Genomic DNA, 115,343 nt, shown 5'->3' on the forward strand with positions numbered 1-115,343 from the left:
CTCCATGCTGCTGATCCGCCGCAAGCATTACTCCGAGCAGGAGGCTACCCGCCTGCGGAATTGTCTCATCGAAGCTTCATACGGGCTAAAATAATCAAACCGGATTAGGAATTCATCCAGTTGTAGTGGAACGTACCTTCTTTGTCCAGACGTTTGAAGGTATGCGCACCGAAGTAGTCGCGTTGCGCTTGCAAAAGGTTTGCAGGCAGACGCTCCGAACGGTAGCTGTCGAAGTACGACAATGCGCTTGCGAATGCTGGCACCGGTACGCCGTTAGCTACGGCTGTGCCAACCACTTCGCGCCATGCGCCTTGGTACGAATCAACGACACCTTGGAAGTAAGGGTCAAGAAGCAGATTGCTCAGGTTAGGATCGCGGTCATAAGCGTCCATGATGTTTTGCAGGAAGCGCGCACGAATGATGCAGCCGGCACGGAAGATCTTTGCGATGTCGCCATAGCGAAGGTTCCAGTCATATTCTTCGGAAGCTGCGCGCATTTGCGCGAAGCCTTGCGCGTACGAGCAAATTTTCGAAGCGAAGAGCGCTTTGCGAACGGATTCGATGAATGCTACTTTGTCGCCTTCGAAAGGTTTTTTCTCAGGACCGTTCAGTACTTTGCTAGCTGCGATGCGCTCGTCTTTCATAGCGGACAGGAAGCGGGTAAATACGGATTCCGTGATGATCGACAGTGGCACGCCAAGGTCGAGGGAGCTTTGGCTTGTCCATTTGCCGGTACCTTTTTGACCAGCGGAGTCAAGGATAACGTCAACCATAGGCTTGCCAGTCTCAGGATCGTATTTGGAGAAGATGTCAGCCGTGATCTCGATCAGGTAGGAGTCGAGTTCGCCTTTGTTCCACTCCGTGAAGATGCTGTGAAGCTCTTCAGCGTTCAGGTCCAACGTGTTTTTCAGCAGGTCGTAAGCTTCGCAGATAAGCTGCATGTCGCCGTACTCAATGCCGTTGTGAACCATTTTTACATAGTGGCCCGCACCGTCCGGACCGATATATGTGCAGCAAGCGTCGTCGCCGACTTTTGCCGAAATAGCTGTAAGGATAGGCTCAACCAGCTTGTAAGCCGATTCTTGGCCGCCTGGCATGATCGAAGGACCTTTCAGGGCGCCTTCTTCACCGCCGGATACGCCGGTACCGATGAAGCGGATGCCTTGCTCTTCAAGAGCTTTGCTGCGGCGAACCGTGTCAGGGAAATAAGCGTTGCCGCCATCGATGATGATGTCGCCTTTGTCCAGATGCGGAACAAGAGCGTCGATTGTTGCGTCAGTACCTGCGCCGGCTTGTACCATGATCAGGATTTTGCGAGGAGATTCGAGCGATTGCACGAACTCTTCAACTGTGTATGCAGGAACAAGGTTCTTGCCTGCGGATTCTTTGATCAATTCATCTGTTTTCTCACGGGAACGGTTGTACACCGATACAGTGAAACCTCTGCTCTCAATGTTCAGGGCAAGGTTTTTACCCATAACGGCGAGGCCGATAACGCCAATTTGCTGTTTAGCCATTTGGTTCTTCCATCCTTTTCTTTATAATATGGTGGTCTTCAATAGTCTTATATTACTCCTTTTGCAAGGAGATGAAAACCATTTGCGCGGAATTTGTCGGCATTCGTCCATTAGTTTTCCTGACCGCTTTAGAAAGTTTACCTTATATTGCGAAGAAATGCTAACCAGAAAATGAGAAATCCGGACAGACAAAAAAACGAATCAATCAAATGATTCGCCAGGAACCATCCGTTGATTCGTTTTTGGGAAAAAAATTATCTATGAGATCTCAAAGCTCCAGCTGCAGCATTTCCGAACGTAGCAGTACCAGCTTTTCCTTCGAATCGGCGATGGCTTCCTCGTTGTTCTCCTGGAGTGCGTCGAACAGAACCGTCAGCTCATAATCCAGTTCATAGCGCAGCACCGCCGCGCGTTCCTCGGCACGCTTGGATTGGAATGCCTTGATCATTTCCTCTATAGTTACGAATGGCTTCTTTTGATAAATAATCCGATGTTCCATTCCGGACACCTCCACAAGTCGTATTATTTCACCAAACATGATGTTCTCAATGACGATCTGACGATCTTTGATCCGCTTGACTATCGCATGTCCGCGCGTGTCATTAATAAGCTTTTCAAGCAACTCCGACAGCTTCTCGTCCTTAATGGTGTAATCCCCGACGATCTTGTAACGGTTCTTCATCCGCTGAAACCTTAACTTCACGAGCTTACGACCTGTTCGAATTGAAATGAGGAACTGCCCCTCCGTCTCGCTCCAATACAAGGAGTACCCTTCCTGAATGAGATCACGGATGAGGTTCTGGATTTGCCGGCGGTCAAAACGCAGCTCCAAATTGCAATATTCGACTTCGTAGCTCTTATTCACGGCAATCCCTCCTTTCAAGCATTTGACGAAATAGTCTGACAATTTGGTCTTACTTCTATCTTATACTCCATCTTATGATCTGGCAACTTGGATTATTGACTAATTTTAAAGGATTGGCCGTCCAAATCGAAAAAAGGGCAGTCAAGCCGTCCAAAATCGGATGCTTGACCGCCTCTTCTCGTTTATTATGAACCGAAATAGTCCCTTACAAGCTTCAACGCTTCCCCGGTTGATACCTGCAGGTCCTCTCCTCCGATCCTATATCTCAGTTCTACCGTTCCGTCAGCTGCTTGTCTTCCGACAACGATCCGGACCGGAACGCCGATCAGATCGGAGTCCTTGAACTTCACGCCCGGACGCTCGTCGCGGTCATCAAGGAGCACATCAATTCCCGCGGCACCAAGCTCCTCGTACAGCTTGCCGGCAACGTCCATTTGCATCGCGTCCTTGGCGGATACAGGCACGACTTGGACCTGATAAGGCGCCAGCTCAATCGGCCAGCGAATTCCCTGCTCATCATGATGCTGTTCCACGACCGCGGACATGACGCGGGATATTCCGATACCGTAGCATCCCATGATGATCGGCCTCTCCGATCCCGCAGCGTCAAGGTAATTCGCCTGCATGACTTCGCTGTACTTGGTCCCGAGCTTGAATACTTGCCCAATCTCAATCCCCCGGAACATTCGCAGCTTCCCTTCGTCGCAATTCGGACATCCATCGCCCGGTACGGCATTGCGCACGTCGCCCAGCCGGGTCATCTCAAAATGCACGCCGGGACGGACATGCTTCCAGTGGTAATCCGATTCATTCGCGCCTGCTATGGCCGAACCGACATCGGCGGCGGAATAATCAACGATAACCGGAATGCTTAATCCTATTGGTCCGGCAAAGCCGATTGCGGCGCCAGTCAATCTCTCCGTCGTTTCCTGATCGGCGAGCTCCAGCATTTCTGCCTGCAGCAAGCCTGCAAGCTTGATTTCGTTGACTTCATGATCGCCCCTTACGATTACCGCGACAAGGTTGCCGTCCGCTAGGAACAGCAGCGTCTTTAGCATCTTATCCGCGGAAGCATCCAGCGCCTGAACAAGCTCATCGATTGTCCGGATGTTCGGAGTATGGATTTTCTCCGGCTCAGGGTAAGCATCGGATTCTTCGGTGCTTATAGTCGTTTCAGGTATCCTGTACCCGGCTTTCTCGAGATTAGCGGCATATTGACAGCGGTCGCAGACAGCGATTGTATCCTCGCCGATATCGGCAAGCGCCATAAATTCATGGGTGCCGCCCTCTCCTCCTATGGTCCCCGCATCCGCTTCCACCGGTCGGAAACGCAGACCGCAGCGGGAAAATATCCGGTGATAAGCGTCATACATCCTTTGATAGCTTTCATGAAGCCCTTCCCAGTCTTTATCGAAAGAATAGGCATCCTTCATCAGAAACTCCCTGCCGCGAAGCAAGCCGTAGCGCGGTCTCTTCTCATCCCGGAATTTGGTCTGGATCTGGTATAACGTAACCGGAAGCTGCCGGTAAGAATTTATTTCCCCGCGAACCAGATCCGTAATCACTTCCTCGTGAGTTGGACCCAGCGCGAATTCGCGTTCATGCCTGTCCTTCAGCCGGACCAGCTCGGGTCCGTATTTCTCGTAGCGGCCGGACTGCCGCCATAGGTCGGCGGGCTGCATCGCGGGCATAAACACTTCCTGGCAGCCGGCATTATCCATCTCCTCCCGAATAATCTTCTCCAGCTTGCGCAATACGCGGCGGCCCGTTGGCAAATACGTATAAATTCCGGCAGCAAGCTGCCTGATCAAGCCTGCGCGCAGCATCAGCCGATGGCTGATTGCTTCCGCTTCGGAAGGCGCTTCACGCAAGGTTGGCATTAATAGTTGACTTTGACGCATAGTTCTCACTCCCGACGGTTGATAAAAAACAAAAAGAGCACATTCGCAAGGGACGAATGTGCTCGTGGTACCACCCTTTGTTAGCCGGGGCAGCAACGCTGCCGGCTCTCTAAATAGATAACGGGATTCTCGTCCCGGCAAAGACCAAGCTGGAAGCGGCGGCCTTTGCAGCTCACAAGGCAGGATTAGTCTTAAGCGTTCATAGAAGCCTCGCAGCCGTGGGCTTCCTCTCTGAAATGAACAATCGCTTAACGCTCGACCTTGATCAAAGCTGTTGGAATATTTAGATAAATTTACAACAAGCGTTCTTCCGCGTCAAGATGGTCATGATGCGCGGATAAGAACAGATGTGCTATAATCAAGCTTAATTATCGGCTTTCATGACGAGGAGAGATCAAATAGATGACTACGACACCAACAACGAGCGCTTTTACGGGCTTTGAGCAAAAAGATTTCGACACGTTTCTGATCGAAGGACTGGAGCAGCGCATGGCTGCCATCGAGGAACGGATTCGTCCGAAGTTCCGCTATCTGGGCGAAAAGCTTGCCGGCGACATTGCCGTGCAGGCAGGCGACGAAATGTTCCTGCATATTGCGAAGCATGCCCGCCGGACCGTAAATCCGCCTAAGGATACCTGGCTTGCCATCTGCAATAATAAACGCGGTTACAAAGCGCATCCGCATTTCCAGCTTGGCTTGTTCGACGACCATCTTTTCCTGTGGTTTGCCCTTATTTACGAAGCGCCTAACAAGTCCAAAATCGCTTCCGTCTATCTGGACCATCTAGATGAAGTCATCGCGGCTGTTCCTTCGGATTACGCGATTTCGCTTGACCATATGAAGAAGGAGTCCGAGGCCGTAAGCGAAATGAGCAAGCAGGACTGGGTCAACGCCCTTACCCGGCTTCGCGACGTGCAAAAAGCCGAGCTGCTGATCGGCCGCCAACTTCCTGCCGGCGACCCGCTTCTTCACGATGGGGATGCGCTGTACAAGCTTGCTCAGGATACCTATGAAACGTTGATGCCTTTGTATCGTTTGGCTGCTAAGTTGGGTTAAAGGGGCAGAATGCGCATTTGAATGTTCTTCCGATCGCCATTGCTCAGGGATTCCTTTGATTAGATTGAACAAGGTTGGAATCCCTTCACAAAAGCGAACGCTACGCTTCTCCAGAATCATTCAAACGCTCCGCTTGCCATTTAACCTGAACAAAAGCAGAAAAAACAATACAAAGGCTTGGGGAGAACAGAAAAGCTGTGCGGAATGAACTCCGCACAGCTTTTTTTGTTAACCTTTTTTGTTAGACCGCGGTTGCTGCTTTGGCGGCCTGCGCTTTGGCACGGCGCTGCTTGCGGGAAGCGCGGAAGAAGAACAATTCGTACATGCAAGGAACAACGATCAGCGTCAGAAGCGTTGCCGCGGCCAGACCGCCAATCACGACGATCGCCAAGCTCTGCGATACGATGCTGCCCGATTCGCTGGCCCCGAACACGAGAGGCAGCATCGCGCAAATCGTTGCAACAGCCGTCATGATGATCGGACGCATCCGTGTAGTTGCCGCTTCTACGAGCGCATCTCGGATCGACATCGTTTCTTCGTTTTGCTTCACGCGGTCGATTAGAACGATCGCGTTCGTCACAACGATGCCTATTAGCATCAACGCGCCAAACATCGCGGTAAAGTCAGGCGTAACGCCGGAGATCAAGAGGCCTACGACTGCGCCAATCGCCGCAAGCGGCAGCGAGAACATAATAGCGAGCGGAGCGCGCAACGTTTTGAAGGTCAGCACCATAATCAAGTACACGATGCCGATCGAGATCAGCGCTGTCATCCCAATGTCCGCAAAATCGCTTGCTTGGTCAGCCGATGCGCCTCCAACCTTCAGTTCGACGCCATCCGGCAGCTTCAGCTTATCTGCGGCTTTCTTAATATCCGCACCTATAACAGAGAGCTTTTGAGGATCCGCATCAGCCGTAATCCGGACATAAACCTTGCCTTCTTTATGGTAATACAAGCTTGGCTCTTCCGTGCGTACCAGCTTCGCCACGCTTGATACCGGAACCACGCCGGATTCCGTTGCAATCGTCAGATTCTTAAGAGCCGCTTCGGTATCCGGATTAACAACCGGCTGCACGACGACGGAGGTGTCGCGTCCGTCTACCTTGATGCTGCCTACCGGCACCGGATTCAGAATGCTCTGCAGCTGCATTGAAACTTCCTGGCCTTTCGCTTTTTCCGGGTCCACCTGGAACGTATAGACCGGCTTTTTCTCTTCCTGGTTGCTTTGTACTTTAAGCACGCCTTTAATCGGTTTGATCGCGGCAATCAGTTGATCCGCTGTCTGCGTCAGCTTCTCAGGATCATCGCCCGTGACGTCAACGAAGACTTGCGATCCGCCGCCGCCCATCATCAGATCCGTGGCATTTACGGACAGCTCGGCATCGCTGAAATTCGTTTTTTGCTTCTTCACTTCATCCATGAATACTTCGGCGTCCACGCCTTTCTTCAGATCAACCATATACGTTACAAGCGTCGGCGAGGATACCGAACCGTATTGCGCGTTTTCGGAGCTGTTGCCAAGCTGCATAATCACCCATTCCACGCTCTTGCTGTCTTTCAGGAAACTTTCCAGCTGCGTGCCGCCCTGTTCAACCTTCTCGGAAGGCGTATCGCTTGGGTACTGAAGGGAAATGTTCAGGTTCTCCGCACTGGAGGAGTCAAGCGCACCCTTTGGCATCATCGCGTAAGAGCCGATAGAACCTACGAACAGAACTAAAGCGATCAGCAGCGTGACCCATTTGTGCTGCAGATTCCAGCGGATAAACGATGCGAATTTCTCCGAGCCTTTATGCGGCTTTTCCTTCGTTCCGCGAAGCAGAATCGCGCTAAGCAGCGGTACTACCGTTAATGCAACCAGCAGCGAGGACAAGAGAGAATACGCTACGGTAAGCGCGAATGGCAGCAGGAAGGCCTGCAGCGAACCGCGGAGCAGACCCATCGGCAGGAATACCGCCACGGTAACCAGTGTCGAAGACGTAATCGCCGTTGCGACTTCTTTTGTTGCGTCGGTAATAACGGTAACCGAGAACGGCTCCTTTTGCAGCCTCCGGTAAATGTTCTCGATAACGACGATACTGTCGTCCACAAGGCGTCCTACCGCTACGGCCACGCCGCCAAGCGTAATGATATTCAGGGTTACGCCGGACAGGTCTAGCAGGTATAGCGTGATGCCAAGCGACAACGGGATGGATACGATCGTAACCAGCGTTGCGCGGAAATTACGCATGAAGAGCAGAATGATAATCGTTGCAAACAATGCACCCATCAGTACTTCGCGAAGCATGCTGTTAACGGAGTGAGTAACGGATTCAGCAGTGCTGAGCAGAACAACCGCGTCTACGCCTTTTACATCCTTGTTCAGACGCTCGACCGTCTTCTCCACGTTTTTGCCCGTAGATACGGCATTGGCGTTAGCCGACTTCGATACGGTGAACAAAATCGCGTCCTTGCCGTTCATCCGGCTGATGCTCTCCTGCTCTTTCGCCTGCTCAACCTTTGCGACATCGGACAGCTTCACGCCAGGGGCAACCGGAAGATTGCGAAGCGTATCGACGCTTGTTACTTCGTCATATACATTAATGTTGCCGGCAGCGCCGTCTACATTGCGTTCGCCGATCGAAGCGGATACGCCGCGTCCTTGCAGCACGCTGAGCAGGGATTGAACCGGAAGTCCCTTTTGCGCCATCTTATCCGTATCGGGAGTAATGTGGATCGATGGCGTTGACTTGCCGTTCACGCTGATCTGGCCCGCTCCCTCGGACTTTTGCAGCTCCGTATTGACCAGCTTGATCTTGGCATCCTTCTCTTGCTCGCTAAGACCTTCGTCAAACGTAACAACGATCCAGGAGATCGGAATCATCGACGTATTAAACTGGACAACAAATGGCTTCATGACGCCTTGGGGAAGCTGAACCTGATCAACCGAACGCTCGATCTCGGCCTTCGCTTCCTTCATATTCGTATTGGAATCGAAATTTACGTTAACCTGGGCGTAACCGTTCCCCGAAGTCGAGAACATATCGGTCTTGCCTTTCGTGAACATAACCGCTTCTTCGAGCGGGTTCGTCACTTGCTGCTCCATCGATTTGGCGTCCATGCCTGGCCCGATTACGGTCACCATGACTTGCGGGTTATCCGCTTCCGGCAGAAACTCCATTGGCAGCTTCAAATAACTGATGACCCCAACCGTCAATGCCATAACGACGATCAGGATAACGGCCGCCTTGTTACGGAACGACCATTCGGTTAACTTGTTCATTACAACTACTCCTTCTCCCTATTCGGATTTCTCTTTTATGTGTTTTTGACATTTCTAAGCATACCTGCATTGAAAATAATGTAAAAACGTCTCCAGACGGTATTTTACTCTCGCCCCGGGTCGGAGCTGTTCTACGACTTAGGTCCAGTATCCAAAATGAGCAAGTACTCACTTTACAGCTGAGCGGACTGCTTTTATACTGAAAAATGAGTAATCACTCACTCTAATCAAAGAGGTGTTTCTATTGACGAAATCAGCGGAAAAGCCTGCTATTGCCGTCTCCCGAATCACAAGAAAGTTCGGGGACCGGAAAGTATTGGATGATATTACGCTCACCGTGCCACGCGGGGAGCTGTTTGGGCTTCTTGGTCCGTCAGGCTCCGGAAAAACGACGCTCATCAAGCTTATAACCGGCATCGACCTCGCCGACGACGGACAGGTTGAATTGTTCGGCGAGCCGATGCCCCAGCTCAAGATGCTGCAAACCTTCGGGTATATGGCGCAGTCCGATGCTCTCTATCAGGAGCTAACCGGCAAGGAAAACATGGGTTTTTACGGCTCCCTCTACGGGCTTTCCGGTAAAGCTCTCGCTTCCCGAATCCAGTCTGCCGCCGCGCTTGTGAATTTGACCGATCATCTGGATAAAGCGGTAACCGCTTATTCCGGCGGCATGAAACGCCGCTTATCGCTTGCCATCGCTCTGCTGCATGAACCCCGGCTTCTCGTGCTTGACGAACCGACGGTTGGTATCGATCCTGTTCTCCGTCAAGCGATTTGGAATGAGCTTCGCGCCTTGGCGCAGCAAGGCGTAACGATTATCGTCACCACCCACGTCATGGACGAAGCCGAGAAATGCGACCGCTTGGGACTCATCCGCGACGGTAAATTAATTGCGCTGGACACTCCCGAAGCTATTACCCGGCAAGCGGAAGTCCATACAATCGAAGAAGCGTTTATCGCCCTTGGCAGCCGGAAGGAGGCGCAAGCATGAGAATACGTGCGCTCGTTGTGCGCATTATCCGCCAGTTTGTCCGCGACAAACGGACTTTGGCTTTGTTATTCCTCGCCCCTCTTCTCATTCTCAGCTTAACAAAGCTTGTATTCGACGGCAGAACCGTATCGCCGGAGATCGGATTGACGGGCCCGGCCAGCGCGTTTGCCGAGAAGCTTGAAGAGCAGAATGCAAGCATTACCGTTTATAATTCCGTTAGCGAGGCCGAAGAGGCTTTGAGGAACGGGAAGCTTGATGCCGTCATTCAGATTAAAGAAGGCAAACCGGATATTACGCTAGAGGGAAGCGATCCGTCGGTAAGCCGCAGCACGCAGCTTGTCATGCAAAAAGCTCTGCAGAGCAATGTTCAGGAGCTTGCTCCTACGGTTCATTATCTGTACGGCGGACCGGACATGGCCTCATTCGATTCATTTGGTCCCGTACTCATCGGCTTCTTTTCCTTCTTCTTTGTTTTCCTGCTCGCTGGCGTATCCTTCCTTCGCGAACGCACTAGCGGAACGCTGGAAAGACTGCTGGCGACGCCAATCCGCAGATCGGAGATTGTGCTTGGCTACTTAGCCGGGTTTGGAATCTTCACGCTGCTCCAGGCTTCCCTGATCGCCTGGTTTTCCGTTCAAGTGCTTGGAATGTCGATGGCCGGCCATATCGTCAATATGCTGCTGATTAATCTTCTGCTGTCTTTGACCGCGTTAACGCTGGGCACGTTGCTGTCCTCGTTTGCGAGCAGCGAATTTCAGATCATCCAGTTCATTCCGATTATTATCGTGCCTCAGGCTTTTTTCTCCGGGTTGTTTAATCTGGATGCCATGAATCCGGTTCTGCAGAAGCTCAGCTTCATCATGCCGTTGTACTACGGCGCGGATGCCATGCGGGGAATTATGATTCGAGGGGAAGGCATTGCCGATATCCAACTCGATATTTACGTGCTGGCGGGCTTGTCGATCCTGTTCGCCCTGCTCAACGTTGCGGCATTAAAGAAGCACCGCCGGATGTAGGCGTCCTTCTTTTTCTGCTATAATAACGGGAATGGGCAAAAAGGGAGTGTCTGGCATGAGCGAGCCGATTGAAGAATGGCTGGATGAGCTGAATAAGCTTGGCGAAGAGAAATCAATGACCGATAAGCAGCTGAAAATCGTCAAGGCTGCCTCCGAAATCTTTGCGGAAAAAGGCTTTGCCGGATCATCCACGAGCGAGATCGCACAACGTGCGGGTGTGGCGGAAGGTACGATTTTCCGCCATTACAAAACGAAAAAAGAATTGCTAGTCTCCATCGTGGCACCGGTGATGGCAAAGCTGGTCGCGCCGTTTGTGATGAGGGAGTTCTATAAAGTGCTGGACAGCAAATACGACAGCTACGATCAGATGCTTCGCGCGATTCTCGAGAACAGGCTGGCGTTTCTTGAGAAGCATTTAAACGTACTGAAAATTTTTATTCAAGAGATCCCATTCCATCCGGAACTGCAGGAGCAATTCGAGAAACTGATTCTCGCGAAAGTATTCGAAAAGGTCACCCCCAACATCCTCAGGTTCCAGGAAGAAGGCACCCTTGTGAACTGGTCGCCTTATACAATCATTAGGCTTACAGTCTCCTCGCTCATTGGATATGCCGCCATACGAATGATTTACGGCAAACGGGAAGGCAGCAGCTGGAATGATGAGCAGGAACGGGAAGCGACTATCGCTTTTATTATGAAGGGGTTAGCGCCGTAAACGTACGAAGCAAAAAACCGAAGGCATCGCGAGTACCCCTCTCTTGCATGAGAGCGGCTTCCCGCGATGCTTTCGGCTTTTAATGATGCTTGAATTGGTGATTATGCGGTAAATTCCACGTGCATAGACTTGTCGCCACCCCACCTGCCGCAACCGTTATTAGAGATAGCAGAAACGTATCTTCAGGAAGCAGAATGGCCCCCGTTCCGATAATGATAAAATCCGTTAAAAAAATAATAACCCCAACGTTTAACGGTATATAGCGGGACAAAAAATGGGCCAGAAGATCCGTCCCTCCCGTGGAAGTACCGTTCCTTAGCATGATACCGAGGCCTGTCCCAATGCAAAAGCCGCCAAGCACCGCCCGCGTAAACGGAGTCCATTCAATGTAATAGAGAAAGTGGAACCGGTAGGGGCTGAGCAAATCGATGACATAGCTGGATAACAGCAGGCCGTTCAGGCTCTGGTAGATCATACTCCGGCTTTGAAACCAGACCAGGGCAAAAATCGGGATACTGCATAGCAGCATGGTCAGACCCACTTGAATGTGAAGCAGATAATTGACGATAAGGGCGATCCCTATAAGCCCCCCGTCCAGAATCATCAACGGAATCAGAAAAAAATTAATCCCGACCGATATCAGCAGGCTCCCCAAAATGATGGCCGCCCACCTGCGCCATGACAGAATCCCCATTCTACCTTTCACCTCTTTTTGCTCTACCTCATTTATATGCGGGCCTGGTACATGCCATTCTCTGGAAAAAACAAAAAAAAGCCGGCCTCTCATATATTCATGAGATGCCGGCTTTAACGCCAGTCCTTATTCCTGTGCTGCGGTAGAACCCGCTGTACCGTCCATTCTGCGGAACTGTACAAGCAGGATCAATGCCAAGAGACACAGAATGCCGCCGGAAACGTATGGCAGGCGCAAATCGAGCGTAAACAAGAACGAACCAACAAGCGGTCCAAGAATACGTCCCAAGCTGTCCATCGAAGAGCTGAGGCCGGAGGCAACGCCTTGACCCACTTTCGTCTTCTGGGTAATTAACGAGGTTACGCATGGACGGATCAGCGAGTTGCCAATGCCGAATACGGCAAGCGACATCGTAGCCCACCACAAGGAATGGGCAGCAAGCAGCAGGAAGAAGCCAACGGCCGAAATGATCAAGCCAAGCGCGATGTATTGAGGCTCCTGCCCCCGCTTGATTCTCCGCCGAACGACACCGCCTTGCACAAGCGCGCCAACAAAGCCGCATACGAAGAACAGCATGCCCACCTGCACCGGCGTTACGTCAAAGCGCTGAATGCCGAAGAACTGCAGCGTTGCTTCCATGCCGGCAAGCGTAAAGGTAACGAAGAACGCAAGAACGTACAGAAACTTAAGCGGCCCGGTAAAAGCCGACCAGCGGGATTCCCGCTTCTCGCCCGCAGCTCTCCGCTTCTCGGGCGGCAGCGATTCCTTCAGCTTGGTTATTGCGAAGAACAAAGTAATTAATGCCATTATCGATGCCGCGTAAAAAGGGGCTTCGAGCGAAACCTGACTAAGCAGACCGCCTACGCCGGGACCAATCGTAAAACCGAAGCCAATCGACATTCCGACAAGTCCCATGCCTTTTGTACGCTGCTCCGGCGGCGTAATATCCGCTACGTAAGCGACAATAACCGAAGTGACCGCCCCGGAGAACAAGCCCCCGAGAATACGGGAAAGATACATCATGGTTAAATTGTCGGAAGATAAGCCAAACAAGAAGAAACTGATTGCAAAACCGGTCACGCCAATGATAATAATCGGCCTCCGGCCAATCCGGTCGGATAAGCCTCCCCAATATGGAGAGAGTATGAACGATACAGCTGAGTAGAGCGCAAGCATTAAACCCGTATGATGCTCGGCGTTACCCGGGCTGACGGCTTTAATCATTTCAGGCATAACAGGAATAATAATCCCGAACCCGATGAAGGTGGTCATTAGAATAGCCATTACTATAAGAAGTCGTTTATCTCGCATTTTGTCTTCACCCCATCCCTTATCGTATCATATCAAGCTGGCCATAGTTATGAACAAATGGAGAACAATACTAGTCCAGCTTCGGAATGCCTGACTTCATCAATAAAATTGTTGCTTGCATTCCGACTTGTTTTTGCTATACTCAACTTTGTTTGTACATTAGACATTAGACGACAGTCGAAAGGCAGGGACGAAAGCGATGGATCATAACAAAACCCCGCTCTTCAGCGCACTCCGCCGCCATGCGGAGAACGATCCGGTACAATTTCATATTCCGGGGCATAAGAAAGGTCTCGGCAGCGATACTGAGTTTCGCGAATTTATCGGCGACAACGCCTTGTCGATCGATCTTATAAATATAGCTCCGCTTGATGACTTGCATCAGCCGACCGGCGTTATTGAAGAAGCGCAAAAACTTGCGGCAGATGCTTTTGGCGCGGATTACACGTATTTCTCCGTTCAAGGCACCAGCGGAGCGATTATTACGATGATTCTGACGGTCTGCAGCCCGGGCGACAAAATTATCGTCCCGCGCAACATTCATAAGTCCGTTATGGCCGCCATTATTTTCGCCGGCGCGCGTCCGGTATTTATCTCGCCCGCGCGCGATTCGAATCTCGGTATCGACCACGGCATTACGACCCGCTCGGTGAAACGAGCGTTGGACCGTCATCCGGATGCCAAGGCCGTTCTGGTCATTAACCCGACTTACTTCGGCATTTGCGCGAATCTGAAGGAAATCGTGGATCTTGTTCACAGCTACGATATTCCGGTTCTTGTCGACGAAGCCCATGGCGTACTTATTCATTTCCATGAGAAGCTCCCGATGTCCGCCATGCAGGCCGGTGCCGATATGGCAGCTACAAGCGTACATAAGCTTGGCGGCTCCATGACGCAAAGCTCGGTCTTGAACGTACGCAAAGGTCGGATCAACCCGTTCCGCATCCAGACGATCCTGAGTATGCTGACGACAACTTCGACATCTTATATTTTGCTCGCTTCACTGGACACGTCCCGCCGCAATCTGGCGATTAACGGCCATGAAATTGCGGAGAGAGCGATTGAGCTTGCCCAATATGCCCGTGAACGGATTAATCAGATCCCTGGCCTTTATTGCTTTGGCGAAGATATTCTCGGCGACGAAGCGACCTACGATTATGATCCAACCAAAGTTACGGTGCATGTCCGCCATCTTGGCGTAACCGGCTACGAGGTTGAGAACTGGCTCCGCGATCACTACAACGTAGAGATCGAGATGAGCGACATGTATAACATTCTTTGCCTCGTGACGCCCGGAGATACCTCCGAGTCGGTCGATAAATTGCTGCAAGCGCTCCGCGGCTTGTCGGAGACGTACCATGAAGGCGCGGAAGCCCGCGAGCTTGTCGTAAAAATTCCGGATATCCCGCAGCTGTCCCTGACGCCGCGCGACGCTTTCTATGGCGAGACGGAAATCGTACCGTTCAAAGAGTCAGCCGGACGGATTATCGCCGAATTTATTTACGTCTATCCGCCGGGCATTCCGATCTTGCTTCCTGGTGAAGTTATCTCGCAGAAAAACATCGACTATATCGTGGATCATGTTGAGGTCGGACTGCCTGTCAAAGGGCCGGAGGATCGCAGCATTCAGTTCGTTAAAGTCATCGTGGAAGAAAACGCGATCTTCTAAACGAAAAGCCAACGGCAGAGCTCTTAGGCGAAGCTGTTGGCTTTTTGCATGATTCCACTTATTGTAAACCTTTAGAGCGCCATGCTATGATGAGGTGGGGGTGGGATGAATGAGTCAAAGCGCATTTATTAAGCTTGTTCAAGGATCTGCCGTTAGTGAGCTTCCGCTGGAAGAACTGAAGGAAAAGCTAATCCATTACCGGGAGCAGACCGCTTTAACCGGAACGCAGCTAGACTGGGATTACGCAAAAGCGGCTTTTCCGTATACGTTCGAATCGAAACAGGATGACCGATGGTTTTACTTGCAAGGCACCAATCCCGGATACAAATATATCGTGTTTGGCAATGGAGATGAGGGCCCTTCCACGATTCAAGTCGTCCTTCCCGACGGGTCCACCCATGGCGACAAAGCCAAAGCTAACGAGCTCTGCAAGTATTTAGCCAAACAGCTGCTTGCCGAGCTTACGATGTTTAACGGCCGAACGATTTATTATAATCCGCGTAAATGACATACAAAAAAACACCCGTCTATCCAAGGCTGAAGCAGCCGTTTGGAATAGACGGGTGTTTTAGGTCATTAACCTTCTTTGTTCTCGTTCTCGGTGCGCGCGATTTCTTCGTAGATCGCCGTTACGCGATCCCACTCCGCATCGTCTTCGATCCCAACGAGGAATGCTTCGTCATTCTCTTCTTCAATACGGAAGATAACGCCGTCAGCCTCCGGATCGTTGCGATCCAGCAATACCGCGTAAACGTTGTTCTCCGATTCAAATGTATAGACCATGACCATTTCACGCTCTTGGCCTTCGTCGTCTGTCACGATGAACACATGCTCATCATGTTCGTGATCATGTCCGCAGCCGCAGTCTTCGCCGTGCTGATGTTGATGCTCGCTCATGGAATTACCCCATTTCAGTTATTTATACATACTTACGTATCGTACCATGCGAAGAATCGCCGGTCAAACAAAAGACGCCCGGCCGTAGTCCGGAGCGTCCTTATTCAAAGCCTTAGTTTTACTGGGATGTGATGAGCTTCTCCGATACAACCGTCCAGTCATCCGATGGCGATGTCTTCAAATAGAACCGTACCGCGTATTTGCCGGCGTACTCGAAGTTGTATTTGATATCCTCCGTCCGGTACCAGAAATTATCCTTCGTGATGCTGACATTCTGGGATTGAATAACCTTCTCGGTGCCGTAAGGGTCCGTAATCGACACTTTTACAGCAGAGATGTCTGTCTTAAGATTGTCGATTTGGGAGAAGACATTAAACGTATATTTGTTGCCTTTGTCCACATTGCCAAAGATGACTTTATCCTGGAACAGAATCATATGGACATTAGGCTTGTTAATTGTCGCTTTCTTGCTCTGATTATCCCAGTCAACAAGCGCATTCAGGCTGTTTACCATCTGGCGAAGAGGCAAGTAGGTTTTGCCGTCCACAATAATGCCGCCGTCATCCAGCTCACTGCCGTTTACAATAACGCGTACTTTCTGGGATGCAGAATCGGCGAAAATGAGCGTACCTCCGAATACCGACAAAATAGCGAGCAGAATAGCTACTTTTTTGAATCCGACTTTCATTGCTGTTAACCCTCCCTCCATCCGGTTTGTCTGGATGTTTGGTTATACTCGGGTTTTGGCCCAAAGTTGCGCCCCGCAATAAAAGTTTTTAAGCCTGACCGTTCAAGGCTGAATCTGTCAAAAGCTGTTGAATCATGCGCTTGCCCAGGAAATACTTACGTATTGCCCGCGGTTAGCTGTAAGTGCGGGTCAAGATGCAAGGTACGCCCTTCCCCACCGCTCCGGGCTCCTGCATTCGCTTCCAATAGCGCATCCCACGCTCGCATGGCGTTTTGCATACCGCGCAAGTGTCGGACAACACAAGCTTGTAGTAATACTGCTTTCTTTCACTGGACGACTTTTTCTTCTTCACAACTTTGCCTTTGCCCTTTGCCGCTGCTGCACTCATTTTCATTCAATCCTCCCGCCGTTTTTGCTTCTGCATTATATGTAGGCGGAGGGCATTATGCATCTGTTGTTTGTCAACATCTTGCGTTATTTGGTAAAGTGAAGACAACTAGAAAGGGAGGCGATCTAAGCTTGCAAATCCAAATGCTTGGCACCGGCGGAGCTTTCGCGAAAAAGTATTCGAATAATAATGCTTTAATTGAAGTTGACGGTTTTAAGCTGCTCGTGGACTGCGGCATCACGCTGCCCCGGTCGCTTCACGATGCCGGTTACTCGTTTAACGATCTCGATGCCGTACTAATCAGCCATATGCATGCCGACCATGTCGGCGGGCTGGAGGAATACGCGTTCCAGATGATGTTCCGTTACGGCAAAAAGCCTGTCCTGTATATTGCCGATACGCTGGTTGAGCCATTATGGGAGCAGACGCTTCGCGGAGGCTTGACGCAGGAGCCGCTTAACGCGCTGTCCGATTTCTTTGATGTTCGTCCAATCAAGGAAGGCGAGTCGTACGAGATCCATCCCGAAATTCGCGTGAAGCTGATCCGGACGGATCATATCGCGGGCAAGCTCAGCTACTCCTTCCTCTTTAACGAGAACTTTTTCTATTCCGCGGATATGAAATTTGACGGCGGATTGCTGAAGGAATTGATCGAGGACGGCGTATCAACGATCTTCCATGACTGTCAGCTTGTCTCCCCGGGTGTTGTCCATGCGAGTCTGGAAGAGCTGCTCACGCTGCCCGAGGACATCCAGGAGAAAGTGTGGTTGATGCACTATAACGACAATATGGAAGAGTTCGTCGGTTATACGGGAAAAATGCGCTTCGTGGAGCAGTTTGCCGTTTACGAAATTAAAACCTAACAAGCAGATATCCACCGCGCTACTGGCGCTGCAGACATCCGCTCTAGGTATAGCTTATGCAGAGGGATGCATTCCGGTTAAAGGTTAAAATCAGCGTACATGCAGGTACGTGCATATATTGGGCCAAATCGATCCATACTATCATCGGGAGGATGATAATATGGATCACACACAAGAAGAAGTCATTGCCGTACGCAAGAACGGAGACGGCGATATTGTTGAACTGCAATTAACGTCTGGCCGGGTCGTCGATTACAAAACCGCGCAGTCGATGGTTAAAAATAATGAAATTGCCGGATTAAACGTTTTTAAAGGCCGTGACCACGAAGAGCATCTTCGTTCTAACGCGGACGGCCGCAAGGACAATAATCTCGACAATCTGCCAACCTTCTAAAACCGGAAAATCGGCTGCCGCGATCGCGGACAGCCGATTTTTTTTCTTCATCTCATAATCGATGGTCATTTTTTCTTTGTTTCGGGAGGCAGCTTTCTGCGCCATACATGCGTTTGATCATACGATAAAGAATCATTTACGACAAACCTTGCCACACATGCGATTACCGTACCCACGATGCCAAACAAGCCCAGAAGCCATACGGCCATATAGGCATACTCCTGTGCCAACGATACCGCCTCCTATTAGTCATGCAAATGCTTTCTATACAGGTATGTATGGCTAGAATAAAATATGCTAATTTTGTCACAAGTTCGCATCATAATTGCCGATCCGGATCATACTAATTGGCGGACAAACGTACTCACAATACCGAAGGGAGAGTAACTTCACGATGACTTTAGATTTGAACAGCAGCTATGATTGCGCAAATGCTTCTTCCGACTTGCCGAACCTTATCGCGCAGCTTGATTCGTTAAGAAACGGATCCGCCTCCACTGCCGAGCAGCAGGAGGAGATTAACCGGCTCGAGAATCAGATCCGGTTCATTCAGAACAAATGCGATATTCCGCATAGTAATCATTAATAACGAGACGCAAAAGGTCCATGCTTAAGCGCATGGGCCTTCCTCTTTTGCAACCCCGATAAAAAATTCAATTTCCTTCAAACCGCTTTCTCCTTTCCTTCGTTACCTCCTATAAGAGACCATTATTCTTTTAAGGAGGATTATTCATGACCACCAAAAAATTAACCATGTTTATGTTTGCCGCGGTACTCTTAACGAGTCTGCTGTCGTCAGTTATCGGAGCCTCGGCAGCGGAAACGCAGCCCCCTTCCGTGACAACCGACGCAGAATCGGCGGCGAAGCTGGGACTCCTGCTGGGCGACGGCAGCGGCGTTAACGAAACTTACCTAGCCAAGCAGACAACCCGCATGCAGGCGGCCATTATTTCTTTGCGCCTGAACGGCCATTTGAAGGAGGCCATGGCGGGCACGGGCTCTTCTTCCTTTAAAGACGCAGACAAAGCAGGCAAATCCAATGTTCCTATTCTCGCTTACTTGAAGCAGCATCCTGAACTGGGCTGGGCCGGCAACCCGGACGGTTCCTTCCATCCGAACGATCCCGTCAGCGCTCAACAGCTGTACAAAGTACTTCTCGAAAATATCGGCTTCCGTTCCGGTTCCGAGTTCGCCTATGCGGATACGTTGACCTTTGCCGCTTCCAAAGGGATGGCATCCATTGCGGCAGCCAGTCCGCTGACCAACGCTCATCTTGCGACAGCGCTTATCGAAGCCTTAACCGTGCAAACCCCGCAAGGGCAAACCTTTTTCGTTAACCTCCAGCAGAAAGGCGTACTCCCGCAATCCGCAGCCCTTCCTCAAGGGAAAAGAATTCAGCTGCGAAGCCATCAAAAGCTGGGTGCTTATCTGACCGACAGTAACGGCATGACCTTGTACTATTTCACCAAGGATGCCGAGAATATCAATGCTTGCGGTGGACAATGCCTCGTCAACTGGCCCGTGTTCACATCCGATGAGCTGCAAATTCCCGCTTTCCTGAACAAAGCCGATTTCTCGAGCATCACCCGTGCCGACGGCACGGAGCAATGGACTTACAAAGGCTACCCGCTCTACTACTTCATTAAGGATGCACAATCCGGGGATGTGCTTGGCCAGAACGTAAACCAGGTATGGTTTGTTATTAATCCGTCTACCTTTAAAGGCATGACACCGGAAGCCAAAACCTACCGGATAGATATTAAACAGTTCTCTTTCGGCACGGAACCTCTGACCGTTGAAGCCGGCTCCAAAATCACTTTCACTAACTTAGACGAGATGGAGCATAACGCGGTGGCCGTCGACGGCAGCTTTAAAGTTCCCGTGCTCAAAACTGGAGAGTCCTATACGATTACCTTGGATAAACCGGGTACCTACAATTACTATTGCGAGCTGCACAAATCGTTTATGACCGGTCAGATTATTGTGAAGTGAGGGATTTATCATGAAATTTATAACTAGCAAAAGCCTGCTGCTCCTGTTATCCGGACTACTGTTTGCGTTTCTTCTGGCGGCATGCGGCAGCTCATCCGATAAGGCGGCCTCCGCTCCCCCTCCATCGCAGGAGGCGGCGACCGTCACGCCAAGCCCTACTCCGGAAGCATCTATGTCTAGTGATGAGCACGAGAATATGCAGCATGAATCAGCCACGCCTTCGGAATCGCCGTCACCGTCTGCAGCTCCAGAAGCATCGGCAACAGCGAAACCCCAAGCTTCGGCGACGGCCAAACCGCAGGCTTCGGCAGCAGTCACGCCAAAACCTTCGCCAGCCCCCACCCATGATGATCATCATGGCGGGCGCACGAACGATGATGATGATGATGATGATTCGAAGACATCTCCTGCTGCCAGCGAGGATCATCCAAAAAGCTCGCCTGCCGCAACAGCGTCGAGTGCGGACGATGGCGGCAAGGAATATATCGTTGAAATTTCGAATTTCGCCTTCTCCCCTGCCAAGCTGGAAATAAAGCCGGGTGACCGCGTCAAATTTATTAATAAGGACGAAATCAAGCATAGCGCGACAGCCGATGACAATTCTTTTGATACCGGGCTGTTAGCCGAGAATGAAGCTAAGACCGTTACCTTTGATAAAGCAGGCGAGTTCGCTTATCACTGTATGCCGCATCCGGGCATGCAGGCCACGATTAGCGTCTCGGACAAATAGAAATAAGCTTAGGGATAACCAGACTTGGTTATCCCTGTTTTCCTTACGTATTGCAAGGCTGTAAACAGTTGATAGAATAGATTTATATTATCCTCTTGGAGGTACCATCGTATGCGGGAGCTTACGGATCATCAATTGATGCTGCTCATTCAGAGCAAGCAGAGCGAAGCGCTTTCTGTTCTATACGACCGTTACTCGTCTCTCGTTTATTCCTTCGCCTGGAAAACGTTAAAAGACGAGAATGTCGCGAAAGAAATCGTCCAGGCCGTATTTATGCGATTATGGACAACCAAATCCGTCTATGATCCCGAGCAAGGCAGGTTCTCCAGCTGGCTGCTGACCATTACCCGCAATATTACGACCGACTGGCTGCGAAAAAGACGGAGAGACACGGCCCCCCTTGTTCAAGTCGAACCGGAGCAGCTGGCCAAAATTCCCGACGAAGGTTCCGCGACGCCGGAAACGGCTGCCGTTAACAGCGAGATGAAGGACCAGATCCGCAGCGCTTACCGCGATTTGTCCGCCCAGCAGATCCATTTGCTTGAGCATTTCTATTGGCAGGGCTATAGCATCAGCGAGCTTGCGACCATATATAACCAGCCGATAGGAACGGTAAAGAACCGTCTGCATCAGACTTTAAAAATATTACGCAGGCATCTCGTGGCCGAAGGAGAGCAATCATGAAGCAGCAAAATGTGACGGTTTGCCATAATGCCCTTGACTATATTTCGGGTGCTTGTTCCGATAAAGAAAAGAAAGCTTTCGAACGGCATCTTCCAGGCTGCCCGGCCTGCCAGACCGAGCTCGAAGAGCTAAGGCTCGTATGGGACTCCCTCCCTTCCGATATGGAGCTGATCGAACCGCCGGCCGAGTTGAAGCAGCAGGTCATGGACGCCGTGCTGGCCTCCGTGCTACCGCGCCCTGCAAAACGTTCCTTCCGCAAGCTGACCTGGGCTGCTGCCGCCGCAGCGGTACTCGCCGTATTGGTTGCGGGCACGGCTTGGAATGTGGAGCTGTATCGCAGCCGAAGCGGCCCATCCGTTATCCCTATCGAACAGGCGTTGTCCGTATCCGCTTCCCAGATCAATCAGCTGATATCCTTAAAGCCGGTATCGGATGACGTCGCTTCGTCCTATGCCGTCGCCTGTATTGTGGATAACGGAAGCAATAAGCAATTTGTCGTTTACGTATTTGGCGCACCCGCTTCCAAGGACAGCACTGTCTACCAGGTATGGCTCAACCATGCCGGGCAAAAGGATAGCGCCGGTACTTTCAGGGTTGATGACAAAGGTATCGGGGTACTCGCGATGCCCATATCCGGCGATACGCTTGCCTTTGACTCTATTGGCATAACGCTTGAGCCTGACGAACACGGCACGCAGCCAAGGGGAACAAGATTATACAGCTCGATCTCCTGATGCATAAAAACCGCCATCCGTACGATCTTACGATCAGGTACGAATGGCGGTTTATTTACTGATTAGGAAGGATATCTGTCTCCCCTGGTTGTAGGCTCCGATATGACAAGAAACTGAATGTCGCGATCCGATTGGTTAAACATCTGGTGCGGAGTATGCGGGGCTACGTGAATCCCTTCATGCGCTTCCAGCTCAAAAGTCTCGCCGGCAATCTCAATAGTCGCCGTCCCCTCAAGAACAAAGAAGAACTGTTGGGACTTCTCGTGGTAATGGCGCGTTTCAGCCGTATGCGGCGGCATTTTCTCATGGATGATGCTCAAATCCTGCCGCTTCAGCAGATGCCAGCCGTCACATTGGTCCCCCCATATGTAGTGTTCCGCGTTTTGTCTGCTTGTCTTCATTTCGGTCTCTCCTTGTTGTCAGCTTGACCTTTAATGTGATAAATATCGTAGCAGTTTTTCGGGTTTGAGAAAAGGTAATAATTGTGTTGACATTCATTTTGGATGCTGATATATTAATATTCATCACTTACACGATCTGTTAGCTCAGCTGGGAGAGCACTATCTTGACAGGGTAGGGGTCAGTGGTTCGAGCCCACTACAGATCATACGAACAGAAACCCGCAAAGCCTTAGGCTCTGCGGGTTTTCTTATTGGTACAGGTATTTCATATGAAGTGATACCGGAGTGCAGGAAACCCGTGCCTTATACATAACCTACTGATCTTCTATTGTTAAGGGTATTGTATATGCCTTCTCTAGCACGCACGCCTCCACACAAATAAAACAGCCCAATTCACACGATATTCGCGTTTTTGCTCTATTTTTTCGAACGTTTCTTGGAAGATGCTTTAACTTGTTTCCCGCGTTTCGCGCTCGATACCATAACGTTTTTCTCAGTATGCGTGTAAAGATGCTGATAGACGGGACAACAATGATGTTGCTTCACCGTTTCAATATTTTGGACGACATTTACAAGCTGTGGATGGTAGTAGTTCTCATATAGAGTAATCGGAGGATCATAAATCGTCTGCGTTGGACAATCGGGACAAAAGTTAGCTTCATTCATACTACCTACATTGCCCATGCCCATGTAATAGTTGCGATTCACTGTAATTATCCCCTTCCAGTTTTGGATTACAGCTTATTGTATTCACTTAGGGGAAATACGACCTGTACACTTGACCCTGAAGGCGATAGCCTCCGATATTCATGAGAGTTGAAAGACGAGAGAATTGCCGTGTATTGGTTATTGCCTGTTCAAGCGGCTATTACGATAATTGTTACATTCTTTGATATTCTTATAGCTAAAAAAAAAACGGTGCATGGACTATCCATGCACCGTTTTTTTAAAACTCTGAGATCACACACTGCTCCTTATACTCGCTTGGGCTAATTCCCGTATGATCCTTGAACACGCGGGAGAAATAATGCTGGTCGCTAAACGAAAGAGCATCCGCGAGCTCCTTGATTTTCAGATCCGGCTTCGCCCGCAGCTGCTTGCAGGCTTCCCCGATCTTCATCTCCATATAATATTGGACGAACGTTGTGTTCGTATATCGCTTAATAATCCGGCTCACATAGGACGCGCTGACATGGAATTTGGCTGCCAGATCATTGATGGAAAGCTGCGAAAATTTATGGAGCTTAACGTAAGCATCCATTTGCTCGAACAGCTCTTCTCCGCTTTTCCGGTTGCGCTGCTGCAGCTTCTCAAAGCTGTGGGCACACCAGTTCAAGCATTGCTCGCAGAATCTCTGGTAGCTGCCTTGCTCCAGCATTTCTTTGACAGCCGCTGCCGCTGCCAGCCTTTCCTCAGGTCCGCTGCTCGGCAGAGCATGGACGAAAGCATCCCCAATCGCCGATACAAGTCTCTCCAGATCGACATATCGGGCATGCTCGCTATAGGAGATTTGCAAATACTCTCGTAGTTTAATCAGGAATGGCTGCGATTGGCGCTGCTCGATCATATCGGTAAAGCTTCTGATCATGGCTTCCTTCACCGCTTGTTCGGGAATGCGGTAATCCGTATCGAGCAGCACTCTTTTATCCAGCAGCGTTTCTTCTTCAAGCAGACCTTTCAGCCTATCGTATTGAAGCTGCAGCTGTTTGAAATCTACCGGCTGGAAACAGCCCGCCATAGCGATTTCAATATCAACGCTAAGCAGCAGACGTTCAATGGATTCCATCCAAGCAAGAGTTGTGGCGAACCGCTCCTTCATAGCCGGCTGAACAAAAACAAGATAACGGTCCGAATCCTTGGCCGGAAGCACCCAGCAGCTTTGCGGCTGGCAGATGGCTTCAAGCATCGTTTGCAGCGTTTCGACCTTCCAATTGCCCGAATCCGGAGTAAAAGGCTGCTTGCCAATCAGGAACAGCGAGACCGGCTGCTCATGAAATTGCGGTCCAAGACGCAAGCCGGATAGAAAGGCAGGTGGCACAATCGACTTTAGAGGCTCCAGGCTGTACTCCAGCTTTTCCGCGAGCGAATCTACGATACGCTGCATAACCTCGATCAGTTGGTTACGCTCGACGGGCTTCAGCAAATAATCGAACACCTGCAAATTAATCGCTTTCCGCGTATATTCGAAATCGCTGTAGCTGCTAATGAGCACAACTTTCAGAGACGAATGCAGCCTCATAGCCTGCTCGATAAGTTCAAGCCCGCCCAGCTTGGGCATTCGGATATCGGTAATCAGGATGTCGACGGGCTGCTTCTTCAAATAATCCAGTGCCTCTTCCCCATTATAGGCCGTAGCGGCGATCCGGATCGGCAGTTCGGATGATTCGAGAAGCGCCTTGATATTGCGCAGTATCGGCTTGCTGTCTTCGGCTATCAAGGCGGTAAACATAGGCTTTCTACTCCTTCTAGTAAAAGTCTTTCGTGAGAGAGGCGATAATTTGCACGGTTGAACCTTTTTCCTCCCCCGCGTTATTGTACAGATTGAAAAATAACCTGTTCTTATACATGAGCTTGAGCCGGTTCACGGTATTAACAATCCCCATATTCCCAAAGCTTGAAGGCATATGGAGCTCATGCTCCCTTGCTTCGGAATTCGAGATATTATTCATGATTTCATTAATCTTGCCGGCTTCGATACCTTCGCCATTATCGCTGATTTCAATGGCCCATATGCCGTTATACAGCTTGACCAGAATTTTGATGCGCCAAGGCGGATCGGTATTCGTAAACGCATGCTCGATACAGTTCTCGACGAACGGCTGGATGACCAGCCTTGGAAGCTGTATGAGATTGGCGGCAGCATCTTCGGCGATAATTTCCCATTCAAGATCGGTTTCGTAGTTTTGCTCGACAAGCGACAAATAGTTTCGGGTATGCTCCAATTCTTCCGCCAAGGAAACATGCTGGTAAGGAGACGTCACGATATACCGCAAGGAATCGGACAGATGCTTGCACATATCGGATACCGCTTTGTTTTTACCCTCTTGAGCGGCAATGCTAATCAAATATAACACATTGTGAATAAAATGCGGCGAGATTTGCGCTTGAAGAGCCGAGTTCCTCGCCTTCACTTCTTCATGCAGCGCCAGCTTTTCGTTTTCGATCGATTGATGGAGACGGCCTAACAGCTCCTGAAAGGATTCGCTTAAAGCCATCAGCTCGTTGTTATGGGAACGGTTGTCCACTCTGACATCCAGGTTGCTATAGTTGATGCGCGACATCTGGCCTCGCAGCTTCCGAATCGGCAGCAGCAGATTCCGGGTACTGAAATAAATATACACGAATGAAAACAGCATCAGAATGGAAATAAGCGTAATCGATAAATATTGGACGGAATTGACCGGTCCAAGTACGGCCTGCTTCGGTGTAACCACATAAGTTGTCCAGTCGGTGCTGGCCGAATGGTTATAGGCGATGTAATTGGAATCGCCGTCCACGTACATCCCGCTGCTCTCGGGGTCAGCCTTCATAAGCTCCAGATGATCCGGCTCCTTGGCATTCTTCGAGCGGGCAATCAGCTGATTCTTCTGATCCATGATATAGACTTCGCCAACCGCAACGTCTTCCGTTGGCAGCTGCAGCTCGGATTGGTCCAGCTGAATGGATAGATAGCCGTAAATCTGGCCATTCTGATTGATAATCGCTCTATCAAACGCCGTTATGCCGTTCTTCTGCTGGTATAAAATATAGTCGTTGTTATCCATTGCAGTCCGCAGCCCGGCCTCGAGCAGCAGCGGGTTTGACGGATAACCGATGTAAGAAGAAACCGCCCTTCCTTCAAGATCATAGATGATCATATCCCGAATATCCACGCTGGGACCGATTGCCTCGAACATCATCTGTTTCAATATGCGGCTCTGCGTCAGACCTTCAGCGGAATCCGCCGAATGATACCCTCCGGATAATGCCGCCGCGACTTGCTGGTTAGACAAAACGCGCTGGGACAGCTGATTCTGGTTTTTAATATATTGGTCCAGCTGCCCGCTGATTTTGGCTGCCGTCAGCTGCTTATCGTTTTCATTGTTTTCCTTCAATGGCCGGATGACCTGCCAATTCACATAGGCCAAAAAGCAGCACAGCACAACTAACAGCAAGACTAAAAACATAAGAACTACCTTCGTTTGAAGGCTGGTGTGTCGTGGAGTAAATTTGATTTTTTGACTGAAGCCTTTCAAGAATGATAGCCTCCGATTCGAAATGAGTTCAGAATTTTACACAGAAAAGGTAAAGGTCAAACATGTACCTCCTTTTGAAAAAAACCTACAATTGGATTGTAAACGGATTCAGTAGAAGATACAACAAAGGGTAACATGAGGGGAGAAAAACATGAAGCAAACAGCACGTAAGCTATCATTGGGCGCAGTAAGCGCAGTACTAGCCGTATCGCTGGCAGCATGCGGTAGCAACAGCTCAAATTCCGAAAGCGGAAGCACCGGAGGCGGCAAAAAAGTAACGATTGAGCTTGCTCTATCCAAAAGCTCTCAGGACTCCGCATTCGTACAGCAAGACCTGCTCGACGAATTCGAAAAAGAAACGAATATCAAAGTTAATTTACAGCTGCTTCCCGCAGAGCAAACGTCGACCGTTCTCCAGACCAAGCTGGCCGTTAACGAAACGCCGGACATTCTGCAATACAACCTGGCTAGCGCGACGACCGACCTTAATCTTGAGCGCAACTTTGAAATCTTGGATGACCAGCCTTGGGTCAGCCGTCTTCTGAACAAAGACGTCCTGTCCGCATACGGCCATGTTTACAGCTTCCACGTAAGCCAAGATACGGGCATGCAAGGGGTGGTATACAACAAAGATATTTTCAAAGAGCTTGGACTTGAAGTTCCGAAGACGTATGACGAATTCCTTGCGGCTTGCGAAAAAATTAAAGCAGCCGGCTACACGCCAATCTTTATGCCATTCAAAGACAACTGGGCGGCTAACGTCATGCCGGGCGCATCGTTTGGCGAATACGCGGCCAAAAAAGAACCTACCCTCTTCGATGATCTGAACGCAAACAAGAAAAAATGGACGGACATTCAAGCGTTCCAGACAATCCTTGACCAGCAATACGATCTGTATAAAAAAGGCTACACCAATACCGACGTCTTGAGCGACAGCTATGACATGGCTGCGGGTAAATTCCTGAACAAGGAAGTAGCGATGATGTTCATGGGCGACTGGCTGATCGAGTCGGTACAGCAGCAGGATGCTAACATGAACCTTGGCCTTTTCGCTTACCCTACCGACAACAGCGGCGACGCGTACCTTGGCGCAAGCCCGCTTGGCGGCCAGCTGTTTATCCCGAAAAAAGCGAAGCATATCGAAGAAGCCAAAAAATTCCTCGACTTCATTGCAACAAAAGAAGTGGCGCAAAAAATCGTGAACAACCAAAGCTACGTATCCAATTTCAGCGACGTAACAACGCCTGAGCTTCCGGCATACAAGCAAGAAATTTTGGACAACTACATCACGCCTAAGAAGGTTGCCATGACGATGGACGCATACATGCTCGTTGACCGCAGCGAACTGTATAGAAGCCTGCAAGACGAGTTCACGGGCAGCAAAACGTCCCAGCAAGTGCTTCAAACCTGGAATGACAAGTTTGCCGAGCTGATGAAGGACAAAGGCGAAGCAGGCTTCTAAGCTACAACAATAAACCAATGCACGTTTCTGCGGCTGCTGTTCCATACGGCGGCCGCTCCTTCTAAAGAAAGCCACAGCAAAAACTAGAATATAAAATCAACAATTTTGGTGGGATGAGAAAATGATGACACGCTCAAAAAGTATGTACGGCTATTATCTCGTATGGCCTGCGCTGCTGATCTATACGGTCTTCTTCGTAATGCCGGCCATTATCGGCCTGTATTACTCCTTTACCGACTGGCGTCTGGATCGTATCGGCATCAAATTTATCGGCTTCGATAACTTCAACAAGATCTTTACGGACGATACCTTGCTTCTTGCCATGAAAAACACGTTTATTTTTGCGCTAGCAACTGTTGTCGGAAAAAATGTGATTGGCCTTGTACTGGCCATCGCTTTAAATATGCGGCTTAAATCCCGCAATTTCCTTCGCGCCATATTTTACTCTCCATCTATTCTAAGCGTACTCGTAATCTCTATCGTCTTCACCCCCATCCTTCGCACGGAAGGCATGGTGAACAAGTTTTTTGACGCCATCGGCCTTCACTTCCTGAGCCAGGCATGGCTGACCGATCCTCATCTCGTTATTTGGACAGTTGCTCTCGTTGCCATCTGGCAGCAAGCCGGCTTCCAAATGGCTATATATTTGGCTGGCCTGCAATCCATCTCGAAGGAATACTACGAAGCTGCAACGATTGACGGTGCGGGTGCGTGGAGAAGCTTTACGAACATTACCGTTCCGCTTCTGCTGCCGGCCATCAATATCAACTTGATGCTTACGCTGATTGGCGGATTGAAGGTCTTCTCCGAAGTATTCGTATTGACGAGCGGCGGTCCGGGCAATTCCTCGCAGGTTGTGGGTACGATTATTCTCCGGGCGTTTGGCGAAGGCAACTGGGGCCTGGGCACGGCGATCAATACGCTTCTGTTCCTCATCGTCAGCCTGATTGCCATTCCGCTGCTCGTATTCATGCGCCGTAAGGAGGTTACCGAATAATGAATTTCGCTCGAAAAATATCGCTGCGCAACTACCTGGTAGAAATCTTGCTGTTAATCGCTTGCCTAGGCATCATTATTCCGCTGTTGCTTATGATTTTCGGTTCGTTTATGACGAGCGCGGAAGTATCCAAATTTCAAATCCGGTTTCCGGACAAATGGATGTTCTCCAACTATGTGACCGTATTTAAGGAAGGCGGTCTCGCTCGGGCGTTTTTGAACGGAATCGTCATTACCGGTGTATCCGCCATTTTGAATATTATTACGTCTTCCGCAGCCGCCTTTATACTAGCGCGCCGCGACAGCAAGGTTGCAAGCTACCTGTATCTGTTTTTCTTTATGGGGCTGATCGCTCCGATGTCCACGATCACAACGATCCGCGTTGTGCAGTGGCTGGGCTTCTACGGCAGCATCACGAGCGTCATTCTGATCTACGCAGCTTTAAATACGGCATTCAGCATCTTTTTATACAGCGGTTTTATCAAATCGGTGCCAAAGGTCCTCGATGAGGTTGCCTTTCTGGAAGGCGCGAGCCTGATGGGCGTGTTCTTCCGAATCATTACGCCGCTTATCGTACCGGTTAACGCGACGGTTGCAATCATGGTATTTATGTCGGTATGGAACGACATCACGATTCCTCTGTATTTCCTTACGGACAGCTCGACATGGACGATGCCCCTTTCCATCTACAACTTCTACGGCAAATACAGCCGTGACTGGAATCTCATTTTTGCCGATCTCGTAATGACGTCGATTCCTGTCCTCATTCTTTATTTAGCGGGACAAAAATATATCGTCAGCGGTCTTACGGCAGGCGCGGTAAAAGGTTAAAAATTGTCCTTCATTAGAAAGCCTTGAGCAATCAAGGCTTTTTTGTTTCTATCAGACGGTCCGCGCCATGAATGTTGATAGCCGTGCCTATCCGCAGCATCAGCGGCATGCATTTTCTTCCTTAAATCGCGCAAACTAAGCCGTCTTGCAAAACAATCGAAGGAGTGGATAACATGCGTGAAGGTTTGATTCCTGCCGTTCTCGGAACCGTTGTGTCGGCCTCTGGTGCATCCCTACTAAGAAAAAGCAAGTATAAGCTTGTGGGTACCGATGTTCTCGGATTTGGCTTGGCCCATATGGTGCTTGGCGCCATTGACCTGATTGAGCACCGTTAGTTTTGCAGGACAAGCTGGGAGGGAGCCCTTGGCTCCCTCCCTTTCGCTGACTTTTAACTGCACCTAAAAATCTTGACCCGTTGCAACACTGTTTCTCTAGACCCACACGACCTTCATCATATATGATAAGGGTCGTTGTTTTTTTCGCGTGGTTAGGAAATTATTGGAGGTTGTAATAGAGTGAGCGATTCAAACGTATCAAGTACAAAAGTTTCATCGAATGTTTTCGCCATCTGGATCAGCTTATTCAGCAATCTGATTCTGACGGGCATTAAATTAATCGTAGGCCTTATGTTCAAAAGCCAGGTATTAATCGCTGACGGCGTACATAACGCCGGTGACGTCATAGCGTCGATGGCCGCCTTGGGCGCCGCAAAGGTAGCGCAAAAACCCGCGGATGAGGACCATCCGTACGGTCATGGGAAAAGCGAGCTGATCGGCTCTGCGCTGGTCGCCATTATTATGGTGATCGCCGCTTTATTTATCGCTTACCATTCCTTTGAGTCCTTCTTCCACCCTGCCGCCGCGGCAAGCATGGTCGCCTTTGTTGCCGCCGTTGTCTCTCTTTTCTGGAAGCTGTGGTTATACATTTATTGCATACGAATCAGCAAGCAGACGAGCAGTAAAAGTCTTGAAGCTACCGCTTTCGATCATCTGGCCGATGTTTATGCGTCGCTTGCCGCCGTTCTCGGGATCGGAGCGGCTATTATCGGGGAGAGAAACGATATCTCGTTCCTTAGCTACGGCGATGCGGCCGCCGGGATTGTTGTTGCTTATTTCGTATTGAAGCTTGCTTATCATATGGGAAAAGAAGCCGTGGATGTACTAATGGAGAAAACCGTTTCTCCGGAGATGCTTCAAGATTACGAACGTCTTGTCTCCTCCATCCCGGAAGTAAAACGCATTGACAGAATCCGGGCCAGAGAATTCGGCCAATATGTCATGATTGATGTCCGCGTTGGCATTCCCGGAGAGCTTACCATTCAAGAAGGCCATGACGTCTCCCGAAAAATAAAACAAATCATTCTCGAGCATCACAAGGACGTGGAGGAAGTCCTCATCCATCTGAATCCGTGGTATAAGGATGATTCGGAGTAACCCTCGCCTAAAGACCTGCAAAGGTCTTTTTTTGATTCCAAAAAATACAATTTAACAATCGGGAATCTGTCTATTTGCGAGGTGATCGTTCTGCCTAACCAACCATTCGTCAGCTTTGTTGTTCTTGCTTATAACCATCTCGAGATAACCAAACGTTGCATCGACAGCCTTCTCCTGCATACTCCGTTAGAAGGCAACGAATTGATTCTTGTCAATAATGGCTCCTCTGACGGCACACAGGCATATTTTGATTCGATCCCGGGAGCCAGCCCCGTCCATCTGCCGCAAAACGTCGGTCCGGTCAACGGATTTAATGTCGGAATGAATGCTGCGCAGGGAAAGTATATCGCATTAATCAGCAACGATATGATTCTAACCTCCGGGTGGCTTCCGAATCTGATCGCTTGCATTGAATCGGATCCGGGGATCGGATTCGTCTCTCCGGGAGCCAACTATGTAAGCAACTTTCAGCAGATCAGCCTCCCCTTTCAGACGCTTGAGGAAATGCAGGTTGAAGCGAAGGCGTATAACGTATCCGACCCGAACAAATGGGAGGAGCGGGTACGGCTGATGCCCGTCATCCTCTTCTCCCTGACCGATCGGCTCCGCGAAATCGGGGGCTACGACCCCCGCTTCTACTTCGGCGAGTTCGGAGACGATGATATCAGCTACCGGTATCGCAGAGCCGGCTATAAGCTTGTCTATGCGGGAGATACGTTTATTTATCACCACGGCTCGGTCACAACCGGCATCGATCAGCAGCAGAACAATTCCCTCCAGGTCAGCAGGCAAATTTTCTACAATAAATACGGAATAGATTCCTGGGCGGAAGGGCTGCCGAATATGCAGCTCGTAGACGCCGTAAGAAGGCAGTGGTCGCCCCGGGAATCGGTCTCCATCCTCGCCATTAACTGCTGCATTGGCGCTACGCCTCTCGCCGTCAAAACGTTCATGAAGCAGCAAGGCGCCCGCAATGTCCGGCTTACCAGCCTATCGAATCAAGAGAAGTATTTGGTTGACCTGCGGACAATCTCCGACCGTACATTCTATTTCGATACATCGGAAGATTTCCGGCAGCTGCTTGGCGGCGAACAATTCGACTATATTTTATTTGAGCATGGCTATTCCGAATTTATCCGATCCTTCGATGAATTGAACCGCTATTTGCTGCCTACGGGCCACCTCTTCGCGTAGCTTAAACGCATCAGCAACCGAACGATATTCGCCAGAAGGAGGTTGCCCCGTGAAAGCTGTAATCCTGGCCGGCGGACTCGGAAGCCGCTTATCCGAAGAAACGATATCCAGGCCTAAACCGATGGTCGAGATCGGCGGCAAGCCGATTTTATGGCATATCATGAAGATTTATTCGCACTACGGAATTCACGACTTTATCATTGCGGCCGGCTACAAATCCTACGTGATAAAGGAATATTTCATGCATTATTACCTGCATCAGTCCGATGTCCACTTTGATCTGTCCGACAACCGGATGACGCTGATGAATTCGAAAGCCGAGCCTTGGAAAATAACGGTTGTGGATACGGGCGAGCATGTGATGACAGGCGGGCGGCTGAAGCGGCTGGCTCCTTATATCGGCGACGAGACCTTCTGTTTCACATACGGCGATGGCGTTGGCGATATCCATATTGGAGAACTGCTTGCTCTTCACCGCAGCGATGGCAAGCTGGCCACCGTAACCGCAGTGAATCCCGGAATGCGATACGGCATTCTCGAGATTGAGGATCGGAAGGCTCTCTCCTTCAAGGAAAAACCCCATAACGATAAGCACTGGATTAATGGCGGTTTTTTCGTTCTGGAATCGAAGGTCATTGAATTGATTCGCAGCGATGAGACCGTCTGGGAGCATGGCCCACTGGAGTCGCTCGCTTCTTTTGGAGAGTTATCGGTCTACCAGCATCAGGGCTTCTGGCATTCGATGGATACGCTAAGAGACAAGAACGAGCTGAATGAGTTATGGAATAAAGGAAATGCGCCTTGGAAGGTGTGGAAATAATGGACACGTTCTGGCATGGAAAAAAAGTGCTCGTCACCGGCCATACCGGTTTTAAAGGGAGCTGGCTGTGCGCGGTATTGAAGGACCGGGGAGCCGAAGTCGTCGGCTATTCGCTCCCCGCTTCCGCGGCGCCTAATATGGCGGAATGTTTAACGCTTGATATCACTTCAGTAACAGGTGACATCACCGATCTGACCGTTTTGTCGGAGACGTTATCCATCCATCGGCCTGATATCGTCTTTCACCTTGCTGCCCAAGCGCTTGTCCGGGACAGCTACCGCGACCCGCTTGGGACCTTTTTGACCAATGCGTACGGCACTGCCGTCCTTCTGGAAGCCGTAAAGAAATCTCCCGCTTCCACCGCAAAGGTCGTCATTAACGTTACAACCGACAAGGTTTACGAGAACAAAGAATCGGCAGAAGGCTATTCGGAAAACGATCCGTTAGGCGGGTACGATCCCTATAGCGCAAGCAAAGCCTGCTCGGAGCTCATTACCGGCAGTTACCGGGATGCGTTTCTCGCTCCGCTTGGCAAACGGATCGCAACCGCCCGGGCGGGCAATGTGATCGGCGGAGGCGATTGGGCATCCGACCGTATTGTACCGGACCTGATTCGGAGCATGACTTCAGGTGAACAGCCGGTTCTTCGGAGCCCTGATGCCGTACGCCCCTGGCAGCATGTGCTGGAGCCCATTAACGGCTATATCCTTCTTGCGGAAAAGCTCTGGCAGGATGAGCAATATGGCGGGGCATGGAATTTCGGACAGACCATAGACCAAGGAATAACGGTTGGCGAACTAGCCGCGCGTCTTATCCGTCGATGGGGAAATTTGCCGGAGCTCGCGTATGATACCGGCAAGCAGCCCCATGAAACCAACACCCTTCTGCTCAATTCCGATAAAGCTTACCGAAGGCTTGGCTGGGGCTCCAGGCTAACCGTTGAGCAGACTATCGGCTGGACGGTAGACTGGTACCGCGCCTTTTATGACGGAGAAGAGATGCAAGCCGTTACTTTTGCGCAAATCAGCCAATACGAGCAATTGGAGGTGAACCGTCCTGGCTAATGCCATATGCCGCTCCTGCCGCCATCCGCTGCAGCATGTGTTTGTTGATCTCCGCACCTCCCCCCTATCCAATAACTTTCTGCGGCCGGAGCAGTTAAACCAAGGAACCGCCTATTATCCGCTGCGCGTTTTTGTATGCGGGCACTGTCTGCTCGTCCAATTGGAACAGTTCGAATCGCCTCGGGAGATCTTTGAGGAATACGCCTATTTCAGCTCGTATTCTTCCAGCTGGCTTGCTCATGCCAAGCAATATGTAGACGCTATTATCCCCCGCCTGTCTTTAGACCACTCATCCTCCGTTATCGAGATTGCGAGCAATGACGGCTATTTATTGCAGTATTTCACACCGTACAACATTCCGGTTCTAGGTATTGAACCAGCTAAAAATGTCGCAAAGCAAGCGGAAGCAAAAGGCATCCCTACGGTATCGGAGTTTTTCACATTGGCTTTCGCCAGACAGCTTGCCCGGGAACGGGGGACCGCTGACCTCATCATCGGCAACAATGTACTTGCCCATGTTCCGGAGCTGCAGGACTTTGTTGCCGGCCTCAAGGAGCTGTTGTCCCCTACCGGTACCCTTACCTTGGAGTTTCCTCATCTACTGCGGTTAATGGAAAACAATCAATTCGATACGATTTACCATGAGCACTTTTCTTATCTATCTCTTCTCAGCGTTTCGCATTTGTTCGAGCGTGCCGGATTAACGATCTATGACGTTGAGGAGTGGCCGACGCACGGCGGTTCTCTGCGCGTATTTGCCCGGCATACCGAGCATGCGAAGCTGACGGTTACCCCTCGCGTGGAAAAGGTACGGTTTGAAGAAATCGCATACGGCCTGAAAAATGTGAAGACGTATTTCCGTTTTCCCGCGCAAGTAAAAGCGGTTAAGGAGGAAATATACCGCTTCCTGTTCCAGGCTTCCCGAGAGAACAAAAGGGTTGCGGCTTACGGAGCTCCCGCCAAAGGCAATACGCTCTTCAATTACCTCGGCGTCGGCACCGATTATATCGATTACGCCGTGGACAAAAATCCGTACAAACAAGGCTTATACATGCCCGGCAGCCGGATCCCGATCTACTCTCCCGGGCGAATCATGGAAACAAAGCCGGATTACCTTGTCATTCTGCCCTGGAATCTGAAAGACGAGATTGAGAAGGAACTCCAATATACGCGACAATGGGGAGCCAAGCTGGTCGTCTGTATTCCCAAGCTCGAAATTTATTGAGAAAGGATGATGCTATATGCTTTTTCATAAAACATCGCTAGAGGGCGTATATTTGATCGAGCCGGAGCCGATCACCGATAACCGCGGATTTTTTGCCCGAGCCTTTTGCCGCGATCAGTTCAAGGAACGGGGGCTTGAAGAGAACTTCAGGCAGTGGAGTATTTCGAGCAATATCCATAAGGGGACAATACGCGGCATGCATTTTCAGAACCTGCCGTTTGCCGAGAACAAAATGATTCAATGCATACAAGGCAGCGTATACGATGTCGTGGTAGATATCCGGAAGGACTCAAAGACCTACAAGCAATGGGAAGCCTTCCGGCTTACCGGCGAAAATCATCACATGCTCTACATCCCCCCTGGATACGCCCATGGCTTCCAAACGCTGGAGCCCCACTCCACTCTGTACTACCATATGTCCGGCATTTACGATCCTTCCGCGCAGAATGGAGCGCGATACGACGACCCTGCCTTTCAAATTAAATGGGTATACGACAATCCCGTCATAAGCGAGCGGGATGGCCACCTCGCGCCTTGGAGCGATGACTATGCACTTGATCTCTGATTCGGCAGCGATCTCCCCTTTATGCGATCTTGAAACCTCCGTCCGCGGCAGCAAGCTTGTAATAGGCGACCATTGCATGATAGATGCTTTCGTGAAAATCAAATTTGCCGGAGGCTCCGGCGATGTACGGCTGGGCCAGCATGTTTACATCAATTCCGGTACCGTTATCTACTCCGGAAACGGAGTCAGGATGGACGATAACGTGCTTGTTGCCGCCAACTGTACCTTTGCCCCCGTGAATCATGCCTACCCGGACCGGAATAAGCTAATTCGGGAGCAGGGCTTCCTGCCGAGCAAAGGCGGAATCATCATTGAGGAGGATGTGTGGATTGGCGCAAACTGTGTAATACTGGACGGCACTCATATCGGAAAAGGGGCGGTAGTGGGGGCAAATTCGCTTGTTCGCGGCAAGCTGGAGGCTTACGGCGTTTATGCGGGGAACCCGCTTCAGCTTAAGGGGTCTCGGTCATGACAAGCGACAACCTGGCAACCGTTATTGGAGCAGGCGGGTTTATTGGTTCACGCCTAACGACTAGGCTGCGAACGATTGGGTTTGACGTTTTTTGCCCGGAAAAAGGGTCTTCGTCCGTATTCGGCCGGCCTTTGGGACATGTTTTTTATTGCGCCGGCATTACATCGGATTTCCGTTCCCGCCCCTATGATGTGGTGGAAGCCCATACAGGATTTATCAGCCGTCTTCTGCATGCGGCGGATTTCCGTTCTCTGCTCTATCTGTCTACGACCAGACTGTATCATCGGGCGGAATCCACGCGTGAGGAGGCCGATCTAAGCGTTAATTCCAATCAGCGCGAAGATATTTATGCGTTATCCAAGCTGCTCGGCGAATCCGTCTGCCTATGCTCGGGCCGGTCAAATGTCCGTGTCGCAAGGCTGTCCAACGTGGTAGGCGACGATTTCCGCTCCGGCAATTTTATTTACTCGGTTATGAAGGATATCCTGGATCATGGCTCGGTTACGCTGTTGTCAACGATGGATTCGGAAAAGGATTATATTCGGGTCGAGGATGCGGTTGAGGCTCTAATTCAAATTGCCTTGAGGGGCAAGCAATTTATTTATAATGTAGCAAGCGGAGTTAATCTGACGAACCAACAGCTGTTCGATGCCTGGACCGAGGTGCGTTCCTTCGAGCTGAAGCTCTCTCCTTCCGCTGTCCGGCTTGCCTTTAAGCCCATCGAGATTGCGCGGATGAGGGATGAGTTCGATTTTCGTCCGGTACCTTGCCTGACGGCCACTCAACAGCTCTTAACCGGCAGATCTGCAAAAACTTAGCAACTTTTCGTATGACTCTTCTCTTTTTGGTGCAACAATACCAATATTGGACTCGTTATTATAGATGCTATAGCAAATCTCAAAACAAGAGGAGAGTCGATGATGAAACTTAAAGCAGTTCTATTGCTAGCCATGTCCATGCTGCTTGTATTTACTCTGGGGCAAACCGTATTCGCCTTCAGTGATACAAGCAAAGATCCGAATAAATCAAAGATTGAGTCCCTGGAAAAGCAAGGCGTTATTAAAGGCGAAAAAGGCAATAAATTCAACTCCAACGGCAAGCTGTCCTACGCTGCCGGCATTTCGATGATCGTCAAGGCTTTTGACCTCAATATCGACAACATTCGTTTCATTAAGAAGCCTGAGGTTGCCGATTATTATCCGAATCTGAAGAACGGCTCATGGTATGCGGATGCGTTTATCATTGCCCAATACAATGGCCTGGAAGTACCTAAGAACGTAAAAGCTAACGACGAAATGACACGCGAGCAGTTCGCCCATCACCTCTTCAAGGCGATTACGAAAAAAGGCGATTTCGCCTTTATCGAACTGTACATGACGATTAACGATGAAAAGGATGTTAACAAGGATTATATGAACAGCATCCAAAAGCTGCTCATTTCCAAAATCGCAACGCTGGATAAGAAAAACAATTTCTATCCAAAACAAAAAATTACGCGCGGCGTGGCGGCAGGCTGGTTGTACGACGGTCTTGAATTCGTAAAGAAGACGCCAACGATCCCGGCAGAACCGGCTCCGCAGCCGATTCAAGACCTTAAACTGACTGTAACCTCGGTGAACAAGGACATTAACAAAGTAACCGTGTCCGGTCAAGCGCCTCATCCTGGTTACGGACTCCGCGTTACATCGATATCCTTCGTTGATGGTCAAGCGATTATCAAGGTAGAAACGGTTCAACCTGATCCGAACAAAATGTACCCGCAAGTGATCACGGAAGTTAGCGCAACCACTTATGTAGACGCGGCTTACAAGCCTGTACTGGCTTCGGCTAAGGCAGATACTGCCGTAAGCAGCGTAGCTTCGGCTAGCTAATATTGCGCAAATGAAAAGCCTCCCTATCCATTACGAACATGGACCGGGAGGCTTTTTTGCGTATTAATCTTGTTCCGGATGCTCGGGCAGGCTCCAATCAATCTCCGTATAGCCAAAACTCCGCAAATGCTCGTTCACTCTCGAGAACGGACGGCTGCCAAAAAAGCCTTTCCGCGCCGCCAACGGGCTTGGATGCGCCGACGCGATAACCCGATGCTTACTCGTATCTATGAAGGCCGCTTTATCCTGGGCATACTTGCCCCATAAAATAAAGACAACCGGCTCTTCCCGTTCATTCAGCTTGCGGATAATCCGGTCGGTGAACCGTTCCCAGCCCAGCTTCTGATGCGAATTGGGCTGCCCTTCTTCAACGGTCAGAACCGTGTTGAGAAGCAATACCCCTTGCTTGGCCCACGAGGCAAGAGAGCCATGCTGCGGAATCGGACAGCCGATATCCTGCTGCAGCTCTTTATAGATATTTCTCAAAGAAGGCGGTATAGCAACCCCCTCTTGTACCGAAAAGCTAAGCCCATGCGCCTGACCTTGGCCATGATAAGGATCCTGTCCGATAATGACAACCCTCGTCTGCTCATAAGGAGTAAGCGAAAGCGCATTAAAAATATGCTCGGCTTTGGGATACACGGTCTTCGTTTCATAAAGCTCCCCAAGCTTCGCTTCCATCTGCTTGAAGTACGGCTCGTCCATCTCACCCTGAAGAAGTTCCGCCCAATCGTTGTTCAGCTGAAAATCCATCTGTCGTCTCCCTTATTTCCGTCCGAAATCCGCGCGGATTTCTCCCCATTCTTCCGTATTCCATTTTAGAACTTTATTGCTGTACGTATTATTGCGCAGCCAGTCTAGCGCCCAATCAGCCAGTTCCCAAATCTGCTTGGTCGATGCGTTTCTCACGAGACTCGAAGCTATCTTCTTGTTCCGCAGCCAGCTTAGCGCCGTTCGCGAGTCGCTGTAGATCGTTTGGCTGCTTCCTTTTTTCTTGAGAAAATCCAGTGCGTGAACGACCGCAATAAACTCTCCGAGATTATTGGTGCCGTTCGGAATAGGGCCTACGTAGAATAAAATATCGCCCGTTTGCGTATCCACGCCTTTATATTCTACCGGCCCCGGATTGCCCCGCGTGCCAACGTCAACGGAGATGCTGTCATAATCAATCTCCTGCTCCCCTTCTGACGCTGCAGACGGTTTAGAGGCGTAAAGGCCAGGCTTCTTCTTTGCCGGCGAAGCCGCAGGCGCTGCGGTCCCTTTCCCCTGGCCCCAATGATTCTTCCAGCCTTCCTTGTACGCGGCTTCCGCCTTATCCTTCGATTCAAAGGATTTATATTTCGCTTCCGGATATCCGTTCACCTGCGCCTGGCATTCCGGCCAACTCTTGTACACGCCGGGCTGCTTGCCGACCCAGACAACGTAATGTTTGCTTCCCGCCATCCATGAACCACCTTTGCTTTCAACATTGTCTCCCTATTGTAATGGATTCGGGGATAATCATCCATACTCTAACCAAAGTAAAAACCCCTTTCAAAGACTATTGAGTCAATGGAAGGGGTTTATCTTATAATTCCTATGTAGTTCTGAAAATGGTGCCGAGGACGGGAATCGAACCCGTACGGTGGTCACCCACCGCAGGATTTTAAGTCCTGTGCGTCTGCCAGTTCCGCCACCCCGGCATTTTGTCTTGATGCTTCAAATGGTGGGCCCTGAGGGACTCGAACCCACGACCAATCGGTTATGAGCCGACCGCTCTAACCAACTGAGCTAAGGGCCCTCGATAAACGTCAGAATCACGTTTCAGTCGAGTGGTTGGTTGCGGGGGCAGGATTTGAACCTGCGGCCTTCGGGTTATGAGCCCGACGAGCTACCGAGCTGCTCCACCCCGCGATATCCATTTGTTAAAGTCATCAAATTGAAATGGCGACATGGATTAATATACTATACTCTTATATGCAGAGTCAAGCATTTATTTCTCATCGAGGAAAAAAAATGAACATTTTTTATTTGAGCATATCGCTGTGCCCTCTACAACATATGCTTAAACAAGAAAACGTACGCCGTAACGCCCTTTTCTCGACCGGAAAACCTCGATCTCCTGCGGGCATTCGTAGCCGTAGACCCACCAGTCATTTTCCATTCTTCTTACAAGACAGCCAGCCTGAAATTTGGTTTCGTATAGCCGCACCCAATATATCCATTTCATAACGGATCCCTCCTCGAGATATATAATGCCCAAATTCGGTGAAATCAAGCAAATCGGGTATAATCGAAATAGCAAGCGGCAGCGCCGTCTTCAGGAGGAGCAGCATAGGTTTCGCGAGTAAGAAATATGCAAAGGATAATGATAACCTATACTTTCTTACATTCGAATAAAGGAGCTGATGAGTATGCTTTACGGTATTGCGGTTTTCCCTTCACAAGCTGTACAGGACTTCGCCAACAGCTGGCGTATTCGACACGATCCGCATTATTCGATCATTCCGCCGCATATGACGGTCCGGGACAAGGAAGAGCTCTCCGATGCGCAATTACCGGCTATTACCGAGCATATGGAAGCCGTTGCTTCACAAACAAAGCCGTTTCAAGTCCATTTCAATCGCGTTTCTTCCTTTTATCCCGCAAGTCATGTGCTGTATTTGGCGCTGGAGGATCCAACGCCCATGATCCGGCTCCATGAAGCCGTCTGCAGCGGGCCGCTACATGTTCCATCACCAAACTTCGTCTATACCCCGCACGTGACGATCGGGCAAAATATGCCGCCGGATGAGCTCCACGATCTTTACGGCAATCTCCGGATGTCTGCCGTCGATTTGACCACGCCGATTGACCAACTGCATCTACTGCGCAAAACCGCAAGCGGCGTATGGCATATCGATAAAAGCTTTGATCTGCAAGGATAGCGTTATTGCGATAACTTCGCATGCTACAGAATCATTCGAAATGCTCCATTGCCTTAAACGAAAAAGAGCGGCTGTGCCAGATTTAATCTGCACAGCCGCTCTTTATATTGCGCGTATTAACCTGCCGGTTCGGCTTCTACGGCCGTGTCGTCCAGCGGTCTTACGATTGGACCGCCGCCACCGACGCCTTCGCCGGTACCGCCGTTCGGATTCGTTTTTAGCTTCTCGAGGATGGCATTTCCTTTTGTCTCCCATTCCTGGAGCGCTTCCTTGGCCGATATATCCCCTTTGATGACCTTCTGGAACAATTCATATCCCGGGGATTGCGCTTCCCAGATGCCCGGCTTCTCGCGCTGCAGCTTCTCCGTATCGGTAGATTGCGGAGGAATCGGCTTCAGCGTCGTAAACGCGTCGATATTGTAATTCATTCCGTCTTTTGGTTTCAGGAATTCCTTGCGCGCAACCAGCTCATACGAGCTGCGCGATTTCAGCTCTGCCCAATCCTTGCTGTTTGTAAACTGCACGAAATCCCAAGCGTCGTCAGGGTTTTGCGCTTTTGCGTTGATCCCCATCAGCTGGCTGAAGTAGATATTGCCACCGATGCCCGGTTTGGACGTTTGCGTCGGCATCGTAACGACATCCCAGTCGAACGGCGTGAAGTTCTTAATCTTCGAAGCATTGTTCATCGCGTTGCTGATCTCGTTAACGTAGCCGTATTCCGCGATAGTCATTGCGACTTTTCCGTTCAGGAACATATCGCTGCCAAGCGGATTGTAAGCGCCTGGATTGTCTGTCGAAATTTTAGTCTGCCAAGCGCTCATATCTTCTTGGCTAGGAGAAATTTTTTGCTTGTAGAGATTAGCTACCGCATTCCAAGCGGATTCCCATTGCTCGTTGTTTACAAGCATTTTCTCGCCTTTGTCATCCCACATCTTCAGCTGCAATGGAGCCGCATAGGTCTGAACATCGCTGAAGCCGTCTCCTGCCCAACGGTTAATGGAGAGGCCAAACTTGCGGTCCGCTCCTTCGCCTTTAGCTACGCGAGATGCCAAGTTGATGACTTCATCCCATGTCATGTTGTCCGTCGGAAGATCAACACCTGCGTCAGTGAACAATTTCTTGTTATAGTACAAGGCCGAAGAGCTGAATGTAGGCGTCAAAGCATAAATATTGCCGCTGTCGTCTGCCGATTTGATGCCGTCGATAACGGTTGGCACATAGTCGGTCAGGTCAAATTTGCTCTTCTGGATAAGCGGATCCAGCTGCTGAAGCAGATTGTCTTGGATGAGGCGGCGCAGCATGCTGTAATCCAGAATAACAACGTCAACCGGATTGTCGCCGGTCAACATTTCTTTCATTTTCGCGAACGGATCCGGCTGTTTTACGACGCCGTTTGGATCGGGCGTATCATATCGTTGGTCGTTGTAATCGATCGCGCTTACGATTTCGAAATCGATGTTCTTGTGCATCATTTCATACGTATCGGTATATTGCTGGCGGACATAAGACTCGTTATCCGTTCCTCCGTACAATACGCCCAGGCGAAGCACATGCTTCTCCGCCGTGCTCTCGGAGCCTTTGCTGCAGGCTGCAAGCAGCGACGTTGACATAATTAGCGATAAGGACAGAAATGTTACTTTAGACGCCCAATTCCTCTTCATTTGGTTCCTAACCCCCCAGTGATTTCGGCGGTGTAATGATAATCCGCTCGCCGTCAAATTCCATCGATGCCTTGTCTTTAATGTTTAGTGCGCTCAAATATTCTTTCGGTACCTGCAGTCGGCCGACGCGATCCACGACAACATAAGCCTCATGAACGGCTTGAAGCCCCTTCTCCTCCTGCTCTTCCTCACCTCCACCGGGAATCATATTCGGATTGCGTTTCAGAAATTCCGTGCTCGTTAATCCGTCGCGGATGGCGACGACACGGTCCACCTTGCCGGCAAGCGTAAGATCGTGAGTAACGATAACGATCGTTACCCCAAGCTCTTTGTTGAGCTTACGGAATATCCCCATTATGAGATCCGATGTTGCCGTATCTACGGAACCGGTAGGTTCATCGGCAAGCAAAAGCTTGGGACGGTTGCACAGCGAAATGGCGATAGCCACACGCTGCTGTTCACCGCCGGAGAGCTGATGCAGCTTGTTGTGCATCCTCTCTTTAAGACCAACCCATTCAAGCAGCTGCTTCGCGTAAGCCCGGTCGACCTTGCCGGATAGCATCATCGGCATCTCGACGTTTTCAAGAGCCGTCAGATACGGCAGCAGGTTGCGGGCATTATTTTGCCAGATAAACCCGACGGTTTCGCGCTTGTATTTCACAAGATCGTCTTCGGAAATTTTGAGCAAATCCCATGGTCCGACATGGACGGAGCCGGCGGAAGGACGGTCGAGACCGCCCAATATATTCAGCAGGGTCGATTTACCGCTGCCGCTGTTGCCGATGATAGCCATAAGCTCTCCGTCTTCGACCTTCAGGTTCAGACCTTGCAGAGCGACGACCTCCAGATCGTCGCTTTTGTAAATTTTGACGAGACCTTCGCATGTAATCATGTTGTTTACCGCTCCTCTCCCATTTTGACCGCTTGATGAACGCGCAGTCTGCGGATATGCAAGAAGAGCAGCACCGCTCCCGTCACCATCATAAATCCAACAACCGCGTAAAGCTGGTTCGTGTCTTTCGAGTCGAAGACGACCCGGAAAGGCGGAACCGTATCCGCCACATTCTCCGCGGTCTGCAGGAACGGCAGGAAGATAAGACTCGTTACCTTGCCAATCAATATGCCTAATCCGATTGAGAGCCCCGCCGTAAACAGCTGCTCAAGCAAAAGCATGCCGGTCAGCTGTCTTCTGGAAAGACCCATGGCCCGCAATACGCCAAATTGCACAACCCGGCCGGATAGATTAAAGAACCAGTACAGCACGTATCCGGTTAAGGTAACGATGACGGATACGAGGAAGCCTAAACTAAGAATTCCGAATACGCCGCCTCTTGTCGGAAGCTTCGATTGGGTAATCAGCTCCGAGCGCACATCCTTGATATTGGCGATATCGATGCCTGCCTTCTGCAGCTCCTCAACGATTGGCGCCACCTTCGCATCCGGCTTCATCTTGAGCCATACCTCATAAGGCATCATCGGAAGCTGGTCGTAAATATAATCCAGATTCGTAATTACAAACGGCGATTGATCCGGATATTGCGTCGGCCAGTAAGGAAGAATGCCTACCACAACGAAATCCAGCATGCCTTCCGAGAATCCGACCGAGATCAGATCTCCCGGCTTCAGCTGGTATTTATCCGCTACATTAGATGGAATAAGCGCCGCTTGCTCATACATGCCTAAGTAATTCAAATAGTTGTAAGGATGGATCGGGAACAAATCGCTTCGGAACCAGGCAACCTTCGCGAAGTCCACATTATCGATTCCCATGATACTGCCCTGCCCGATTGAGCGGCCGGAAACAACCACGTTGCCTTTGGTCTGGAGAACGCGGGCAGCTGCCTCTACGCCTTCCAGCTTGCGGAAGATTTCAAACGGCGGTTCATTGTACAGAATCCGGGTTGGTACCGGCTGCTGGCCGCCGCCGCCACCTCCGCCGGATCCGCCGCCATTGCCGCCGTTTCCACCGCCGCCGCTGCCGCCATTGCCGTTATTCCCGCCGTTTGGACGCACCACCTCGACGGTGCCTTCCCATACCGTCTGGACGGTAACATCCGTACCGTATTTGTACAGCGTTCGTTCGGTAGAGTTAAGATCGATGGTCCGTGCCGCGGAAGCGTTGTACACGCCAAGACCCAGCGTCAGAATCAGCAAAATCATAAGCGGATAATAACCTTTGGATGAGCGTGACAGCTGTGTCAGCGTCAGATAAAGCGGTACCGGAAGGAACTTGCGTCCCAGCCAGTTGAACAGCTTCAGCAGCCACGGGAACAACCGCAGGCAGACGAGGCCAAGCGCAAAGATCGATAATGCCGGCACAAAGAACAAGAACGGTTGAACGTTTAATTGATCGGTTGTCATGCCGGTCTGGAAGGACAACATCTGCCGTTCATTAAACATGTACCAGCCGTAGCCTGCCACTCCCAGCAGTACGACATCAAGGAACCAGCGCTGCCACAATGGACCGCGGTCCGAGCGGGCCAGCTCTCTCTTATAGCTGACAATGGAGGAGCGTGCGTAGATAACCGCCGGAATAACGGTGGACAGCACCGCCAGCATGACAGCTGCCGCCCCGGCAATCATCGCTTCGGTCGAGAAGCCTACCGGAATCGACTTCCGGTTAACGAAAGAGAGGAAGCCGTCCGCGGAGCCTATGCTTTTCGCCATAAACCAGCCTATGAAAGGTCCCGCTATTATGGCCAAGCTGCCTAGCAGCAGACCCTCGAGCAAATAGATCCATATAATCTGCCTGGTTCCCGCTCCCCTGCTTCGCAGAACGGCTATATCGCTTCGCTGCTTGTCGAGCGACTGGCGGGCATTCATCGCTATAAAGTAGAACACCATCGCCAGCATCGGAGCTGCAAGCGTGAAGAGAAGCGTCTGGAGCTGCAAGCTTTGCTTCTTGAACTCCGTCAGCGTGGAAGCGAAGGAAATTTCCACTTTCGCGCCTTTGAGCTTCTGGTACAAATCGATGTTGAGACGATCCAGCGTCCGTCCAAGAGGCGACAGCTCGCTCGTCTTGATCTGCGACAGATCAAACGCGTAATACCAGCTTGCGTTGTTAACCGGGATGCCCGCTTTCTGGATAAGCGATCCCATAAACTCGTCTTCGCTGATCTGCAGCGTATTCATCATGCCTTCCAGACCTTGGTACCAGTATGGATCGGTCTGGTTAAGCGGCTTTACAACGCCAACAATCTTGACGCGAAGGGTCATATCCAGGCCGCCGTATACGGGATATTCGAGAATATCGCCGACATGGAGATCGTTGCGGTACATCCCTTCCTCCAGCATGACCGCTTCGAGGACGTCATCTTCGCCTTCGGTATTTTTAAACCACCGGCCTTGCGTGATTTCGGTTTTGGCTTCGAGATCCGCCATCGTCATAATCGTCATTTGACGAATACGGCTTGCATCAACCTTCGTTGGATCCTCCGGCACAACCTCGGCGCCACGGATCGAATAGCTGGACAGCTTCGTCTGGTAAGGGAATCCGATAAGGCCCGGAACGTCCTCTTTTATGAAGCGTTCCATTTCCTTTAATGCAGCAGGATCCGTCTTCTCGCCGCCCGGCACCTGATAGCGCATCAGCAGCGAACCTGCAGGGAGGCCGTCGCTTTTCTCCTGCAGCGACTGGGCCACGACGCGCTTTAACGCGCCGTCCGCGTACATCGGAATACTCGTTGCGAATGCAACGGCCATAATAAGACCGGCTAAAGTGCTTAACGTCAGCCAGCGGGTATTCCACATTTTGCGGAACAGAAATCGGAATAATGGAATCCCCATGCTATTTACCTACAACTTTCTGGCCTGGCGTAAGTCCTTTAATAATTTCGATCTGCGTTGCCGTTTGCTGGCCAACCTCGACGTCCACCTCCCGCTTCCCTTCCGCGTCTACGACCTGGACATAAGTTCTGGAGCCGATCGTGCGAAGGGTGGATGGCGGAATAACGACGACGTTTTCCTTCCTTTTCGTAATAACGTTAATGGATAATGGCGTACCTCGGCCAATCGTTTTAGGCAAATCCTTCACGGAAATAATCATAAAATCTTCCGGACGTTCTCTCTCCGGCTGCTGGCCGCCTCCGCCTCCGTTGCCTCCGCCGTTGTTCGAATCGGAGGAGGTAACCGGAAGCGCCTTCACCGTCCCCTTGAATTGTCCGGCATTGTTGATATCCACAACGACCGGCATGCCTACCGCAATTTTGGCTTGTTCGTCCTTCGTCAGCTTGGCGGCGGGGACAAGCAGACTTGTATCCGCAATAACGGCAATCGGGTCATACGCTTTTATCAAATCGCCTTTCTGTACATTGAGCGTAACAACCGTTCCGCTAAACGGCGCGGTCAAGACCGCTCGGCTAATCTGCTCCTCCAGGTCCGCGAGTGCTTGCTTCTTCTCCTCGAATGCAATGGACTTTTCCTCGAATTCAATCGGATCCATCTCGTCCTTGCCTTGAAGCGCTTCTTTCATCGCCGTCTCTTCTCTCCGGAAGGCCAGCTTCTGATTGCGAAGATCCTTCTGCATCAGCTCGACGTCCAGCACGCCAATCGTCTGGCCCGCTTTTACCTGATCGCCGGCTTTAATGTTCAGTTCCTTCAGACGCATACCGTCAAGCGTAAAATAAAGCGTCTCTTCCTGCTGTGAGATCATCTTCCCGATAACCTGCACCTTCGTCTCCAAAGTAGCCGTGGTCACTTCGTATTCCGGCTTCTTCGAGATTTGAGGCGGTGCGATGGACGGCAACACCTCCTCTTCCGGTTCATCGGGCAGCAGGGAGCAGCCGCTGGTCATCAAGACCGAAGCCGCAATCATCACAGCCGCAGAACGCTTATATAAATTTCCCGTCCACCATTTCATAGACATGATCGGCAACCTCCAAAATTGTAGGATCGTGTGTTGTCATGCAAATCGTAACTTGTTCCGTGCGAATAATATTTTGAAAGACCGCCATAATCTGTGCGGACATGTTCGAATCGAGCTCGGCGGTTGGTTCATCCGCCAACAAGAGAATGGGCTTATGCGCAATGGCTTTCGCGATCGCCACGCGCTGCTGCTCGCCCCCGGACAGCTCGAACGGACGGTGATGCATCCTTTTCTCGAGGCCTACCAGCTCGAGACAATAGGCAACCCGCTCCTTCCACTCGGACCGGGGAGTCCCGGCCATCCGGAGCGAGAGCTCCACGTTCTCCCAAGCCGATAGCAAAGGCATTAAAGCAAACGCCTGAAAAATAAATCCCATTTCCTTGCGACGGATCAACGTACGCTCGGTGTCGTTTAATTTATGAAACGGCTTGCCGTTAAACCAGATCTCGCCTTTGCTAGGCGTATCCAGTCCTCCGAGGCAATTCAGCAGCGTCGTTTTTCCTGAGCCCGAACGGCCCCGGAGCATAACAAGCTGACCCGGTTTCAGTTCCATATGAAGTCCCTTCAGAACGCGCAGCGGCGCTCCCCCGGCCTGAAATGTCCTTTCTACATCTACAACCGACAGCAACCTGTTGTTATGTATTTCGTTGTCCTGCTGCCCTCCAACTTGTCGTTCTTCCTCGTCTGTTGCCGCCATGAACGGATGCGATACCTCCCCTATTTCTCTTTCATAATTCTCATCTTAATCGTTAGACGTAGCGGGTTCAGAAAAAGTTCCAAACGGAAGAAAAATCTTCAAAAATAAAATAGGCATCGTACATATTGCCGTCAAATCGGACATATGCACGATGCCTTTTGCTGCCTTTTACATTAATTCACTTTAAAATAGTTCACTACCCTATTAAGCTCGCGGGCAACTCCGTCCAATTGGCTTGCCGCGGAAGCAATGCTCTCCATGAGGGCAAGCTGTTCTTCCGTTGCCGCGGCAACGCTCTCCGTGCGCTCCAGATTAGCCGCAGCCGATGACGCCGCTTGGTCCATCGAAGCATTAACCTCCTCGGAGCTCGCCGACATCTGTTCGGTAATAGCCGAATTCTCCTGCAGCTGCCCGGTCATCGTATCAATGGCTGCCACAATGACGGTTAAACTATTCCGGAGCTCTTCCACGCGATTGTTGCCGCGCTGTACTTCCTCCAGTGTCCGTGCCATATAACCGGAAGCTCCCGCGATCTCGCCTCTTGTCTCTGCTACCAGCTGATGAATGCTGTCGGCGGATTCCAGGGAGCTTGCCGCCAGCTTGCGAATCTCGCCGGCAACAACGGCGAAGCCGCGGCCTTGCTCGCCCGCTCTTGCCGCTTCAATGGAGGCGTTCAGCGATAAAATGTTCGTCTGGTTCGCAAAGGCGGTAATGTTCTCCGCAATCGACCCGATCTGCTGGGACCGTTGCTCCAATGTCTCGATCATACCCGCGAGCTGCCCGATAACCTCCTTGATCTGGCCCATCTGTACAACCAGGCGCCCAAGCGCTTCCTGCCCTTGACCTGCTTCAACCGCCGTTACTGCCGACTGCTCCGCCGAAGCGGACATATTTTCAGCTAAACGCTGAATGCCGATAGCCATCTCGTCGATCGCCTTCGCCGTTTCTTCCGCGCTGCGCGCCTGCACCTCCGTCCCGCTCGTCACCTCTTGAATATTAGCCGCAACATGCTGCGAGGCAGTCGAGGATTCCTGCGACACGATGTTCAGCTGGTTCGTGGATGCGGCTACATGCTTGGCATTAGTCGATATAGAAGAGAGAAGCCGTTTCAGCACGCCTATCATCTCGTCCACGGAGCGCAAGCTGTCGCCAAGCTCGTCCTTGCTGTATTTGACGTTTCGTTCCGAGGTCAAATCGCCTTCCGCTACCAGCTTTGTTCTTGTCTTCACGGCGGATACCGTCTTCATCACGCTTCGGATCAAGAAGTATATAAGGGCTGCCAGCAAAAGGGTAGCAATCGCCATGCCGACGTAATTGCCCGTTTTCGTAGATGCCAGCTGCTTATTGCTGTCCGTGATTTGCTGCTTGGCGTAGCTGTCCAGCAGGTTAAATATTTCGTCCAGGCCTGTCCGTGCCTTCTCGTATTGCTCATGAATCTCCGCATCCTTGGCGGCTGCGGTACCGGATTGAAGCTCGCCGCTGACAAAAGACGCCCATGCGCTGAAGTCGGCTTCAAAATCCTGAATCAGCTGTCCCATGGTTGTGCTGCCGTCCTCGCTTTGAAGCTCAAGCAGCTTATTCGCCTCGAATATCGCCTTTGCCTCATTTACGCGGTCATCCGCTTCTTTTAGATTTTGGGAAAATACATCGTTCCAGACCTTTTTATCCGCTTCTTTTAATTCACCCAAGGCCAAATATTGGTAGGCGGAATAGGCTTGATACAGATCGCGGTCCGCATTCAAAATCAGCGATGTGGAACGGGCGGACACGCCGTATACTTCATCAGCCATCGTCTTGTTCACCTTTTCCAGCTCGGTAAGCGAGTAGATCCCCGAGAAGACATAGAATAAAAGCGGCAACACCCCGATTAAAGCCATTTTCCACCTTAAGTTAAATCTCATTTGCATGATTCTCCCCATTTCAGCAATATCAAATTAAATGATCTAATAAGATATCGGCATATGAAAGAATGTTCGAAATAACGACGGCTTACATTTTACATAATTTTATGTCGAATTCCGAAAACAAAAAAAGAGCAAATCCCACTCGGGACTTGCTCTTGGTTCGATCAGTCAGCTCTTATTTGCCGAAAGCTTCCGGATTCGCGCGCCATGCCTGCAGCGTTGCGATATCCGCGCTTTGCACTTTACCGATTTCAACAGCCGCTTCAATCAGCGCGCTGTAGTTGGACAACGTTTCAAGCGGCATGTTTTCCGCCGCGAACGCGTTCGAGGCTTTCTCGAACTGGTAAGTGAAGATTGCCAGAACGGACAATACTTCCGCGCCCGCCTCGCGAACCGCAAGACCGGCTTTCAGAGAGCTGCCGCCTGTCGAGATGAGGTCCTCGATCACGACAACCTTTTGCCCCGGGTTGATGCGGCCTTCGATTTGGTTTTGCTTGCCGTGGCCTTTTGCTTTATCGCGGATGTAAGCCATAGGAAGGTTCAGCTTTTGAGCCACCCAAGCCGCATGCGGGATACCGGCAGTGGAAGTTCCGGCGATTACTTCGGCATCCGGATAACGTTCGCGGATTACGGTAGCGAAACCTTCCGCGATCATATCGCGAATCTCGGGATAAGTCATAGTCAGACGGTTATCGCAGTAGATTGGCGATTTCAAACCGGAAGTCCAAGTAAAGGGATCATTCGGGCGAAGCGCCACCGCTTCGATCTCCAGCAGTTTTGTTGCGATTGCGCGCGGCAATTCCGTTAAGGTTACATTCGTCATGGCTTAGATCAGCTCCTCGATAATAGATTCCAATGCTTCACGCGGGCTAGCCGCGGCCGTAATCGGACGTCCGATTACCATATAGTCCGTTCCTTGCCGCAAGGCTTCGCGAGGCGTCATAATGCGGGATTGGTCGTTTGTTGCCGCCCAAGTCGGACGGATGCCGGGCGTTACGGTCTGGAATGCCGTGCCGCAAGCCGCTTTTATGACTTCCACTTCAAGAGGTGAAGCCACTACGCCGTTCAGGCCTGCGCGTTTTGCCAGCTCCGCATAACGGACCACGGCCTGTTCCACCGCGCCTGCGATTCCGATCTCTTCGTTTAATACTTGTACGTTAGTGCTGGTCAGCTGCGTTACCGCGATAATAGCCGGTCTTGCTTGTCCGCTGGCGAGTGCGGCTTCCGCGCCTTCCACAGCCGCCTCCATCATCGCCGCGCCGCCGGCAGCGTGCACGTTAAACATGTCGACTCCAAGCTTTGTTACGCTGTTCGAGCCGCCTTTTACCGTATTCGGAATGTCATGCATCTTCACGTCCAGAAAAACGCGATAGCCGCGTTTCTTCAATTCTTCTACGAACGACGGACCCGCCGCGTAAAACAGCTGCATGCCAACCTTCATATAACACGGGATGCCTTCCAGCTCGCCAAGCAAGCGCTCGGCCGAAGCCGCATCCGCATAATCAAGGGCAACCATGACTTTGCCTGCCGCTTGTTCTCTTGTTAAACTCATCGCAATCAAAGTCTCCTTTCGCTTCTGAGGCCGAAATAAACGGCCATCCGCCGGCCTCGGGGCAGAAGCCTGTGTAAGAAGCTTCCGCCGCCGAAAGCAACCGGCGCTGGCCGTGCTTTCATGTATTCAATTACTTCTGCAGCACCGGCATTGGGCGCGAGGAGAAGTTGATCGACTCGAGCATACGCAGCAATGCGCGTACGGTATCAAGCGATGTCATACATACAACGCCGTTCTCTACCGCTTCGCGGCGGATACGGAAGCCGTCGCGCTCAGGCGTTTTACCCTTCGTCAAGGTATTAACAACGAACTGCGCTTCGCCTTCACGAATCAGATCAAGGATATTTGGAGCGCCTTCGCTCAGCTTGTTCACGCGTCTTACACGCATGCCCGTAGCTTCAAGCGTATCAGCCGTTCCGCCTGTTGCGATAATTTTGTAGCCCAGATCGTAGAAGCCGCGGAGCAGTTCAATCGCTTCTTCTTTATCTTTGTCTGCTACCGTTGCAACGATCGCACCGGACATTGGAATTTTCATTCCTGCGCCAATGAGGCCTTTGTACAAAGCTTTCGCGTAGTTCTCGTCGCGGCCCATAACTTCGCCCGTCGATTTCATTTCCGGAGTCAGCGTAGGGTCAACGCGGCGCAGCTTCGCGAAGGAGAATACCGGTACTTTTACCGATACGTAGTTGTCTTCGCGCCACAGACCGTCTACGTAACCGAGATCAGCAAGTTTAGTGCCAAGGATTGCTTTTGTTGCCAGGTTCGACATCGGCAGATCCGTTACTTTGCTCAGGAACGGTACCGTACGGGACGAACGCGGGTTAACTTCGATTACGTATACTTTTTCGTTATGGATAACGAATTGAATATTTACAAGGCCAACCACTTTAAGTGCTTTCGCGATTTTGACCGTGATGTCCACGATTTGGTTCTTGATGTCGTCCGACAGCGATTGCGGAGGATACACCGCGATCGAGTCGCCGGAGTGAACGCCCGCGCGCTCGATATGCTCCATGATACCAGGGATCAGAACGGTCTCGCCGTCGCAGATCGCGTCAACCTCCGCTTCTTTGCCCAGCATGTAACGGTCGATCAGAACCGGATGCTCCGGATTGATTTTTACCGCTACTTCCATGTAGCTCAGAAGCTCTTCGTCGGAGTAAACGATCTCCATCGCGCGGCCGCCAAGTACGTAGGACGGACGAACGAGAACCGGATAGCCGAGTTTTTGCGCGGTTTCTACCGCTTGGTCAACCGAAGTAACCGTGCTGCCTTCAGGCTGGGCAATGCTCAGGTCGCGAAGCAGCTTTTCGAATTTCTTGCGGTCTTCCGCCGTGTCGATGCTCTCAAGGCTCGAGCCGAGGATGCGCACGCCGGCTTTCGTAAGCGGAGCAGCCAGGTTGATTGCCGTCTGGCCGCCGAACTGTACGATTACGCCAATCGGCTTCTCTTGCTCGATTACGTTCATTACGTCTTCGAAAAACAATGGCTCGAAGTACAGGCGGTCCGAAGTACTGAAGTCCGTCGATACCGTCTCCGGGTTATTGTTGATGATAACCGCTTCGTAACCGGCTTTTTGAATCGCCCATACCGCGTGTACCGTCGAGTAGTCGAACTCGATGCCTTGACCGATACGGATTGGACCGGAGCCAAGCACGAGCACTTTCTCTTTCGAGGATTCCGTTACTTCGTTCTCTGTTTCGTAAGTCGAATAGTAGTAAGGCGTCGAAGCTTCAAACTCAGCCGCGCAAGTATCTACCATTTTGTAGACTGGCGTGAAGCCAAGCTCTTTGCGGAACGCGCGGATATCATGCTCGTTCGTATGGCTGCCGTTCGGGAAGCCTTCCTTGCGGATTTCCGCGATCGAACGGTCGGAGAAGCCTTTGCGCTTCGCTTCGTACAGCGTCTCGCGGGACAAAGCAACCTCGCGGCGGATTTGATCCTCGAATTCAACGATCCCTTGAATCTTATCCAGGAACCACCAGTCGATTTTCGTGATATCCTGTACGTCTTGCAGCTTGTAACCGCGGCGGAATGCTTCCGCTACGAGGAACATGCGCTCGTCGTCCGGCTTAGCCAGACGTGTCTGCAATACCGCGTCATCCAGCGTTGCCGCTTCTTTCAGGTGAATGCGGTGTGTGCCGATTTCCAGGGAACGAACCGCTTTGTGCATCGATTCCTCGAAAGTACGGCCGATAGCCATTACTTCGCCCGTTGCTTTCATCTGCGTGCCAAGCTTACGGTTCGCGTTAACGAACTTGTCGAAAGGCCAGCGCGGAATTTTCGATACGATATAGTCAAGGGTAGGCTCAAACATAGCGTATGTTTGACCGGTAACCGGGTTAACGATTTCATCAAGCGTATAGCCTACGGCGATCTTTGCTGCCATCTTCGCAATCGGGTAACCCGTTGCTTTCGATGCCAGTGCCGACGAGCGGCTTACGCGCGGGTTAACTTCGATAACGTAGTATTGGAAGCTGTGCGGATCAAGCGCGAACTGTACGTTACAGCCGCCTTCGATGTTCAGGGCGCGAATGATTTTCAGCGATGCCGAACGGAGCATTTGATACTCGCGGTCGGACAACGTTTGGGATGGCGCTACGACGATACTGTCGCCAGTGTGAACGCCAACCGGGTCGAAGTTTTCCATGTTGCAGACTACGATACAGTTGTTGTTCGCGTCGCGCATAACTTCGTATTCGACTTCTTTCATGCCGGCGATCGATTTCTCGATCAAGCATTGGCTGATCGGGCTGTAACGGATACCCGATGCAACGGTTTCGCGAAGCTCTTCTTCGTTCGCGCAGATACCGCCGCCTGTACCGCCCAGCGTGTAGGCAGGACGAACGATGATCGGATAACCGATTTCGTTGGCGAAGTTAACGGCATCTTCTACCGTTGTAACGATAACACTTTCAGGTACCGGCTGTTCCAGCTCGCGCATCAGGTCGCGGAACAGGTCGCGGTCTTCCGCTTTCTCGATGGCAGTCAGCTGCGTACCAAGCAGCTTCACGCCTTCCGCTTCCAGTACGCCGGCACGTGCCAGTTCAACGGCCATGTTCAGGCCGGTCTGACCGCCAAGCGTTGGCAGGAGGCCGTCCGGACGCTCCTGGCGGATGATTTGGGATACGAAATCAAGCGTGATCGGCTCGATGTAAACTTTGTCGGCCATGTTTGTATCCGTCATGATGGTTGCAGGGTTGCTGTTGATCAGAACGACTTCATAGCCTTCTTCCTTCAGCGCTTGGCAAGCTTGCGTGCCGGCATAGTCGAATTCCGCCGCTTGTCCGATGACAATCGGGCCGGAGCCGATTACGAGAATCTTTTTGAGTTCATTATTTTTGGGCATATTGAAGTTCTCCTTTCAACGTTGCCGCCAGCACAGCTTGACGAGGTTTTTGCGGGTTGTTTTGTTTGTGGTCGCGGATCATGTCCAGGAATTCATCGAACAGATAGCTGGAATCAAACGGGCCTGGCGCAGCTTCCGGATGGTATTGCACCGAGAATGCCGGGTATTTGTTATGTTTCAGACCTTCAATGGTCTTGTCATTGTTATTGATGTGCGTAACGGATAGTTCCGTGCTGTTGATCGAATCTTCGAGAACCGTGTAGCCATGGTTCTGCGAAGTAACGTAGCATCGGCCGGTAGCCAGTTCTTTAACCGGATGGTTGCCGCCGCGGTGACCGAACTTAAGTCTTGTCGTATCCGCGCCGCAAGCCAGAGCGAACAGCTGGTGACCAAGGCAGATGCCGAAGATAGGAATCTCGCCGAGCAGCTCTTTGATCATTTGAACCGCATAAGGAACGTCTTTCGGATCCCCAGGGCCGTTGGACAGCTGAATGCCGTCCGGAGCCAATTTGCGAATCTCGTCCGCCGTTGTGTTATGAGGAACAACCACAACGTCGCAGCCGCGCTGCGTCAGCTCGCGAAGGATACCGCTCTTAGCTCCGAAGTCGACAAGCACGATGCGAGGGCCAAAGCCCGGGCTCGAGAAGACCGATTTGGTCGATGTGCGCGCAACTTGATCCGTCATCAGCTGAATGCCGCCAAGACGTTCCTGAAGCTCTTCCACGCGTTCGGTGCCGGTTGTCAGAACGCCTTTCATTGTACCGTGCTGACGCAGAATACGAGTCAGCATGCGCGTATCGATGCCTGTGATGCCCGGAATGTTGTATTCCTTCAGCAGGTCGCCGAGCGAATATTGCGCGCGCCAGTTGCTTGGCACCGGCTCATAACGGCGTACAACAAACCCGTGAATGCTTGGGCGGATCGACTCGAAGTCATCGCGCGAAATGCCGTAGTTGCCAATCAGCGGATAAGTCATCGATACGATTTGTCCGCAGTAGGATGGATCGGACAATACTTCCTGGTACCCCGTAATCCCTGTATTAAAAACAACCTCTCCGAACGTTTGCGTCTCCGCGCCGAAAGATTGTCCGGTAAACAACGTTCCGTCTTCCAACAATAATCTTGCTTGCATCCGTATCACTCCTCATCAGGTCTTCGTATGTTCTATTAGTTAGCGGATTCGTTGTATACGATCTTGCCGTCAACGATTGTAGCCACTGGCCAGCCTTGCAGCTTCCATCCGCCAAATGGCGTGTTATTGCTCTTCGATGCGAATGCAGACGGATCTACCGCACGCTCGCTATCCAGATCGACGATAGTCAGGTCGGCAGGCGCTCCCTCTTCAATGCGGCCGGTAGGCAGGCCGAACACGCGGGCAGGGTCGGCTGTCATGCGGTCAAGCAGGAAGCCAAGCGTCCATTTCCCTGTTTGCACGAACTTCGTGTAGAGCAGCGGGAACGCTGTCTCGAAGCCCACGATGCCGAATGGCGCAAGCTGCATGCCGCGCGCTTTCTCTTCCGCGCTATGCGGTGCGTGGTCGGTAACGATCATGTCGATCGTGCCGTCCTCCAGTGCTTCGATAACCGCTTCGACGTCGCGCGGGGTGCGCAACGGCGGGTTCATTTTCCAGTTCGAGTCAAAGCCCGGGATATCTTCGTCCGACAGAACCAGGTGATGCGGGCAAACCTCGGCCGTTACCCGTACGCCGATCTGCTTCGCAAGGCGGATCAGGCGAACCGATTGCTCGGTGCTGACATGGCACACATGGTAATGCGCGCCCGTTGCTTCGGAGAGAAGAACGTCGCGGCCGACATGGATGGCTTCGGATTCGTTCGGAATGCCTTTCAGTCCATGCTTGCGGGAGAAGGACCCTTCGCTGACGTACAAGCCTTCAACCAGCGTATTGTCTTCGCAGTGCGCGATGATTGGCATATTCATCGATTCCGCCAGCGCCATCGCATCCTTCATCATTTGCGCGCTTTGTACGCCGACACCGTCATCCGTGAAGCCGATTGCTCCCGCTTCTTTCAGTGCGGCGAAATCCGTCAGTTCGCGGCCCAGCTGGTTTTTCGTAATCGCTGCGTAAGGAAGTACCTTTACAACGCCTTCCGATGCGTTTTTGTCCAAAATGTATTTTACCGTCTCGGGCGTATCCACCGAAGGGCGTGTATTCGGCATGCATGCGATTGTCGTGAAGCCGCCTTTCGCTGCCGATCTCGTGCCTGTCGCGATGTCTTCTTTATATTCGAAGCCCGGGTCGCGAAGGTGGACGTGCATATCGATGAAGCCCGCCGATACGAGCTTTCCTGCCGCATCGATGACTTCCGCAGAGCCTGTGTCCGTCGCTGCAGAACCGTCAACGATTTCCGCGATTTGCTCGCCTTCGAGGCGAATATGTTTCTTTTGCAAGCTTCCAGAAGCTTTATCCCATACGCTACCGTTAATAATCCATACTGACATTGTTTTGTTCACCTTCCGGAATTTATTCGTGTTAGCTCAGTGCCCGTTCTACAACCGCCATCCGAATCGGTACGCCGTTCGCCATTTGGGGGAAAATGCGCGATTGCGGATGTTCAACCAGCTCATCGTCAATCTCAACGCCGCGGTTGATTGGAGCCGGATGCATGATGATCGCGTGCTCTGCGATCCGGCTTGCGCGCTCGACCGTCAGGCCGAACTGCTCGCGGTAAGCTTCCGCCGAATTCAGCATGCCGCTCTCGTGACGCTCGAGTTGTACGCGAAGCATCATCACGACGTCGGCTTTCAGTGCTTCATCCATTGTTACGTACGGCACATCAAGCTCAGGCGCGGTCATGTTGCTTGGCGAGCAGAACTGAACCTTTGCGCCAAACTTGCGGAGCGCCCACAGATTGGAGCGTGCTACGCGGCTGTGAAGAACGTCGCCGATGATCGATACGGTCAGACCGTTCAGATTGCCGAAATGCTTGCGCATTGTATATAAGTCGAGCAGCGCCTGTGTCGGGTGCTCGTTGTTGCCGTCGCCTGCGTTGATTAGCGGCACTTGAATTTTTGTAGCCAGTTCGGCAAGAACGTCGATTGGCTTGAGCCGGATAATCCCGACGTCGATGCCCATCGATTCAAGCGTGCGGACCGTGTCGTAGATCGATTCGCCCTTCTGCACGCTGGATACGGCAGCCGAGAAGTTCAATACTTCCGCTCCAAGACGTTTCTCTGCTACCTCGAAGGAGAAGCGAGTTCTTGTGCTGTTCTCGAAGAACATGTTCGCCGCGAATTTGCCCTGCATCACATTGTGCACTTTGCTTGGGTGCTGTTCCCAGTAAGCCGCACGATCCAAAATCGATTCAATTTCTTCTTTGCTGAGATCTTTCAGTCCAAGCAAACTGCGTTGTTTAAGTTGTGTCATCGTCGTCATCAGACCTGCCCCCTCTGGTGTATGATCATGACTTGGTCCTTCAGATCGATTTCCGTTAACGAGACGTCAATTTGCTCTTGTTTGGAGGTCGGTACGTTTTTGCCTACGTAATCAGGCCGGATCGGGAGCTCTCTGTGTCCTCTGTCCACCAGAACGGCCAGCTGGATGCTTTCCGGTCTTCCGCAGTCCATCAGGGCATCCATTGCCGCACGGATCGTGCGTCCGGTGAAGAGGACATCGTCGCACAGGATAACTTTCTTATCATGTGCCGAGAACGGTTCGCCATTCAGATCGCCGATTACCGCAGCCAGTTCCACGCGTGTATCCACGGATGCTGCTTTGCGGTCATCCCGGTAAGAGGTGATGTCGAGCTCTCTCACTTCAACCGGCTTGCCTTCGATATCCTGAATGCGATCCGCAATTCTTCTTGCCAGGTAAATCCCTCTTGTGCGGATGCCAATCAGAACGCAGTTATCAATGCCTTTGTTCTTCTCCACGATCTCGTGCGCAATTCTTGTGAGTGCTCTTCGGATCGCTGTCTCGTCCATTATGACCAGATGCTCTTCTTCCACCGTTACCGCCTCCTCCTTCGCTCTCGGATAATCAATCGCGCCTGTTGGCATGGAGACGAAAAAAGGCTCCTTGCCAACAACGCAAGGAGCCTGAGACCGGCCACACATAGAGGGTCGACTTAACCTCCGCTATCCCAGCAGGATACGGTTAGGCTAAGGCCCTGTTCTAAGTGTGGCAGATCTGTTATTCACGCTACCTTGCCAGCCTCACGGGGCTGATTTAAAGGTACTGCCATATATCAAAGGAATTGTACCGCGCCCTGCAAAAGATGTCAAGGGGTGTGAAGTTGATTAATAACAAACTACGCATTCGAATGTTCCATCGGCCGCTGTTGCTCGGGGATTCTTATGAACAATTTTTATAATGGTATCAATCCCCGAGCAAAGGCCTACTAAAAGCTTTCTGAAAGAAAGCTGCATCGGAAGCATAAACTACGCTCCTCAAGAATCATTCGAATGCTCTGTTTGACTTAAACCAACGTAATGGAGAATAAAAACCGTAACCAATGTCTATCGAGTATCAACATTATTTTAACAACTTATCTTATCTTCTGCACCGCCTTTTATTTTATGACTGGGACATTTTATGATTCATGATATGTATCCCCTATCTCCTCTCGAAGTGCCCAGTCCTTTATGTTAAGATGAATACCATCCATAACGTACATAGACGGGACAGGTGAAAGCAAGCATGGAACATTTAATTAGAGCGGATGTCCGCGGAATCGAAGTTTCCGGCATCCGGAAAATGGCGAACAAGGTTAGTCAATACGAAGGGGTGCTGTCGCTTACCATCGGTCAGCCGGACTTCCCGACACCAAAGCATATCCTCGAAGCAGCCAAGCATGCGATCGACAACGGGGAAACGGTATATACCCCTAATGCGGGGACGCTGCAATTGCGGAAAGCAGCAGCGAATTTTATGCAGCACAAATACGGGCTGACTTACGATCCTTCCGAAGAGGTTATCGTAACGGTCGGCGCGAGCGAAGCCATTGACGTCGCATTCCGGACGATACTGGAGGAAGGAACCGAGGTACTCCTTCCGGGTCCAATCTATCCGGGCTACGAGCCGATTATCCGCATGTGCGGCGCTAAGCCGGTGCATGTCGATACAACCGGCAACGGGTTCAAATTAACGGCAGAATTGATCAAAAAGCATTTGACGGAGCGTACGCGCTGCATCGTGCTGGCGTCGCCTTCGAATCCGACAGGCTGCACGCTATCGGAAGGCGAGCTTAAAGAGATTGCGGATCTGGTACAGGATCGCGAGCTGTTCGTCTTGTCCGATGAAATTTACAGCGAGCTCGTATTCGACGGGACTCATTCTTCCATAGCGGCACTGCCGGGCTTGCGCGAGAAGACAATCGTCATAAACGGATTGTCCAAATCGCATTCCATGACCGGATGGCGCGTTGGACTGCTGTTCGCGCCGGCTTACTTGGCAAGGCACATCGTAAAGGTGCATCAATACAACGTAACATGCGCCAGCTCGGTGAGCCAGGCCGCGGCCGTAGAAGCTTTAACCGCTGGTATCGATGACGCGCTGCCGATGAGAGACGAATACGCGCGGCGCCGCGATTATGCTTACGAACGTCTGGTTGCGGCAGGATTCGATGTCGTGAAGCCAAACGGAGCTTTCTACATCTTCCCTTCGGTAGAGAAGTTTGGGCTCGACTCCACGACTTTCGCGCACCGCCTGCTTGAAGAGAAACGGGTTGCGGTTGTGCCTGGTGCCGCGTTTGCTCCATACGGCGACAATTACATTCGCATTTCGTACGCTTGCTCCATGGAAGTACTTCGAGAAGCCATGGACCGCATTCATTCCTTTGTAGAAGGTCTTTAAGCGCTGTTCGCTACACGAAAAAAGCTGCTTTGCGTCACACGCAAAGCAGCTTTTTTTATGACGAGCGATGCCGCAAATAATTCGAGACCACCTCGATCGCAACCCCGATAGCGTCCTCCTGCGGCTCCAGCTTGGCATGATGCAGGCCATACGGCGTATCCACGCCAAGCCAGAACATCAGACCCGGAATATCTTGAAGGAAATACCCGAAGTCCTCTCCGGTCATTGCTTCCGTGCATTCAATGAGCTGTACGCCTTCAAAAGCACGAACCCAATCCATAAAACGCTCGGCTTCTTGTTCATTATTGTATACCTGATAATAATTCGAGCCGTAATCGAGCTCGGTCTGGCATCCAAAGCTGACTTTAAGCCCGTCCAGCAGCGACTCGATGCGAGCTTTTACATCGCTCAAGGATTTTGCGCTCAAGGTTCTGATCGTACCCTCGAGGCGTACCCGTTCGGCGATGATATTCTGCTTCGTGCCTCCTTCGATCTTGCCCAACGTCACAACGACAGAGTCGAGAGGATCCACGTTGCGGGAGACAATCGACTGCAGCTGCATGATAAGGCTTGCTCCGGCAACGATCATATCGTTGGCGCGGTGCGGATACGCCGCGTGGCCGCCTTTGCCAATGATATCTATAAACAGCTCCGACGTGTTGGCGAATAAAATGCCCGGACGCGTTGCGATCGTGCCTACCGGATATTCCGGCGCAATGTGCAGCGCCATCATAAAATCAGGCTTCCACTCTTTGAATTCTTCGCTCTGCAGCATCGGCAAAGCCCCGCCCGGTCCCTCTTCGGCCGGCTGGAACACGAATAGAACATCGTCATTGATCGGTTGCTCCACGATTGCCGTCAATACCCCTAGCCCAATCGCCATATGCAGATCGTGTCCGCATGCATGCATATAACCGTTATGCGTCGAACGGAACTCATAACCCGTATCTTCCTCGATAGGCAGCCCGTCCATATCCGCCCGATAACCTAAGCAATGCTCGCCCACCAGGCCTTTCACCCGAACCAAGACGCCGGTACGCCAGGTCCGGATCTCCAGCCGATCTTGCGGCAATCCGTTAATATACTCGAGCAGCATGGCTTGCGTCTTAAACTCTTGAAACCCCGGCTCGGGGATCTGGTGAAACTGCCGCCTTAACTCCACGAACTTGCTCATTTGATCAACTCCTTTCTTCAACATGCAAGGGCCAACGCCATTTTCCGTCAGCCTCGCCAAACAAGGAAACACGCGCCACATAGATGGCGCGCGCTGCAAAATCTTATTATTTCAAATCGCGAAGGCCTTCAACGATAATCGTCTTGGACTTCGTTTTTTCGTCAACCATCTTGATAATGCGAGCAGGGACGCCCGCAACAACCGCATTTTCAGGCACATCCTCGATAACAATGGCACCTGCTGCGATAACAGCGCCTTTGCCGACGCGAACGCCTTCCAGAACAACCGCGTTAGCGCCGATAACAACGTCGTCTTCGATAACAACCGGCAGAGCGGATGGCGGCTCGATAACGCCAGCCAGTACAGCGCCTGCGCCAACATGACACATTTTGCCGACTTGCACGCGTCCGCCAAGCGTTGCGTTCATGTCGATCATTGTGCCTTCGCCGATCGAGCAGCCGATGTTAATCGTAGCGCCCATCATGATAACCGCGTTGTTGCCGATTTCGACTTTGTCGCGAATAACCGCGCCTGGCTCGATACGGGCGTTAATGCCCTTCAGGTCGAGCATCGGAATGGCGGAGTTGCGGCGGTCATTCTCCACTTCGTAATATTCGATGTTAGCTTTCTCGTTTTCCAGCAAGGCTTGAACTTCCGCCCAATCGCCGAACAGCACGCCGCCGTCGCCGAAATCGAATACTTTAACTTCAGCGTTAGCCGAAGCAATTTTGCCTTTGAAGTAAACCTTCACCGGCGTAACTTTCTTGCCGTTCTTGATGTAATTGATAACTTCCATTGTTTGGTCCATGTTTTGCATAGCTTTTCGTCTCTCCTTCATCACCAGCAACTGTTCATTAAGACAAGCCACTTTTTCCCGAACATTGTAGCACATGACTTTGAACAGAGTCCACGTTTTTGATGGCTAATTGTTGTAAAGCGTCGTTTCTTAGAATAGCTTACTTTCCGCGTTCGAATAATGAATGATTTGCTGAAAAGTTTGCATTTTTCCGCATATGCCTCTGAACGTTTATCTAGGCATTTTAACGAAGGCGCAGAGAATTAATCACATGCTCCATGTCGGCGGGAATCGGCGCTTCGAACTCCAGAAACTCTCCGGTCCGGGGATGCTTGAAGCCAAGAACCGCCGCATGCAGCGCTTGTCCTTTGAGCGCGACCGTCTTGTTGCGGCCGTACATCGGATCTCCCGCAAGCGGATAGCCGATATATTTCATATGAACGCGAATCTGATGCGTACGGCCTGTCTCCAGCTGCAGCTCTACGATTGTGTAGTCATCTGCAATACGCTCGAGCACGGCAAAATGGGTAACGGCATGCTTGCTGTTGCGGTCCGTGACCGTAAACAGCTTCCGGTCATTCTGATCTCGGCCAATCGGGGCATCAATCGTGCCTTGGTCATGCGGCAGATTGCCGTGAACAAGCGCAATGTATTTGCGCGATACCGAGTGATCCTTGAGCTGCTCAGCCAGGGAAACGTGTGCAAGATCGTTTTTGGCCGCCATCAAAAGACCGGATGTGTCTTTATCGATACGGTGCACGATGCCAGGGCGAAGCACGCCGTTAATGCCCGACAGATCCTTGCAATGAAACATCAAGGCGTTTACGACCGTTCCGGAGGAATGTCCCGGTGCCGGATGGACGACCATGCCTCTTGGTTTGTTGATGACGATAACGTCGGCATCCTCGTATACGATATCAAGAGGAATGTCCTCGGCTGCAATCGCCGCATCTTCCGGCTCCGGCACGCGAATGGCCACTTGATCGCCTGAAGACAGCTTGTAGTTCGGTTTTACGGTATTCTGATTGACGAGTACGGCACCGGACTTGATCCATTCCTGCACCTGCGTGCGGGAGATGGAATCCTCGTTAAGGCTGTCCGTTACGAATTTATCGATTCGCTCTCCTGCCTGCTCCGGGGCTGCTTCAAATTCCAACAATTCTTCGGTTTCATTAAACAGGTTGCTGCTCATGCTCGTTTTGGTCCTTATCCTCTCTGTTGCCGATTCGTTTCGAATCTTCCTTCGAATTCAGCAAGGTATCAATTAGAATGCATGCTACGCCTACGCAAATAGCGGAATCCGCTATGTTAAAGATCGGGAACGTATAGCTGCCGAAATTAAACATCAGGAAATCAACCACTTCTCCTGCGATCGCACGGTCAAGGAAGTTGCCGATCGCCCCGCCCAGCACAAGGCCAAGCCCGGTCAAAAGCCATACTTTGCCTGATTTTCTGGAGGCCTGGATATACCAGATAATTGCACTGACAATAAGAACAGTGATAATGATGAAAAACACCCGCTGTTCCTGCAAAATGCTGAATGCCGCGCCGCGGTTCCGATACGAGGTAATAAGAAAGAAATTGCCGATCACGCTAATTTGCTCACCGATTTCAAGCTGAGCCGCAATGATTTTTTTGGTGATCAAGTCCAGCAAAAATGCTGCCAACGCGATCCAGTAATAATATAAACGCATCGTATCCCTCCTAGTTTGTACCAAACTACTGTATTGTAGCATAATGGCCCTCATCTGAGCCAGTAGTCCCCTTTCCAAAGAAGTCCTTTATAAAAAAAGCCGGTTTGCGAAAACTATAGCTTAGATATGTAACGTCTTACCTATTTCATCTAAGGAAGGTGCAACCGATGCCGAATGCAACACAGCTTGCACAGCTTCGAAGCCGGCTTGAAGCGGAGAAACGGGAAATCGAGGAACGTCAATCCCACAACGAACATAACGGACTTGCCTCTTCGCTGCGCGATAATACCGGTGAGCTCTCCCCAATAGATAATCATCCGGCGGATCTTGGGACCGAGCTTTTCGAACGCTCCAAGGATCTGGCTTTACTCGAAAACGAGGATCTCCACTTGACTCGCATTTCCCAAGCGCTTGAGGCTATGGATAACGGGACTTACGGTCAATGCCGGGCCTGCGGCAAGCCGATTCCCGACGAGCGCCTGGAAGCTCTTCCCGATTCCCTGTACTGCGTGGAACATGCGCCTCGTCAGGAGACTTCCCACCGACAGCCTGCGGAAGAGGATTTCCTCGCCCCTCCTTTCGGCAGATCAAGCCGCGATGACGATGATTATAACGGCTTTGACGGAGAAGATGCCTGGCAGATCGTTGAGCAATGGGGAACTTCGGAATCTCCCGCGTTCTCGGAGAACAACAATGTTGACGACTATGACCATATCGGCATTGAAGCGGACGAAAACGACGGGTTTGTTGAATCCTACGAAAGCTTTGTTGCGACGGATATTACCGGCAACCATGTTTCCGTTATCCGTAACCGGCACTACAAGCAGTATATGGATCATGAAGAAGGCGATCATGAGCTGGAGCTGGAGTAACAAAAAGGCGGAAGGTGCGATGCACCTTCCGCCTTTTTTCAATAAATTTTGCCTTCCAGCTGGATTTGCACAACGCGTACGATATCTGCTATGTAATCGCCGATGATCGGCAGATTAAGCGCGCCGATAATCCGCAGCACATACAGAATGGTAGCTGCAAAGAACGTAAATCCAATCGCGATTCCGACGCCCCTTGAGAGGCCGCCAAGCAAATTGCGCCACATGAGCCGGAGCGGATGATTGAGCAAATCCACGTAATCCGCGATTTGAGTCCGTTCCATGTCGGTAGCGATTTTGCTTAATCGCATGTCCAGTCTGCTTAATGTATGTTCCATCGTTCCGTCGTCATTCTTATCTTTGCGGTCTTTCTCCAGGTCGTTATCCAGCTTTACTCGGACCATGCAGCGTCCCCCTTTGCATTCATACATCCGCTTCCGGGAAGAAAAAAACGAGGCCTTGCCATGAAGGCTCTCGTTTTTTTGTGGCCATGCTCCTTATACTATATCCCGATTCCTGGCGTCTATATGCCTAAACGCGGACAAGAATACCGATTTCTTTCTCTCCGAGCTGCACGCGTTCCATACCGTCTGCTTTCTCGTAAGAAACGCTGTTCAACAGAACATTCTCATTAAGCACGTTGCTGAACGTTTCCAGTGCGGCTTGCAGCCCGGCATCCACGTCGAGAACAAGATCGATGCGTTTCTCGATCGGCAGATCCAGCTTTTTGCGCGTATCCTGAACGGCACGGATAACTTCGCGAACCCAGCCTTCCTGCTCCAGCTCTGGCGTAATATCCGTGTTAAGGGCAACGGTCAGGCCGTTTGCGGAAGCCGACGCAAATCCGGATTTCGCTTGTTTCTCTACGAGCAGCTCTTCGGTCGTTACCGTAATCGCTTCGCCTTCCGCCGAAGTGAATACCAGGCTTCCGGAAGTAACGGCTTCGCGTGTCGCCTCAGGTGCCAGACCTTTCAAGTAACCCTGGATTGGCCCAACATGCTTGCCATATTTTTTGCCCGCAACTTTGAGGTTGAGCTTGAGTGTGAAATCGACAAAACCGCTGTCGCTGTTTTGAACCACGATAGATTTCACGTTGATCTCGTCCTTGATGATATCCTCGTATTCCGTAACCGCAAAATCGCGGTCAAGCGATACGATCAGCTCGGACAATGGCTGACGCGTCTTGATGCCGGTCTCGTTGCGCACGTTGCGGGCAAGCTCCACGATTTGCTTCGCGCTGTCCATATCGCGCTCCAGCGTCTCGTCAATCGCCGATTCGTCCGCAACCGGGTAGTCTGCCAGGTGAACGCTGGATTCGCCGCCCAGATTGCCGTATACGTCTTCCGCGAGCAGCGGAGCGTAAGGAGCAATAACGCGGGAAAGCGTGAGCAGAACATGACGCAGCGTTTGGTAAGCCGCTACCTTGTCCTCCGTCAGACCGCTGCCCCAGAAACGGTCGCGCGAACGGCGGATGTACCAGTTGCTCAGCTCGTCGACAAAGACTTCGATTGCTTTCGCAGGGTTCAGGAAGTCGTTCACTTCAAGCCCTTTCACTACTGTCTTGATCAAGCTGTTCAAGCGGGATACGATCCAACGGTCAAGCTTGCTTGCGGATGGCCGTTCTTCGTGCTCAGCCGGATTAAAGCCGTCGATGGAGGCATACAGCGCATAGAAGGCGTGAGTATTCACGATCGTATCGATTACTTTCGATTTCGCTTCGCCTACGATGCCGCGCGAGAAACGTTTGCTGTTCCATGGCGCGCTATCCGCAAGAAGCGCCCAGCGGAAGGCATCCGTGCCGTACTCGTTGATGATTTCCCAAGGGTCGATAACGTTGCCTTTGGATTTGGACATCTTTTGCCCGTTCTCATCCAGGATATGGCCTGTCGAGATTACGGCCTTGTAAGGAGCTTTGCCGTTGTACAGCGTCGATACCGCCAGCAAGCTGAAGAACCAGCCGCGCGTCTGGTCGATGCCTTCGCAGATCATGTCCGCCGGATATTGCTCCGCGAACTCTTCCGCATTCTCGAAAGGATGATGCTGCTGCGCGAATGGCATCGAGCCGCTGTCGAACCATACGTCGATAACTTCCGATGTACGGGTCATGACTGCACCTTCCTGGAATGGCGACTTCAGCTTGATTTCGTCCACGTAAGGCTTGTGAAGCTCGATATCCTCCGGCACGAAATCTACGGCGCGCTCGCGCAGGTCGGAAATGCTGCTAGGCGCATATTCTTTGCCCGTTGCTTCGCAAACCCAAACGTTCAGCGGTGTTCCCCAGTAACGGTTACGGCTGATATTCCAGTCCACCAGATCCTCCAAGAACTTGCCGAAGCGGCCTTCGCGGATATGGCCAGGATACCAGTCAACCGTACTGTTGTTCGCGATCAGCTGATCTTTCACTTTTGTTGTTTCGATGAACCAGCTTTCCGTCGCGTAGTACAGAAGCGGCGATTTGCAGCGCCAGCAGAACGGATAGCTATGCTCGTAACGCTCTTTGGAGAAGAGCAAGCCGCGTTCGCTGAGCATTTTGACAATGTCGACATCGCAGTCTTTTACGAAACGGCCGGCAAGATCGGTTACTTCGTCAATATAACGGCCCGCGTTATTCACAACGCTCAGCATGCTGATGCCGTTCTGGCGGGAAACTTTATAGTCATCCTCACCGTGGGCAGGCGCGATATGAACGATACCCGTACCGCTTGTGTCGCTGACGAAATCGCCCGGGATCACAACATGACCGTGCTCGACAGGCACATAACGGAACGGAGGCTCGTAGGAAAGGCCTACCAGCTCGGAGCCCTTCAGCGTCGAAAGCGTCTCGTAACCTTCTTTCAGCACGCTCTCCGCCAGGTTTTGAGCAACGATGTAGACTTCGCCGTCCTTGGAGGCGCGGATGTAATCCAGCTCCGGATTTACCGCCAAGGCCACGTTAGCCGGCAGCGTCCAAGGCGTTGTCGTCCACGCGAGAATGGATTCGCCACCCGCGAGCTTGAATTTAACCGTTGCGGAAAGATCCTTCACGTCTTCGTAGCCTTGCGAAACCTCATGCGAGCTGAGCGTAGTCTGGCAGCTTGGGCAATACGGGCTTACGCGGTGACCGCGATAGAGCAGCCCTTTGCTGTGAATCGTCGAGAGGATATGCCATACGCTCTCGATGTATTCGTTCTTAAGCGTGATATACGGATTATCCAGATCCGTCCAATACGCGATGGCTTCCGTAAGCTCGCGCCATTGCTTCTCGTAGACAAACACGCTGTCTTTGCATTTCTTGATGAATTCTTCAACGCCGTATTTCTCGATCTCTTGTTTGCCGGAGATGCCGAGCTGCTTCTCTACGCCAAGCTCCACCGGAAGACCATGCGTATCCCAGCCTGCTTTGCGGACAACGCGATAGCCTTGCATGGTTTTGTAACGGCCGATAAAGTCCTTGATTACGCGGCCCAATACATGACCGATATGCGGCGCGCCGTTCGCGGTCGGAGGACCTTCGTAAAATACATAGTTCGGCTTGCCGGCACGGTTCTCGATGGATTGTTTGAACGTATCGTTCTCTGCCCATTGCTTCAGTACGCGCAATTCGCGGGCTCTTGCTTTTTCTTTGACGTCTACACGTTGCATTGTCATTACCTCCTGAAAATAATAAAGCCCCGTCCCTGTAAAAGGGACGAGGCTGCGCTCGCGTTACCACCCTAATTCCGCAAACAGCTGAAAAAAACAACCGGATGCGGCACCTTGGCGCGAATTGCGTAAATTCGCGGTCCCTGTAACGGGGGACAAGCCGTCAGTCCTTAATAGTGGATCCGGCAGGATCTCATGTTCAGCACTGCTTCTCGGAGATGATTTTCCGAATCGGTTCGAACGCCGCCTCTCAGCAATCGACGGCTCTCTGGTGAACGAACTTGGAATCGTACTCGTTCTCGTCAATGAAGTTCCAATTCAACTATCGTGCAATTAATTCTATTTATAGCTTATCGCAAAGCGGTTGTCAAATGACAAATGCCTATCCGCGCTGAAATTGCTCCGCCGATAAATGAGTTACGGAAGACGAAGCATGCGAAGATTGAGAGGAATTGGAAAGTTGCGGAGCTGACGAATCCAGCGAATCCCAGCCGTCTTGGCTAAGCAGCTCAAGCTGTGCTTCAACCAAAGTACGGAAGCGTGCACGGTAGATCGATGCCTGCTTCTTAAGCTCTTCCACTTCAAGCGATACTTTGCGGGATTTGGCCAGCGACTCGTTAATAATGCGGTCGGCGTTCTTTTCCGACTCCTTGATAATGAGCTGGGCTTCCTTCTTCGCGTTGTTTCTTACTTCATCAGCCGCTTCTTGCGCAACGATAATCGTCTTGCTGAGCGTCTCTTCGATATTCGAGAAATGATTCAGTCTTTCTTGAAGACCAAGAATCTGATTCTGCAGCTCTTTGTTCTCACGAATAATGGATTCATAATCTTTGATAACCTGGTCAAGGAATTCGTTGACCTCATCCTCGTCATACCCGCGTAATCTTCGTCCAAATTCCTTGTTATGTATGTCCAATGGCGTCAACGGCATTGGCGCACCTCCTCAACGTATTTGCCGCAATCGCGGATGTACTCGGAAAAATCGTTGTGACTTTGGATTCGACAGTTGTTTCCAAAATCCTGCAACGGATTAAATAAATTTACCAACCTTGACGCGAATTCTTCCCTTTTTTGTCATGCCATCAATTTCCATAACCTTAAATCTGCCTAGGCCTTTAAAGGAGACGACATCCCCCATTTTCAGCTGTTCGGACGGATTCTCGGCTGTCTTCCAGTTCACTCTGCATCTGCCTGCGCGGATCGGATCTACGATCTTCGTCCGGCTGATCCGGTAGACGTCGCTAGCGATTCCATCCAGCCGCATCGACGCGACCGTGAAGGACATTTCTTGAAGGGCAGGTACAACGGGTTTAAGCTTAAGCATGGGAATTATTTCCGTAAGTACGCTCGCACGATGCACTTGTCTTAAGTGTACATTTAAGTAATCGGCAATTTCGTCCAAAACAATTATATGCGAATAGTCCTCATGAACATGAATATCTCCAATTCGATCGCGTTTGACGCCGAGCCCGAGCAAAGCGCCCAGGTAATCGCCGTGATCAAGCTCGCTTCCTCCGCCGGTTACTGCGAGAACGGACAAGCCAATGGGTTCATCGTCCAAGTAGCGGTATTCCGGGCCGATAATCGCTCTGCAGCGTTCAGCCTCGGGATACCCTCCGGCAAGTCTAAGCTGGACATCCGGATTTCTGTTCGCCAGCATCTGCAAGATCTGAGCCTGCCTCGGATCTAAAAAATCGGTCCGCTTCAGCTCATGCAGCTGCGCGGACCGTTCAACCCACTCCAACGCCCGGTCGACAAATGGTTTCTCATCCGGATGGAAATGTTCGTATACTGTTGGCTTCATAAGCTGTCCTTCCTCTAGAACATGTTCACAATGAAATCGACAACCGCGTAGAGGCCGTATGCGATAAAGCGCAATGCAAAAATGGCAATAATCGGGGAAATATCAAGCATACCGCCGATCGGTGGAATGAATCTGCGGAAAATTCCGAGATACGGTTCTACCAGCCGGCCCAGAAATACACCGATAAAGCTTTCACGCGCATTTGGCAGCCAGGACAGCAATACGTAGCCGATAATCATAAAGCTGTAAATGTTCTGGATGTTCATAATCAAAGAATAAACACTCAACTCAAGGTCACCTCATCTTATTGTAATCAATATCCTCTGCCAGCATTTCGGTAATGGCGCCTTGAATTTCTACAGAATCCGGTGTGCACAGGAAGATGTTTGGCCCAAGCTTCGAAATGTGGCCGTTAAGCGCATAGACTGTGCCGCTTAAAAAATCAACGATACGCACAGCCAAATCCGTACGCACACGCTGCAGATTCACGATAACCGCCCGGCGCGAACGCAGATGGTCGGCAATATCCTGCGCTTCATCGTAAGAACGCGGTTCGCTTAAGACGACGCGTACGCTCTTTTGCGTATGAATGCTCACGATATTATTGTTATTGCCGCCTTTGGAGTTTCTACGTGCTTCGAACGGAGAAGTTTCAACTTCCGGTTCTTCCGGTTGCTGCTGCGTTACTCTTTCGCGCTCGACTACTTCCTCTTCTTCCTGAAGACCAAGAAAGTTCATAAATCGGTTCATGACACTCATCGTTACCCCTCTTTTCCTACTAGTATCGTTCCTAAGCGGATCCAGGTTGCGCCTTCCTCTATCGCTACTTCGAAATCTCCTGACATGCCCATGGACAATTCCGTCATCGATTCCGGGAGGATTGCACGCTCGTTCATCTCGTCTCTCAGCTTGCGCAAAGAGCGAAATATGGGCCTTGTCTCTTCTGCTTCCGTCTCGTAAGGTGCCATTGTCATAAGGCCGATAATGCGCAGCGATGATAATTCCTTAAGCTCTGTTAGAAATGCCGGCAGCTGATCCGGGTCAAGACCATGCTTGGATTGTTCGCCCGATACGTTAACCTGAACAAAACAAGGAACGGTGATGCCAAGCTGGGAAGCCCGTTTGTCGATCGCCTGCGCCAAGGACAGACGATCCAGCGAATGAATGTATGTAAATTTGCCTATGACGTCTTTCACTTTGTTCGTCTGCAGCGAACCGATGAAATGCCAGACTGCTTGTCCGCCGTCTTCATCCATTGCGCTGCCGCTTATGGCTTCCCATTTTTCTTTGGCATCCTGCCAGCGGTTCTCGCCAAGATGCCGGAGACCTAGTTGATGAGCAGCCTGCGCCGTTTCAAGCGATACGTATTTCGTTACCGCAATAATATTTACTTCTTCGCGGCTGCGGCCGCTTAGCTCGCAGGCTGCAACAACCCGGCGCTCCACTTCTTCGAGTCTTTCCTGCAATGCTTCTTTGATTGTAGTCGTCATTCGTTCACCTTTCCCGGATACCGATCCAGCTGGCCATACGGCCCGTTTTGCCGCCTTCCTTCCGGTGGGAGAAAAATTGATCCGTGCTGCATCCCGTGCACCACTCGGATAATTCGATATGAATCGGCAAAATTCCTGCTTCAAGCATAATATGTCGGTTAATTAGTTTTAAGTTTACCATAGCTTTACCGTTTTCCACCAATGTCATCATCAGATTCGGGCTCGAATTCAGCTTATTCGCAAGGCTATCTACAAGCGGCTGAAGCTTATCAATGACAAAGCCGTCCACCTCGTAGCAGCAGTCGCTGATCGACGGACCGATGGCGCATAGCAGTTCTTCGGGCTTCGTTCCGTACTGCCGTCCCATTGCTTCGATCGTCTTGGCCGCGATTTGCTGAACCGTCCCTTTCCAGCCTGCATGAGCCAAGGCTACTGCTTGATGCTTCGGATCGTAGAAATAAAGCGGTACGCAATCGGCGTAAAAGGACGCCAGCAGCACGCCCGGGACATCCGTCATCAGTCCGTCCGTATCGGCTATTGCCGAATCGCGCGATAATCTGCCTTTCCCCCGCTCGGCTGCGGTCACCTGGAAAACGTCGCTGCCATGCACCTGCTCCCCGCAAGTCCATGCTTCAAAAGGCCAACCGATCGCTTCCGCGATAAGCTGACGGTTGCGCACAACGTCATTATCCGAATCTCCCACGTGAAGGCCAACGTTCAGCGACGACCACGGCTGCTCGCTTACGCCCCCGTTCCTGCCGGTAAATCCGGCGGTCAACCGTTCATTTTGCTCCAGCCATGTTGACAATAAAAAAAGCGAAGGTCCCTTCGCCGTAAGTACAGATTTAAACGATTCCATACGGGCACTCACCTCTGTAAGCAGTTTAACCTGTTATGTGCGCGCGTGCAAATCCTCGTCCTCCAGCTTCTTGCTGGAATCGTCCAGCCGGACGAGCACAACGTCCGCCCCAATCTTCACGATATTGCGCCAAGGGATAACAACCTCCGTCCCTCCGTTGCCGAATACGCCCAGGAATCTTGTGAATTGGGGAATAACAATCGCATCGATGCGCCCTTGTCGGAGATCCAGCTCCAGATCGCTGATCTGTCCAAGCTTCTTGCCGTCCACGATATTAATGACATCCTTGGTCTGGAAATCGGATATCTTCATATGCTTATCACCACTTTTCTTAAATATAAGAACGTCGGTGCAGTCGTTTACGCTTGTCATTCATAGGGATAAACATCCTCACTTATCTATATGTGCAAAACGCCCAAAATGTCCTGTTCCCGCAAAAAAACAAGTTAGGCTTGTCTTTTTTGCGCACATAAAAAACGGCGCCTTGCGGCGCCGCTCAAGTTTTTACATGCTTTTGCATTTGTTGGATGGCCGATTTCTCGAGCCTGGATACCTGTGCCTGTGAAATGCCGATTTCGTCGGCAACTTCCATTTGCGTCTTTCCTTCAAAGAAACGCATGGATAAAATCATTTTTTCGCGGTCATTCAGCTTATGCATCGCTTCGCGAAGCGCAATTTCCTCGATCCACGATACATCCTTGTTCTTGTCGTCGCTGATCTGGTCCATCACATAGATCGGGTCTCCGCCGTCGTGATAGATCGGCTCAAACAAGGAGACGGGATCCTGGATCGCGTCAAGAGCGAATACGACATCTTCTTTCGGTACGTTCAGCGCTTCGGAAATTTCAAAAATCGTTGGTTCACGCGAATTTTGATTCGTCAGGCTGTCTCGAACCTGCAGCGCTTTATAGGCAATATCCCTTAGGCTCCGCGATACGCGGATCGGATTATTGTCACGCAAGTAACGGCGAATTTCACCGATAATCATCGGCACGGCATAGGTGGAAAACTTGACGTTTTGGCTAAGGTCGAAATTATCGATCGCCTTCATAAGTCCAATGCAGCCGACCTGGAATAAGTCGTCCACAAATTCTCCCCTGTTATTAAACCGTTGAATCACACTTAGAACCAGCCTTAAATTGCCGTTAACTAATTTCTCTCTGGCTGCCCATTCGTTCTGGGTTTGTAGTGCGGTAAACAACTCCCGCATTTCGGCATTGGTCAGGACAGGCAGTTTCGCGGTATCCACTCCACAGATCTCGACTTTATTTCGGGTCAACGTGATTACCTCCCAAGGAGAAACATTAATGTACATTATCTCCCTGGACCCCTATTTTATTCTTCCGAAAAAGGGGTATCTGTTGCCGCGAAAATGGGTATACCATTACACCATTTTGTTAAATTCCTTGCGAAGCCGTTTAATAATCCGCTTTTCCAGGCGCGAAATATAGGACTGTGAAATCCCGAGAAGATCGGCTACGTCCTTCTGGGTTTTTTCCTCGCCGTCGGCAAGCCCGAAGCGCAGCTCCATAATAATCCGCTCCCGCTCCGAGAGCTTATCAAGCGCTTTATGAAGCAATTTGCGGTCAACCTGCTCCTCGATATTCCGGTAAATCGTATCGTTCTCCGTGCCCAGGACGTCGGACAGCAGCAGCTCGTTGCCATCCCAGTCGATATTAAGAGGCTCGTCAAAAGACACTTCTGTCCGAGTCTTGCTGTTGCGGCGCAGATACATCAGAATTTCATTCTCGATACAACGGGATGCGTAGGTAGCGAGCTTGATTTTTTTCTCCGGATCAAACGTATTTACGGCTTTGATGAGACCAATCGCCCCTATGGACACCAGGTCTTCGATATGAATGCCGGTGTTTTCGAACTTGCGCGCAATGTAAACAACAAGACGCAGGTTGCGCTCAATCAGCATCGCGCGGATCGCCGTATCGCCGGATGGAAGCTTATCGAGCAAGTATTCTTCTTCTTCGCGGGTAAGGGGCGGAGGTAGCGCCTCGCTGCCGCCGATATAATAGATTTCTTCGCTTTTTAATCCGAATAAAAACAAAACACGATAATAATATAACTGCAGGACTAATTTCCATTTGACGAGCATCCGGCCCATCCCTCCCCAAAATGATGTAAACGTTCGTCTTCTTAATCCAATCATTGGTTGCTCTGAACGAGTGACGGATGGATAATCGCTTGGTAAGCGCTGTCCGCCGAAAGCTTGCCGCCGTCAATGCCGACAAGTACCTTCCGAGAGACGAACACTTGCCCTTCCCGCTCAATCTGAACAAAATCCGGCTTTAGCGCCAGCATAAATTGCGATCCGCGATTGATTCCTCTGTAGGGTACAAGTCGCAGCCGATCCTGCCAGGCAAAAGATTCCTCTCCAAGGCCGGCAACAAGCCGATCCACCTGCGATTCACGAATGCTTTTCAGCCATGCTTCCGGCAGGTCATCTTGCCATACGTTTGCTTCAACAACCATAACGGGCGTCCGTGTCAGCGGATCGTACAGCTGGTTGCCCGTGTCGATCAATCCGGTGCACGTATGCTCCCGGTCGCCGATTTGAATCTTCACTTCGGCCAAATGGGTCCTCACCAGCTCCCTCTCGCGCCGCTGAACGTAAACCGAGCGGTATATGTAAATGCCGATACTAAACGCAGCGAGCACATAAATAAATCCCATCTTCAGCTCGACCTGCATACCGCCATTTATAAAGGTGATCGTACGCCATACTTCGCCTGAACCCTGCATCAGCAAGTAATGAATACCGATTATCGCCCCGGCCGCAACAAAATTCACGGTGTAGAAAGCTGTGATGTTCCGGAAGAAGTTCTGGATGGAAAAGAAGCCGAACGCAACCCATAACATGAGGAGGGAAATCAGTATTTTTACCGCTAACGTAAAAAGAATCGATAAGGGCGGAAACAACATAAGAACAACGTAGCAAGCACCAATGCTGGCTGCCGTCAGCACCCGCCAAGGACGTGCCCGGATATGACGCACCCAAGCGGTCGTCAGCAGAATGCTGCCGTCAACAAGCAGCTCCCGCACAAACATGACATCGACATAAACAGTCACAGCTTCACCTTCCAGCGGGTTCGAACGACAGAACGTTTGCCCTCCCCTCTGGAGAGAACGATTGAACCTAGTATATAAAAATCCTATTTCAAAGTCTGTCTAAACATGACGGCATGACATAGCTTTTTTTGTCGAGGCACCATTGCGAGTTTATAGGGCTAATGAATTGTTGCAGTATCGGGAATATGATAATTTATATCCATATAATTCATATGGCTGTTAAGCACACGCCACCTCTTCAGGATCGATTTCGCTCCTGGGACATGGCATTTTTTATTCCCATTTGACGGGGAGCGTGACCGGATTTGTCGTATGAGGAGGTTTTTAATAGTTGATATGACGATTATCTTAAGAGACGCGGCGGCGAAAATAAAAGAAGAGACGGATGGCATGTCCTCGCGTTTCTCCTATGACGACGTGAAAGACAAGCCGCGTAAGAGGCGCATGGACATGTTAAGGCGGATGAGGAAAAGCGCATGAGGCCATGTTGCTTCGAATGCTAGCAAATCAAAAACTATCGAAGCACGGTAGAGGTAAACGGCGAATTCGTTGATACGTTCCTAACAATAATGAGCTCTAGGCGTGGTAACGAAACCACCTACTTGCCAAAAAAACAAAAACGCCTGACCGGCAGGCCGGTCAGGCGTTAAAGGACTAGCGGTCGTTGCGACGGTTGCGCAGGAACGCAGGGATTTCGAGCTGGTCGCTCGAGGTCGATGCGCCAAACGGCTTCACCGGGGCAGCTTGCTGCTGCTGCGGAGACGACACGGATTGCGTCGCCTGGCGCGCTTCCGGTTCGGCTTGCGGCTGCGCTACTCGGCGGGATGCCGTTGAAGGCCTGGTTTCGAAGCCGGTTGCAATAACCGTAACCTTGATTTCGTCTTTCAGGTCTTCGTCGATAATCGCACCAAAGATCATATTAACTTCCGGATCGGAAGCCGAGATAACGATCTCCGCTGCTTCGTTGACTTCATACAGGGACAGGTTGCTGCCGCCTGTGATGTTCATGATAACGCCGCGAGCGCCATCGATGGACGTCTCGAGCAGCGGGCTCATGATCGCTTTTTTCGCCGCTTCCGCTGCACGGTTCTCGCCTGTCGCGATACCGATACCCATCAGCGCCGAGCCGCGCTCCGTCATAATCGTCTTCACGTCCGCAAAGTCAAGGTTGATCAGACCAGGCACCTGGATCAAGTCCGAAATACCTTGCACCGCTTGGCGAAGCACGTTGTCCGCTTCGCGGAACGCTTCCAGCATTGGGGTCTTCTTGTCCACAATCTCAAGCAAACGGTCATTCGGGATAACGATCAGCGTATCTACCTTTTCCTTCAACGCTTCGATGCCAAGCTCCGCTTGCGCGGCGCGTTTACGGCCTTCGAAGGTGAACGGACGCGTTACTACGCCGACTGTCAGCGCGCCGCATTCGCGGGCAATCTCGGCGATAACAGGAGCTGCGCCGGTACCCGTACCGCCGCCCATGCCTGCAGTAACGAATACCATGTCCGAGCCTTTCAATTGCTGCATCACAAGCTCTCTCGACTCTTCAGCCGCTTTCTTGCCCACTTCCGGATTTGCGCCGGCGCCAAGACCGCGAGTCAGCTTATCGCCGATTTGCAGCTTATGCTCGGACTTTGCCAGATGCAAAGCTTGCGCATCCGTATTAACGGTTATGAAATCGACGCCTTTAACGCCGTTTTCGATCATTCGGTTAACCGCGTTGCTGCCGCCGCCGCCAACACCAATTACTTTTATTTGAGCGAGTTGCTCCAGATCCAAATCGAATTCCAACATCTTTCATTTTCCCCCGATCAAATAAATTCGCTAAACATATTTTTCAACCGTTCGAACATACCGGGTTTGGATGAAGCGGTGGTACCCGACTTGCGGCTTGCCGTTTTCTTCCCTGTACTTGCTGCTGCTCCTCGTACTCCCATATATTTCGACACGTATTGGATCATTCCTACCCCGCTGCTGTATGCAGGGTCGCGCACACCGATATAATCCGGCGATGCGATACGAACAGATGACTCCAGCTCCGCTTGCGCAAGTGCCAGTGTACCCGGCATCGTAACAGAACCTCCAGTCAGTACGTATCCGTTCACTTTATCCCCGTAACCTAGCCTGCGTACTTCTTGACGCACAAGATGGAAAATTTCCTGCATGCGCGGCTCGATAATGCTGGCCAGATCAACCTGGGAAAACTCTTTTTCCATATTGCTTCCCATGCGAGTCACTTTAAACCTTACATCGTCAGCCGCATCGTTGACAAAAGCACAGCCGTACTTGAGCTTGATCTTCTCGGCTTGATCCGACTGCGTACGAAGTCCGTAAGCGATATCGTTCGTGACGTATTCGCCGCCGATAGGCAGCGTCGAGATGGCGGCAAGGCTGCCTTGCTCATAGATCGTAATGGTAGTAGAACCAGCGCCGATATCCGTCAGTACGGTTCCGATCGTTTTCTCGTCTTTTGTTAGCGACATGACGCCAGAAGCAAGCGACATCAGGATTACACCAGAAATCCGAAGTCCGGCCTTTTCCACGCAGCGCATCAAGTTATGTATAGCCGTTTTTGCACCTGTTACAATGGTCGCTTCAACCTCTAGCCGAACGCCGATCATACCGCGAGGGTCGGATATTCCTTCCAAGCCGTCAACCAAAAATTGCTTCGGTACAAGATTAATAATTTCTCTTTCAGGAGGAAGCGCGACCACCTTGGCCGCTTGAATCACGCGTTCGATATCTTCCTCTCCTATTTCACGGTCCTCATTGGATACTGCAACAACGCCACGATTCGTCTGAAGTGCTATGTGATTCCCTTGAATCCCAACATAGACGTCTGATATTTGAATGCCAACCATTCTTTCCGCATGCTCGATAGCACTGCGAATCGACTGCACGGTTTGGTCAATATCTACAATAGCTCCCTTGCGAATACCCTCCGAGTCGGCAGATCCAACTCCAATAATATTAATGGCTCCGTTGTTCACTTCACCAATAATAGCACGAACTTTGGATGTACCGATGTCCAAACTGACGATGATGTCGTTACTGCTCAACCCGCGGCACCTCCCGTTTTAACTGATAAAATACACACAAGATAGGGTTCTAAACATTCGTCCTTCTACATATTCAACGCCTTTGATATATTCCCTCTTTTTTCAACAAAATTTTCATTTCCCTAATATTACGCTGTGAGCTCTTATGTTATGAATCCTTATGAACGCTTGATAGTCCTATGAAAATACATTAAATCTGTGTATAAAATTCTACCATTCTTTCTACCTATTGAGTAGTCTCTTTTTGATCAGATTCCATATTTTCTGAAGCATTACTATTAAACGGAACATAAGTGTCCGCGAGCAGCATCGTAATCTTTCCCGGCTCCTGCGTTTCGATAACCGCATTTAGCGCTTCGATTTTCTCCGGCAGCAAGGAAACCGCCGTGACAACTTCAAACTTGGTCCTGGTGTAGATCTTAATCCGATCCGGATAAGCCTTCGAAGGATCGGGAATAATCTCCGACAAGTCTGAGAGCTGCTTTTCCGAGATTTTCCCCAGCTGCTTCGTCAGTTCCGCCCTGTTCGGATCATCCGGTTTCCAACCGGAGAGAACGGGCTTGTCCATCAGAAATTCGTCGCTTAATGCCGAAACGTTGGTTCCGTTCGACATAATGGCGGTCATTTCGCCGCTTGCAGACAATTCAAACGCGACAACGGGAAATTCTTTCACCGTAATTTTGACATTGCCGGGGAAGGACTTGGAGACGCTCGCCTCCTCTATCGGCTTTAATGCTTTGACGATACGCTTCTCCGAACTGGATTCCGATACGCCGAAATAAGCGTCTCCCGCCGTAATGCCTGCTGCTGCTTGAATATCGCTTTTGGAAGTATATTGCGCGCCTTCTATTGTTATCGTCGTAATCTTGCTGATTGATGAGTTGAAAAATAATACAGATAAGAGAATAACAAACAATAAAAAAAGAACGGCCAGCAGTTTGCGGCTGCCCTTTCTTTTTCGCTCCGGCTCTTTTAATACAGGCACTAGCTCGCTCATAACTTGTCCCTTCCTTCTAAAAAAACATCCGGTCCTCCTTAGTGGCAGGGCCGGTCGTTTCTATCCAGCTGCGATTTGAGTCATCCCCGGTTAATTCTTCGGCACGGGAGAGTAACGCGAAATGCGCGCGCCGAGTCTGCTTAACATCGTTTCAATGCAATCATAACCGCGGTCGATATGATGGATTTGCTCGACAATCGTCTTGCCTTGCGCGGCTAAGCCGGCAATGACAAGCGCCGCGCCCGCTCTCAGGTCGGTTGCTTCCACCGTTGCACCGTACAGACGCGGTACGCCGCGAATAAACGCCGAGTTCAGATCCACGCGGATATCGGCGCCCATGCGGGATAATTCATCCACATGCTTCAGACGTCCCTCGAAGATCGTTTCCTTCAAAATGCTGACTCCGTCCGCAAGCGCAAGCAGCACCATCACCTGCGACTGAAGATCGGTCGGGAAGGCAGGATACGGAGCCGTCACGACTCTTTCCACTGCTCTCGGCCGCCCTGGGCAGCCCACCTTGATTATATCACCGTCAACCAAGATTTGAACACCTGCCCGGCGAAGCACGTGAATAAGCGAGGATAAATGCGCCGGATTCGTGTTTAATAAAGTGACCTGCCCTCGGGTTGCGGCTGCGGCTACCATAATGGTGCCGGCAACAATGCGGTCCGGAATGACGGTATACGTGCAAGGCGTTAGCGACTGTACCCCTTCGATCGTAATCGTGTCCGTTCCGGCACCCATGATTTTCGCGCCCATTGCGTTCAGAAACTTCTGCAAATCCTGAATCTCCGGCTCCCGTGCCGCATTGCTGATCGTTGTCCGACCTTCGGCAAGCACGGCTGCCATCATAATGTTCTCCGTTGCCCCGACGCTTGGGAAGGCCAGATGGATATCCGCCCCGTGCAGTTTATCCGCACGGCAGATGATCCGGTTGCCGATCTCCTCAATTTCTGCGCCGAGAGCTTGAAGTCCTTCCAAATGTAGATCGATCTTTCTCTCGCCGATTGCGCAGCCGCCAGGCTGATACACCTGCGTTTCACCAAATCTAGCTAATAACGGCCCCATCAAAAAGATAGACGAGCGCATCTGTCCCATTAACGATTCCGGCACATGCGAGGTGTGTGCAGTTTCTGTGTCCAGAACGACTGTATCCCCCACATGCTCAGCGCGGCATCCTAGTTCGCGCAAAATGTTAAGCATTACGTCGATATCAAGCAGCCTAGGCACATGTTCTATGGTTGATGTGCCTTCCGCTAACATACAGGCTGCCAATATTGGCAAAGCGGCATTTTTCGCTCCTTGGATAACAATGGATCCTGAGAGAGGTTTCCCGCCTTCAATCACCAATTTGTCCAATGTATCACCTCCGAATTACCGCTCACCCACCACCAATACTTCCGGTACCAGCTGAACGCCGTAGCGGTCTGCTATCGTACCTTGAATGTGAGTCATGAGGGTGAGAACATCTTCAGCTGTCGCTTGCCCTCTGTTTACTATGAAATTGGCGTGAAGCTCCGAAACTTCCGCTCCCCCGAATCGTACGCCCTTTAAGCCCGCCTCCTGAATGAGTCTAGCGGCAAAATCACCCGGCGGATTGCGGAACACGCTGCCTGCGCATGCGAGCTGCAGCGGCTGCGTGCGTAACCGCCGTTCCTGATAAGCAGAAAGTGTTGCCGAAATTTCATTGCGGTCTCCTTCTGCAAGCTCGAACGTAGCTTCTACGACAACGCCCTTCAATTCATGAAGGATAGAGTGGCGGTAAGAGAATTGCATCGCCTCTCGGTCGAATCGTACCAATTCACCTGTCTCCAGCACAATCTCAGCTGATCTAAAAATACGTGACACATCGGAACCATGCGCGCCTGCGTTCATATAGACAGCTCCGCCTACCGTACCCGGAATTCCCCCCGCGAATTCCAGCCCGGTAAGTCCTTCCCTGCCTGACATTCTTGATAATTTTACGAACGAGAACGATGCACCCGCATGAACGAGCGTTCCTTCAAAGCGCACATAATCCAGCCCGTCGCGCGTCTTGATCACAACGCCGCGAATTCCTTTATCGCTCACCAGCATATTGGAGCCGCGGCCGAGATTCGTCCACGGTACGCCATGCTTATGAAGCAGGCGGATGGCCGACACGAGCTGATCTTTGCCGTGTGGGATAAACAGAACGTCAGCGGGTCCGCCGATTTTCCAAGTGGTATGTTTTGCAAGCGGCTCATTGTACAGGATCTGACCGAGACCTGCTTGTTCCAATTCCGCAATAAATGTTTCCATGTTGTCGAACCTCCTCATAGCTTCTAGTTGAGAGAATCAGGGCTCCGCTTGCGGCTGCCGGCAGCTAGAGCTGCCCGCCGCAGCGTGTGACTAACGGCCCGAGCAGGGCGACGGTCACGATTTATAGAGTATCTTATGCCCTCTCCATCTCGAATGTGACAATCGCCCATGCTCACCCGTAAACACAAAAATGGACGTCAGGAGGCCGCCTCGAAAGGCGGCGCCATGCCGGCCATTTACGCCAATATGTTTTCCCTCGTTATCTGGAATACCGGGATATATTGAGCAAAATGCCAAGAGCGGTAAGCAGCAGTGTCAGTGATGAACCGCCGTAACTGATCAGCGGCAGCGTTATCCCGGTTACCGGCATTGCGCCGATAACGACACCGATATTGATTAATACCTGAACGCCTATGATCCCGGTAATCCCTACCGCAAGCAGACTGCCGAATGTGTCTGGAGCCGATATCGCAGTCCGGACTCCCCTCCAGACTAAGACCATAAACAGAAGAATAAGCGCGGATCCGCCTATAAAGCCAAGTTCCTCGGAAATAATGGAAAATATAAAATCCGTCTGCGGCTCCGGCAAATAGCTGAACTTCTGACGGCTCATGCCTAGCCCAAGCCCTACCAGGCCGCCCGGTCCTATCGCGTATAGGGATTGAATGATTTGATAGCCTGTACCCAGCGGGTCCGCCCAAGGATCAAGGAAGCCCGTAATCCGCTTCATCCTATAAGGTTCGGCAATAACCAGCGCTATAAGACCAAGCAGCCCGCTTGAACCAAGCAAAGCCAGATGGCTGATCCTCGCGCCAGCCGCGAAAATAAGAATCAGCGCGGCTCCAACCATAACCGCGCCGGACCCCAGATCCGGCTGCAGCATAATAAGGCCGAAGGCTAGTCCAACCAAGCCAAGAGGCGGCAGCAAGCCTTTCGTGAAATGAGTAATGGTCTGCTGCTTGTCCGACAGCCATTTGGCCAGGAACAGAATCATCGCAAGCTTCATAAACTCGGAAGGCTGTATGCCAAAAGAGCTGATGCCAAGCCAGCTTCGGGCACCGCCGCGGACAACGCCGATTCCGGGGATAAGCACGATAATCAGCAGGACGAAGCAAATCAGCAGCGCCGCCTTCGCCCAGTTTTTCCATATGAGATAATTCGCGTTCATCGTAAATATTAACGCACCAACGCCAAGGACGGCAAATATAAGCTGGCGCTTCACGTAATAGAATTTATCGCCGAATTCATGGAAAGCGAGCACCGCGCTCGCGCTGTATACCATTACTAATCCAATCGTCAGGATAAGCGCAATCGATACGATCATCCAAACGTCCGGGGCGGACCTGGCTTTGGCCATAGCAAACACACCTCTTGTTTAGCGTAAGTAGGGACAAGCCCCCTACTTACAAGGTATGCGCCGATTCTTTAAAAATGCGTCCTCGTTCCTCAAAGGATGCAAACATATCCCAACTCGCGCAGGCCGGCGACAACAAAACGATATCTCCAGGCTCCGCTAGTCCGGCAGCCTCCCGTACGGCCCTGCGCAAAGTAGACTCGGCGTCCTCCTCAGGTTCGACCAATCGCACATTCGTTAAACCTGCAAGCTCCGCCACCTTCGCCAGCTTCTCTCTTGTTTGACCCAGCGTTACCAGCCCCTTCAGCCGGTCACGGAATACCGGAAGAAGCTCCATGTAATCAGAGCCGCGGTCAAGTCCGCCTGCGATAAGAATGATAGGCGCGCTCAAAGAGCCGACTGACATCGTGGTCGCCATGGGATTTGTAGCCTTGGAATCATTATAATAATGGACGCCGTTGATTTCTCCCGCGTACTCGAGCCGGTGCTCAACGCCTCTAAAGCCTTGCAGAGCCGGTAGCATTGCTTCGGGAGCGACCCCCGCTGCCAGGCAGGCGGCAATCGCCGCAAGCGCGTTTCCGGCGTTATGGCGGCCCGGCAGCCCAAGCGCGGATACCGGCAGAATAGCCTGCTCCGTCCCGTCTTCTTTACGCCATACAATCATATGCTCTTTATCCGAATCTTTGCCGCGTTCAAACGGCGGTTCAATGCAGATCCCTTGGTCGAGCCGCACATACAGCGAGAACGGCAGCAGCTTTGCGGCCAGATGGTCAGCAATCGCTCTGCAGGTCGCATCGTCCCAGTTCAGAACGGCAACATCGTCCGCCGTCTGATTATCGAACAGCTTCGCCTTCGATGCGACGTAATCTTCCATCCCGCCATGATAGTCCAAATGAGTCTCGGCAATGTTGAGCAAGAGAGCAATGCGCGGACGGAATGCCGATGTCCCTTTCAATTGGAAGCTGCTGAGCTCTGCCACGATCCAGTTGTCTTTCGTCGCTTCGGCTGCCGCTTCGCAGAGCGGTATGCCGATATTGCCCGCCACGATGGGATTAAAGCCCGCGCCGCCAAGCAGCTCGCCGATCCAGGTCGTTGTTGTGGTTTTGCCGTTCGAACCGGTAATTCCGATAATCGGAGCCTCCGACAGCCAATAAGCGACCTCGACCTCCGTCACAATTTCCACGCCATGAGCTTCTGCCTGTTGGACAGGACTTGCCGTATACGGGATTCCCGGATTTTTCACCAGCAGCGCCGTTTCGCTTGTCACAAGATCTTCCGGATGATAACCGCATAGCACAGAAATGCCCAAAGCAGTTAATTCATCCGCTTCGGGGCATAGTTCGCGTTCTTTTTTGTCGTTCACAATCACTTCCGCTCCAAGAGCATGGAATACTTTTGCTACGCTCACGCCGCTTCTGGCAAGACCTAGTACAACGACGCGGCGATCCCGATAAGTCGCCGGATGGTTCATAAGTACAACTCCTTTGTATAAGAAGCGGAGCTAGCCGCTTAGTAGTCTTCGTTATGTATAGTCAGGCACTCTCGCCAGGCTTCCTGGAAAGCCGGCAAGAGATCAGCCAAACCATAATCATTATACCTTATAGGGCAAGAAGAAGTCCGATTACCGCCAGCAGCAAACCGACCGACCAGAAGGTCGTAACGACGCGCCATTCGGACCAGCCGCTTAATTCGAAGTGATGGTGAATCGGGCTCATCTTGAAAATCCGCTTGCCGCGGAGCTTAAACGATCCAACCTGCAGAATGACCGAAAGCATTTCCAGCACGAATACGCCGCCTACGATAACGAGCATAAGCTCCATCTTGGTCAGAATCGCTACGGCCGCAATGCCGCCCCCAATACCAAGCGAGCCCGTGTCTCCCATAAATACCTTTGCCGGATGGGCGTTAAAGATCAGGAAGCCAAGCACCGCCCCAACCATTGCCGCGGAAAAAATAGCCGATTCATGCTCGGATACTTGAAGCGCAAGAATGGTAAAGGCGCCAAAGGCAATGGCGCTCGTCCCCGACAAAAGGCCGTCCAGGCCGTCCGTAAAGTTTACCGCGTTGCTCGATCCGAACAGGATAATCACGACAAACGGATAATAGAACCAGCCAAGGTCAAAGCCCCAGGAAGTACCCGGTACCGTGATCATCGTGCTGTGATTCATATTGTACAGCTCCGCGCATACGATGATGGAGAACAACAGCTGGCCGAACAGCTTCTGGCGCGCCGTCAATCCAAGCGAACGTTTAAATACGATTTTAATATAATCATCTAGAAATCCAACAAGTCCAAAACCTAGTGAAGCCGTAAAAAGCACCCAGAAATCAGGGGTCTTATCCGAAAATTTCAAAAAGGCGATTAGCAGCGCAAGCATTATGATAATGCCGCCCATTGTTGGGGTGCCGCTTTTCTTCAAGTGGCTTTGCGGACCGTCGGTCCGGATTTGCTGTCCAAACTTCATGCGCCGGAGAAGCGGAATGAACAATGGTCCAAGCAGAACCGCTATTAAGAATGATGCACCTAATGAAAATAAGATGACCATCGTGTCCATTATCTATCTCACCTCGCTTCCAAAGTTTGGACAATCTGTTCCATGCGCACGCCGCGCGAGCCTTTGACCAGGACGAGATCCTGAGGCTGTACTTGCTCTCTCAACCATTCTCCAAGCTTCCCTTTGTCATCAAAATGTACAATCGCCGTTCCTTTAGCTTCCGCCGGGAACTGCGACAAAGCCCCAGCCGACGTATGCTCCGACAATGGTCCGAACGTAACGACGGCATCTGCCTTGTCCGGCGTAATATAAGCTCCCGTCTCGAAATGGAGAGACTCTTCCTCCGGACCAAGCTCCCGCATATCGCCAAGAACGATCCATTTGCGCCGGAATCCGGTCAATTGCCCGACCAGGTCAATCGCTGCGCGCACGGCGGTCGGATTGGCATTATAAGCGTCATTAAGAATCATAGCGCCGTTATGCGCCTTCACCGGCTGAATTCTCATGCCCGTCAGCTCAAGGCCAATCAGGCCACCCCGGATATTTTCCTCCGAAATGCCGAACCGGCGTCCAATCGCGATGGCCGCAAGCGCGTTGCTGACGTTATGTTGGCCGGGAACCGGTATGGTGTACGGCGCGGATGCGGTATCCTGCCCTTTGCGCTTAACGGCAAAAGTCGAGGATACGGCCCCAACCCCGATATCGGCCGCCGACCAGTCGTTCGCTTCTCCAAGGCCAAAGGTCTGAAGCTGCGTGCCTTCCGGCAGGCTCATTGTCGCAAGCTCCGCCGCCAGCAGTGGCTCATCGCCGTTATAAAGAAGGATGCCGCCGGAATGAAGCCCCTGCGCAATCTCCAGCTTTGCCTTCGCGATCCCTTCGCGGGAGCCAAGCTGAAGCAGATGGGCATCTCCGATATTCGTAATAACCGCTACATCGGGACGGGCAATATTCGTAAGCAGCTCGATCTCGCCAAAGCCGCTCATGCCCATCTCAAGGACTGCCGCATCCGTTTCCTCGTCAAGCTGGAGAACGGTTAATGGCAGGCCGATATGATTATTCAAATTGCCTGCCGTCTTGTGAACTTTATAAGATGTTCCAAGAACGGCCGCAACCATGTCTTTGGTTGTTGTTTTGCCGTTGCTGCCCGTAATGCCGATAACGCGGACGTACAGCTCTTCCCGATAGGAAGTTGCCAGCTGCTGGAGCGCCTTCAGCGTATCCCTTACAAACAATAAAGGTGCGCCTGCAAGCTCCTGCGGAACTTCGCGCTTCGTCTCCCACAACGCGGCCGCGGCTCCCTGCTGAAGCGCTTGAGCGACATAGTTGTGACCGTCAAAGTTTTCTCCGACAAGCGGAACGAACAGCTGACCCGGCTGAATGCTGCGCGTGTCCGTGCTGACGCCGGCAATCCGGACGGGTTCGCCTTTATAGGCTCTTGCGCCGCACATGTCGGCGACTTGCTCCAATGTACGATTGATCAATGTAATAATCCCCTTATCGCTTCTTTTGCCACCAAACGGTCGTCAAAAGGATGCGTAACGCTTCCTATAATTTGATACGTTTCATGACCTTTCCCCGCAATCAATACTACATCTCCCGGGCTTGCCATTTCAACCGCTTTTTCAATCGCGGCGCGGCGGTCAACCTCCAGTTCGTAACGGTCGGAGGTTACTCCGTCCTTCAGGAGACCGGCTTCAATATCCTTTAGAATAAGGTCCGGATCTTCCGTTCTCGGGTTATCGGAGGTGACGAGCACGTAATCCGCATAGCGGGCGGCAATCGAGCCCATAATCGGGCGTTTCGTCTTGTCGCGGTCGCCGCCGCAGCCGAATACGCAAATAATCTGCGGAGGAGCCAGCTCCTTCACCGCGCGAAGCACATTCTCCAGTCCGTCGGGGGTATGCGCGTAGTCCACGACAACGGCGAACTCCTGTCCTGCCTGCACGGATTCCACACGGCCCGGCACGCCGGGAACCGCTTCGAGACTAGCCTTGATCCGTTCAAGCGCAACGCCTTCAATGAGAGCGGCCGATATAGCCGCAAGCGCATTATAGACGTTAAACTTGCCGACCATCTGCAGCGCGATATCCGTCTCGCCGCGGAATGTGCTTACCCGGAACGTAGTGCCACGCGCGGAAATACGGATATCCGAAGCCCGAACGTCAGCATGGTTGTCGATGCCGTATGTGATGACTTCGGCTGCCGTCAGCTTGGCGAACTGCTCGGATACGGGATCATCGACATTAAGAACCGCATAAGCGCGATCCCCGGCGTTTGCCGCGTACTCATTGCCAAGCCGCGAGAAGAACAGACCTTTTGCCGCCGCATACTTTTCCATCGTTCCGTGATAGTCCAGATGATCCTGGGTCAGATTCGTAAAGACCGCCGTACGGAACCGGCAGCCCTTCACGCGCCCCTGCTCCAGAGCATGCGAGGACACTTCTATCGCGCAATAGGCCGTTCCTTCCTTGCGCATGTCGGATAAATATTGCTGCAGCTGAAGCGCTTCCGGCGTAGTGCCCGACATCGGGAACGATTTTCCCGCGTACCGCATCTCTACCGTGCCGATTACGCCGGAGCTTCTGTCGTTATCATTTAAAATCTGTTCGATCAAATAAGTTGTAGTCGTCTTGCCATTCGTCCCCGTTACCCCAATCAGATGAAGAGCCTTGCTGGGGTGACCATAGAAATGATCGGCCAATACGGCCATAGCCAGCCGGCTGTCCTTCACGATCAGCTGAGGAGCATCCAGCTCCAGCTCACGTTCGACGACGAATGCGACTGCGCCTTTGGCCGCCGCTTGAGGCGCGTAAGCATGACCGTCAACCGTATGACCCGGCAGACAGATAAATAACTGTCCCGGCCCTACTTTGCGGGAATCCGTCTCGATCCCCGCTATTTCCGTATCCCCTGCTCCTGTTAGCCTCGCCGTAATAAGCAGTTCTGCCAATTCGCTTAATCGCATGTTGTTTTCCTCCCGTATGCTGGTCGTTATCTCTCATTATAGTCAAGGAGGATGCATTATATCATCCTTCTTGACTATGGTTGGTCAATGGGAATCCGATATATTATCCTCATCGCCTAAATAAATACGTATCGTTGAACCCTTCTCTACCCTTGCGCCGACTGCCGGAGCCTGGCGGATAACCGTATTGCCCGAACCCGCCGAAGACAAATTGAAGTTCATGTTCATATCCTCGTATATGTCCGACACTGATTTTCCTACCAGGTTAGGAACCGTAACGATCGGCGTCTCGCCAAGCTTATACTTCTTGTCGATCTGCTTCTCGCGAGGCGGCACCTGCAGAATCGTAAGAGCGTCCTCCATAATATTACGCACGATAGGGGCAGCCACGACACCGCCGAATTGAATGCCTTGCGGATTGTCTACCGCCACATAAATGACGATCTCCGGTTTATCGGCAGGAGCGAAGCCAACAAAGGATACGATATGTTCATTCGGAGAATAACGTCCATTGATTACTTTTTGCGCGGTACCTGTTTTTCCGCCTACCCTGTAGCCATCGATATACGCATTGCCGCCTGTTCCGAGGGCAACGACGCTTTCAAGCGCTTCGCGCACCTGCTTCGACGTGTCCTCCGAGATGACCTTGCGGACAGCCTCCGGTTCAATCTGCTGCACCGTCTCGCCGGTCTGCGGATTAATCCATGCCTTGGTTACATGAGGTTTGTACAAGGTACCGCCGTTAATTGCAGCCGATACGGCGGCAATTTGTTGAATCGGCGTAACCGATACGCCTTGACCGAAAGCGGTAGTCGCAAGCTCGACAGGACCAACCTTATCCAGCTTGAACAAGATACCGTTTGCTTCGCCAGGAATATCAATGCCCGTTTTCGAACCGAATCCGAAGTTTTTAATATAATCGAAAAGCTTTTCTTTGCCAAGCCGATTACCAAGGTTTACAAATCCCGGGTTGCAGGAATTTTGCACAACCTCGAGGAAGGTCTGGCTGCCATGGCCGCCTTTTTTCCAGCAGCGGAGCCTGGCTCCCCCGATCTCGACGGCACCGGGATCGAAGAAGGTTTCGTTCTTGAGATTTACCTTCTTCTCTTCGATTGCAGCCGCAAGAGTTATAATCTTAAACGTAGAACCCGGCTCGTAAGTCATCCAGATCGGAAGATTCCGGTTGTAGGTTTCGCTTGGATATTCCCTGTAATTGGCAGGCTCATAGGTTGGCCGGCTTGCCATGCCGAGAATTTCTCCCGTATTCGGGTTCATGGCGATTGCAATGATATCATCCGGCTGGAGCGCCGTCATCGCCTGATCGAGTTCCCGCTCCATAACCGCCTGAATCTGCTGGTCGATCGTTAATTCCAGGGATAAGCCTTGCTGCGGCGCCTTGTACGTATCCGAAGAATTCGGCATTGTTTTGCCGGATGCCGTGGATAAGTAAGAGACATTGCCGTCAATCCCTTTAAGCATATCGTTATATTTGGCTTCCACGCCGGTAAGCCCTTTATCTACTCCCGTAAAGCCCAGCAAGTGCGCGGCGAGGCTTCCGAAAGGATAATAACGGTTATTGTCCTCCGCAACGACAACTCCGTTAAGATGCAAATTTCTTACCTGCTGCGCCTTGTCGGTAGTCATTCGTTTACCGCCCGGCTTTAGCTCAACAATGCTGGTTTTCTTGGAGAGCAGCTTAACCAATGCTTCCTCCGTCATATCCAAATAAGGCGCAAGCTTGGCTGCCGTTGCCTGTTTGTCCGGAATTTGCACGGGGATAGCCAGCACGGTTGGCGTGCTTATATCATACGCCAGCTTGGTCCCGTTACGATCCAGAATATCGCCACGCTTCGCCTTATAAGGAATTTCGCGCCGCCAGTTGTCTTCCGCTTGGGCGGACAGCTTCTCGCCCTGCCACAACTGAACATAAGAAAGCCGGAAAATCAATCCGGCAAAAGCTGCCACGCTGATTAAAAGCACGATAAACAGCCGGCGACGCAACGTTACATTTGATACCTTCATCCTTGTTCCCCCTTACGCCTCATCCTTCGGCTGAGCGTACGCTGACGCTCATTCCCAACCTATGAGGGACAAGTGGGGGATAGAACAAGCTATCGATGAATTATTGCGTATTGGCCGTATCGACTTTCTGATCTTCGGCCGAATTGGTCCCGTCATCCGCATTTGCCTTGGCATCCTCCGAATCGGAAGAAGCGGTCTCGCCGTTCACCGCGTCCGTCTGCGGAGAAAGCGTAAGTTCAATGAGACGCTCGCCATTTTTCGTGATCTGTTTCTGCGAAACGACATAGCCTTCGCCTTTAACCGTTGCGCGGATGTCCAGCACGGATGCGATTTCGAGTGCGTCGCGCAATGAAATACCCGTCATATCCGGAATTTTCAGCTTATCCCGTTGCTCCGTAATCAAGTAAACCTTCTGGGCCGGATGAACGGAAGCCCCCGAAGCAGGCACCTGCTGGATGACTTTTGTTCCGCCGCCGACTACCTCAACGTTTAAGCCGCGTGATTTCAGTTGCGTTTTTGCTTGGGATACGGTCAGACTATCGAGCTTAGGCACGGATACCGTTACTTCTTTCTTCCCGTTCTCGGTGACTTTAACATCCGGCGCAACGCCCATATGCTTTAAGCTTTTGTATACAATGTCCTTAAAGGCAGGTGCCGCAACGGCGCCGCCGCCGGCTTTCGGATCGTTAGGCTCGTCAACGACGATATAGAGGACAATTTTCGGATTCTCGACAGGCGCGTATCCGATAAAAGATACGACGAACTTGTCTTGCGAATATTTTCCGTTAATAACCTTTTGCGCCGTACCCGTCTTGCCTGCTACCCGATAGCCTTCGATATAGGCGTTGCGGCCGGTACCGATCTCTTGGTCCGATACAACCTGTTCCAGGTATTCGCCCACCTTCTTCGAGGCTTCCTGCGAAATAACCTGTCTGACTACCTTAGGCTGCGTCTTTACGGTTGTCTTCGTGTTAGGATCATAAATCTGTTTCACGATATGCGGCTCCATCAGCTTGCCGCCGTTCGCAACCGCGGCAACTGCCGCAATCTGTTGAATGGCCGTAACTTGCACCTTGCCTTGACCAAATGAAGCGCGGGCAATATCGGAAGGAATGGATAAGTTCACGTTAATCGCACCCGATGCTTCACCGCCAAGCTCGACGCCCGTTTTTTGGCCGAACCCGAACCGGTTGATATAATCCATAAGCTTTTCTCCGCCAAGCTGCTCCCAGCCCAGCTTAACGAACGCAACGTTACTGGAGCGCTTCAAGCCTTCCAGATAGGTGATCGTACCCCAGCCGACTTTGTTAATGTCTTTTACCGGAGCGCCCGGTACCGCTATGGAACCGGAATGATACGTCGCGTTCGGGTTGAAGATCCCTTCCTGCACGGCTGCAGCCAGCGTTACAATCTTGAACGTTGAACCGGGCTCATACAAAGACTTGATCGAGTGGTTATACGCATTCTCGTAACTCATGTCCCAATAGGTATTCGGATCGAATGTCGGATAATTGGCCATTGCCAGAATATCCATCGTATTCGGATCCGCGGCAATCGCGGTAATGCTTTTCGGATGATATTTCTGATTGATATCCTCCAGCGCCTTCTCCACGTAATTCTGAATGTCCATATCGAGCGTAAGAGCAATGTCCTGGCCATCCTTCGCCGGCTTGTATTCGACTTCGCCTTCCGCGAGCTGGACGCGTTTGCCGTCCTTTTCGTACTTCAGCTCCCCGTCTTCGCCTTTCAGCTTGTCGTTATAGAACGATTCAATCCCCGAAGCCGCCTGGCCTTCCTTCGTCACGTACCCCAGCAGCTGCGAAGCCATGGAATGACGAGGATAGTAACGCTTCTGATCTTCAAAGAGGTAAATGCCGACGTCTTTCGTCTTGTATTTATCGTAAAGCTCCTGGCGGAACTTAACGACCTTGTCGGCAAGCTCCTTGTCTATCTTCCAGCCTTCCTCGTGAATCTCGCGCTGCTGATAGTAGTCGCCGTTATCCTTTTGCGCCGTAACGATCTTGAGCAGATCGGCCTCCGGCTTGCCCAGCAATGTATGTAATCCCGCTGCTACTTCGTCGGCGATATTAAGCTTATGAATCATATCGGGGCTTACCGCGATATCGTAAGCAACGGAGTCCATGGCGAGCATGTTGCCGTCCCTATCCGTAATCGTCCCCCTCTTCGCTACGAGCTTCTCTTCGGCCGCCCATCTTGTTTTGGCCTTTTCGTACCAAAAGTCTCCTTTAACCACCTGCACCCAATAGATTCTTCCGATTAGAACAACAAAAAGGAGGGTTATTATCCCTCCAAACAACAACGTGCGAAGTTTAATTCGTTTCACCATATGCGTCACCTATTCCGACTTGGCGGATTGTGTATTTACCATGATGTCCGGCTGTTCGGTGCTCGCCATGCCTTGCGTTTCTGCCATTTTGCGGATCCTCTCCGGATCGTTAAGCATTTCTACTTGCTTCTGCAACTCTTTCATATCAATGTTCATCGTTGCGTATTGCGTTTTCATTTGCTTGATTTGGACGCGCATATCATAGTTTTTCGCATATTGATTTACAATGACTCCAAGTACGATTACGCAAAAAACAACCGTAAACATGTACAGCAGTTTCTCTTGAACCGGAATCGACTTGCGCTTCACAACCATCCGTTTCGTCTCGCGGACGACCGTCCGCTGATCCGGCTTGCGCTTTGGCTGCATGGCCAAATTGCCGTTGATATAAGCCAATGAAAGAACCCCCTCTAACCTACAATTTTTCTGCGACACGCAGCTTGGCCGAGCGAGAGCGAGGGTTAACTTCCAATTCCTGCTCTGTCGGAACAATCGGCTTGCGGTTCACTAACCGAAGCTTTCCTGTGCCGCCGCATACACATTTCGGGAAATCCGGCGGACAAGTGCATTTTTCAACATAACTCGCAAATAATTGCTTGCAGATGCGATCCTCTAATGAATGGAAAGTAATAACGGATATCCTGCCGCCTGGGCCAACGCATTTCACCGCTTGTTCCAATGCGTCTTCCTCGGCGCCGAGCTCGTCATTTACGGCAATACGGAGAGCCTGGAAGGAACGCTTGGCCGGATGACCGCCAGTCCGTCTTGCTGCAGCCGGAATGCCGGTTTTGACCAGTTCAGCCAGCTCGCCGGTTGTTTCGATCGGCGCATTCTCGCGGGCCTGTACAATTTTGCGTGCGATCGATCTGGCGAATTTCTCTTCGCCGTACACATGCAGAATTCGAGAGATCTCCCGTTCTTCCCAGCCGTTTACGATATCGTAGGCCGTCAAGGCTCCACCCTGATCCATCCTCATATCGAGAGGAGCATCATGGTTGTAGCTGAAGCCGCGCTCCGCCTCATCCAGTTGGGGGCTGGAAACGCCAAGATCGAACAATATGCCGTCGACCTGAGGGACACCGTCTACCGTTGGAACATCACACGTGAGAAGCATTTCTTCCAAATAACGAAAATTGCTCTTGACTAGCGTTACTCTATCCATATAGGGAGCAAGCCTTACGCGTGCGTTATCCAGCGCAGCATCATCCTGGTCAAATGCGATCAAACGCCCTCCACCGCTCAGCTGGGACACAATTTTTTCACTATGACCTGCGCCGCCAAGCGTACAGTCGACGTATATGCCGTCCGGCTTGATCGCCAGTCCGTCAACCGCCTCTTCCAATAGCACTGTAATATGCTGAAACACGCTAACATCCTCCCATTCTTGTTGTTTACTCTAGAAGTTGAAGTCGAAATCGACCAATTTCTCCGCGATTTCGTTGAACGCCTGCTCGGACTGCTCGTAATAGCCTTCCCACGTCGATTTGCTCCAGATCTCGACGCGGCTAGATACGCCAAGCACCATACAATCCTTATCCAATTTCGCGTATTCACGAAGGTGGGCTGGTATGTTTACCCTTCCCTGTTTGTCGAGCTCGCATTCCGTTGCCCCGGAAAAGAAAAACCGGGTAAACGCGCGGGCATCCGACTTCATGAGAGGCAGTGACTTCAGCTTCTGCTCCAGCACGCTCCACTCGCTCATAGGGTAAACGAACAAGCAGTTGTCTAATCCGCGGGTTGCGATAAAGGTGGCGCCTAGCGACTCCCGGAACTTAGAAGGAATAATAATGCGGCCCTTCTCATCAATGGTATGTTGATATTCACCCATAAACATGAGATGCGCCCACCCCTTCCCCCATATCCTCCACTTCGCACCACTTTTCCCCACTAAGATAGACTAGTTCGCCACCTAAAATAAAAATCCTGCTCCATGAGCAGGATTTTTGAAAAATAATTCATATGATTAACCGTTTGGCTTATTCGGATCTTCTTCCTGATCCTCTTCTTTGACCGGAGGGACCATAGGGTTTCTTGACGAAGCCTGATATTTCGGTCTGGAGCGGAATTTGCCGCGCAGCCAGTATACCGGAAGCCCGATAACAACAAGCAGCAATAGAATCGGCAGAGCACCGGCAACAAAAACAAGCAGCTCCTGAAGGACGGTGATCATGGCGTTTACGCTGTCTTGCAAGGCTTTGGACATTTTATCGCCAAGACCGTCCTCCACCGACAGCGTATCCGACTTCCCGTCTGGCTGATAAAGCCTGAGCTCAACCGTCGAATAAGAAACGTTGTTATCCAGGTAACGGATTCGCCCCTTCAATCGCTCGATGTTCTCCTGAACCGTCGCAAGCTGCTCCGAAAACTTCACCAGATCATCCGCTTTTGTCGCTTTATCCATAAAAGCAAGCAGCCTCTCCTCCACCACCTGCTGCGCTTTCAGACGCGACTGCAGGTCCACATACTCCTCCGTCACGTCCGTTCCGCTAATCTGCCGCTCAAATTTCTTATGCTCGATACCGTTAAGGCGGTCAATAAAATCCATAAAGCCTGCCGCCGGCACTTTAATGGTATAGGTGGAGCTCTTCTCGCCGTTGTACTGCCCATCCTGGAATTGCAAAATATAACCGCCTGACTGGTGAATGGTGTTGCGGAGTGCCGTTGCCGCCTTATCGAAATCAACGGCTTCTATCGTTAAATTCGCTTTGTAGATCAGTTTTTGATTCAGGCCCGCTTCCGTGCCGTCAGCGGCAATCTCTCCGATGGACCCGCCGCCCGCTTCACCGCCTACCGCCGCGGCAGGCGCTTCGGCAGAGCCTGCCGCGAGCTCCGAATTGACCTTCGCCTTGGCATCCGAGGACTGGCTATTGACAACCGCCCCGCTGTTCGCCGTTGATGCGGCCGAGTTCATGTTGCTACTTCCTGTTGAACAACCTCCAAGAAACAGTGCAATCGCCGTAATCATGAGCAAGAACGTATACCCGTATTTTTTTATTCGCATCTTTACTCCCCCTTTTCCATGGTTCACCGTCCTAGACGAACAGAATTTGGAAAGGTTGCACGAGGGAGGAAATACAACCTAACTTTTCATGCTGCTTAAAAATAGCGCAATCAGCTCCATTGCCAGCAAGGAGGTCTGATCCTTATGATCAAGCAGAGGATTCACCTCGACGAACTCGGCGGAGGTCATGCGTTTGGATATGCCTAACAGGCGGATAGCCTCACGTGCTTCGTCCGCGGTTAAACCGCCCTGTACCGGAGTACCCGTCCCCGGAGCTTCGGAAGGATCCACGCTGTCGATATCAAAGCTGAGATGGATGCCGTCCGCCGCGTCTCCCGCCATACGAAGCGCTTCGGTGATTACCGTATGAATGCCCAGCCGTCTAATGTCGGCCATGCGGAAACAAGAAATTCCCTCCGCCTGGATAAACGCTTCCTCGGCAGGATCCAGATCCCGCGCTCCGATAAGGACAATATTGCCGGGAGCGATTGTACCCGCTCCCGGCAATAAGTGGGATAAAGACAGCTGTGCCCTTCCTTGGGCGACGGCGAGCGGGATACCGTGCATGTTGCCGGAAGGGCTGGTTAATTCCGTGTTCATATCGGCATGCGCGTCAATCCATATGACGCCAAGCTTCTTGTAATGCGAGGTCAATCCTGCTAACGTTCCCATTGCCAGACTATGATCCCCGCCAAGAACGAAAGGAAATTGTCCGGCAGCTACAACCTCCTTTACTGCCCGGGCCAATGCCATTCCCGTCCTGATAACTTCATCGGAATGGTTCATCGGGACCTGAATAACGGGAGAAGGCATTCCCGCGTTAATAACATCCTTTAGCTTATTAATCGTGCAGCCATGCTGCTGCAGCATTTGAAAAAGGCCAAGCTGATAGATATGGCCGGGTGCTTGCTCGCTGCCGGGGGTTCCGGCGCCAAGGCCAAAGGGAACGGATAACAAAGTCAGCTTATTCATATTTGAAACACTTCCTTAATCCGCTCCAGCGCCCAGTCCAGCTCATCCTTCGTTATAACCAGCGGCGGAGCGAAGCGGATGGCCGTCTCGTGGGTTTCCTTGCATAACAGCCCAATCTGGAATAAAGCTTCGCAGTAGGCCCTCGCTTGGACGGACAACTGCATCCCGATAAATAAACCTCTACCCCTAACCTCGATAATATCCTCGTGCCGTATCGATTCCAGGGATTGTTTGAAATACTGGCCAAGCTGTTCCGACCGTTCAGCCAGCTTTTCGTCCTCGATCACCGCAATCGCGGCTAACGCTACCGCACATGCCAGCGGATTGCCGCCAAAGGTTGAGCCGTGCGAGCCCGGTTCGAACAGCCCAAGCACGTCATCCCCGGCCGCAACGGCCGAGATAGGCAGAACGCCTCCGCCAAGCGCCTTCCCCAATATATACACATCCGGAACGACGCCTTCCCAGTCGCAGGCAAACCTCTTGCCCGTCCGGCCAAAGCCCGTCTGTATCTCATCGGCCATAAACAATACATTGTGCTGCCTGCATAATTCAAAGGCCTGCTTCAAATATCCGTCGGGCGGCACGACAACGCCGGCTTCGCCTTGAATCGGTTCCACAAGAAAAGCTGCCGTATTTGGCGTTATCGCATTGGCAAGCGCTTCTGCATCTCCGTAAGGGATGATTTTAAATCCCGGCGTAAAAGGTCCAAAGCCGGCGCGGTATTGGGCATCGGAGGAAAACGAAGTAATCGTAATGGTCCGGCCGTGAAAATTGCCTTCGCAGACGATGATCTCGGCTTGACCGGAAGGGATTCCTTTAATCCGGTAAGCCCAGCGCCGCGCAGCCTTTAGCGCCGTTTCCACCGCTTCGGCGCCCGTGTTCATCGCAAGAATTTTGCTCTTGCCCGTAAATTCCGCCAGCTTCTTGGATAACTGGCCAAGCTGCTCGCTATGGAAGGCTCTGGAAGTCAACGTCACCTTATCCGCCTGCTCTTTAAGCGCCCGAATGATTGCGGGATGCCGGTGGCCATGGTTCAGCGCGGAATAAGCGCTGAGCATATCCATGTAACGACGGCCTTCCGGGTCTTCCACCCACACTCCTTCTGCCTTCTCGATTACAACAGGAAGCGGACTATAGTTGCGTGCACCGAAGCGATCCATGAGACGTATCGTGTCAACGGAGCTTTTCATTTGCGCAATCCCCCCTTGTTTCATTGTACGGTGATTGCCGCAAGTCCCATGACCGCAAAAAAAAGAACGCGCCAGAGGGCGCGTCCTTTGCATTCATTTATTCTTCTTTCCAGCTGTCGAGATAAGTAACCTGCTCCGGCGTAAGCTTATCGATGCTGATGTTCAGCGAATCCAGCTTAAAGCGCGCTACCTGCTCGTCAAGCTCGTAAGGTACGTTTACGACTTTTTTGCCGATGTTCGCATATTGCTCGTTCACGTATCGAAGGCCAAGTGCTTGGAGAGCAAACGTTGTATCCATAATCTCTGCCGGGTGCCCGTCGCCTGCAGCCAGGTTAACGAGACGTCCTTCAGCCAGCACGTAGATGCTGCGGCCGTCCTTCAGCTTGTATTCTTCGATATTGCGGCGAACGGTACGGATATCCGTCGACATGGCCGCAAGCTCCGGCTTGTTGAACTCCACGTCGAAGTGGCCGGCGTTCGAAAGAATCGCGCCATTTTTCATGACTTCGTAGTGTTCGGCGCGGATACAATCTTTATTCCCCGTTACCGTAATAAACAATTCGCCTACTTTTGCCGCTTCCGACATCGGAAGAACCGTAAAGCCGTCCATGTAAGCCTCAACCGCTTTGATCGCATCCACTTCGGTTACGACCACGTTCGCGCCTAGTCCTTTGGCGCGCATGGCAACGCCTTTACCGCACCAGCCATAGCCGACCACGACTACCGTTTTGCCTGCCACAACCAGGTTCGTCGTCCGGTTAATGCCGTCAAAGACGGATTGGCCGGTACCGTAGCGGTTGTCGAACAAATATTTGCAATAAGCGTCGTTTACGGCAACCATCGGGAAGCTCAGCGTGCCTTCCTTCTCCATCGCCTTGAGACGGATAATTCCCGTCGTTGTTTCCTCCGCGCCGCCGCGAAGATTCTCGCGGAGATCCGGGCGTTCGGTATGCAGAATCGTAACCAGGTCGCCGCCGTCATCGATAATGAGATCCGGCTTGGATTCAAGCGATTTGATAAGCAGCTCCTTATACTCTTCCGGCTCGGGATTGTATTTGGCGAATACCGTAATGCCGTCTTCCACCAGTGCCGCGCAAATATCGTCCTGCGTGGACAGCGGGTTGCTGCCCGTAATCGTTACGTCCGCGCCGCCCGCTTTGACGACCTTCGCGAGATAGGCCGTTTTCGCTTCCAGATGGAGGGAAATGGTAACCTTCAGGCCTTTAAAGGGCAGATCCTGCTCGAACTGCTCGCGGATCCGGTTCAAGACCGGCATATGAGCGCTTGCCCAGTCAATTTTCAAATGCCCTTCCGGAGCAAGGGCGATATCGCGGATAATGCTGTTTTCCAATGTACTCATGCTTTTTAATAGCCTCCTACAACATTCTTACCACAATAGAACTTACATGGTTCACGACAATCGAAAACCGAAGTTCTATTTGGCGATTAAACCTACCTCTAAACGAGGTCGCCCATCTTCGAATTGCCTCGAGAAAGGTTTACTCACATCACAAATAAACGAGTTGATGTCCGCCTGTCGGACTGAACGGAAGCTCAAGCAGCTTCTCCAGCCATGCGGAGCCGTAACGGTTCCAATAGCCGGACATGTTGATCACTCTCTCCTGCGGTTTGCCGCTTGGCCAGAGCGAAAGCGCAATGCGGTCGAGCTGACGTATCGACGCGTCGTATTGCTTATTAAATGCATCCTTCGTTTTGGCTTCCAAATACTCAATCTGCTCGACAATCTTCTGGCGGTTCGTCTCGCCCAGCTTCAGAAGACCCGGCTGAATGGAACCGGCAAGCTCAAGCAGCGGTCCGTACATCGCAACAAACGACTGCTTCACGTCTTGGAACCGCTCTTCGATGGAAAGCTGGTCCTGCTCGGACAGCCACGCTTGCTTGCGGGCTTCGAAACGCTTCGCCACATCCTCGAAGGACAGTTCGTATTTCATCATATGCTTCGCAATGGTACCTTCTACCAGAGTAAAGGACATTCTCGGCACAATAATCGGCATTTCCATTCCCAGCTTACGGAAAGCTTCGCCGGTTAATGCCCAATACGCGATTTCGCCCGGGCCCAAAACGGTACCAAGCACCGGGAACAAGTAATCCTGCATAATCGGCCTTGTAAGCACGTTGTTGCTAAGCTGGGAAGGCTGTTCGTCCGCCAGTTGAAGCAGCTGCTCTTTCGTCCAGAAAGCAGTTGCCTTCCGGTCCTGGAACTGCCCGCCGCGCTTGTGCAGCAGCGTCCGCTCGTCCCCGTTCGCCGGGTTAAACACAAACAGGTTCGCGCTGCCCTCCACGACATCCGCCTGCAGCTGGTAACCAAGCGATTTCACTTTCTCGGCCGCTGATTTATACGCTGCTTCGAGCTCATCGTTCTCCTCGATCATGCGGCGGAACATCGGCGCTTCGATTTTGCGGAGCTTTGGATCATCCGCATCCAGCAGAACGAGGCCTTCCTTGCCGAACAAAAAGGACAGAATTCCGGCAAACATGTCCGATAACGACCGGGATTGATCTGCAATTTGCCTTAGCTGCTCAAGCAGTCCAGGCTTAAAGTCCGAATGAGGGAGCGTCTGCTCGAGCTCCTCCAGCATCGCGTTCCAGCTGTCCGTTTCAACAGCCGTACGGCTTACGGAAGTTCTAGGGCCTTCCGGACGCTGCACGATCAGCTTGCGCAGCTCCTGCTCCGCGTTCAGCACGAACGTATGATTTGCTTCATCCCAATCGTGATCCTCGCCGGCAATCCAGAAAACCGGCACAACCGTGCGGCCCAGCTTCTCGGAAGCCCATTTAGCCCCGCTGACGATGGAGACCGCCTTATGTATCACGAGCAGAGCTCCTGACCACAAGCCGGCTTGCTGCCCGCCAATGATAACCGGCGCGCCTTCCGCGATAGCGCGGATGGAAGCGTCCACCTCCGGCGTTGTATAAGGGCTGTTGTATTGGCGCAGCACCTCGGCTAATTCCGCCGGGTTCGCCCGGCTGCCCGAAAGCTCCTCCAGCTTCTTCAGGCGCCCTGCCCAATCCTGCTCGCGTCCGGCATGATAGCCGTACAGCGATTCGATATTTGCGTCCGTTCGATGTATATAAGCCTCTGTTAAAGGCTGGGCGCTTGGCAAGTCATAATGTTCCGTATTCATAGCGCAGCCAGTTCCTCCCAAATCAATCATATAGTTTTATAAAACTGTAACCATTCAAGCAACAATTTGATTGTACACAAAGGATAAGCCGCACGTCAAAAGAAAAAGACCCGAAACCTCTTGGTTACAGGCCCTCAATTGCTTACGCGTGCTTACGCGGAAAAGATTTTTTGTCCGATCGCGATAAACATCAGCAGCAGGTACGCCATGCTCATCGTAAAAAATCCCAGTCGCCATACGGCGCGGAACACCCGCTTCACGTTTACGTTCCCGCGTTTGCGGAACTGCATATTGCCCAGCAAGCCTCCGCCGAGCAGCATAAAAAGAATTATAGCATACAGTCCGAAGGAACTGTTAAAGATGGAATCGAACAATACGGCCACGCATCCGATCAGAAGCGCGGTCGTAACATCCATCGCCAGCTGGAACGCTTTTTTTCTATCGTCCGAAAACATGCCATACCCGAAATAAACCAGAAGAAACGGAATGACAGGTATGACTGCCAAATAGGCGTAGACATATTTTATGCTGTCCCATAAGAAGCCCATGTCATTCGCACCTTCCCTCGTTTTTCTTAACGGAGCTGCTTCACGAGTGTCGTTACGGCATCATTGAACGGCGAGGCTATGCCCAAACGTCTTGCGAGCCCGGAAACACCGCCGTTTATCCAGTCGATTTCCGTCTGCCGCCCTGCCCTCACGTCACTCAGCATGGACGAGACGTTAGCCGCCGTAGCCTCGCATACCCGCATCACAAGCTGCCATCCGTTATCGCTTGACTTCATCCCGTCTGCCGTAAGAATCGCCGAGGTTTCCTCGAACAAGGCTCTCATCAGCTTCAGCCTTGACGGATGCTGCGGCAGCTCTCCGTTAGTCGTATCGTAAATCGCCGTAAGCGGATTAATAACCGCATTAATAAGCAGCTTTTGGTAAATCATGTCCTTCATCTCATTCGACAAACCCGCATGGAATCCTGCCGATTTCAGTAAATTTAGCAACAAAATTTGGAGATTATCGTCCTTTTTGTCCTCCGCATACGCTCCAAACCATAAAGGACCGTCCCCCGTGTGCCTAACATGGCGAGCGTCATCGAGCCGCCTTGCTCCAACAGACGTTACGCCCGCATAGAGAAGCGCATGGGGAAGAGCCGCCGCCAGCTTGTCCATGTGACCGATTCCGTTCTGAAGGCACAATATCGCCGTTTTTCCGCTGCTTAGCCGCTGAAGCTGATTCAATAGCGGTTCATCGATATGGCTTTGCTTAACCGTCAATAGGATCCAGGCCGGGGATTGCTCGGCACCGTCTCCGGCTTGTCCTTTTGTACAGGCCTGAAGGCTTGCAAGAGAATAACTGTTCACCGCAATATCCCTGGCATCCCCATCCAGCGTTTCCAGTCTGATGCCTTCCGCCCGGAGCCGCTCCGCCTGCTTGTCCGTTCGTGTCCACACCGTAACCTCTTGCCCCGTCTGAGCCAGCAGACCGGCATGCAGGAGACCAATCGCTCCGCCTCCAACTATATGTATCTTCAAACTCGGATCACCACTTCGGAAGTATTGGGCATAAAAAAAGTATGCTCGTATATATAGCATACTTGTTTCAGGCTAAAAAGCGAACACCCCGCCGTTCATCGCCGGCGGGGCATTCACCTATTCAATTCGTTCCAAATTTCCGTTTGCATCCATTTTAAAGCGAGGCTTTGCTTCCTCTTCATGCGTCAACACCGCCAGACGGCGTGCCCGGTCCATAATCTGAATCAATGTTTTATAATCATCATTGACGGCCCGGTAATCGGTTTGAACATTATTTACTTCTCTAGACAATCTCTCATTCTCTTCGCGCAAACGATCAATTTCATCATCTTTTTCCTTCAGCTCTTTCTCGAAGGATTTGATTTGACGGCTTACGTCCTGATAAGTGGTCTTGAACTGTCTAAGAAAACGAATAATGGAATCAACGGATAAACCTTCTTCCGTCGTTACCGCATTAGCACTAAATGCTCTTTCTTCTGCATCGTAAACGGCAATAGAAGAGACATGCGGGGTTGCGACAATCGCCTGTTTTTTCAAATAATTGCGCTTCTGGCGCTGCTGCTTGGCGATTTGAATCGCTTCTTCATAACGTTTGCGGACACAGCTGTTCCAGCGGAATCCGCAAGCCGCCGAAGTCCGTCCTATACGTTCCCCTACCTCTTCAAATGCCGCTAGCTGGGTACTACCTTCGCGAATATGGCGTAGTGTAACTTCGGCGAGTATGAGATCGTCGTCGGGACTCCACGCATCTTGTCTGACTGCTGTCATGCGACCAAAACCTCCTTACGTAAAGGCGCTTACTTTATCTCTATGCCCTTGGTAGAGTTCATAGAATCTATCGGATACTAATTTGTATAACCAAATTTCAAAAAGCTCATACATAATTCATCCGATTAACGAGCAAACTGGTATCGTAACGCTTTCAATTTACACAAAATAGTTGATTTTGTTCGTACTTGCTTGTTTACACTGCCAAATTCAACCGTTATAATGTACAATAGAAATTCGGGTCAGAGCGAAGGGGGGATGGTTTCATGGCACGCATGTATCGGGTACTCGGTTTTTGGACTCTTGTGATCGGCTTGATGGCCTTCGCAGGTCACATGACTGAATTCGCGCTTCTGTTTTTTGCACAAGCGGTAGCTTTCGTTTTCCTGGGTTATCTCAAATTTAGCGAACGAACATACATACTCATGTTCTGGGGATATATGGCAATTTCGTTTGTAGGCTTTACTTACTGGACCGTATTCAAAATGGGCAACCCCTTCTAAAGTTTGCGAACGACAAAAAAAGGTGCAGCTCCTTATGGAGCGGCACCTTTTCTCATTTATCCAGCACAAGCACTTTAAACGTCTCGCTCATTCCGTCGCTCAGCAGCAGCTGGCGCACCGCCCGGTTCATTTTGGCCGCTTGGCCGAAAGGGTCGGTATCCGAATGATTTTGCAGGAGCCCCAAAGCTCCGTGATCAATAAGAAACTGCTTCTGGGTTCCGTAATAGGCAATTCGCCATCCCCCGGCTTCAGCGGCATGGCGGAGCGGCGTAAACGGCACATGCGCCGTTATATCCTGCTCTCCGATCCGAAGGTACGGCTCGTCGGAAGCGATATGATCCGAATAACAGAGCAAGGTCCCCTTCATCCGGTGACTTGCCGTATATTCCTCCGCCTCATGACCGTAATCAATGATAATGACACGCCCTTCTCCCAGCACATCGGCCATACTTGCAAGCCATTGCTCCGCATCCAGATTAACCTCCGTCTGCTGACCTTCCGTTAGCCGGATACCGCCCTTTTGCAACGCAACGGCTATCCGTTCATCCGAGAGCGGCATACGCACCTCGTAAAAGCCATCCTCCGCATTTCCGGCTACGCCAAGCTCAACAAGCTTTCCTTCCTCCACCGTCACCCGATTCACCGGAAAGGCATCCAGCAGCTCGTTGGCGAGCACAACCGCAGGAAGCTCCTGCCAGTACCCCCCGCCCTCCAGCGCTTCGTCAGAAGATAGGAATAACGCCGTATCAGAGCCGATAGTACGCTTCGCTTCTTCCAAGTGGCCCGGATGATCTTCAACCAGGACAGGCCGGCATTGAAGATCGGAACAGTATTCTGCCCGTGCCCGCCAGGCTTCTTGGATCTGCATCGTAAGCCGCCCCGTGCCCGCTCCCCATTCCACAAGCTGAATACGGCCTCCGGCCGCTTGGACGGCGTAGTCCAATACGTAATTCGTCAAGCAATGCGCCATTACGGCACCTACGGCAGAGCTGGTGTAAAAATCGCCTTCCCGCCCGATTCGTACAGGTCCTGAACGATAATAACCGTCCTGCTTGTCATATAAACATAAACTCATATATTGTTTGAACGTCATGCAGCGAAGGCCTGGAGTGTTCATGCTGCCCTCCTGCCAGCCGACCGCAGGCATCTCGGCGATCTGCTCCGAAATCCGGCTGATTAACGATTTTTTGCCTATTTTCACCTGCTCATCTCCCGCTTATAAGATATAATAAATGGAACCGTCGCATACAATGGTAGCTGTACAGGCCTAGCAACGTAAGAAAGGAGGCGGCTGGTGGCATTCCATCGCATTTATGTTCGCGTCAGATGGCTCTTTATCCTTCTTATCGTTCTTATGCTTGCCATCTGCAAGCTTCCCGTCATGGCCGAGCCTCAATTGACGGAGGACGAGCAGGTCAATCAGATACTGGAGAAGAGCTTGTCTATCGTTGAGATTGACAAAGAAATCGCACGCATACAAGCGGAAAAAGAAAAGGTTGCGGGCGACATGTCCGTCACCGACAAACGGATTGCGCAGCGCGAACAGGAAATCAAGGAGAAGCGGGAAGAAGCGGGAAAAGTGCTTCGCGCTTATTATATGGGTGAACGCGAGCTTCTGCTGCGCGCGATTATTTCCTTCGATTCGATTCACGATTTATTCGCTATGCTGGACTACGTAGACATTATTTTTTCGCGGGACCGGAACACGCTCGATTCTTACACGAAGGAATATAAGAGCTTGAAAGAGGAATACGTCAAATTGGACGGAAGAAAAACGGAGCTCGAAGATATCGAAAACCGGCTTCAAACCCAGCGCAGCCGGGTTGCGCAGCTGGAGCAGCAGATTGACGGCCAGCTCGCCGGACGTTCCGACGCGGATCGGCTTCGCCTGCTGATGCAAGAGCTGACGAATTATTGGGAATCGGCCGGACTTGAGGAAGTGGAGCAGTATTTCGACGCTTTGTCCAAAGCGATGAACAAGCTGCCCAGCTGGATCGAGGACAATAAGGAGTACCTGGAGATAAACGGGTTTAATTATACGATTCATATTCCGGAAGACGCGCTGAACGCTTTCCTTCGGGAGCAGGATAAACGGTTTAACGACTTCTCCTTCCGGTTTGAAGACGGCAAAGTAATCGCATCAGGCAAGCACGATAATATGGAAATTGCCGTCTCCGGTCATTACACCGTGGAAGACAAGCCAAAGAACGGCATTGTATTCCATGTCGACGAGTTGTTGTTTAACGGTTTCGCACTGCCTGACACGACGCGGAAAGCGCTTGAAGACAAATTTGATCTCGGTTTTTATCCCGGTGATATCATTAAATTCATACAAGCTAAATCGGTTGAAATGAAAGACAAGGAGCTCACTGTTTATTTGAAGATGAAGCTGTAACCGATTGGATAAAGGCGGCAATGTCTGTCGCCCCGCTCGTATACAGCTGCCATGAAGCTTCCCATCGGCTCCATTCCTTATGCCAATTCGGGTCAGGCGGTTCGCCGATTGGCTCTTCATTTAGCAAAGGCAACCACCATGTAGGCGGATACTGGGCCGTTGAGCCCGAATATCCGCCTATTTCGTATATCGAATTTTTCGCGGGCAATTTGCCTAGATGTTCGTAATTGCGCCCCTGCTCGGTCACGCTCGTCATCTCTTTAATCCAGCTGAAGGCCGCGTCCGCCCTATCCGTATTCGCCGAAACGACAAAGCTGCTGCTCCCAAGCCATAAGTTGCGAAGCTTAAGCTTATCGATTAGCAGCTTATCCTGCTCGGATTGGGATAGTGCTTTATAATCCGACCACGATACAACCGAGACAAGCAAACGCTGATTGTCCATCTCCGTGCCAAGCAAGCGTTTATTAACGGCGATTGACGGAATCGTCAAAGAAGCCGTCTCCGAAAGACGATTAGCCGACTCGTCATTCAGGATTAAGGCAGCTGCCCCTCTTTTCTCTGCGCTGCTCCAGGCATCCAGCCAAGCTGCCGTTCCGCTGAAATCCGCAGGCAAATAAAGCAAGGAAGCCGGCGCCGACCCGGAAGCCGTTAGTCGGTCCGCGAGCTGGAGGAAGCTTGTCCAATCCTTGGGAGGATCGCTCATGTTCTGCTCGGTCAGCATAGCTTTATTCCACACAAGAATGGACGGGTCTGCATCGTAAGGTATACCCCAGAGATAACTGTTCCACTTGAGCGGTGCAAGCAGCTTGGCAGGCTGGTCGGACAAAGTGCTTGCCGTATTGACGCTATCAACGGGCTCAAGCAGGCCCATAACGGCAAACTCCCTTACCCAGCCGCTGTCCATCAGCATAATATCGGAGGAAGCGCCCAGCAGAAGATCTTGCTTCCAAGTGGCATACGCCTCTTCCTTCGACTCGATATTCAGCAGCTCAACTTGGATGTTGGGGTATTTGAATCTGAAACGTTCATTTGCCTCTTCTAAGTAAGCAAATTGCTCAGCCGACATGGAAACGGTTACAACAATGGATTCCATCGGTTCGTCATCCAGCTCGTTAGCGACGGGTCCGGTATTTGAGTCATGGGAGCTGCCGCCGGATGATGCCGGCTTATGCGGGTCCATGTTGGGAATAAGCAAAATAACGGACAACAGCACTGCTCCTGCAAGGATCATCACAAATCTCCTTGTAGCCACACACTTCTCCCTTTCCGATATATCTTAAGCCCCCGAAGTCTAGTCTATTAAAACCTATCATAGCAATAAAACGCAGAGTTGTCCAAACAAGTCTAGGACTTTATCCCCCCGGCCTATAGGTTAATGTGACTCACTCCGTAATTCAAATGTTCTTCCGATCGCCATTGCTCGTGGATTCCATCGATTTAAGTGTAAGCAGTGTAGGAATCCACTCACAAAAGCGAACGTTACACTTCTCCAGAATCATTGAATTACTCCGTTTGCCCTATTAACCTTTGCCTTTAAACAGCAAAATAGCGGTGCTGGGATTTTCCCGGCACCGCTACATTTTTAAAGATTACAACAGATCCGCTGCGAGCTGGGCGAGCTTGGAACGCTCGCCTTTTTCGAGAGTGATGTGACCGCTTATGCCTTCGCTCTTGAAATGCTCGACGATATGCGTGAGTCCGTTGCTCACGGCGTCCAGATAAGGATGGTCGATCTGCTCCGGATCGCCCATCAGAACGATTTTACTGCCCTCTCCCACGCGGGAGACAATGGTTTTGACCTCATGCTTCGTTAAGTTCTGCGCTTCGTCGATAATGATGAACTGACCCGGAATCGAGCGTCCGCGAATATAGGTAAGAGCTTCGACCTGGATGCTTCCGAGTCCCATTAATATTTTATCGATGTCGCCGGATTTCTTGGTATCGAACAGATACTCCAGATTATCGTAGATCGGCTGCATCCATGGACGCAGCTTTTCTTCCTTCTCTCCCGGCAGGTAACCGATGTCCTTGCCCATCGGCACGACCGGGCGGGCAATCAACAGTTTTTTGTATTTATGCTCATCCTCCACCTTCAAGAGGCCGGCGGCAAGCGCAAGCAGCGTCTTGCCCGTGCCGGCTTTGCCGGTCAGGGTGACAAGCGGGATTTCATCGTTGAGCAGCAGCTCAAGAGCCATGCGCTGCTGAGCGTTGCGGGCCGTAATTCCCCAGATCGGGTCATTGCTTAAGAACAACGGCTCTAGGCGTACGCCGTCCTGGCTGACCTTCAGCAGGGCGGATTTGGAGGTTCCCATCTCGTCCCGCAGAATTACGAATTCGTTAGGCTTCAGCCTGGCGATATTCTGCATGCTTTTGACCGTCAGGAACCGGTACGTATAAAATTCGTCGATAACAGACGGATGGACAAACAAGGTCTCGTAGCCGGCATAAAAATCAGTCGTGGACACGGTCCGGTCGGACAAATAATCCTGGGCTTTGAGGCCCAGCACATCCGCTTTGATCCGGACCAGCACATCTTTGCTTACAAGAACGACAGTGCTGGATTGTTCGTTCTCCAACTGTTCCAAGTGATAGTTGAGCGCGACGGCAAGAATTCGGTTGTCATTGGTCATTTCTCCAAACATCTCTTGCACTCGCATGAAACTCCGATGATTAAGCTCCACCTTTAACAGTCCGCCGTTAGGAAGCGTTATGCCCTCGTGTAGATGCCCTTCCACCCGCATACCATCGAGCAACCGGGATATGGAACGCGCATTGCGCCCTAGTTCGTCTGCCAGCCTCTTCTTGGAGTCGATTTCTTCCAACACCACCGCGGGAATGATGACTTCGTTATCCTCGAAGGCAAAGAGCGATTGCGGATCATGAAGCAGCACATTAGTGTCGAGCACGAATATTTTTTTCATGAGAACCCTCCCGGCGTCGGTCATTCAATAGATAGACATACATAGCCATACTTGGCTACGGGTACACTACATTCTGATTAGACGATGTGCAACAATAAAAAGAGGTGGAATCAACATGTACCGGAAACTTATTGCGGCGATCGCTATTGCGGCAATTACGGCTGGCTGCGGCAACGCCCTTCGAAACGAAACATCACCCTCTCCTCAAAATAATGGCTCTGTTCGCGCACAGCAGACAAGTCCTCAGAAAAAAGAAATTGCGAATCCTGAGCAAGTCTCCAGGCATTTGGAACAGCTGGCCATGGGCATCAAAGGTGTTACGAATGCGCACTGCGTGGTGCTCGGGAACACCGCCGTGGTTGGGATCGATGTCGACAGCAAGCTTGATCGCTCCAGAGTCGGCACAATCAAATATTCCGTCGCCGAAGCTTTCCATAAAGATCCCTACGGCATTGATGCTATCGTAACAGCCGATATGGATTTGTCACAGCGGCTGAACGAAATCGGTGCGGATATCCGCCGCGGCAGGCCGATCAGCGGCTTTGCGGAAGAGATGGCTGACATTATCGGCCGTATCGTACCGCAGATCCCTCGAGAGGTTATGCCGCAGGATCCGGAAGTACAACAGCGGGCTAACAATTTACACAAACTTCATTAGCTTGTATACCGCGCCATAAGACACAAAAAGCCTAGTGATCAAATCACTAGGCTTTCCTTACGACAGTATGTCCGTTTGGACAAGCCTGTCATCAGTTTATTCGGTTCCATCCGGATACATGCCGAGATCGGCACACAGATGCATTCTTCAGCCGCAAGGCTCAAGAGGTTTCCCGAGCGCTCGTCACCGCTTCTTCTATTAAGTGTGAATGTCGCGGCTACGGCTTTGGGCATCCGCATGACCTCCTCTAGGAAGGATTTCATATCCGTACACCTATTATAGCGGTAAAGTAACCGCCAGTCTATGGTTATTCAGCCATTTTCGCTTGCAAAGCCGCACGAGCTTCGCTAAGCTTGGCTTCATCCAGATAAACGTACGGACTCTTCCACACGCCTTCTAACGGAATGAATTGAACATCCGAGCTGCTGATGCCGAAATACGTCTTCATCAGGTTCTGAATTTCCTTCGGCGGCATGTCGATTTCCATGTTGTCGCCAACAGCGTCAATAACTTCGCCCATTTTCGTGATTCCGCTTAGCGATTTCATCTTGTCGACGATCTTCGCTACCACTTCGCTTTCGCGCTTGTTGCGGTCGAAATCGCTGGACATGTTTTTGCCGTCGTTCGATTTCCGGTAACGGACAAAATCAAGCGCTTGGTCCCCGCTAAGCTTCTGGAAACCCTTCTTCAGATTGATGTTGGTGCCGTCATAATTATCGACGTACCTCATATCCATATCGACGTTCACTTCAATGCCGCCAAGGGCGTCTACAACGTCCTCAAAGCCTTTAAAGTTAACAACCGCCGTATATTTCAAATCTACGCCAAAAAATTTGCCCAGCATATCCCGAATCGCGCGTTTTGCATCCTCTTCCGCCGCTTCCTTGTCCATGCCTTTTTCGGAACGGGCTTGGCTGAAGAACGTTGCATAGTTGGCGTTCGCCTTGCGCTCGCCATAACCTTCCAGCTGCAGCAAGGAGTCGCGCGGAATCGAAATGACCGTGGCCGATTTGGAATTGGGATTAAAGACGGCCACCATCATGACGTCGGTGTTCATCCCGCCGCCCTTAGCCCTTGTATCGAGGCCAAGCAATACCATTCCGACTGCTTTCTTCTTGACGGATTCCGCAGTGGGAATCTTTACGTCATCGTTTGAAACCGTACCGATTTGCTGGATTGCATTGTTCGCCTTGGTAGCCAAAAATCCGAAGTATGCCACGATAATCAAAATAACAGCTAAAAATAGCAGTAACACGACTTTCCATACGCGTCTTTTCTTCGGTTGCTTAGGCGATCTAGGAGCAGTCTTGGCATTTGCTCTCCGGGAAGGCAGTTCAGCCGAGCCTTGCGTCATAGGATCATCACCTTTATGTCAGTTATATTTCGGATTGGACCGGATATCAACGAGAAGCTGCTCGGCAGCCTCCCGCGGATACATTTGCAGCTTTGTGCGTCCGTTGCGTTCATATTTGACGTGAACCATCGTCGCATCCGTTGCCGAAATATGCAGATTGGAAACCTCGTGGTCTTCCGACAAAATTTGCGCGAAGAAGTCACGGGTATCCAATGCCGCCCGATCATCCGGCCGGTCTTCGGCTACGATATGAATCTGCAGCCAGTTGAACAAGGCATCATCAAACGTCATTTGCCTGAATCAGCTTCCTTTACGGCGCCGCTGTCGGCCCGGTTATTTTTCCATTTGTCGTAGAGCTGCCGGCCGCGAAGCATAAGCATCATAAGCACGGCAATTCCCATACATTGAATAATAGGAAGCTTGTCAACCTGCAGGACCATCAGCACAAACGAGCCGATGGCCATCAGGATATAGACAAGAACTTCTTTCAGGATCGGAAGCTTCTGATTGTTAGCCCTGAACACTTTGTTGAAGATATAAATCGTAAATCCAAGAATAAGCAAATACGATACGGCGTGATGGTCGCTCAACCATTGCTGCATGCCGTGACCCCCTTATGCCTGCCAGGTGATTATGCGTTTGCTTGCGCCATTTTGCGGTGCTTCTCGGCACGCTCGCGCTCGCTCTTATTCAAGATTTTTTTACGCAGACGAATCGACTTCGGCGTAATTTCGCAATATTCGTCATCGTTCAGATACTCGAGCGCTTGCTCAAGGGAGAACAGACGAGGCGTTTTGAGCTTAACGGTATCATCTTTGCCGGCGGAACGCACGTTAGTAAGTGCCTTCTCTTTACAGATGTTTACGATGATATCGTTATCGCGGGTATGCTCGCCAACGATCATGCCTTCGTAAATTTCGGTGCCTGGCTCAACGAATTGAATACCGCGGTCTTCCACGCCCAGCATGCCGTAGAAGGTCGATGTTCCCGTCTCGCTCGATACGAGTACGCCTTGGTGACGGCCGCCAACTCCGGCTGCAAGTGGACCGTAGCTGTCGAATGCATGGTTCATAATGCCGTAGCCGCGCGTCAAAGTGAGGAACGAAGTACGGTAGCCGATCAAGCCGCGTGCGGGAATGATGAACTCCAGACGAACTTGGCCGTTGCCGTTGTTGATCATGTTCACCATTTCGGCTTTGCGCGTTCCAAGGCTTTCCATAACGGCGCCCATGCTGTCTTCCGGAACGTCAATCAGAAGACGTTCGTAAGGCTCGGACTTCACGCCGTCAACTTCCTTAATGATTACTTCCGGTTTCGATACTTGAAGCTCGAATCCTTCACGGCGCATATTCTCGATCAGAATGCCGAGGTGAAGCTCGCCACGGCCAGACACGATAAAGGCGTCAGGGCTTTCCGTTTCTTCAACGCGCAGCGCAACGTCAGTCTCAAGCTCCTTGAACAGACGCTCGCGAAGCTTACGGGAAGTAACCCATTTGCCTTCGCGGCCCGCGAACGGAGAGTTGTTGACAAGGAACGTCATTTGCAGCGTAGGCTCGTCGATTTTCAGAACCGGCAAAGCTTCCGGTTTCGAAGGATCGGCAATGGTCTCGCCGATATTAATGTCTTTAATACCCGCGATCGCAACGATGTCGCCTGCGCCAGCTTCTTCGATCTCGATACGCTTCAGACCCTGGAAGCCAAACAGCTTCTCGATGCGGGCTTGCTTCACGGCACCCTCACGGTTAATTACCGCAACGGATTGTCCTTGACGAACGATACCGCGGTTCACGCGGCCAACCGCGATACGACCCAGGTACTCATTGTAGTCAAGCAGGGTTACAAGATATTGAAGCGGCTCATCAACCGTTTCGGTTGGATGAGGAATGTGGCTTACGATCGTGTCGTACAAAGCTTGCATGTTGTCATCTTGCTTCTCGGGATCAAGGCTGGAAGTACCCATCAATGCGGAAGCATACACAACCGGGAACTCCAGTTGATCGTCATTCGCGCCAAGCTCGATGAACAGGTCGAGCACTTCATCAATAACTTCCGTAGGGCGGGCATTCGGACGGTCAATTTTATTAACGACAACAATCGGCGTAAGGTTGCTCTCGAGTGCTTTGCGCAATACGAATTTTGTTTGCGGCATGCAGCCTTCAAACGCGTCGACAACGAGCAATACGCCGTCAACCATCTTCATGATCCGTTCTACTTCACCGCCAAAGTCCGCGTGTCCAGGTGTATCGACGATATTGATCAGGTAGTCTTTATAAGTAATCGCCGTATTTTTCGCCAGGATGGTAATACCGCGTTCGCGTTCCAAGT

General features: G+C 51.3%; 109 protein-coding genes, 4 tRNA genes and 1 other annotated feature (2 of these 114 only partly in view). Of the genes, 34 read left to right on the plus strand and 79 right to left on the minus strand.

Annotated features, from left to right (window positions below; translation table 11 throughout):
• On the plus strand, window positions 1–94 hold the final stretch of the coding sequence (locus CFI03_RS14180) for a hypothetical protein (protein WP_248757716.1). The gene continues 203 nt to the left of window position 1, outside the view; only the last 94 of its 297 coding nucleotides appear in the window; the start codon falls outside the window, past its left edge; its stop codon occupies window positions 92–94.
• A 10-nt stretch (window positions 95–104) separates the two neighbouring features.
• Here CFI03_RS14180 and gndA read toward each other — a convergent pair whose 3' ends face one another.
• The 3 genes from gndA to CFI03_RS14195 all read right to left on the minus strand — a co-directional run bounded on the left by gndA (window position 105) and on the right by CFI03_RS14195 (window position 4,283).
• Entirely contained in the window at window positions 105–1,517 is a 1,413-nt protein-coding gene (gene gndA / locus CFI03_RS14185) for an NADP-dependent phosphogluconate dehydrogenase (protein WP_248757717.1), read from the minus strand.
• A gap of 268 nt (window positions 1,518–1,785) precedes the next feature.
• On the minus strand, window positions 1,786–2,382 hold the full coding sequence (locus CFI03_RS14190; protein ID WP_248757718.1) for a hypothetical protein: 597 nt from the start codon (window positions 2,380–2,382) through the stop codon (window positions 1,786–1,788).
• A gap of 185 nt (window positions 2,383–2,567) precedes the next feature.
• Entirely contained in the window at window positions 2,568–4,283 is a 1,716-nt protein-coding gene (locus tag CFI03_RS14195; RefSeq protein ID WP_248757719.1) for a proline--tRNA ligase, read from the minus strand.
• A 402-nt stretch (window positions 4,284–4,685) separates the two neighbouring features.
• Here CFI03_RS14195 and CFI03_RS14200 point away from each other — a divergent pair, with 402 nt between their 5' ends.
• The gene (locus tag CFI03_RS14200; protein WP_248757720.1) at window positions 4,686–5,339 is read left to right on the plus strand and encodes a DUF1054 domain-containing protein; all 654 of its coding nucleotides are present in this window, start codon (window positions 4,686–4,688) and stop codon (window positions 5,337–5,339) included.
• Window positions 5,340–5,580: 241 nt separating this feature from the next.
• On the opposite strand, the gene CFI03_RS14205 is transcribed toward CFI03_RS14200, so the two are convergent.
• Window positions 5,581–8,598 carry an efflux RND transporter permease subunit gene (locus tag CFI03_RS14205; protein WP_248757721.1) on the minus strand — a complete coding sequence of 1,006 codons (3,018 nt, stop codon included), beginning with the start codon at window positions 8,596–8,598 and terminating at the stop codon, window positions 5,581–5,583.
• Between the two features lie 244 nt (window positions 8,599–8,842).
• On the opposite strand from CFI03_RS14205, the gene CFI03_RS14210 reads away from it, so the two are divergent.
• The 3 genes from CFI03_RS14210 to CFI03_RS14220 are packed head-to-tail and all read left to right on the plus strand — an operon-like array spanning window position 8,843 to window position 11,320.
• Window positions 8,843–9,589 carry an ABC transporter ATP-binding protein gene (locus tag CFI03_RS14210; protein WP_248757722.1) on the plus strand — a complete coding sequence of 249 codons (747 nt, stop codon included), beginning with the start codon at window positions 8,843–8,845 and terminating at the stop codon, window positions 9,587–9,589.
• Window positions 9,586–10,605: an ABC transporter permease gene (locus CFI03_RS14215; RefSeq protein WP_248757723.1), complete on the plus strand. Its 1,020-nt coding sequence runs from the start codon at window positions 9,586–9,588 to the stop codon at window positions 10,603–10,605. Before CFI03_RS14210 ends, CFI03_RS14215 begins: the two co-directional genes overlap by 4 nt.
• A 55-nt stretch (window positions 10,606–10,660) precedes the next feature.
• Complete coding sequence (locus tag CFI03_RS14220; RefSeq protein ID WP_248757724.1) at window positions 10,661–11,320, plus strand: TetR/AcrR family transcriptional regulator; 660 nt, start codon at window positions 10,661–10,663, stop codon at window positions 11,318–11,320.
• 79 nt (window positions 11,321–11,399) lie between these two features.
• On the opposite strand, the gene CFI03_RS14225 is transcribed toward CFI03_RS14220, so the two are convergent.
• Both CFI03_RS14225 and CFI03_RS14230 read right to left on the minus strand, forming a co-directional pair.
• A complete protein-coding gene (locus CFI03_RS14225; protein WP_127493546.1) occupies window positions 11,400–12,014 on the minus strand; it encodes a YitT family protein in 615 nt (204 codons plus the stop codon).
• 126 nt (window positions 12,015–12,140) lie between these two features.
• Complete coding sequence (locus CFI03_RS14230) at window positions 12,141–13,325, minus strand: MFS transporter (RefSeq protein WP_127493549.1); 1,185 nt, start codon at window positions 13,323–13,325, stop codon at window positions 12,141–12,143.
• A gap of 199 nt (window positions 13,326–13,524) precedes the next feature.
• Between CFI03_RS14230 and CFI03_RS14235 the strand changes: the two genes are divergently transcribed.
• Window positions 13,525–14,994 carry an aminotransferase class I/II-fold pyridoxal phosphate-dependent enzyme gene (locus CFI03_RS14235; RefSeq protein ID WP_248757725.1) on the plus strand — a complete coding sequence of 490 codons (1,470 nt, stop codon included), beginning with the start codon at window positions 13,525–13,527 and terminating at the stop codon, window positions 14,992–14,994.
• A gap of 109 nt (window positions 14,995–15,103) precedes the next feature.
• A complete protein-coding gene (locus CFI03_RS14240; protein WP_248757726.1) occupies window positions 15,104–15,502 on the plus strand; it encodes a DUF1885 family protein in 399 nt (132 codons plus the stop codon).
• Window positions 15,503–15,570: 68 nt separating this feature from the next.
• On the opposite strand, the gene CFI03_RS14245 is transcribed toward CFI03_RS14240, so the two are convergent.
• From CFI03_RS14245 to CFI03_RS14255, 3 genes are all read right to left on the minus strand, one after another.
• Window positions 15,571–15,891, minus strand: coding sequence for a DUF1292 domain-containing protein (locus CFI03_RS14245; protein WP_127493555.1), 321 nt, complete (start codon window positions 15,889–15,891; stop codon window positions 15,571–15,573).
• 118 nt (window positions 15,892–16,009) lie between these two features.
• Window positions 16,010–16,579 (minus strand): stalk domain-containing protein, encoded by a 570-nt coding sequence (locus CFI03_RS14250; RefSeq protein ID WP_127493558.1) that lies wholly within the window; start codon window positions 16,577–16,579, stop codon window positions 16,010–16,012.
• A gap of 172 nt (window positions 16,580–16,751) precedes the next feature.
• The gene (locus CFI03_RS14255) at window positions 16,752–16,967 is read right to left on the minus strand and encodes a hypothetical protein (protein ID WP_127493560.1); all 216 of its coding nucleotides are present in this window, start codon (window positions 16,965–16,967) and stop codon (window positions 16,752–16,754) included.
• A gap of 131 nt (window positions 16,968–17,098) precedes the next feature.
• On the opposite strand from CFI03_RS14255, the gene CFI03_RS14260 reads away from it, so the two are divergent.
• Together CFI03_RS14260 and CFI03_RS14265 are read left to right on the plus strand one after the other, a co-directional pair.
• Window positions 17,099–17,830 (plus strand): MBL fold metallo-hydrolase, encoded by a 732-nt coding sequence (locus CFI03_RS14260; protein WP_248757727.1) that lies wholly within the window; start codon window positions 17,099–17,101, stop codon window positions 17,828–17,830.
• 160 nt (window positions 17,831–17,990) lie between these two features.
• Window positions 17,991–18,224: a DUF3892 domain-containing protein gene (locus CFI03_RS14265; RefSeq protein ID WP_248757728.1), complete on the plus strand. Its 234-nt coding sequence runs from the start codon at window positions 17,991–17,993 to the stop codon at window positions 18,222–18,224.
• A gap of 65 nt (window positions 18,225–18,289) precedes the next feature.
• On the opposite strand, the gene CFI03_RS14270 is transcribed toward CFI03_RS14265, so the two are convergent.
• Window positions 18,290–18,454, minus strand: coding sequence for a hypothetical protein (locus CFI03_RS14270; RefSeq protein WP_248757729.1), 165 nt, complete (start codon window positions 18,452–18,454; stop codon window positions 18,290–18,292).
• A 164-nt stretch (window positions 18,455–18,618) separates the two neighbouring features.
• Here CFI03_RS14270 and CFI03_RS14275 point away from each other — a divergent pair, with 164 nt between their 5' ends.
• From CFI03_RS14275 to CFI03_RS14295, 5 genes are all read left to right on the plus strand, one after another.
• Window positions 18,619–18,810, plus strand: a complete 192-nt coding sequence (locus tag CFI03_RS14275) for a DUF2524 domain-containing protein (RefSeq protein ID WP_127493564.1) — start codon at window positions 18,619–18,621, stop codon at window positions 18,808–18,810.
• A gap of 146 nt (window positions 18,811–18,956) precedes the next feature.
• Entirely contained in the window at window positions 18,957–20,216 is a 1,260-nt protein-coding gene (locus CFI03_RS14280; protein ID WP_248757730.1) for a plastocyanin/azurin family copper-binding protein, read from the plus strand.
• A gap of 10 nt (window positions 20,217–20,226) precedes the next feature.
• Window positions 20,227–20,946, plus strand: coding sequence for a cupredoxin domain-containing protein (locus tag CFI03_RS14285; RefSeq protein ID WP_248757731.1), 720 nt, complete (start codon window positions 20,227–20,229; stop codon window positions 20,944–20,946).
• A gap of 111 nt (window positions 20,947–21,057) precedes the next feature.
• Complete coding sequence (locus CFI03_RS14290) at window positions 21,058–21,630, plus strand: RNA polymerase sigma factor (RefSeq protein WP_248757732.1); 573 nt, start codon at window positions 21,058–21,060, stop codon at window positions 21,628–21,630.
• Window positions 21,627–22,364, plus strand: coding sequence for an anti-sigma factor (locus tag CFI03_RS14295; RefSeq protein ID WP_248757733.1), 738 nt, complete (start codon window positions 21,627–21,629; stop codon window positions 22,362–22,364). Before CFI03_RS14290 ends, CFI03_RS14295 begins: the two co-directional genes overlap by 4 nt.
• 62 nt (window positions 22,365–22,426) lie before the next feature.
• Here CFI03_RS14295 and CFI03_RS14300 read toward each other — a convergent pair whose 3' ends face one another.
• A complete protein-coding gene (locus CFI03_RS14300; protein ID WP_127493573.1) occupies window positions 22,427–22,765 on the minus strand; it encodes a cupin domain-containing protein in 339 nt (112 codons plus the stop codon).
• 133 nt (window positions 22,766–22,898) lie between these two features.
• Between CFI03_RS14300 and CFI03_RS14305 the strand changes: the two genes are divergently transcribed.
• Window positions 22,899–22,971: transfer RNA gene (locus tag CFI03_RS14305), tRNA-Val, on the plus strand.
• A 211-nt stretch (window positions 22,972–23,182) separates the two neighbouring features.
• Here the strand turns inward: CFI03_RS14305 and CFI03_RS14310 are convergent.
• The 3 genes from CFI03_RS14310 to CFI03_RS14320 all read right to left on the minus strand — a co-directional run bounded on the left by CFI03_RS14310 (window position 23,183) and on the right by CFI03_RS14320 (window position 26,931).
• Complete coding sequence (locus CFI03_RS14310) at window positions 23,183–23,473, minus strand: hypothetical protein (RefSeq protein ID WP_248757734.1); 291 nt, start codon at window positions 23,471–23,473, stop codon at window positions 23,183–23,185.
• Between the two features lie 238 nt (window positions 23,474–23,711).
• A complete protein-coding gene (locus CFI03_RS14315; RefSeq protein WP_248757735.1) occupies window positions 23,712–25,214 on the minus strand; it encodes a response regulator transcription factor in 1,503 nt (500 codons plus the stop codon).
• A gap of 16 nt (window positions 25,215–25,230) precedes the next feature.
• Window positions 25,231–26,931, minus strand: coding sequence for a sensor histidine kinase (locus CFI03_RS14320; protein WP_248757736.1), 1,701 nt, complete (start codon window positions 26,929–26,931; stop codon window positions 25,231–25,233).
• Window positions 26,932–27,151: 220 nt separating this feature from the next.
• On the opposite strand from CFI03_RS14320, the gene CFI03_RS14325 reads away from it, so the two are divergent.
• The 13 genes from CFI03_RS14325 (at window position 27,152) to CFI03_RS14385 (ending at window position 38,933) form a co-directional block, all read left to right on the plus strand.
• Window positions 27,152–28,462, plus strand: coding sequence for an ABC transporter substrate-binding protein (locus CFI03_RS14325; protein WP_248757737.1), 1,311 nt, complete (start codon window positions 27,152–27,154; stop codon window positions 28,460–28,462).
• Between the two features lie 121 nt (window positions 28,463–28,583).
• Window positions 28,584–29,459, plus strand: coding sequence for a carbohydrate ABC transporter permease (locus CFI03_RS14330; RefSeq protein ID WP_373312702.1), 876 nt, complete (start codon window positions 28,584–28,586; stop codon window positions 29,457–29,459).
• Window positions 29,459–30,289, plus strand: a complete 831-nt coding sequence (locus CFI03_RS14335) for a carbohydrate ABC transporter permease (RefSeq protein ID WP_127493584.1) — start codon at window positions 29,459–29,461, stop codon at window positions 30,287–30,289. Before CFI03_RS14330 ends, CFI03_RS14335 begins: the two co-directional genes overlap by 1 nt.
• A 173-nt stretch (window positions 30,290–30,462) precedes the next feature.
• The gene (locus CFI03_RS14340; protein ID WP_248757738.1) at window positions 30,463–30,624 is read left to right on the plus strand and encodes an asparagine synthase; all 162 of its coding nucleotides are present in this window, start codon (window positions 30,463–30,465) and stop codon (window positions 30,622–30,624) included.
• Window positions 30,625–30,804: 180 nt separating this feature from the next.
• Window positions 30,805–31,722, plus strand: coding sequence for a cation diffusion facilitator family transporter (locus CFI03_RS14345; protein ID WP_248757739.1), 918 nt, complete (start codon window positions 30,805–30,807; stop codon window positions 31,720–31,722).
• Between the two features lie 81 nt (window positions 31,723–31,803).
• Window positions 31,804–32,916, plus strand: a complete 1,113-nt coding sequence (locus tag CFI03_RS14350) for a glycosyltransferase family 2 protein (protein ID WP_248757740.1) — start codon at window positions 31,804–31,806, stop codon at window positions 32,914–32,916.
• A gap of 49 nt (window positions 32,917–32,965) precedes the next feature.
• Window positions 32,966–33,736, plus strand: coding sequence for a glucose-1-phosphate cytidylyltransferase (rfbF, locus tag CFI03_RS14355; RefSeq protein ID WP_248757741.1), 771 nt, complete (start codon window positions 32,966–32,968; stop codon window positions 33,734–33,736).
• The gene (rfbG, locus tag CFI03_RS14360) at window positions 33,736–34,800 is read left to right on the plus strand and encodes a CDP-glucose 4,6-dehydratase (protein ID WP_248757742.1); all 1,065 of its coding nucleotides are present in this window, start codon (window positions 33,736–33,738) and stop codon (window positions 34,798–34,800) included. Before rfbF ends, rfbG begins: the two co-directional genes overlap by 1 nt.
• Complete coding sequence (locus CFI03_RS14365; RefSeq protein WP_283094542.1) at window positions 34,793–36,025, plus strand: class I SAM-dependent methyltransferase; 1,233 nt, start codon at window positions 34,793–34,795, stop codon at window positions 36,023–36,025. Before rfbG ends, CFI03_RS14365 begins: the two co-directional genes overlap by 8 nt.
• 16 nt (window positions 36,026–36,041) lie before the next feature.
• A complete protein-coding gene (rfbC, locus tag CFI03_RS14370; RefSeq protein ID WP_248757743.1) occupies window positions 36,042–36,590 on the plus strand; it encodes a dTDP-4-dehydrorhamnose 3,5-epimerase in 549 nt (182 codons plus the stop codon).
• The gene (locus tag CFI03_RS14375; RefSeq protein WP_248757744.1) at window positions 36,574–37,062 is read left to right on the plus strand and encodes an acyltransferase; all 489 of its coding nucleotides are present in this window, start codon (window positions 36,574–36,576) and stop codon (window positions 37,060–37,062) included. Before rfbC ends, CFI03_RS14375 begins: the two co-directional genes overlap by 17 nt.
• Window positions 37,059–37,880 (plus strand): NAD-dependent epimerase/dehydratase family protein, encoded by an 822-nt coding sequence (locus CFI03_RS14380; RefSeq protein WP_248757745.1) that lies wholly within the window; start codon window positions 37,059–37,061, stop codon window positions 37,878–37,880. The genes CFI03_RS14375 and CFI03_RS14380 overlap by 4 nt, the downstream gene beginning before the upstream one ends.
• Before the next feature lie 99 nt (window positions 37,881–37,979).
• Entirely contained in the window at window positions 37,980–38,933 is a 954-nt protein-coding gene (locus CFI03_RS14385) for a protease complex subunit PrcB family protein (RefSeq protein ID WP_248757746.1), read from the plus strand.
• Between the two features lie 63 nt (window positions 38,934–38,996).
• Here CFI03_RS14385 and CFI03_RS14390 read toward each other — a convergent pair whose 3' ends face one another.
• The 6 genes from CFI03_RS14390 to CFI03_RS14415 form a co-directional block, all read right to left on the minus strand.
• Entirely contained in the window at window positions 38,997–39,686 is a 690-nt protein-coding gene (locus tag CFI03_RS14390) for a uracil-DNA glycosylase (RefSeq protein ID WP_248757747.1), read from the minus strand.
• Between the two features lie 12 nt (window positions 39,687–39,698).
• Window positions 39,699–40,376, minus strand: a complete 678-nt coding sequence (rnhA, locus tag CFI03_RS14395; protein ID WP_248757748.1) for a ribonuclease H — start codon at window positions 40,374–40,376, stop codon at window positions 39,699–39,701.
• 150 nt (window positions 40,377–40,526) lie between these two features.
• A tRNA-Leu gene (locus CFI03_RS14400) sits at window positions 40,527–40,615 on the minus strand.
• Window positions 40,616–40,636: 21 nt separating this feature from the next.
• Window positions 40,637–40,713 (minus strand) — tRNA-Ile (locus tag CFI03_RS14405).
• A gap of 36 nt (window positions 40,714–40,749) precedes the next feature.
• Window positions 40,750–40,826: transfer RNA gene (locus CFI03_RS14410), tRNA-Met, on the minus strand.
• Between the two features lie 151 nt (window positions 40,827–40,977).
• A complete protein-coding gene (locus CFI03_RS14415) occupies window positions 40,978–41,142 on the minus strand; it encodes a hypothetical protein (RefSeq protein WP_015845421.1) in 165 nt (54 codons plus the stop codon).
• A 184-nt stretch (window positions 41,143–41,326) separates the two neighbouring features.
• Between CFI03_RS14415 and CFI03_RS14420 the strand changes: the two genes are divergently transcribed.
• Window positions 41,327–41,839: a 2'-5' RNA ligase family protein gene (locus CFI03_RS14420; protein ID WP_127497681.1), complete on the plus strand. Its 513-nt coding sequence runs from the start codon at window positions 41,327–41,329 to the stop codon at window positions 41,837–41,839.
• A gap of 116 nt (window positions 41,840–41,955) precedes the next feature.
• Here the strand turns inward: CFI03_RS14420 and CFI03_RS14425 are convergent, their stop codons facing one another.
• The 13 genes from CFI03_RS14425 to pyrR all read right to left on the minus strand — a co-directional run bounded on the left by CFI03_RS14425 (window position 41,956) and on the right by pyrR (window position 59,883).
• Complete coding sequence (locus CFI03_RS14425; protein WP_248757749.1) at window positions 41,956–43,500, minus strand: ABC transporter substrate-binding protein; 1,545 nt, start codon at window positions 43,498–43,500, stop codon at window positions 41,956–41,958.
• A gap of 7 nt (window positions 43,501–43,507) precedes the next feature.
• On the minus strand, window positions 43,508–44,392 hold the full coding sequence (locus CFI03_RS14430) for an ABC transporter ATP-binding protein (protein ID WP_127497685.1): 885 nt from the start codon (window positions 44,390–44,392) through the stop codon (window positions 43,508–43,510).
• A 5-nt stretch (window positions 44,393–44,397) separates the two neighbouring features.
• Complete coding sequence (locus CFI03_RS14435; protein WP_248757750.1) at window positions 44,398–47,286, minus strand: FtsX-like permease family protein; 2,889 nt, start codon at window positions 47,284–47,286, stop codon at window positions 44,398–44,400.
• A gap of 1 nt (window position 47,287) precedes the next feature.
• Window positions 47,288–48,364 carry an efflux RND transporter periplasmic adaptor subunit gene (locus CFI03_RS14440; protein WP_127497689.1) on the minus strand — a complete coding sequence of 359 codons (1,077 nt, stop codon included), beginning with the start codon at window positions 48,362–48,364 and terminating at the stop codon, window positions 47,288–47,290.
• Window positions 48,330–49,061, minus strand: a complete 732-nt coding sequence (locus tag CFI03_RS14445; RefSeq protein ID WP_127497691.1) for an ABC transporter ATP-binding protein — start codon at window positions 49,059–49,061, stop codon at window positions 48,330–48,332. The genes CFI03_RS14440 and CFI03_RS14445 overlap by 35 nt, the downstream gene beginning before the upstream one ends.
• 173 nt (window positions 49,062–49,234) lie before the next feature.
• Complete coding sequence (locus CFI03_RS14450; RefSeq protein WP_248757751.1) at window positions 49,235–50,962, minus strand: methyl-accepting chemotaxis protein; 1,728 nt, start codon at window positions 50,960–50,962, stop codon at window positions 49,235–49,237.
• A 178-nt stretch (window positions 50,963–51,140) separates the two neighbouring features.
• Window positions 51,141–51,788, minus strand: a complete 648-nt coding sequence (gene pyrE, locus CFI03_RS14455; RefSeq protein ID WP_127497695.1) for an orotate phosphoribosyltransferase — start codon at window positions 51,786–51,788, stop codon at window positions 51,141–51,143.
• 3 nt (window positions 51,789–51,791) lie between these two features.
• On the minus strand, window positions 51,792–52,517 hold the full coding sequence (gene pyrF / locus CFI03_RS14460; RefSeq protein ID WP_248757752.1) for an orotidine-5'-phosphate decarboxylase: 726 nt from the start codon (window positions 52,515–52,517) through the stop codon (window positions 51,792–51,794).
• 130 nt (window positions 52,518–52,647) lie between these two features.
• Window positions 52,648–55,866 carry a carbamoyl-phosphate synthase large subunit gene (carB, locus tag CFI03_RS14465; protein ID WP_248757753.1) on the minus strand — a complete coding sequence of 1,073 codons (3,219 nt, stop codon included), beginning with the start codon at window positions 55,864–55,866 and terminating at the stop codon, window positions 52,648–52,650.
• A complete protein-coding gene (locus tag CFI03_RS14470; RefSeq protein WP_248757754.1) occupies window positions 55,853–56,998 on the minus strand; it encodes a carbamoyl phosphate synthase small subunit in 1,146 nt (381 codons plus the stop codon). Before CFI03_RS14470 ends, carB begins: the two co-directional genes overlap by 14 nt.
• Before the next feature lie 35 nt (window positions 56,999–57,033).
• Window positions 57,034–58,326, minus strand: a complete 1,293-nt coding sequence (locus tag CFI03_RS14475) for a dihydroorotase (RefSeq protein WP_248757755.1) — start codon at window positions 58,324–58,326, stop codon at window positions 57,034–57,036.
• A 31-nt stretch (window positions 58,327–58,357) separates the two neighbouring features.
• Window positions 58,358–59,263: an aspartate carbamoyltransferase catalytic subunit gene (locus CFI03_RS14480; protein WP_283094543.1), complete on the minus strand. Its 906-nt coding sequence runs from the start codon at window positions 59,261–59,263 to the stop codon at window positions 58,358–58,360.
• The gene (pyrR, locus tag CFI03_RS14485; protein ID WP_127497708.1) at window positions 59,260–59,883 is read right to left on the minus strand and encodes a bifunctional pyr operon transcriptional regulator/uracil phosphoribosyltransferase PyrR; all 624 of its coding nucleotides are present in this window, start codon (window positions 59,881–59,883) and stop codon (window positions 59,260–59,262) included. Before pyrR ends, CFI03_RS14480 begins: the two co-directional genes overlap by 4 nt.
• Before the next feature lie 640 nt (window positions 59,884–60,523).
• On the opposite strand from pyrR, the gene CFI03_RS14490 reads away from it, so the two are divergent.
• A complete protein-coding gene (locus CFI03_RS14490; protein ID WP_248757757.1) occupies window positions 60,524–61,678 on the plus strand; it encodes an aminotransferase A in 1,155 nt (384 codons plus the stop codon).
• A gap of 55 nt (window positions 61,679–61,733) precedes the next feature.
• Here the strand turns inward: CFI03_RS14490 and CFI03_RS14495 are convergent, their stop codons facing one another.
• The 4 genes from CFI03_RS14495 to lspA form a co-directional block, all read right to left on the minus strand.
• A complete protein-coding gene (locus CFI03_RS14495; protein WP_248757758.1) occupies window positions 61,734–62,852 on the minus strand; it encodes an N-acetyldiaminopimelate deacetylase in 1,119 nt (372 codons plus the stop codon).
• A gap of 106 nt (window positions 62,853–62,958) precedes the next feature.
• Window positions 62,959–63,669: a 2,3,4,5-tetrahydropyridine-2,6-dicarboxylate N-acetyltransferase gene (gene dapD / locus CFI03_RS14500; RefSeq protein ID WP_127497715.1), complete on the minus strand. Its 711-nt coding sequence runs from the start codon at window positions 63,667–63,669 to the stop codon at window positions 62,959–62,961.
• A 223-nt stretch (window positions 63,670–63,892) separates the two neighbouring features.
• Window positions 63,893–64,840, minus strand: a complete 948-nt coding sequence (locus tag CFI03_RS14505) for an RluA family pseudouridine synthase (RefSeq protein WP_248757759.1) — start codon at window positions 64,838–64,840, stop codon at window positions 63,893–63,895.
• Window positions 64,821–65,342 carry a signal peptidase II gene (gene lspA / locus CFI03_RS14510; RefSeq protein ID WP_127497719.1) on the minus strand — a complete coding sequence of 174 codons (522 nt, stop codon included), beginning with the start codon at window positions 65,340–65,342 and terminating at the stop codon, window positions 64,821–64,823. Before lspA ends, CFI03_RS14505 begins: the two co-directional genes overlap by 20 nt.
• 167 nt (window positions 65,343–65,509) lie before the next feature.
• On the opposite strand from lspA, the gene CFI03_RS14515 reads away from it, so the two are divergent.
• On the plus strand, window positions 65,510–66,214 hold the full coding sequence (locus CFI03_RS14515; RefSeq protein WP_201001396.1) for a TraR/DksA C4-type zinc finger protein: 705 nt from the start codon (window positions 65,510–65,512) through the stop codon (window positions 66,212–66,214).
• 38 nt (window positions 66,215–66,252) lie between these two features.
• On the opposite strand, the gene CFI03_RS14520 is transcribed toward CFI03_RS14515, so the two are convergent.
• The 35 genes from CFI03_RS14520 to CFI03_RS14690 all read right to left on the minus strand — a co-directional run bounded on the left by CFI03_RS14520 (window position 66,253) and on the right by CFI03_RS14690 (window position 105,187).
• Entirely contained in the window at window positions 66,253–66,549 is a 297-nt protein-coding gene (locus CFI03_RS14520) for a DUF5665 domain-containing protein (protein ID WP_190276227.1), read from the minus strand.
• Window positions 66,550–66,742: 193 nt separating this feature from the next.
• Window positions 66,743–69,832 carry an isoleucine--tRNA ligase gene (gene ileS / locus CFI03_RS14525; RefSeq protein WP_248757760.1) on the minus strand — a complete coding sequence of 1,030 codons (3,090 nt, stop codon included), beginning with the start codon at window positions 69,830–69,832 and terminating at the stop codon, window positions 66,743–66,745.
• A gap of 39 nt (window positions 69,833–69,871) precedes the next feature.
• Window positions 69,872–70,147: a binding site (T-box leader), on the minus strand.
• Between the two features lie 67 nt (window positions 70,148–70,214).
• On the minus strand, window positions 70,215–70,763 hold the full coding sequence (locus CFI03_RS14530; protein ID WP_127497727.1) for a DivIVA domain-containing protein: 549 nt from the start codon (window positions 70,761–70,763) through the stop codon (window positions 70,215–70,217).
• A 99-nt stretch (window positions 70,764–70,862) separates the two neighbouring features.
• Window positions 70,863–71,636, minus strand: coding sequence for a YlmH family RNA-binding protein (locus tag CFI03_RS14535; RefSeq protein ID WP_248757761.1), 774 nt, complete (start codon window positions 71,634–71,636; stop codon window positions 70,863–70,865).
• Between the two features lie 14 nt (window positions 71,637–71,650).
• Window positions 71,651–71,902: a YggT family protein gene (locus CFI03_RS14540; protein WP_041614427.1), complete on the minus strand. Its 252-nt coding sequence runs from the start codon at window positions 71,900–71,902 to the stop codon at window positions 71,651–71,653.
• 28 nt (window positions 71,903–71,930) lie between these two features.
• On the minus strand, window positions 71,931–72,395 hold the full coding sequence (locus tag CFI03_RS14545) for a cell division protein SepF (RefSeq protein WP_248757762.1): 465 nt from the start codon (window positions 72,393–72,395) through the stop codon (window positions 71,931–71,933).
• Between the two features lie 2 nt (window positions 72,396–72,397).
• The gene (locus tag CFI03_RS14550) at window positions 72,398–73,126 is read right to left on the minus strand and encodes a YggS family pyridoxal phosphate-dependent enzyme (RefSeq protein WP_248757763.1); all 729 of its coding nucleotides are present in this window, start codon (window positions 73,124–73,126) and stop codon (window positions 72,398–72,400) included.
• 4 nt (window positions 73,127–73,130) lie between these two features.
• Window positions 73,131–73,985 (minus strand): peptidoglycan editing factor PgeF, encoded by an 855-nt coding sequence (gene pgeF / locus CFI03_RS14555; RefSeq protein ID WP_248757764.1) that lies wholly within the window; start codon window positions 73,983–73,985, stop codon window positions 73,131–73,133.
• A 33-nt stretch (window positions 73,986–74,018) separates the two neighbouring features.
• On the minus strand, window positions 74,019–74,297 hold the full coding sequence (locus CFI03_RS14560; protein WP_127497737.1) for a PRC-barrel domain-containing protein: 279 nt from the start codon (window positions 74,295–74,297) through the stop codon (window positions 74,019–74,021).
• A gap of 184 nt (window positions 74,298–74,481) precedes the next feature.
• Entirely contained in the window at window positions 74,482–75,264 is a 783-nt protein-coding gene (sigG, locus tag CFI03_RS14565; RefSeq protein ID WP_015845451.1) for an RNA polymerase sporulation sigma factor SigG, read from the minus strand.
• Window positions 75,265–75,369: 105 nt separating this feature from the next.
• On the minus strand, window positions 75,370–76,092 hold the full coding sequence (gene sigE, locus CFI03_RS14570) for an RNA polymerase sporulation sigma factor SigE (protein WP_015845452.1): 723 nt from the start codon (window positions 76,090–76,092) through the stop codon (window positions 75,370–75,372).
• A 50-nt stretch (window positions 76,093–76,142) separates the two neighbouring features.
• Window positions 76,143–77,066: a sigma-E processing peptidase SpoIIGA gene (gene spoIIGA, locus CFI03_RS14575; RefSeq protein ID WP_248757765.1), complete on the minus strand. Its 924-nt coding sequence runs from the start codon at window positions 77,064–77,066 to the stop codon at window positions 76,143–76,145.
• A 654-nt stretch (window positions 77,067–77,720) separates the two neighbouring features.
• Entirely contained in the window at window positions 77,721–78,857 is a 1,137-nt protein-coding gene (gene ftsZ / locus CFI03_RS14580; RefSeq protein WP_248757766.1) for a cell division protein FtsZ, read from the minus strand.
• Window positions 78,858–78,874: 17 nt separating this feature from the next.
• Window positions 78,875–80,122, minus strand: a complete 1,248-nt coding sequence (ftsA, locus tag CFI03_RS14585) for a cell division protein FtsA (RefSeq protein ID WP_127497743.1) — start codon at window positions 80,120–80,122, stop codon at window positions 78,875–78,877.
• A 226-nt stretch (window positions 80,123–80,348) separates the two neighbouring features.
• Window positions 80,349–81,119 (minus strand): cell division protein FtsQ/DivIB, encoded by a 771-nt coding sequence (locus CFI03_RS14590; protein ID WP_127497745.1) that lies wholly within the window; start codon window positions 81,117–81,119, stop codon window positions 80,349–80,351.
• A gap of 90 nt (window positions 81,120–81,209) precedes the next feature.
• On the minus strand, window positions 81,210–82,478 hold the full coding sequence (gene murA / locus CFI03_RS14595) for a UDP-N-acetylglucosamine 1-carboxyvinyltransferase (RefSeq protein WP_248757767.1): 1,269 nt from the start codon (window positions 82,476–82,478) through the stop codon (window positions 81,210–81,212).
• A 15-nt stretch (window positions 82,479–82,493) separates the two neighbouring features.
• On the minus strand, window positions 82,494–83,399 hold the full coding sequence (gene murB, locus CFI03_RS14600; protein ID WP_248757768.1) for a UDP-N-acetylmuramate dehydrogenase: 906 nt from the start codon (window positions 83,397–83,399) through the stop codon (window positions 82,494–82,496).
• Window positions 83,400–83,658: 259 nt separating this feature from the next.
• A complete protein-coding gene (gene spoVE / locus CFI03_RS14605; RefSeq protein ID WP_127497751.1) occupies window positions 83,659–84,756 on the minus strand; it encodes a stage V sporulation protein E in 1,098 nt (365 codons plus the stop codon).
• A 46-nt stretch (window positions 84,757–84,802) separates the two neighbouring features.
• A complete protein-coding gene (murD, locus tag CFI03_RS14610; RefSeq protein WP_248757769.1) occupies window positions 84,803–86,224 on the minus strand; it encodes a UDP-N-acetylmuramoyl-L-alanine--D-glutamate ligase in 1,422 nt (473 codons plus the stop codon).
• A gap of 127 nt (window positions 86,225–86,351) precedes the next feature.
• Window positions 86,352–87,308, minus strand: a complete 957-nt coding sequence (gene mraY / locus CFI03_RS14615) for a phospho-N-acetylmuramoyl-pentapeptide-transferase (RefSeq protein ID WP_015845462.1) — start codon at window positions 87,306–87,308, stop codon at window positions 86,352–86,354.
• 8 nt (window positions 87,309–87,316) lie between these two features.
• Window positions 87,317–88,729, minus strand: a complete 1,413-nt coding sequence (locus CFI03_RS14620) for a UDP-N-acetylmuramoyl-tripeptide--D-alanyl-D-alanine ligase (protein ID WP_248757770.1) — start codon at window positions 88,727–88,729, stop codon at window positions 87,317–87,319.
• Window positions 88,726–90,213, minus strand: coding sequence for a UDP-N-acetylmuramoyl-L-alanyl-D-glutamate--2,6-diaminopimelate ligase (locus CFI03_RS14625; RefSeq protein WP_248757771.1), 1,488 nt, complete (start codon window positions 90,211–90,213; stop codon window positions 88,726–88,728). Before CFI03_RS14625 ends, CFI03_RS14620 begins: the two co-directional genes overlap by 4 nt.
• Before the next feature lie 84 nt (window positions 90,214–90,297).
• A complete protein-coding gene (locus CFI03_RS14630; protein WP_248757772.1) occupies window positions 90,298–92,235 on the minus strand; it encodes a stage V sporulation protein D in 1,938 nt (645 codons plus the stop codon).
• Window positions 92,236–92,335: 100 nt separating this feature from the next.
• Window positions 92,336–94,582 carry a penicillin-binding transpeptidase domain-containing protein gene (locus CFI03_RS14635; protein WP_248757773.1) on the minus strand — a complete coding sequence of 749 codons (2,247 nt, stop codon included), beginning with the start codon at window positions 94,580–94,582 and terminating at the stop codon, window positions 92,336–92,338.
• Between the two features lie 9 nt (window positions 94,583–94,591).
• The gene (gene ftsL, locus CFI03_RS14640) at window positions 94,592–94,978 is read right to left on the minus strand and encodes a cell division protein FtsL (RefSeq protein WP_127498503.1); all 387 of its coding nucleotides are present in this window, start codon (window positions 94,976–94,978) and stop codon (window positions 94,592–94,594) included.
• 19 nt (window positions 94,979–94,997) lie between these two features.
• Window positions 94,998–95,948, minus strand: a complete 951-nt coding sequence (gene rsmH / locus CFI03_RS14645; protein WP_201001450.1) for a 16S rRNA (cytosine(1402)-N(4))-methyltransferase RsmH — start codon at window positions 95,946–95,948, stop codon at window positions 94,998–95,000.
• Window positions 95,949–95,978: 30 nt separating this feature from the next.
• Window positions 95,979–96,416: a division/cell wall cluster transcriptional repressor MraZ gene (mraZ, locus tag CFI03_RS14650; RefSeq protein WP_127498507.1), complete on the minus strand. Its 438-nt coding sequence runs from the start codon at window positions 96,414–96,416 to the stop codon at window positions 95,979–95,981.
• 129 nt (window positions 96,417–96,545) lie between these two features.
• Window positions 96,546–97,583 carry a DUF4349 domain-containing protein gene (locus tag CFI03_RS14655; RefSeq protein ID WP_248757774.1) on the minus strand — a complete coding sequence of 346 codons (1,038 nt, stop codon included), beginning with the start codon at window positions 97,581–97,583 and terminating at the stop codon, window positions 96,546–96,548.
• Window positions 97,584–97,661: 78 nt separating this feature from the next.
• Window positions 97,662–98,555, minus strand: coding sequence for an arginase (gene rocF, locus CFI03_RS14660; protein WP_248757775.1), 894 nt, complete (start codon window positions 98,553–98,555; stop codon window positions 97,662–97,664).
• On the minus strand, window positions 98,552–99,745 hold the full coding sequence (locus CFI03_RS14665; protein ID WP_248757776.1) for an ornithine--oxo-acid transaminase: 1,194 nt from the start codon (window positions 99,743–99,745) through the stop codon (window positions 98,552–98,554). The genes rocF and CFI03_RS14665 overlap by 4 nt, the downstream gene beginning before the upstream one ends.
• A 97-nt stretch (window positions 99,746–99,842) precedes the next feature.
• The gene (locus CFI03_RS14670) at window positions 99,843–101,105 is read right to left on the minus strand and encodes an adenosylhomocysteinase (protein ID WP_127498516.1); all 1,263 of its coding nucleotides are present in this window, start codon (window positions 101,103–101,105) and stop codon (window positions 99,843–99,845) included.
• A 148-nt stretch (window positions 101,106–101,253) separates the two neighbouring features.
• Window positions 101,254–102,891: a bacillithiol biosynthesis cysteine-adding enzyme BshC gene (bshC, locus tag CFI03_RS14675; protein ID WP_248757777.1), complete on the minus strand. Its 1,638-nt coding sequence runs from the start codon at window positions 102,889–102,891 to the stop codon at window positions 101,254–101,256.
• A 152-nt stretch (window positions 102,892–103,043) separates the two neighbouring features.
• A complete protein-coding gene (locus CFI03_RS14680) occupies window positions 103,044–103,439 on the minus strand; it encodes a DUF3397 domain-containing protein (protein ID WP_015845475.1) in 396 nt (131 codons plus the stop codon).
• A gap of 26 nt (window positions 103,440–103,465) precedes the next feature.
• Window positions 103,466–104,419 carry a ketopantoate reductase family protein gene (locus tag CFI03_RS14685; RefSeq protein WP_248757778.1) on the minus strand — a complete coding sequence of 318 codons (954 nt, stop codon included), beginning with the start codon at window positions 104,417–104,419 and terminating at the stop codon, window positions 103,466–103,468.
• Window positions 104,420–104,536: 117 nt separating this feature from the next.
• The gene (locus tag CFI03_RS14690; RefSeq protein WP_127498522.1) at window positions 104,537–105,187 is read right to left on the minus strand and encodes an RsfA family transcriptional regulator; all 651 of its coding nucleotides are present in this window, start codon (window positions 105,185–105,187) and stop codon (window positions 104,537–104,539) included.
• Window positions 105,188–105,453: 266 nt separating this feature from the next.
• On the opposite strand from CFI03_RS14690, the gene CFI03_RS14695 reads away from it, so the two are divergent.
• Window positions 105,454–105,690, plus strand: coding sequence for a DUF2626 domain-containing protein (locus tag CFI03_RS14695; RefSeq protein WP_015845478.1), 237 nt, complete (start codon window positions 105,454–105,456; stop codon window positions 105,688–105,690).
• Between the two features lie 52 nt (window positions 105,691–105,742).
• Here CFI03_RS14695 and CFI03_RS14700 read toward each other — a convergent pair whose 3' ends face one another.
• Entirely contained in the window at window positions 105,743–106,891 is a 1,149-nt protein-coding gene (locus CFI03_RS14700; RefSeq protein ID WP_248757779.1) for a class I SAM-dependent methyltransferase, read from the minus strand.
• 93 nt (window positions 106,892–106,984) lie between these two features.
• On the opposite strand from CFI03_RS14700, the gene CFI03_RS14705 reads away from it, so the two are divergent.
• Complete coding sequence (locus CFI03_RS14705; RefSeq protein WP_248757780.1) at window positions 106,985–108,085, plus strand: hypothetical protein; 1,101 nt, start codon at window positions 106,985–106,987, stop codon at window positions 108,083–108,085.
• On the opposite strand, the gene CFI03_RS14710 is transcribed toward CFI03_RS14705, so the two are convergent.
• Both CFI03_RS14710 and CFI03_RS14715 read right to left on the minus strand, forming a co-directional pair.
• On the minus strand, window positions 108,057–109,337 hold the full coding sequence (locus CFI03_RS14710) for an extracellular solute-binding protein (RefSeq protein WP_248757781.1): 1,281 nt from the start codon (window positions 109,335–109,337) through the stop codon (window positions 108,057–108,059). The genes CFI03_RS14705 and CFI03_RS14710 overlap by 29 nt on opposite strands.
• A gap of 337 nt (window positions 109,338–109,674) precedes the next feature.
• Window positions 109,675–111,006, minus strand: a complete 1,332-nt coding sequence (locus CFI03_RS14715) for a PhoH family protein (protein ID WP_127498531.1) — start codon at window positions 111,004–111,006, stop codon at window positions 109,675–109,677.
• A 115-nt stretch (window positions 111,007–111,121) separates the two neighbouring features.
• Here CFI03_RS14715 and CFI03_RS14720 point away from each other — a divergent pair, with 115 nt between their 5' ends.
• Window positions 111,122–111,664 carry a YhcN/YlaJ family sporulation lipoprotein gene (locus tag CFI03_RS14720; RefSeq protein WP_248757782.1) on the plus strand — a complete coding sequence of 181 codons (543 nt, stop codon included), beginning with the start codon at window positions 111,122–111,124 and terminating at the stop codon, window positions 111,662–111,664.
• 307 nt (window positions 111,665–111,971) lie between these two features.
• Here the strand turns inward: CFI03_RS14720 and CFI03_RS14725 are convergent, their stop codons facing one another.
• The 4 genes in view from CFI03_RS14725 to typA are tightly spaced (at most 29 nt apart) and all read right to left on the minus strand, a layout consistent with a single transcriptional unit that may run on beyond the window.
• Window positions 111,972–113,018 (minus strand): LCP family protein, encoded by a 1,047-nt coding sequence (locus CFI03_RS14725; protein WP_248757783.1) that lies wholly within the window; start codon window positions 113,016–113,018, stop codon window positions 111,972–111,974.
• 18 nt (window positions 113,019–113,036) lie between these two features.
• Complete coding sequence (locus CFI03_RS14730; protein ID WP_127498537.1) at window positions 113,037–113,309, minus strand: hypothetical protein; 273 nt, start codon at window positions 113,307–113,309, stop codon at window positions 113,037–113,039.
• Entirely contained in the window at window positions 113,306–113,620 is a 315-nt protein-coding gene (locus tag CFI03_RS14735) for a YlaH-like family protein (RefSeq protein WP_127498539.1), read from the minus strand. The genes CFI03_RS14730 and CFI03_RS14735 overlap by 4 nt, the downstream gene beginning before the upstream one ends.
• 29 nt (window positions 113,621–113,649) lie before the next feature.
• Window positions 113,650–115,343, minus strand: partial view of a translational GTPase TypA gene (gene typA, locus CFI03_RS14740; protein WP_127498541.1) — the 3' portion only. Its footprint extends 145 nt past the window's final position; only the last 1,694 of its 1,839 coding nucleotides appear in the window; its start codon lies off the right edge, out of view — the gene reads right to left on this strand; the stop codon is at window positions 113,650–113,652.

The organism is Paenibacillus sp. ATY16 (genome assembly GCF_003399985.2).
Classification (GTDB): domain Bacteria; phylum Bacillota; class Bacilli; order Paenibacillales; family Paenibacillaceae; genus Pristimantibacillus; species Pristimantibacillus glycanilyticus.

What these genes read in the sequence shown, in the direction of transcription:
- gndA (WP_248757717.1), bottom strand. Translation starts at nt 1,517, where the DNA reads ATGGCTAAACAGCAAATTGGCGTTATCGGCCTCGCCGTTATGGGTAAA.
- CFI03_RS14195 (WP_248757719.1), bottom strand. Translation starts at nt 4,283, where the DNA reads ATGCGTCAAAGTCAACTATTAATGCCAACCTTGCGTGAAGCGCCTTCC.
- CFI03_RS14200 (WP_248757720.1), top strand. Translation starts at nt 4,686, where the DNA reads ATGACTACGACACCAACAACGAGCGCTTTTACGGGCTTTGAGCAAAAA.
- CFI03_RS14205 (WP_248757721.1), bottom strand. Translation starts at nt 8,598, where the DNA reads ATGAACAAGTTAACCGAATGGTCGTTCCGTAACAAGGCGGCCGTTATC.
- CFI03_RS14215 (WP_248757723.1), top strand. Translation starts at nt 9,586, where the DNA reads ATGAGAATACGTGCGCTCGTTGTGCGCATTATCCGCCAGTTTGTCCGC.
- CFI03_RS14220 (WP_248757724.1), top strand. Translation starts at nt 10,661, where the DNA reads ATGAGCGAGCCGATTGAAGAATGGCTGGATGAGCTGAATAAGCTTGGC.
- CFI03_RS14225 (WP_127493546.1), bottom strand. Translation starts at nt 12,014, where the DNA reads ATGGGGATTCTGTCATGGCGCAGGTGGGCGGCCATCATTTTGGGGAGC.
- CFI03_RS14230 (WP_127493549.1), bottom strand. Translation starts at nt 13,325, where the DNA reads ATGCGAGATAAACGACTTCTTATAGTAATGGCTATTCTAATGACCACC.
- CFI03_RS14235 (WP_248757725.1), top strand. Translation starts at nt 13,525, where the DNA reads ATGGATCATAACAAAACCCCGCTCTTCAGCGCACTCCGCCGCCATGCG.
- CFI03_RS14240 (WP_248757726.1), top strand. Translation starts at nt 15,104, where the DNA reads ATGAGTCAAAGCGCATTTATTAAGCTTGTTCAAGGATCTGCCGTTAGT.
- CFI03_RS14245 (WP_127493555.1), bottom strand. Translation starts at nt 15,891, where the DNA reads ATGAGCGAGCATCAACATCAGCACGGCGAAGACTGCGGCTGCGGACAT.
- CFI03_RS14250 (WP_127493558.1), bottom strand. Translation starts at nt 16,579, where the DNA reads ATGAAAGTCGGATTCAAAAAAGTAGCTATTCTGCTCGCTATTTTGTCG.
- CFI03_RS14255 (WP_127493560.1), bottom strand. Translation starts at nt 16,967, where the DNA reads ATGAGTGCAGCAGCGGCAAAGGGCAAAGGCAAAGTTGTGAAGAAGAAA.
- CFI03_RS14265 (WP_248757728.1), top strand. Translation starts at nt 17,991, where the DNA reads ATGGATCACACACAAGAAGAAGTCATTGCCGTACGCAAGAACGGAGAC.
- CFI03_RS14275 (WP_127493564.1), top strand. Translation starts at nt 18,619, where the DNA reads ATGACTTTAGATTTGAACAGCAGCTATGATTGCGCAAATGCTTCTTCC.
- CFI03_RS14280 (WP_248757730.1), top strand. Translation starts at nt 18,957, where the DNA reads ATGACCACCAAAAAATTAACCATGTTTATGTTTGCCGCGGTACTCTTA.
- CFI03_RS14285 (WP_248757731.1), top strand. Translation starts at nt 20,227, where the DNA reads ATGAAATTTATAACTAGCAAAAGCCTGCTGCTCCTGTTATCCGGACTA.
- CFI03_RS14290 (WP_248757732.1), top strand. Translation starts at nt 21,058, where the DNA reads ATGCGGGAGCTTACGGATCATCAATTGATGCTGCTCATTCAGAGCAAG.
- CFI03_RS14295 (WP_248757733.1), top strand. Translation starts at nt 21,627, where the DNA reads ATGAAGCAGCAAAATGTGACGGTTTGCCATAATGCCCTTGACTATATT.
- CFI03_RS14300 (WP_127493573.1), bottom strand. Translation starts at nt 22,765, where the DNA reads ATGAAGACAAGCAGACAAAACGCGGAACACTACATATGGGGGGACCAA.
- CFI03_RS14315 (WP_248757735.1), bottom strand. Translation starts at nt 25,214, where the DNA reads ATGTTTACCGCCTTGATAGCCGAAGACAGCAAGCCGATACTGCGCAAT.
- CFI03_RS14320 (WP_248757736.1), bottom strand. Translation starts at nt 26,931, where the DNA reads ATGTTTTTAGTCTTGCTGTTAGTTGTGCTGTGCTGCTTTTTGGCCTAT.
- CFI03_RS14325 (WP_248757737.1), top strand. Translation starts at nt 27,152, where the DNA reads ATGAAGCAAACAGCACGTAAGCTATCATTGGGCGCAGTAAGCGCAGTA.
- CFI03_RS14330 (WP_373312702.1), top strand. Translation starts at nt 28,584, where the DNA reads ATGATGACACGCTCAAAAAGTATGTACGGCTATTATCTCGTATGGCCT.
- CFI03_RS14335 (WP_127493584.1), top strand. Translation starts at nt 29,459, where the DNA reads ATGAATTTCGCTCGAAAAATATCGCTGCGCAACTACCTGGTAGAAATC.
- CFI03_RS14340 (WP_248757738.1), top strand. Translation starts at nt 30,463, where the DNA reads ATGCGTGAAGGTTTGATTCCTGCCGTTCTCGGAACCGTTGTGTCGGCC.
- rfbG (WP_248757742.1), top strand. Translation starts at nt 33,736, where the DNA reads ATGGACACGTTCTGGCATGGAAAAAAAGTGCTCGTCACCGGCCATACC.
- rfbC (WP_248757743.1), top strand. Translation starts at nt 36,042, where the DNA reads ATGCTTTTTCATAAAACATCGCTAGAGGGCGTATATTTGATCGAGCCG.
- CFI03_RS14375 (WP_248757744.1), top strand. Translation starts at nt 36,574, where the DNA reads ATGCACTTGATCTCTGATTCGGCAGCGATCTCCCCTTTATGCGATCTT.
- CFI03_RS14380 (WP_248757745.1), top strand. Translation starts at nt 37,059, where the DNA reads ATGACAAGCGACAACCTGGCAACCGTTATTGGAGCAGGCGGGTTTATT.
- CFI03_RS14385 (WP_248757746.1), top strand. Translation starts at nt 37,980, where the DNA reads ATGATGAAACTTAAAGCAGTTCTATTGCTAGCCATGTCCATGCTGCTT.
- CFI03_RS14390 (WP_248757747.1), bottom strand. Translation starts at nt 39,686, where the DNA reads ATGGATTTTCAGCTGAACAACGATTGGGCGGAACTTCTTCAGGGTGAG.
- rnhA (WP_248757748.1), bottom strand. Translation starts at nt 40,376, where the DNA reads ATGGCGGGAAGCAAACATTACGTTGTCTGGGTCGGCAAGCAGCCCGGC.
- CFI03_RS14415 (WP_015845421.1), bottom strand. Translation starts at nt 41,142, where the DNA reads ATGAAATGGATATATTGGGTGCGGCTATACGAAACCAAATTTCAGGCT.
- CFI03_RS14420 (WP_127497681.1), top strand. Translation starts at nt 41,327, where the DNA reads ATGCTTTACGGTATTGCGGTTTTCCCTTCACAAGCTGTACAGGACTTC.
- CFI03_RS14425 (WP_248757749.1), bottom strand. Translation starts at nt 43,500, where the DNA reads ATGAAGAGGAATTGGGCGTCTAAAGTAACATTTCTGTCCTTATCGCTA.
- CFI03_RS14430 (WP_127497685.1), bottom strand. Translation starts at nt 44,392, where the DNA reads ATGATTACATGCGAAGGTCTCGTCAAAATTTACAAAAGCGACGATCTG.
- CFI03_RS14435 (WP_248757750.1), bottom strand. Translation starts at nt 47,286, where the DNA reads ATGGGGATTCCATTATTCCGATTTCTGTTCCGCAAAATGTGGAATACC.
- CFI03_RS14440 (WP_127497689.1), bottom strand. Translation starts at nt 48,364, where the DNA reads ATGTCTATGAAATGGTGGACGGGAAATTTATATAAGCGTTCTGCGGCT.
- CFI03_RS14445 (WP_127497691.1), bottom strand. Translation starts at nt 49,061, where the DNA reads ATGGCGGCAACAGACGAGGAAGAACGACAAGTTGGAGGGCAGCAGGAC.
- CFI03_RS14450 (WP_248757751.1), bottom strand. Translation starts at nt 50,962, where the DNA reads ATGAGATTTAACTTAAGGTGGAAAATGGCTTTAATCGGGGTGTTGCCG.
- pyrE (WP_127497695.1), bottom strand. Translation starts at nt 51,788, where the DNA reads ATGACGAATGTAACCTTAACGGAATTGCCGCGCGCAATCGCAACAAAA.
- pyrF (WP_248757752.1), bottom strand. Translation starts at nt 52,517, where the DNA reads ATGAGTTTAACAAGAGAACAAGCGGCAGGCAAAGTCATGGTTGCCCTT.
- carB (WP_248757753.1), bottom strand. Translation starts at nt 55,866, where the DNA reads ATGCCCAAAAATAATGAACTCAAAAAGATTCTCGTAATCGGCTCCGGC.
- CFI03_RS14470 (WP_248757754.1), bottom strand. Translation starts at nt 56,998, where the DNA reads ATGCAAGCAAGATTATTGTTGGAAGACGGAACGTTGTTTACCGGACAA.
- CFI03_RS14475 (WP_248757755.1), bottom strand. Translation starts at nt 58,326, where the DNA reads ATGTCAGTATGGATTATTAACGGTAGCGTATGGGATAAAGCTTCTGGA.
- pyrR (WP_127497708.1), bottom strand. Translation starts at nt 59,883, where the DNA reads ATGCCAACAGGCGCGATTGATTATCCGAGAGCGAAGGAGGAGGCGGTA.
- CFI03_RS14490 (WP_248757757.1), top strand. Translation starts at nt 60,524, where the DNA reads ATGGAACATTTAATTAGAGCGGATGTCCGCGGAATCGAAGTTTCCGGC.
- CFI03_RS14495 (WP_248757758.1), bottom strand. Translation starts at nt 62,852, where the DNA reads ATGAGCAAGTTCGTGGAGTTAAGGCGGCAGTTTCACCAGATCCCCGAG.
- dapD (WP_127497715.1), bottom strand. Translation starts at nt 63,669, where the DNA reads ATGCAAAACATGGACCAAACAATGGAAGTTATCAATTACATCAAGAAC.
- CFI03_RS14505 (WP_248757759.1), bottom strand. Translation starts at nt 64,840, where the DNA reads ATGAGCAGCAACCTGTTTAATGAAACCGAAGAATTGTTGGAATTTGAA.
- lspA (WP_127497719.1), bottom strand. Translation starts at nt 65,342, where the DNA reads ATGCGTTTATATTATTACTGGATCGCGTTGGCAGCATTTTTGCTGGAC.
- CFI03_RS14515 (WP_201001396.1), top strand. Translation starts at nt 65,510, where the DNA reads ATGCCGAATGCAACACAGCTTGCACAGCTTCGAAGCCGGCTTGAAGCG.
- CFI03_RS14520 (WP_190276227.1), bottom strand. Translation starts at nt 66,549, where the DNA reads ATGGAACATACATTAAGCAGACTGGACATGCGATTAAGCAAAATCGCT.
- ileS (WP_248757760.1), bottom strand. Translation starts at nt 69,832, where the DNA reads ATGCAACGTGTAGACGTCAAAGAAAAAGCAAGAGCCCGCGAATTGCGC.
- CFI03_RS14530 (WP_127497727.1), bottom strand. Translation starts at nt 70,763, where the DNA reads ATGCCGTTGACGCCATTGGACATACATAACAAGGAATTTGGACGAAGA.
- CFI03_RS14535 (WP_248757761.1), bottom strand. Translation starts at nt 71,636, where the DNA reads ATGAAGCCAACAGTATACGAACATTTCCATCCGGATGAGAAACCATTT.
- CFI03_RS14540 (WP_041614427.1), bottom strand. Translation starts at nt 71,902, where the DNA reads ATGAACATCCAGAACATTTACAGCTTTATGATTATCGGCTACGTATTG.
- CFI03_RS14545 (WP_248757762.1), bottom strand. Translation starts at nt 72,395, where the DNA reads ATGAGTGTCATGAACCGATTTATGAACTTTCTTGGTCTTCAGGAAGAA.
- CFI03_RS14550 (WP_248757763.1), bottom strand. Translation starts at nt 73,126, where the DNA reads ATGACGACTACAATCAAAGAAGCATTGCAGGAAAGACTCGAAGAAGTG.
- pgeF (WP_248757764.1), bottom strand. Translation starts at nt 73,985, where the DNA reads ATGGAATCGTTTAAATCTGTACTTACGGCGAAGGGACCTTCGCTTTTT.
- CFI03_RS14560 (WP_127497737.1), bottom strand. Translation starts at nt 74,297, where the DNA reads ATGAAGATATCCGATTTCCAGACCAAGGATGTCATTAATATCGTGGAC.
- sigE (WP_015845452.1), bottom strand. Translation starts at nt 76,092, where the DNA reads ATGCTCGTCAAATGGAAATTAGTCCTGCAGTTATATTATTATCGTGTT.
- ftsZ (WP_248757766.1), bottom strand. Translation starts at nt 78,857, where the DNA reads ATGTTGGAATTCGATTTGGATCTGGAGCAACTCGCTCAAATAAAAGTA.
- CFI03_RS14590 (WP_127497745.1), bottom strand. Translation starts at nt 81,119, where the DNA reads ATGAGCGAGCTAGTGCCTGTATTAAAAGAGCCGGAGCGAAAAAGAAAG.
- murB (WP_248757768.1), bottom strand. Translation starts at nt 83,399, where the DNA reads ATGGAAACATTTATTGCGGAATTGGAACAAGCAGGTCTCGGTCAGATC.
- spoVE (WP_127497751.1), bottom strand. Translation starts at nt 84,756, where the DNA reads ATGGCCAAAGCCAGGTCCGCCCCGGACGTTTGGATGATCGTATCGATT.
- murD (WP_248757769.1), bottom strand. Translation starts at nt 86,224, where the DNA reads ATGAACCATCCGGCGACTTATCGGGATCGCCGCGTCGTTGTACTAGGT.
- mraY (WP_015845462.1), bottom strand. Translation starts at nt 87,308, where the DNA reads ATGGACACGATGGTCATCTTATTTTCATTAGGTGCATCATTCTTAATA.
- CFI03_RS14625 (WP_248757771.1), bottom strand. Translation starts at nt 90,213, where the DNA reads ATGCGATTAAGCGAATTGGCAGAACTGCTTATTACGGCGAGGCTAACA.
- CFI03_RS14630 (WP_248757772.1), bottom strand. Translation starts at nt 92,235, where the DNA reads ATGAAGGTATCAAATGTAACGTTGCGTCGCCGGCTGTTTATCGTGCTT.
- CFI03_RS14635 (WP_248757773.1), bottom strand. Translation starts at nt 94,582, where the DNA reads ATGGTGAAACGAATTAAACTTCGCACGTTGTTGTTTGGAGGGATAATA.
- mraZ (WP_127498507.1), bottom strand. Translation starts at nt 96,416, where the DNA reads ATGTTTATGGGTGAATATCAACATACCATTGATGAGAAGGGCCGCATT.
- CFI03_RS14655 (WP_248757774.1), bottom strand. Translation starts at nt 97,583, where the DNA reads ATGCGAATAAAAAAATACGGGTATACGTTCTTGCTCATGATTACGGCG.
- rocF (WP_248757775.1), bottom strand. Translation starts at nt 98,555, where the DNA reads ATGAATAAGCTGACTTTGTTATCCGTTCCCTTTGGCCTTGGCGCCGGA.
- CFI03_RS14665 (WP_248757776.1), bottom strand. Translation starts at nt 99,745, where the DNA reads ATGAAAAGCTCCGTTGACACGATACGTCTCATGGATCGCTTCGGTGCA.
- CFI03_RS14670 (WP_127498516.1), bottom strand. Translation starts at nt 101,105, where the DNA reads ATGAGTACATTGGAAAACAGCATTATCCGCGATATCGCCCTTGCTCCG.
- bshC (WP_248757777.1), bottom strand. Translation starts at nt 102,891, where the DNA reads ATGAATACGGAACATTATGACTTGCCAAGCGCCCAGCCTTTAACAGAG.
- CFI03_RS14680 (WP_015845475.1), bottom strand. Translation starts at nt 103,439, where the DNA reads ATGGGCTTCTTATGGGACAGCATAAAATATGTCTACGCCTATTTGGCA.
- CFI03_RS14690 (WP_127498522.1), bottom strand. Translation starts at nt 105,187, where the DNA reads ATGACAGCAGTCAGACAAGATGCGTGGAGTCCCGACGACGATCTCATA.
- CFI03_RS14695 (WP_015845478.1), top strand. Translation starts at nt 105,454, where the DNA reads ATGGCACGCATGTATCGGGTACTCGGTTTTTGGACTCTTGTGATCGGC.
- CFI03_RS14715 (WP_127498531.1), bottom strand. Translation starts at nt 111,006, where the DNA reads ATGAAAAAAATATTCGTGCTCGACACTAATGTGCTGCTTCATGATCCG.
- CFI03_RS14720 (WP_248757782.1), top strand. Translation starts at nt 111,122, where the DNA reads ATGTACCGGAAACTTATTGCGGCGATCGCTATTGCGGCAATTACGGCT.
- CFI03_RS14725 (WP_248757783.1), bottom strand. Translation starts at nt 113,018, where the DNA reads ATGACGCAAGGCTCGGCTGAACTGCCTTCCCGGAGAGCAAATGCCAAG.
- CFI03_RS14730 (WP_127498537.1), bottom strand. Translation starts at nt 113,309, where the DNA reads ATGACGTTTGATGATGCCTTGTTCAACTGGCTGCAGATTCATATCGTA.
- CFI03_RS14735 (WP_127498539.1), bottom strand. Translation starts at nt 113,620, where the DNA reads ATGCAGCAATGGTTGAGCGACCATCACGCCGTATCGTATTTGCTTATT.